At 69.5% G+C, this 107,232-nt stretch carries 125 protein-coding genes, 4 tRNA genes and 1 pseudogene (2 of these 130 only partly in view); 70 read left to right on the forward strand and 60 right to left on the reverse strand.

All coding sequences use genetic code 11. The annotated features are described in order from the left end of the window. Positions 1–172 carry the end of a rubrerythrin family protein gene (locus N0B31_RS16855; protein ID WP_260592786.1) on the forward strand. It extends 473 nt beyond the left edge of the window, so the window shows 172 of its 645 coding nt (coding positions 474–645); its start codon lies off the left edge, out of view; it ends in the stop codon at positions 170–172. 133 nt (positions 173–305) lie between these two features. On the opposite strand, the gene N0B31_RS16860 is transcribed toward N0B31_RS16855, so the two are convergent. The 4 genes from N0B31_RS16860 to N0B31_RS16875 form a co-directional block, all read right to left on the reverse strand. Continuing rightward, positions 306–674 (reverse strand): DUF8159 domain-containing protein, encoded by a 369-nt coding sequence (locus tag N0B31_RS16860; RefSeq protein ID WP_260592787.1) that lies wholly within the window; start codon positions 672–674, stop codon positions 306–308. A 22-nt stretch (positions 675–696) separates the two neighbouring features. Beyond that, on the reverse strand, positions 697–1,134 hold the full coding sequence (locus N0B31_RS16865; RefSeq protein WP_260592788.1) for a response regulator: 438 nt from the start codon (positions 1,132–1,134) through the stop codon (positions 697–699). Positions 1,135–1,241: 107 nt separating this feature from the next. Further along, positions 1,242–1,709 (reverse strand): acyl-CoA thioesterase, encoded by a 468-nt coding sequence (locus N0B31_RS16870; RefSeq protein ID WP_260592789.1) that lies wholly within the window; start codon positions 1,707–1,709, stop codon positions 1,242–1,244. A 51-nt stretch (positions 1,710–1,760) separates the two neighbouring features. Continuing rightward, entirely contained in the window at positions 1,761–2,468 is a 708-nt protein-coding gene (locus N0B31_RS16875) for a DUF6663 family protein (RefSeq protein WP_260592790.1), read from the reverse strand. 101 nt (positions 2,469–2,569) lie between these two features. On the opposite strand from N0B31_RS16875, the gene msrB reads away from it, so the two are divergent. Continuing rightward, complete coding sequence (gene msrB, locus N0B31_RS16880) at positions 2,570–2,968, forward strand: peptide-methionine (R)-S-oxide reductase MsrB (RefSeq protein ID WP_260592791.1); 399 nt, start codon at positions 2,570–2,572, stop codon at positions 2,966–2,968. Positions 2,969–3,121: 153 nt separating this feature from the next. Then, positions 3,122–3,631: a DUF3592 domain-containing protein gene (locus tag N0B31_RS16885; RefSeq protein ID WP_260592792.1), complete on the forward strand. Its 510-nt coding sequence runs from the start codon at positions 3,122–3,124 to the stop codon at positions 3,629–3,631. A 4-nt stretch (positions 3,632–3,635) separates the two neighbouring features. On the opposite strand, the gene N0B31_RS16890 is transcribed toward N0B31_RS16885, so the two are convergent. Further along, positions 3,636–3,899, reverse strand: coding sequence for a hypothetical protein (locus N0B31_RS16890; protein ID WP_260592793.1), 264 nt, complete (start codon positions 3,897–3,899; stop codon positions 3,636–3,638). Positions 3,900–4,050: 151 nt separating this feature from the next. Next, complete coding sequence (locus tag N0B31_RS16895) at positions 4,051–4,257, reverse strand: cold-shock protein (protein ID WP_260592794.1); 207 nt, start codon at positions 4,255–4,257, stop codon at positions 4,051–4,053. Positions 4,258–4,468: 211 nt separating this feature from the next. On the opposite strand from N0B31_RS16895, the gene N0B31_RS16900 reads away from it, so the two are divergent. Then, positions 4,469–4,735, forward strand: coding sequence for a DUF7571 family protein (locus N0B31_RS16900; RefSeq protein ID WP_260592795.1), 267 nt, complete (start codon positions 4,469–4,471; stop codon positions 4,733–4,735). Between the two features lie 32 nt (positions 4,736–4,767). On the opposite strand, the gene N0B31_RS16905 is transcribed toward N0B31_RS16900, so the two are convergent. Then, the gene (locus N0B31_RS16905; RefSeq protein ID WP_260592796.1) at positions 4,768–6,039 is read right to left on the reverse strand and encodes an MFS transporter; all 1,272 of its coding nucleotides are present in this window, start codon (positions 6,037–6,039) and stop codon (positions 4,768–4,770) included. A gap of 114 nt (positions 6,040–6,153) precedes the next feature. On the opposite strand from N0B31_RS16905, the gene N0B31_RS16910 reads away from it, so the two are divergent. Beyond that, on the forward strand, positions 6,154–6,882 hold the full coding sequence (locus N0B31_RS16910) for a halocyanin domain-containing protein (RefSeq protein ID WP_260592797.1): 729 nt from the start codon (positions 6,154–6,156) through the stop codon (positions 6,880–6,882). 117 nt (positions 6,883–6,999) lie between these two features. Here N0B31_RS16910 and N0B31_RS16915 read toward each other — a convergent pair whose 3' ends face one another. The 3 genes from N0B31_RS16915 to N0B31_RS16925 all read right to left on the reverse strand — a co-directional run bounded on the left by N0B31_RS16915 (position 7,000) and on the right by N0B31_RS16925 (position 9,599). Next, positions 7,000–8,058, reverse strand: coding sequence for a Brp/Blh family beta-carotene 15,15'-dioxygenase (locus N0B31_RS16915; RefSeq protein WP_368389194.1), 1,059 nt, complete (start codon positions 8,056–8,058; stop codon positions 7,000–7,002). After that, positions 8,049–8,789 carry a lycopene cyclase domain-containing protein gene (locus tag N0B31_RS16920; RefSeq protein ID WP_260592798.1) on the reverse strand — a complete coding sequence of 247 codons (741 nt, stop codon included), beginning with the start codon at positions 8,787–8,789 and terminating at the stop codon, positions 8,049–8,051. Before N0B31_RS16920 ends, N0B31_RS16915 begins: the two co-directional genes overlap by 10 nt. Positions 8,790–8,864: 75 nt before the next feature. Then, positions 8,865–9,599 (reverse strand): bacteriorhodopsin, encoded by a 735-nt coding sequence (locus N0B31_RS16925; protein ID WP_260592799.1) that lies wholly within the window; start codon positions 9,597–9,599, stop codon positions 8,865–8,867. Between the two features lie 225 nt (positions 9,600–9,824). Here N0B31_RS16925 and ubaA point away from each other — a divergent pair, with 225 nt between their 5' ends. Next, entirely contained in the window at positions 9,825–10,643 is an 819-nt protein-coding gene (ubaA, locus tag N0B31_RS16930) for an SAMP-activating enzyme E1 (RefSeq protein WP_260592800.1), read from the forward strand. Here the strand turns inward: ubaA and N0B31_RS16935 are convergent. From N0B31_RS16935 to N0B31_RS16945, 3 genes are read right to left on the reverse strand one after another with little or no spacing between them, the layout of a single operon-like run. Beyond that, positions 10,631–11,062 (reverse strand): desampylase, encoded by a 432-nt coding sequence (locus N0B31_RS16935; protein WP_260592801.1) that lies wholly within the window; start codon positions 11,060–11,062, stop codon positions 10,631–10,633. The two genes, ubaA and N0B31_RS16935, sit on opposite strands and share 13 nt — an antisense overlap. Beyond that, the gene (locus N0B31_RS16940; protein WP_260592802.1) at positions 11,052–11,990 is read right to left on the reverse strand and encodes a cobalamin-binding protein; all 939 of its coding nucleotides are present in this window, start codon (positions 11,988–11,990) and stop codon (positions 11,052–11,054) included. Before N0B31_RS16940 ends, N0B31_RS16935 begins: the two co-directional genes overlap by 11 nt. A 50-nt stretch (positions 11,991–12,040) precedes the next feature. After that, positions 12,041–12,505, reverse strand: a complete 465-nt coding sequence (locus tag N0B31_RS16945; protein ID WP_260592803.1) for a tautomerase family protein — start codon at positions 12,503–12,505, stop codon at positions 12,041–12,043. A gap of 85 nt (positions 12,506–12,590) precedes the next feature. On the opposite strand from N0B31_RS16945, the gene N0B31_RS16950 reads away from it, so the two are divergent. Both N0B31_RS16950 and uvrB read left to right on the forward strand, forming a co-directional pair. Beyond that, positions 12,591–13,100: a protein-tyrosine phosphatase family protein gene (locus N0B31_RS16950; RefSeq protein ID WP_260592804.1), complete on the forward strand. Its 510-nt coding sequence runs from the start codon at positions 12,591–12,593 to the stop codon at positions 13,098–13,100. A 63-nt stretch (positions 13,101–13,163) separates the two neighbouring features. Continuing rightward, complete coding sequence (gene uvrB / locus N0B31_RS16955) at positions 13,164–15,215, forward strand: excinuclease ABC subunit UvrB (RefSeq protein WP_260592805.1); 2,052 nt, start codon at positions 13,164–13,166, stop codon at positions 15,213–15,215. Positions 15,216–15,524: 309 nt separating this feature from the next. On the opposite strand, the gene N0B31_RS16960 is transcribed toward uvrB, so the two are convergent. Next, entirely contained in the window at positions 15,525–16,313 is a 789-nt protein-coding gene (locus tag N0B31_RS16960) for a sugar phosphate isomerase/epimerase family protein (protein ID WP_260592806.1), read from the reverse strand. A gap of 85 nt (positions 16,314–16,398) precedes the next feature. Between N0B31_RS16960 and N0B31_RS16965 the strand changes: the two genes are divergently transcribed. The 12 genes from N0B31_RS16965 (at position 16,399) to N0B31_RS17020 (ending at position 28,294) form a co-directional block, all read left to right on the forward strand. Continuing rightward, entirely contained in the window at positions 16,399–16,635 is a 237-nt protein-coding gene (locus tag N0B31_RS16965; protein WP_260592807.1) for a hypothetical protein, read from the forward strand. A 91-nt stretch (positions 16,636–16,726) separates the two neighbouring features. After that, the gene (locus tag N0B31_RS16970; protein WP_260592808.1) at positions 16,727–17,884 is read left to right on the forward strand and encodes an ABC transporter substrate-binding protein; all 1,158 of its coding nucleotides are present in this window, start codon (positions 16,727–16,729) and stop codon (positions 17,882–17,884) included. Position 17,885: 1 nt separating this feature from the next. Continuing rightward, the gene (locus N0B31_RS16975) at positions 17,886–18,380 is read left to right on the forward strand and encodes a DUF7552 domain-containing protein (RefSeq protein WP_260592809.1); all 495 of its coding nucleotides are present in this window, start codon (positions 17,886–17,888) and stop codon (positions 18,378–18,380) included. Between the two features lie 76 nt (positions 18,381–18,456). Further along, positions 18,457–19,359 (forward strand): HEAT repeat domain-containing protein, encoded by a 903-nt coding sequence (locus N0B31_RS16980; RefSeq protein WP_260592810.1) that lies wholly within the window; start codon positions 18,457–18,459, stop codon positions 19,357–19,359. Positions 19,360–19,441: 82 nt separating this feature from the next. After that, positions 19,442–20,662 carry an ABC transporter substrate-binding protein gene (locus N0B31_RS16985; RefSeq protein ID WP_260592811.1) on the forward strand — a complete coding sequence of 407 codons (1,221 nt, stop codon included), beginning with the start codon at positions 19,442–19,444 and terminating at the stop codon, positions 20,660–20,662. Next, entirely contained in the window at positions 20,662–21,894 is a 1,233-nt protein-coding gene (locus N0B31_RS16990) for an ABC transporter substrate-binding protein (protein ID WP_260592812.1), read from the forward strand. Before N0B31_RS16985 ends, N0B31_RS16990 begins: the two co-directional genes overlap by 1 nt. Next, positions 21,894–23,099 (forward strand): ABC transporter substrate-binding protein, encoded by a 1,206-nt coding sequence (locus N0B31_RS16995; protein ID WP_260592813.1) that lies wholly within the window; start codon positions 21,894–21,896, stop codon positions 23,097–23,099. The genes N0B31_RS16990 and N0B31_RS16995 overlap by 1 nt, the downstream gene beginning before the upstream one ends. Further along, on the forward strand, positions 23,096–24,007 hold the full coding sequence (locus tag N0B31_RS17000) for an NAD(P)/FAD-dependent oxidoreductase (RefSeq protein ID WP_260592814.1): 912 nt from the start codon (positions 23,096–23,098) through the stop codon (positions 24,005–24,007). The genes N0B31_RS16995 and N0B31_RS17000 overlap by 4 nt, the downstream gene beginning before the upstream one ends. Beyond that, positions 23,997–24,245, forward strand: coding sequence for a hypothetical protein (locus N0B31_RS17005; protein ID WP_260592815.1), 249 nt, complete (start codon positions 23,997–23,999; stop codon positions 24,243–24,245). Before N0B31_RS17000 ends, N0B31_RS17005 begins: the two co-directional genes overlap by 11 nt. 72 nt (positions 24,246–24,317) lie before the next feature. Then, positions 24,318–25,472 carry a FecCD family ABC transporter permease gene (locus tag N0B31_RS17010; RefSeq protein WP_380628100.1) on the forward strand — a complete coding sequence of 385 codons (1,155 nt, stop codon included), beginning with the start codon at positions 24,318–24,320 and terminating at the stop codon, positions 25,470–25,472. Continuing rightward, on the forward strand, positions 25,469–26,344 hold the full coding sequence (locus N0B31_RS17015; RefSeq protein WP_260592816.1) for an ABC transporter ATP-binding protein: 876 nt from the start codon (positions 25,469–25,471) through the stop codon (positions 26,342–26,344). Before N0B31_RS17010 ends, N0B31_RS17015 begins: the two co-directional genes overlap by 4 nt. Before the next feature lie 27 nt (positions 26,345–26,371). Beyond that, the gene (locus N0B31_RS17020) at positions 26,372–28,294 is read left to right on the forward strand and encodes an ABC transporter ATP-binding protein (protein WP_368389195.1); all 1,923 of its coding nucleotides are present in this window, start codon (positions 26,372–26,374) and stop codon (positions 28,292–28,294) included. 111 nt (positions 28,295–28,405) lie between these two features. Here N0B31_RS17020 and N0B31_RS17025 read toward each other — a convergent pair whose 3' ends face one another. Beyond that, positions 28,406–28,858: a TIGR00725 family protein gene (locus N0B31_RS17025; RefSeq protein WP_260592817.1), complete on the reverse strand. Its 453-nt coding sequence runs from the start codon at positions 28,856–28,858 to the stop codon at positions 28,406–28,408. 42 nt (positions 28,859–28,900) lie between these two features. Further along, a complete protein-coding gene (fabG, locus tag N0B31_RS17030; protein ID WP_260592818.1) occupies positions 28,901–29,641 on the reverse strand; it encodes a 3-oxoacyl-[acyl-carrier-protein] reductase in 741 nt (246 codons plus the stop codon). 126 nt (positions 29,642–29,767) lie between these two features. Here fabG and N0B31_RS17035 point away from each other — a divergent pair, with 126 nt between their 5' ends. Beyond that, positions 29,768–31,033 carry an alkaline phosphatase family protein gene (locus N0B31_RS17035; protein WP_260592819.1) on the forward strand — a complete coding sequence of 422 codons (1,266 nt, stop codon included), beginning with the start codon at positions 29,768–29,770 and terminating at the stop codon, positions 31,031–31,033. A gap of 47 nt (positions 31,034–31,080) precedes the next feature. On the opposite strand, the gene phaC is transcribed toward N0B31_RS17035, so the two are convergent. The 4 genes from phaC to N0B31_RS17055 form a co-directional block, all read right to left on the reverse strand. Further along, positions 31,081–32,517, reverse strand: a complete 1,437-nt coding sequence (gene phaC, locus N0B31_RS17040) for a class III poly(R)-hydroxyalkanoic acid synthase subunit PhaC (protein ID WP_260592820.1) — start codon at positions 32,515–32,517, stop codon at positions 31,081–31,083. A 1-nt stretch (position 32,518) separates the two neighbouring features. Next, positions 32,519–33,067 (reverse strand): poly(R)-hydroxyalkanoic acid synthase subunit PhaE, encoded by a 549-nt coding sequence (locus N0B31_RS17045; protein WP_260592821.1) that lies wholly within the window; start codon positions 33,065–33,067, stop codon positions 32,519–32,521. 61 nt (positions 33,068–33,128) lie between these two features. Next, complete coding sequence (locus N0B31_RS17050) at positions 33,129–33,752, reverse strand: hypothetical protein (RefSeq protein WP_260592822.1); 624 nt, start codon at positions 33,750–33,752, stop codon at positions 33,129–33,131. Continuing rightward, positions 33,745–34,059 (reverse strand): AbrB/MazE/SpoVT family DNA-binding domain-containing protein, encoded by a 315-nt coding sequence (locus tag N0B31_RS17055; RefSeq protein WP_260592823.1) that lies wholly within the window; start codon positions 34,057–34,059, stop codon positions 33,745–33,747. Before N0B31_RS17055 ends, N0B31_RS17050 begins: the two co-directional genes overlap by 8 nt. Positions 34,060–34,199: 140 nt before the next feature. Between N0B31_RS17055 and N0B31_RS17060 the strand changes: the two genes are divergently transcribed. Then, a complete protein-coding gene (locus tag N0B31_RS17060; RefSeq protein WP_260592824.1) occupies positions 34,200–34,808 on the forward strand; it encodes a MaoC family dehydratase in 609 nt (202 codons plus the stop codon). Here the strand turns inward: N0B31_RS17060 and N0B31_RS17065 are convergent, their stop codons facing one another. From N0B31_RS17065 to N0B31_RS17085, 5 genes are all read right to left on the reverse strand, one after another. Continuing rightward, the gene (locus N0B31_RS17065; protein ID WP_260592825.1) at positions 34,809–35,708 is read right to left on the reverse strand and encodes an alpha/beta fold hydrolase; all 900 of its coding nucleotides are present in this window, start codon (positions 35,706–35,708) and stop codon (positions 34,809–34,811) included. A gap of 153 nt (positions 35,709–35,861) precedes the next feature. Next, entirely contained in the window at positions 35,862–36,191 is a 330-nt protein-coding gene (locus N0B31_RS17070) for a 2Fe-2S iron-sulfur cluster-binding protein (protein WP_368389196.1), read from the reverse strand. Further along, on the reverse strand, positions 36,188–37,612 hold the full coding sequence (locus N0B31_RS17075; RefSeq protein ID WP_260592826.1) for a selenium-binding protein SBP56-related protein: 1,425 nt from the start codon (positions 37,610–37,612) through the stop codon (positions 36,188–36,190). Before N0B31_RS17075 ends, N0B31_RS17070 begins: the two co-directional genes overlap by 4 nt. A 149-nt stretch (positions 37,613–37,761) precedes the next feature. Beyond that, on the reverse strand, positions 37,762–38,283 hold the full coding sequence (gene cgi121, locus N0B31_RS17080) for a KEOPS complex subunit Cgi121 (protein ID WP_260592827.1): 522 nt from the start codon (positions 38,281–38,283) through the stop codon (positions 37,762–37,764). A 293-nt stretch (positions 38,284–38,576) separates the two neighbouring features. Further along, on the reverse strand, positions 38,577–40,877 hold the full coding sequence (locus N0B31_RS17085; protein WP_260592828.1) for an ATP-dependent DNA helicase: 2,301 nt from the start codon (positions 40,875–40,877) through the stop codon (positions 38,577–38,579). A 156-nt stretch (positions 40,878–41,033) separates the two neighbouring features. Here N0B31_RS17085 and N0B31_RS17090 point away from each other — a divergent pair, with 156 nt between their 5' ends. The 3 genes from N0B31_RS17090 (at position 41,034) to N0B31_RS17100 (ending at position 42,209) form a co-directional block, all read left to right on the forward strand. Beyond that, positions 41,034–41,207 carry a hypothetical protein gene (locus tag N0B31_RS17090; protein WP_260592829.1) on the forward strand — a complete coding sequence of 58 codons (174 nt, stop codon included), beginning with the start codon at positions 41,034–41,036 and terminating at the stop codon, positions 41,205–41,207. Between the two features lie 181 nt (positions 41,208–41,388). Beyond that, entirely contained in the window at positions 41,389–41,700 is a 312-nt protein-coding gene (locus tag N0B31_RS17095) for a DUF7577 domain-containing protein (protein ID WP_260592830.1), read from the forward strand. 50 nt (positions 41,701–41,750) lie between these two features. Next, positions 41,751–42,209: a hypothetical protein gene (locus tag N0B31_RS17100; protein ID WP_260592831.1), complete on the forward strand. Its 459-nt coding sequence runs from the start codon at positions 41,751–41,753 to the stop codon at positions 42,207–42,209. 14 nt (positions 42,210–42,223) lie between these two features. Here N0B31_RS17100 and N0B31_RS17105 read toward each other — a convergent pair whose 3' ends face one another. Both N0B31_RS17105 and N0B31_RS17110 read right to left on the reverse strand, forming a co-directional pair. After that, a complete protein-coding gene (locus N0B31_RS17105) occupies positions 42,224–43,315 on the reverse strand; it encodes an SDR family oxidoreductase (RefSeq protein ID WP_260592832.1) in 1,092 nt (363 codons plus the stop codon). A 110-nt stretch (positions 43,316–43,425) separates the two neighbouring features. After that, entirely contained in the window at positions 43,426–43,644 is a 219-nt protein-coding gene (locus N0B31_RS17110; protein WP_260592833.1) for a hypothetical protein, read from the reverse strand. A 324-nt stretch (positions 43,645–43,968) separates the two neighbouring features. Here N0B31_RS17110 and N0B31_RS17115 point away from each other — a divergent pair, with 324 nt between their 5' ends. Next, positions 43,969–45,438, forward strand: a complete 1,470-nt coding sequence (locus N0B31_RS17115) for a PAS domain-containing sensor histidine kinase (protein WP_260592834.1) — start codon at positions 43,969–43,971, stop codon at positions 45,436–45,438. Between the two features lie 56 nt (positions 45,439–45,494). Here the strand turns inward: N0B31_RS17115 and N0B31_RS17120 are convergent. Both N0B31_RS17120 and N0B31_RS17125 read right to left on the reverse strand, forming a co-directional pair. After that, positions 45,495–45,603, reverse strand: a tRNA-Ile gene (locus N0B31_RS17120). 25 nt (positions 45,604–45,628) lie between these two features. After that, on the reverse strand, positions 45,629–46,390 hold the full coding sequence (locus N0B31_RS17125; protein ID WP_260592835.1) for a homing endonuclease associated repeat-containing protein: 762 nt from the start codon (positions 46,388–46,390) through the stop codon (positions 45,629–45,631). 216 nt (positions 46,391–46,606) lie between these two features. Between N0B31_RS17125 and N0B31_RS17130 the strand changes: the two genes are divergently transcribed. From N0B31_RS17130 to N0B31_RS17140, 3 genes are all read left to right on the forward strand, one after another. Then, positions 46,607–47,005, forward strand: a complete 399-nt coding sequence (locus N0B31_RS17130) for a DsrE family protein (protein WP_260592836.1) — start codon at positions 46,607–46,609, stop codon at positions 47,003–47,005. A gap of 60 nt (positions 47,006–47,065) precedes the next feature. After that, the gene (locus N0B31_RS17135; RefSeq protein ID WP_260592837.1) at positions 47,066–47,308 is read left to right on the forward strand and encodes a sulfurtransferase TusA family protein; all 243 of its coding nucleotides are present in this window, start codon (positions 47,066–47,068) and stop codon (positions 47,306–47,308) included. Between the two features lie 80 nt (positions 47,309–47,388). Further along, positions 47,389–47,991, forward strand: coding sequence for a DUF1641 domain-containing protein (locus N0B31_RS17140; RefSeq protein WP_260592838.1), 603 nt, complete (start codon positions 47,389–47,391; stop codon positions 47,989–47,991). Positions 47,992–48,035: 44 nt separating this feature from the next. Here the strand turns inward: N0B31_RS17140 and N0B31_RS17145 are convergent. Continuing rightward, positions 48,036–48,141, reverse strand: a tRNA-Asn gene (locus N0B31_RS17145). A 113-nt stretch (positions 48,142–48,254) separates the two neighbouring features. Between N0B31_RS17145 and cca the strand changes: the two genes are divergently transcribed. Beyond that, complete coding sequence (gene cca, locus N0B31_RS17150) at positions 48,255–49,622, forward strand: CCA tRNA nucleotidyltransferase (protein WP_260592839.1); 1,368 nt, start codon at positions 48,255–48,257, stop codon at positions 49,620–49,622. A gap of 25 nt (positions 49,623–49,647) precedes the next feature. On the opposite strand, the gene N0B31_RS17155 is transcribed toward cca, so the two are convergent. The 4 genes from N0B31_RS17155 to N0B31_RS17175 all read right to left on the reverse strand — a co-directional run bounded on the left by N0B31_RS17155 (position 49,648) and on the right by N0B31_RS17175 (position 53,100). After that, positions 49,648–50,073 carry a VOC family protein gene (locus N0B31_RS17155; RefSeq protein ID WP_260592840.1) on the reverse strand — a complete coding sequence of 142 codons (426 nt, stop codon included), beginning with the start codon at positions 50,071–50,073 and terminating at the stop codon, positions 49,648–49,650. A gap of 54 nt (positions 50,074–50,127) precedes the next feature. Next, on the reverse strand, positions 50,128–51,135 hold the full coding sequence (locus N0B31_RS17160) for a histone deacetylase family protein (RefSeq protein ID WP_260592841.1): 1,008 nt from the start codon (positions 51,133–51,135) through the stop codon (positions 50,128–50,130). Then, complete coding sequence (locus tag N0B31_RS22560; RefSeq protein WP_303655780.1) at positions 51,135–51,572, reverse strand: histone; 438 nt, start codon at positions 51,570–51,572, stop codon at positions 51,135–51,137. Before N0B31_RS22560 ends, N0B31_RS17160 begins: the two co-directional genes overlap by 1 nt. A 67-nt stretch (positions 51,573–51,639) precedes the next feature. Next, positions 51,640–53,100, reverse strand: a complete 1,461-nt coding sequence (locus N0B31_RS17175) for a single-stranded DNA binding protein (RefSeq protein WP_260592842.1) — start codon at positions 53,098–53,100, stop codon at positions 51,640–51,642. A 146-nt stretch (positions 53,101–53,246) separates the two neighbouring features. Between N0B31_RS17175 and N0B31_RS17180 the strand changes: the two genes are divergently transcribed. The 4 genes from N0B31_RS17180 (at position 53,247) to N0B31_RS17195 (ending at position 56,059) form a co-directional block, all read left to right on the forward strand. Beyond that, a tRNA-Arg gene (locus tag N0B31_RS17180) sits at positions 53,247–53,319 on the forward strand. A 236-nt stretch (positions 53,320–53,555) separates the two neighbouring features. After that, complete coding sequence (locus N0B31_RS17185; RefSeq protein WP_260592843.1) at positions 53,556–54,578, forward strand: metallophosphoesterase family protein; 1,023 nt, start codon at positions 53,556–53,558, stop codon at positions 54,576–54,578. After that, positions 54,575–55,315: a DUF7260 family protein gene (locus tag N0B31_RS17190; RefSeq protein ID WP_260592844.1), complete on the forward strand. Its 741-nt coding sequence runs from the start codon at positions 54,575–54,577 to the stop codon at positions 55,313–55,315. Before N0B31_RS17185 ends, N0B31_RS17190 begins: the two co-directional genes overlap by 4 nt. 105 nt (positions 55,316–55,420) lie before the next feature. Beyond that, positions 55,421–56,059 carry a DUF309 domain-containing protein gene (locus tag N0B31_RS17195; protein WP_260592845.1) on the forward strand — a complete coding sequence of 213 codons (639 nt, stop codon included), beginning with the start codon at positions 55,421–55,423 and terminating at the stop codon, positions 56,057–56,059. Here N0B31_RS17195 and N0B31_RS17200 read toward each other — a convergent pair. The 3 genes from N0B31_RS17200 to azf form a co-directional block, all read right to left on the reverse strand. Next, positions 56,056–56,952, reverse strand: a complete 897-nt coding sequence (locus N0B31_RS17200; RefSeq protein WP_260592846.1) for a diacylglycerol/lipid kinase family protein — start codon at positions 56,950–56,952, stop codon at positions 56,056–56,058. The two genes, N0B31_RS17195 and N0B31_RS17200, sit on opposite strands and share 4 nt — an antisense overlap. Positions 56,953–57,009: 57 nt before the next feature. After that, entirely contained in the window at positions 57,010–57,864 is an 855-nt protein-coding gene (locus tag N0B31_RS17205) for a response regulator (RefSeq protein ID WP_260592847.1), read from the reverse strand. A gap of 82 nt (positions 57,865–57,946) precedes the next feature. Next, positions 57,947–58,717: an NAD-dependent glucose-6-phosphate dehydrogenase Azf gene (gene azf / locus N0B31_RS17210; RefSeq protein ID WP_260592848.1), complete on the reverse strand. Its 771-nt coding sequence runs from the start codon at positions 58,715–58,717 to the stop codon at positions 57,947–57,949. Between the two features lie 293 nt (positions 58,718–59,010). On the opposite strand from azf, the gene N0B31_RS17215 reads away from it, so the two are divergent. Next, positions 59,011–60,039 (forward strand): sensor histidine kinase, encoded by a 1,029-nt coding sequence (locus N0B31_RS17215; protein WP_380628115.1) that lies wholly within the window; start codon positions 59,011–59,013, stop codon positions 60,037–60,039. A gap of 31 nt (positions 60,040–60,070) precedes the next feature. Here the strand turns inward: N0B31_RS17215 and N0B31_RS17220 are convergent, their stop codons facing one another. Then, positions 60,071–60,532 (reverse strand): peroxiredoxin, encoded by a 462-nt coding sequence (locus N0B31_RS17220; protein WP_260592850.1) that lies wholly within the window; start codon positions 60,530–60,532, stop codon positions 60,071–60,073. An 86-nt stretch (positions 60,533–60,618) separates the two neighbouring features. Between N0B31_RS17220 and N0B31_RS17225 the strand changes: the two genes are divergently transcribed. From N0B31_RS17225 to N0B31_RS17235, 3 genes are read left to right on the forward strand one after another with little or no spacing between them, the layout of a single operon-like run. Beyond that, the gene (locus N0B31_RS17225; RefSeq protein ID WP_260592851.1) at positions 60,619–60,993 is read left to right on the forward strand and encodes a DUF7532 family protein; all 375 of its coding nucleotides are present in this window, start codon (positions 60,619–60,621) and stop codon (positions 60,991–60,993) included. Next, positions 60,993–62,402 (forward strand): ribonuclease FAU-1 family protein, encoded by a 1,410-nt coding sequence (locus N0B31_RS17230; RefSeq protein ID WP_260592852.1) that lies wholly within the window; start codon positions 60,993–60,995, stop codon positions 62,400–62,402. Before N0B31_RS17225 ends, N0B31_RS17230 begins: the two co-directional genes overlap by 1 nt. 51 nt (positions 62,403–62,453) lie before the next feature. Beyond that, positions 62,454–62,939, forward strand: a complete 486-nt coding sequence (locus N0B31_RS17235) for a PaaI family thioesterase (protein WP_260592853.1) — start codon at positions 62,454–62,456, stop codon at positions 62,937–62,939. Between the two features lie 6 nt (positions 62,940–62,945). Here the strand turns inward: N0B31_RS17235 and N0B31_RS17240 are convergent, their stop codons facing one another. Beyond that, entirely contained in the window at positions 62,946–63,416 is a 471-nt protein-coding gene (locus N0B31_RS17240; protein WP_260592854.1) for a GNAT family N-acetyltransferase, read from the reverse strand. Continuing rightward, positions 63,413–63,991: a cysteine hydrolase family protein gene (locus N0B31_RS17245; protein WP_260592855.1), complete on the reverse strand. Its 579-nt coding sequence runs from the start codon at positions 63,989–63,991 to the stop codon at positions 63,413–63,415. Before N0B31_RS17245 ends, N0B31_RS17240 begins: the two co-directional genes overlap by 4 nt. 363 nt (positions 63,992–64,354) lie before the next feature. Here N0B31_RS17245 and N0B31_RS17250 point away from each other — a divergent pair, with 363 nt between their 5' ends. The 4 genes and pseudogenes from N0B31_RS17250 (at position 64,355) to N0B31_RS17265 (ending at position 67,104) form a co-directional block, all read left to right on the forward strand. Beyond that, on the forward strand, positions 64,355–64,687 hold the full coding sequence (locus tag N0B31_RS17250) for an EMC6-like membrane protein (RefSeq protein WP_260592856.1): 333 nt from the start codon (positions 64,355–64,357) through the stop codon (positions 64,685–64,687). Continuing rightward, on the forward strand, positions 64,687–66,546 hold the full coding sequence (locus tag N0B31_RS17255; protein WP_260592857.1) for a ribosome biogenesis/translation initiation ATPase RLI: 1,860 nt from the start codon (positions 64,687–64,689) through the stop codon (positions 66,544–66,546). The genes N0B31_RS17250 and N0B31_RS17255 overlap by 1 nt, the downstream gene beginning before the upstream one ends. Positions 66,547–66,588: 42 nt before the next feature. After that, positions 66,589–66,852, forward strand: a complete 264-nt coding sequence (locus N0B31_RS17260) for a type II toxin-antitoxin system HicB family antitoxin (protein ID WP_260592858.1) — start codon at positions 66,589–66,591, stop codon at positions 66,850–66,852. Position 66,853: 1 nt separating this feature from the next. Next, positions 66,854–67,104, forward strand: a pseudogene (locus N0B31_RS17265) (type II toxin-antitoxin system HicA family toxin). 12 nt (positions 67,105–67,116) lie between these two features. Here N0B31_RS17265 and N0B31_RS17270 read toward each other — a convergent pair. Next, a complete protein-coding gene (locus N0B31_RS17270; RefSeq protein ID WP_260592859.1) occupies positions 67,117–67,722 on the reverse strand; it encodes a hypothetical protein in 606 nt (201 codons plus the stop codon). Between the two features lie 91 nt (positions 67,723–67,813). Here N0B31_RS17270 and N0B31_RS17275 point away from each other — a divergent pair, with 91 nt between their 5' ends. Beyond that, entirely contained in the window at positions 67,814–68,587 is a 774-nt protein-coding gene (locus N0B31_RS17275; protein WP_260592860.1) for a PHP domain-containing protein, read from the forward strand. A gap of 5 nt (positions 68,588–68,592) precedes the next feature. Here the strand turns inward: N0B31_RS17275 and N0B31_RS17280 are convergent, their stop codons facing one another. Then, on the reverse strand, positions 68,593–69,114 hold the full coding sequence (locus N0B31_RS17280; RefSeq protein WP_260592861.1) for an archaemetzincin family Zn-dependent metalloprotease: 522 nt from the start codon (positions 69,112–69,114) through the stop codon (positions 68,593–68,595). A gap of 39 nt (positions 69,115–69,153) precedes the next feature. On the opposite strand from N0B31_RS17280, the gene N0B31_RS17285 reads away from it, so the two are divergent. From N0B31_RS17285 to npdG, 5 genes are read left to right on the forward strand one after another with little or no spacing between them, the layout of a single operon-like run. Further along, on the forward strand, positions 69,154–69,585 hold the full coding sequence (locus N0B31_RS17285; protein ID WP_260592862.1) for a UPF0146 family protein: 432 nt from the start codon (positions 69,154–69,156) through the stop codon (positions 69,583–69,585). Next, positions 69,582–70,475 carry a TIGR01548 family HAD-type hydrolase gene (locus N0B31_RS17290; RefSeq protein WP_260592863.1) on the forward strand — a complete coding sequence of 298 codons (894 nt, stop codon included), beginning with the start codon at positions 69,582–69,584 and terminating at the stop codon, positions 70,473–70,475. Before N0B31_RS17285 ends, N0B31_RS17290 begins: the two co-directional genes overlap by 4 nt. Positions 70,476–70,506: 31 nt before the next feature. Next, positions 70,507–70,941: a hypothetical protein gene (locus N0B31_RS17295; protein WP_260592864.1), complete on the forward strand. Its 435-nt coding sequence runs from the start codon at positions 70,507–70,509 to the stop codon at positions 70,939–70,941. A gap of 44 nt (positions 70,942–70,985) precedes the next feature. Further along, entirely contained in the window at positions 70,986–71,369 is a 384-nt protein-coding gene (locus N0B31_RS17300) for a hypothetical protein (protein WP_260592865.1), read from the forward strand. A 47-nt stretch (positions 71,370–71,416) separates the two neighbouring features. Further along, positions 71,417–72,085 (forward strand): NADPH-dependent F420 reductase, encoded by a 669-nt coding sequence (gene npdG / locus N0B31_RS17305; protein WP_260592866.1) that lies wholly within the window; start codon positions 71,417–71,419, stop codon positions 72,083–72,085. Between the two features lie 200 nt (positions 72,086–72,285). Here the strand turns inward: npdG and N0B31_RS17310 are convergent, their stop codons facing one another. Both N0B31_RS17310 and N0B31_RS17315 read right to left on the reverse strand, forming a co-directional pair. Then, positions 72,286–72,975 (reverse strand): DUF8127 domain-containing protein, encoded by a 690-nt coding sequence (locus N0B31_RS17310; RefSeq protein ID WP_260592867.1) that lies wholly within the window; start codon positions 72,973–72,975, stop codon positions 72,286–72,288. A 177-nt stretch (positions 72,976–73,152) separates the two neighbouring features. Next, positions 73,153–73,431 carry a thioredoxin family protein gene (locus N0B31_RS17315; RefSeq protein ID WP_260592868.1) on the reverse strand — a complete coding sequence of 93 codons (279 nt, stop codon included), beginning with the start codon at positions 73,429–73,431 and terminating at the stop codon, positions 73,153–73,155. Between the two features lie 134 nt (positions 73,432–73,565). Here N0B31_RS17315 and N0B31_RS17320 point away from each other — a divergent pair, with 134 nt between their 5' ends. The 4 genes from N0B31_RS17320 to hisE all read left to right on the forward strand — a co-directional run bounded on the left by N0B31_RS17320 (position 73,566) and on the right by hisE (position 75,447). Further along, complete coding sequence (locus tag N0B31_RS17320; protein ID WP_260592869.1) at positions 73,566–73,721, forward strand: preprotein translocase subunit Sec61beta; 156 nt, start codon at positions 73,566–73,568, stop codon at positions 73,719–73,721. 186 nt (positions 73,722–73,907) lie between these two features. Beyond that, positions 73,908–74,516 carry a pyridoxal 5'-phosphate synthase glutaminase subunit PdxT gene (pdxT, locus tag N0B31_RS17325; RefSeq protein WP_260592870.1) on the forward strand — a complete coding sequence of 203 codons (609 nt, stop codon included), beginning with the start codon at positions 73,908–73,910 and terminating at the stop codon, positions 74,514–74,516. 188 nt (positions 74,517–74,704) lie between these two features. Beyond that, positions 74,705–75,151, forward strand: a complete 447-nt coding sequence (locus N0B31_RS17330) for a bifunctional nuclease family protein (RefSeq protein WP_260592871.1) — start codon at positions 74,705–74,707, stop codon at positions 75,149–75,151. Then, on the forward strand, positions 75,148–75,447 hold the full coding sequence (gene hisE / locus N0B31_RS17335) for a phosphoribosyl-ATP diphosphatase (protein WP_260592872.1): 300 nt from the start codon (positions 75,148–75,150) through the stop codon (positions 75,445–75,447). Before N0B31_RS17330 ends, hisE begins: the two co-directional genes overlap by 4 nt. On the opposite strand, the gene N0B31_RS17340 is transcribed toward hisE, so the two are convergent. From N0B31_RS17340 to N0B31_RS17355, 4 genes are read right to left on the reverse strand one after another with little or no spacing between them, the layout of a single operon-like run. Beyond that, complete coding sequence (locus tag N0B31_RS17340; RefSeq protein WP_260592873.1) at positions 75,444–75,800, reverse strand: hypothetical protein; 357 nt, start codon at positions 75,798–75,800, stop codon at positions 75,444–75,446. The genes hisE and N0B31_RS17340 overlap by 4 nt on opposite strands. Before the next feature lie 42 nt (positions 75,801–75,842). Further along, positions 75,843–76,166, reverse strand: coding sequence for an ASCH domain-containing protein (locus tag N0B31_RS17345; RefSeq protein ID WP_260592874.1), 324 nt, complete (start codon positions 76,164–76,166; stop codon positions 75,843–75,845). A gap of 35 nt (positions 76,167–76,201) precedes the next feature. After that, entirely contained in the window at positions 76,202–76,768 is a 567-nt protein-coding gene (locus N0B31_RS17350; RefSeq protein WP_260592875.1) for a hypothetical protein, read from the reverse strand. 33 nt (positions 76,769–76,801) lie between these two features. Continuing rightward, positions 76,802–77,176: a DUF5518 domain-containing protein gene (locus tag N0B31_RS17355; RefSeq protein WP_260592876.1), complete on the reverse strand. Its 375-nt coding sequence runs from the start codon at positions 77,174–77,176 to the stop codon at positions 76,802–76,804. A 151-nt stretch (positions 77,177–77,327) separates the two neighbouring features. On the opposite strand from N0B31_RS17355, the gene N0B31_RS17360 reads away from it, so the two are divergent. Further along, positions 77,328–78,296 carry an NOG1 family protein gene (locus N0B31_RS17360; protein WP_260592877.1) on the forward strand — a complete coding sequence of 323 codons (969 nt, stop codon included), beginning with the start codon at positions 77,328–77,330 and terminating at the stop codon, positions 78,294–78,296. 213 nt (positions 78,297–78,509) lie between these two features. Here the strand turns inward: N0B31_RS17360 and N0B31_RS17365 are convergent, their stop codons facing one another. Both N0B31_RS17365 and N0B31_RS17370 read right to left on the reverse strand, forming a co-directional pair. Continuing rightward, positions 78,510–79,268, reverse strand: coding sequence for an SIMPL domain-containing protein (locus tag N0B31_RS17365; RefSeq protein ID WP_260592878.1), 759 nt, complete (start codon positions 79,266–79,268; stop codon positions 78,510–78,512). Between the two features lie 42 nt (positions 79,269–79,310). Continuing rightward, a complete protein-coding gene (locus N0B31_RS17370) occupies positions 79,311–80,672 on the reverse strand; it encodes a TIGR00341 family protein (protein WP_260592879.1) in 1,362 nt (453 codons plus the stop codon). A 117-nt stretch (positions 80,673–80,789) separates the two neighbouring features. Here N0B31_RS17370 and N0B31_RS17375 point away from each other — a divergent pair, with 117 nt between their 5' ends. Both N0B31_RS17375 and engB read left to right on the forward strand, forming a co-directional pair. Next, positions 80,790–82,508, forward strand: a complete 1,719-nt coding sequence (locus N0B31_RS17375) for a right-handed parallel beta-helix repeat-containing protein (RefSeq protein ID WP_260592880.1) — start codon at positions 80,790–80,792, stop codon at positions 82,506–82,508. Positions 82,509–82,570: 62 nt separating this feature from the next. Continuing rightward, positions 82,571–83,188, forward strand: coding sequence for a GTP-binding protein EngB (gene engB / locus N0B31_RS17380; RefSeq protein ID WP_260592881.1), 618 nt, complete (start codon positions 82,571–82,573; stop codon positions 83,186–83,188). A gap of 209 nt (positions 83,189–83,397) precedes the next feature. Here the strand turns inward: engB and N0B31_RS17385 are convergent, their stop codons facing one another. Genes N0B31_RS17385 through N0B31_RS17400 form a run of 4 tightly spaced genes read right to left on the reverse strand, consistent with a single transcriptional unit; the run spans position 83,398 to position 86,274 of the window. Next, positions 83,398–83,778: a hypothetical protein gene (locus N0B31_RS17385; protein WP_260592882.1), complete on the reverse strand. Its 381-nt coding sequence runs from the start codon at positions 83,776–83,778 to the stop codon at positions 83,398–83,400. Between the two features lie 40 nt (positions 83,779–83,818). Next, a complete protein-coding gene (locus N0B31_RS17390) occupies positions 83,819–84,571 on the reverse strand; it encodes a DUF3179 domain-containing (seleno)protein (RefSeq protein WP_260592883.1) in 753 nt (250 codons plus the stop codon). 59 nt (positions 84,572–84,630) lie between these two features. After that, positions 84,631–85,281 carry a DUF6663 family protein gene (locus N0B31_RS17395; RefSeq protein ID WP_260592884.1) on the reverse strand — a complete coding sequence of 217 codons (651 nt, stop codon included), beginning with the start codon at positions 85,279–85,281 and terminating at the stop codon, positions 84,631–84,633. Between the two features lie 60 nt (positions 85,282–85,341). Then, complete coding sequence (locus N0B31_RS17400; RefSeq protein WP_260592885.1) at positions 85,342–86,274, reverse strand: alpha/beta fold hydrolase; 933 nt, start codon at positions 86,272–86,274, stop codon at positions 85,342–85,344. 137 nt (positions 86,275–86,411) lie between these two features. Here N0B31_RS17400 and N0B31_RS17405 point away from each other — a divergent pair, with 137 nt between their 5' ends. The 4 genes from N0B31_RS17405 (at position 86,412) to N0B31_RS17420 (ending at position 89,680) form a co-directional block, all read left to right on the forward strand. Further along, positions 86,412–86,861 (forward strand): hypothetical protein, encoded by a 450-nt coding sequence (locus tag N0B31_RS17405; protein ID WP_260592886.1) that lies wholly within the window; start codon positions 86,412–86,414, stop codon positions 86,859–86,861. A gap of 96 nt (positions 86,862–86,957) precedes the next feature. Further along, a complete protein-coding gene (locus N0B31_RS17410) occupies positions 86,958–87,605 on the forward strand; it encodes a helix-turn-helix domain-containing protein (RefSeq protein WP_260592887.1) in 648 nt (215 codons plus the stop codon). Positions 87,606–87,893: 288 nt separating this feature from the next. Next, positions 87,894–88,844 carry an ArsR family transcriptional regulator gene (locus N0B31_RS17415; protein ID WP_260592888.1) on the forward strand — a complete coding sequence of 317 codons (951 nt, stop codon included), beginning with the start codon at positions 87,894–87,896 and terminating at the stop codon, positions 88,842–88,844. Then, positions 88,841–89,680 (forward strand): DUF6036 family nucleotidyltransferase, encoded by an 840-nt coding sequence (locus tag N0B31_RS17420; protein ID WP_260592889.1) that lies wholly within the window; start codon positions 88,841–88,843, stop codon positions 89,678–89,680. Before N0B31_RS17415 ends, N0B31_RS17420 begins: the two co-directional genes overlap by 4 nt. A gap of 217 nt (positions 89,681–89,897) precedes the next feature. Here N0B31_RS17420 and N0B31_RS17425 read toward each other — a convergent pair whose 3' ends face one another. Together N0B31_RS17425 and N0B31_RS17430 are read right to left on the reverse strand one after the other, a co-directional pair. Beyond that, on the reverse strand, positions 89,898–91,454 hold the full coding sequence (locus N0B31_RS17425; RefSeq protein WP_260592890.1) for a hypothetical protein: 1,557 nt from the start codon (positions 91,452–91,454) through the stop codon (positions 89,898–89,900). A 132-nt stretch (positions 91,455–91,586) separates the two neighbouring features. After that, the gene (locus N0B31_RS17430; protein ID WP_260592891.1) at positions 91,587–92,213 is read right to left on the reverse strand and encodes a class I SAM-dependent methyltransferase; all 627 of its coding nucleotides are present in this window, start codon (positions 92,211–92,213) and stop codon (positions 91,587–91,589) included. Between the two features lie 184 nt (positions 92,214–92,397). Here N0B31_RS17430 and N0B31_RS17435 point away from each other — a divergent pair, with 184 nt between their 5' ends. Then, complete coding sequence (locus N0B31_RS17435; RefSeq protein ID WP_260592892.1) at positions 92,398–92,559, forward strand: hypothetical protein; 162 nt, start codon at positions 92,398–92,400, stop codon at positions 92,557–92,559. 19 nt (positions 92,560–92,578) lie between these two features. On the opposite strand, the gene N0B31_RS17440 is transcribed toward N0B31_RS17435, so the two are convergent. Then, complete coding sequence (locus N0B31_RS17440; protein ID WP_260592893.1) at positions 92,579–93,844, reverse strand: eIF2B alpha/beta/delta subunit family protein; 1,266 nt, start codon at positions 93,842–93,844, stop codon at positions 92,579–92,581. 56 nt (positions 93,845–93,900) lie between these two features. Between N0B31_RS17440 and N0B31_RS17445 the strand changes: the two genes are divergently transcribed. From N0B31_RS17445 to N0B31_RS17460, 4 genes are all read left to right on the forward strand, one after another. Further along, a complete protein-coding gene (locus N0B31_RS17445; protein ID WP_260592894.1) occupies positions 93,901–94,398 on the forward strand; it encodes a metallophosphoesterase family protein in 498 nt (165 codons plus the stop codon). A gap of 111 nt (positions 94,399–94,509) precedes the next feature. Further along, on the forward strand, positions 94,510–96,483 hold the full coding sequence (locus N0B31_RS17450) for an aconitate hydratase (RefSeq protein ID WP_260592895.1): 1,974 nt from the start codon (positions 94,510–94,512) through the stop codon (positions 96,481–96,483). Positions 96,484–96,918: 435 nt separating this feature from the next. Continuing rightward, positions 96,919–97,410: a ribosomal protein S18-alanine N-acetyltransferase gene (gene rimI, locus N0B31_RS17455; protein ID WP_380628134.1), complete on the forward strand. Its 492-nt coding sequence runs from the start codon at positions 96,919–96,921 to the stop codon at positions 97,408–97,410. Between the two features lie 111 nt (positions 97,411–97,521). Beyond that, positions 97,522–97,803, forward strand: coding sequence for a MarR family transcriptional regulator (locus N0B31_RS17460; protein WP_260592897.1), 282 nt, complete (start codon positions 97,522–97,524; stop codon positions 97,801–97,803). 202 nt (positions 97,804–98,005) lie between these two features. On the opposite strand, the gene N0B31_RS17465 is transcribed toward N0B31_RS17460, so the two are convergent. Both N0B31_RS17465 and N0B31_RS17470 read right to left on the reverse strand, forming a co-directional pair. Next, positions 98,006–98,079 (reverse strand) — tRNA-Val (locus N0B31_RS17465). Positions 98,080–98,113: 34 nt separating this feature from the next. Next, positions 98,114–99,337: an ABC transporter permease gene (locus N0B31_RS17470; RefSeq protein WP_260592898.1), complete on the reverse strand. Its 1,224-nt coding sequence runs from the start codon at positions 99,335–99,337 to the stop codon at positions 98,114–98,116. Between the two features lie 184 nt (positions 99,338–99,521). Here N0B31_RS17470 and N0B31_RS17475 point away from each other — a divergent pair, with 184 nt between their 5' ends. The 5 genes from N0B31_RS17475 (at position 99,522) to N0B31_RS17495 (ending at position 104,774) form a co-directional block, all read left to right on the forward strand. After that, the gene (locus N0B31_RS17475; protein ID WP_260592899.1) at positions 99,522–100,475 is read left to right on the forward strand and encodes an ABC transporter permease; all 954 of its coding nucleotides are present in this window, start codon (positions 99,522–99,524) and stop codon (positions 100,473–100,475) included. A 56-nt stretch (positions 100,476–100,531) separates the two neighbouring features. Beyond that, positions 100,532–101,158, forward strand: a complete 627-nt coding sequence (locus N0B31_RS17480; RefSeq protein ID WP_260592900.1) for a DUF192 domain-containing protein — start codon at positions 100,532–100,534, stop codon at positions 101,156–101,158. Between the two features lie 96 nt (positions 101,159–101,254). After that, positions 101,255–103,195: an ABC transporter ATP-binding protein gene (locus tag N0B31_RS17485; protein ID WP_260592901.1), complete on the forward strand. Its 1,941-nt coding sequence runs from the start codon at positions 101,255–101,257 to the stop codon at positions 103,193–103,195. Positions 103,196–103,604: 409 nt separating this feature from the next. Further along, complete coding sequence (locus N0B31_RS17490) at positions 103,605–103,808, forward strand: hypothetical protein (RefSeq protein WP_260592902.1); 204 nt, start codon at positions 103,605–103,607, stop codon at positions 103,806–103,808. A 249-nt stretch (positions 103,809–104,057) separates the two neighbouring features. Continuing rightward, positions 104,058–104,774 carry a creatininase family protein gene (locus N0B31_RS17495; protein WP_260592903.1) on the forward strand — a complete coding sequence of 239 codons (717 nt, stop codon included), beginning with the start codon at positions 104,058–104,060 and terminating at the stop codon, positions 104,772–104,774. A gap of 4 nt (positions 104,775–104,778) precedes the next feature. On the opposite strand, the gene N0B31_RS17500 is transcribed toward N0B31_RS17495, so the two are convergent. Continuing rightward, on the reverse strand, positions 104,779–105,672 hold the full coding sequence (locus tag N0B31_RS17500; protein WP_260592904.1) for a helix-turn-helix transcriptional regulator: 894 nt from the start codon (positions 105,670–105,672) through the stop codon (positions 104,779–104,781). 138 nt (positions 105,673–105,810) lie between these two features. On the opposite strand from N0B31_RS17500, the gene N0B31_RS17505 reads away from it, so the two are divergent. After that, on the forward strand, positions 105,811–107,232 hold the 5' portion of the coding sequence (locus tag N0B31_RS17505; protein ID WP_260592905.1) for an FAD-binding oxidoreductase. Its footprint extends 3 nt past the window's final position; only the first 1,422 of its 1,425 coding nucleotides appear in the window; its start codon is at positions 105,811–105,813; its stop codon lies off the right edge, out of view.

Consider the following 107,232-nt stretch of genomic DNA (forward strand, 5'->3'; position numbering starts at 1 on the left):
CGAGACGCAGGCCACCGTCGAGACGGGCGCGGAGGTGCTCGACGCGGTCTGTGTGGCCGACGGTGACTGGGTGCGCGCGCAGAAGGCCGCCGAGGACGCCATCGGGACGGCGTACGACGACTACGCCGAGACGCTCACCGGGATGGGACTGGACCCGAAGCCGGTCTGCTAGCGCTGGCGTGGTGGGCTGACAGGCGGGACCCGCTCGGTCGCTCTCCGGAGGCGGCGCCCCGCACAACGACCTCGACCGACCCCCGGCGACGGTCTGGTGATAGCCGGAAGTGGTCCCGGCTCCCCACTTCAACCTACGTCCGGACCGTCGAGAGGACGAGCGTCGAGAAGTCCGTCTCCGAGAGGTACCCCTCCTCCAGCGCGTACAGCCACCCCTCGCGGGCCTCCCAGCGGCCCTTCGGGTCCCGGTCGGAGACCGGTCCGTCCTCGATGTCGTACACCCACGCGTTCACGTCGCGCGGCTCCCAGCCGTCCTCGCGGGCGTCGAGCAGGACGTTCAGCAGGCGCCCGATCTCGCTCTTCGCCACGCCCTCTCCCTTCGTCGCCGTCTCGTAGGCGACGTGCAACGCCCCCTCGGACTCGGTGTAGTCGACCACGTACACCCCGTGACTCATCAGTCGCTCCTCCAGTCGTTCGGCCAGCTCGTCGTCCGAGACACTCATACCGCTCCCTGGGGGCTCCGTGCTATTCGGTGTTCCCGTCGCGTGCCTCGACCACCCCCCGGACCGTCGAGGCGAGTTCGTCGTACCGCTCGGTCCCCACACCCTTCCGGACGTAGGCGGTGTCGTCGAGACGCCCCACCCGGTCTTCCAGTTCGTCCGACCCCTTGTTCGTGAACATGACGAACGGGACGTCCTCCGTCTCCCGGATGGTCTCGAGCAGGTCCATGCCGTCGACGGCGGGCATCCGGTAGTCGCTGACGACGCAGTCGACCCGCTCCTCCCGGAGGACGCGACAGGCGTCCAGCGCGTTCTCGGCCGTCGCCACCTCGAACCCGTCCTCGCGCGACAGGAACTGGTCGGCGATGGTGAGGAGGTGCGGGTCGTCGTCGACCACCAGTACGTGTATCGGTGTCGTGGACCCGTCGGACGGTTTCCGTCTGGCCGGCGTCTCTGTCGTCATGGCGTGGGGAGCGTCGGGCCGCCCCGACGGATGGGGAGCGTATGTGCTCGGTGGTCTTGTGTGTTTGTGTCACTCACACTGGACCCGCTGGCGGCACTCCCTCCGGCTCAGACCGGGTCCGGTGCGACCGACTGGAAGCCGACGACGGCGTCGCGAAACGAGTCCGGAACCCGCACCGACCCTCCGCCCTCGGCGTCGACGGCGACGTGGGTGGCCGTCCCCGACGCGAGTGTCTCCTCGCCCCGACGACACCGCCACTCGAACGTGAGGCTACTGTTCCGGATGGCGCCGACGTAGGTACCGCAGACGAGGTCGTCGGGGAACCTCGCGGCGCCGTGGTAGTCCACGTCGACGTTCACGACGTGCGTCTCCCAGCCCTCCGCGACGAGCTGGTCGTAGGGGTAGTCGATCGCCTCGAGGAACGCCGCGAACGTCTCGTCGAGGTAGGTGAGGTACTCGCCGAAGAACACCACGCCCTGCGCGTCCGTCTCGGCGAACCGGACCCGCGTCTCCCACACGTCGTGGTACGGATCGGCCGCCTCGTCCGCGTCGCTCGAATCGAGTTCGTCTGCCATACCCCGAGGGGTCGCCGGGTGCGGATAAGCCTACGCCCCCCGGCGGATTCGTCAGTCGTGGTCGTGGTCGTGGCCACCGCTGCCACCGGGCGCGTCGAAGTCGAAATCCCCCTCGTAGCCGCCGGCCACGTCCACGTCGAGCGCGCCCGAGTCGAACAGCGAGGCGCCGAAGTACGTCTCGCGCATCGTCGTCGCGAGGACGCCGTCCCGGTCGAACGCGAGCACCACCGCGAGGAACGGCAGGTCGTGGTGGTCGACGACGAACGCGGCGAACGGCGGGTCCTCGGCCTCGGTGAGTCGTTCGAGCAGGGGTTCGAGCGGCTTCACGCCGTCGCGGAACTCCTCGAACAGGTCGCGCTGGCCCGGCTGGTCGGCGAAGGTGTAGACGACGCCGACCGGCTGGCCGCCCTGTTGCCCGACCAGCACCCGCGACCCCATCGGCTGGCCGGCCTCCTCCGCGTCGCGCCACGCTCCGTGGGCGTCGCCGAACAGGTCCTCCCGCGTGCGGGTGAACGCGACCGTCGTCTCCTCGATGACCTCGAGGTCGTCGAACCGCGGGTCACCGTCGTCCCACACGAGCTCGGCCCGGAGGCGGTTGCCCGCCGTCACCCCGTCGACGGCCGACTGCAACGGCTCGTCGTACCCCTCGCGGGCCACGTACGTTGGGTCGGCGCTCTCGACGTCGAGCAGGAGCCACTCCGCCCGGTCGCGTGTCGACTCCAGCACGCGGTACTCTCCCTCGGTGGTCTGCTCGGTCACGCCCGCCCGTAGGAGGGGCCCGTACAAGTCGGTGTGGCTTCGTGGTCGGTGGGCACGTCCGCGAGGCCAACGGCCAAGAGCCTGCAGTGCCTACTCGGAGTATGAGCAACGAACCGCGCGAGATGCCCCAGACCGACGAGGAGTGGCGGGAACTGCTGACCGACGAGGAGTACCGCATCCTCCGCGAGAAGGGGACCGAGCCGAAGTTCTCCTCGGACCTCATCGACTACGAGGGCGAGGGGACGTTCACCTGCGCCGGCTGTGGCACCGAACTGTTCGACTCGGACACGAAGTTCGGCTCCGGAACCGGGTGGCCCTCCTTCTACGACGCGAAGGAGGGCGCCGTCGAGTTCGAGGAGGACCGCTCGCACGGGATGGTCCGCACGGAGGTCCTCTGTGCGAACTGTGGTGGCCACCTCGGCCACGTCTTCGACGACGGGCCGAACCCGACGGGCCAGCGGTTCTGCATCAACGGGGCGGCGCTGGACGTCGAGGAGTGACGTCGGGCACGCTCCCCCGACCCACCACGCTTTTCTGAACGCCCGGTCAGCGACTATCCGATGCCTGTCGCCCTCCACGAGCACCGTCGCCCCCGTCGACCAGTATCGTCCGCCCGCCAGTTCCCCCCTTCCCCCCACGGTGGTGTGTGGTAGATGGGTCGTGACTCCGGCCTGCAGATCGACAGCGTCGGCGGGCCGAAGACGCTCGCGGGTGCCGTCGGCTTCCTGCTCGTCGGCCTCGCCATCACCGGCTACGGCGTCTACGACTACACCCAGCAGTCGGACGCCATCGACGACGCCGTCGAGGTGGACGCCACCGTCACGGAGGTGGGCATCGAGAGCCAGTCGAGCAGTTCGACCCGCGGCGTGAACTACGAACCGCAGGTCCGGTTCACGTACCAGTACGACGGGGAGACCTACGAGGGGACACGGCTGTTCCCCGCGACGACGGCCCCCGAGTACGAGACCGAGTCGGCCGCCCGCGACGCCGTGCGCGAGTACGAGGCCGGCGAGAACGTCACCGCGTACGTCGTGCCCGACGACCCGGACGGGGCGTTCCTCCGGGCCCAGCGCTCGGACACACCGCTGACACTCGCGGGTATCGGCGGGGTCCTGTCGCTGCTCGGCGGCGTGCTGACGGTGAAGCGCTACCGCGAACCCTGACGCGCTACTCGAACACCCGGCTCTCCGCCTCCAGTTCCTCGATGCCACGAGCCACCTCGCTCGCCTGCTCCGGGAACAGCGCCACCTCCACCTCGTTCCCGTCCGCGTCGGCGAACGCGAGTTTCACCCGGTTGTCGCCGAACTCCCGGACCTCCACCTCGTCGACGTCGTAGAGTTTCGCCGTCGCCGACTGGTTCGACGGGCCGACGTGCTTGAGCGCGCCCTCGTCGAGTTCGAACAGGAACCGGTCCATGTCGAGCGTGAACATGGGAGAGGCGACGGCGCCCGTGGAGATAGGCACTCGGGTGGGCCGGTCGAGCGTTCGGCGGGTGGCCGAGACGCGGCCGCCGCTCGGGACGTGCTGCCTCGAAAGAACGGTATCGTCGTCTATCGCGTGACGCGACGGACGAGTGTCGGTGTTACTGGCGGACGACGTTCGACGCGCGCGGTCCCTTGGGGGACGATTCGATGTCGAACTCGACCTCTTGGCCCTCCTCGAGGTCCGGACCGCCCACGTCCTCCATGTGGAAGAACACGTCCTCGTCGTCGTCGACCGCGTCGTCGTCAGTCGAGATGAAACCGTAGCCGCCTGTGTCGTTGAAGAAGTCAACTTTACCGGTTGCCATTACAGACGAACGTTGTGTGGTCCGGGGGATAACGCTTGCGAGGGTCGAGGTACCACGACCCGCCACCGGGGCGGTGGAGCTTCGACGCACCTGCCGGCCCACCGCGAGGCACCGGAAACCGGGCGACTGAGCGGGGGCGGTACCGGCAACCACGTCCTGTTCGATCACGTAGGTATATGTGCTGTGTTCACATAGTACAATCTGTACCGACATGAAACAGTGTCACCGCTGTCTGGCGGTCGTCGACGAGTACACTCTGGACAAACAACTCGAGCCCCTGCGCGACCTGACGGTCGACGACTTCAACCTCTGTGCGGACTGTACGACCATCGTCCCGGACGCGTGTGTGGACTGCGGCGGTGCGGTGTACGTCCCGCGCGGGTCGACCGACCCCGACATCTGCCCTGCCTGCCGGGTCGACCGCATCCGGCACACCGGCGAGGACCCCGGCTGGACCTGCGACACGGTGTCGAGCTGAGCGGGCACCGGTTCGGCCGGCCAGCTCTCCGTTCACCAACTCGTGAGCGCCTGCCGGCCGAAGGTCCGGGTCAGCAGGCCGACGAACGTCACCGCAGCCGACACCGCCGCGGCACCGCCGACGAAGAACACCCACGCCATCCCCGGCCCGGCCATCAGGAGGCCGCCGAGGATGGGCGCGCCGACGCTGCCGGGGCGCCAGACGATCTCGCGGATGCCGAACGAGGAGGCCACGCCCGAGGAGTCGCTGTCGGCTCCCTCGTCGGCGAACAGCGCCATGCTCGCGGGTTCGCGGAAGGCGTCGGCCACACCGAGCAGACCGTTCAGCGCGAGCAGGGGGAGGAACGCGGGCGAGAGCGCACCGACGACGGGGAAGGCGACGGGCGCGCCGAGCGCCGCGCCGATGGCCGGCGAGAACGGCACGCACAGCGCCACCAGCCCGTAGGCCCCGCCGCCGGCGAAGACGAACACGGAGCGACCGAAGCGGTCGGAGAGCCGCCCGGTGTAGGGCTGGGCGAGCATGTTCGTCACCTTCTCGGCGGCGATGACGACGCCGACGACGAGGCCGCCCGCCGCGAGCGTGGAGTAACCGAGACCGCCGCGAGCCACCTCGACGCCGGCGTAGATGGGCACCCACGTCCGGACGAGGGTCACGGCGACGGCGTACTGGGCGCGGAAGCCGGTGAGCGTGAGGATGCGGTCGTTGAACGCGAGGCCGGTGAACGGCGCGCCGTGGATGCGCGTCTCGTCGCGGGGGACGAACAGCGCGACGCCGAGGAACGCGAGCGCAAACAGGGCCACGAGGATGGCGTAGACGACCTCGAAGCCGTAGACGGAGTAGATGGCACCCGCCGCGATGGGGCCACCGACGCCGGCGGCCAGCCGGGCGGCGTTGGCCTTCCCGATGTGGTTCGCCCGCTCGGTCGTCGGCGAGAGTTCGCCCACCGTCGAGAGCGCGATGAGTGACGTGCCGGTGATGGCCGCGCCCTGCAGGCCGCGGACGAGGACGAACGAGAACGAGCCGTCGACGAGCGCGAACGCGACGTAGGTGAGGAGCGAGAGCGCGAGCGAGCCGAGCAGGACGAGCCGCTTGTCGTACCGGTCGCCGGCCCACGCCAGCGGGACGATGGCGGCGGCCTGCCCCAGCGTCAGCCCGGCGGTGAACAGCCCGACGACGAAGTCCGAGGGCTGGAAGAGGTTGATGTAGTCGGGCAGGAGCGTGGCGAGGGTGACGAGGCCGAAGCCGCCGGCGAACCGCGTGACGTAGAGCGCGAGGAACTGCAAGCGGCGGTCGGTGTCGGACACGGCTCGAACGGCGGGTGGCCCGGGCAAGGCGGTTGTGGTTCGCGGTGCTGCCCCCGTGCGCTCCCGGTGTGGCGATTCGACAGGCCCTTTATCTCCGCCCCGGAAACGCGATGCATGAACTCGGACGCCGACATGGGTCGGAGGGCGTTCCTCCGGACGAGCGCGGGTGCCGCGGCCGCGACGGCCGCCGCCGCGAGCGCGGGGACTGCCGCCGCACAGGACGAGGTCGACTACGGTGGCTGGTTCGACGACGTCTCCAACTTCGAGGGGACCGAGGACTTCACCGGGCAGGACACGGTCCGCGTCGAGGTGGGCGCGCAGGGCAACGGCGGCGCGTTCGCGTTCGAGCCGCCGGCCATCCGCGTCGACCCCGGCACCACCGTCGTCTTCGAGTGGACCGGCGAGGGCGGCCAGCACAACGTCCTCGAGGACGGCGGGGGTTACGAGTCCGAACTGATACAGGAGGCCGGCGTCCACTTCGCCGTCCAGTTCGAGGGCGAGGGCATCTCGAAGTACGTCTGTCAACCCCACGAGACCCTCGGGATGAAGGGGGCCGTCGTCGTCGGGAGCGGCGAGGGCGACGCCACCGGCAGCGCCGTCGAACCCCCGGCGGCGACCGAGGCGCCGGGCGGGAACGGCGGTGGTGGCGGCGGTGGCGAGGGCGGCGATGGCGGCACGGGTGGCGAGGGTGGTGAGGGCGGCGGCGAAGGAGGCGAGTTCGCCATCACCGACCTCGTCAGCGGCCCGGCGGGGCTGGCGATGCTCGCGATGGTGATGGCGCTGTTCTCGCCCATCGTGTTCGCCGTCGTCCTCTCGCTCGTCTACCGCGACCGCGAGGAGTAGGGAACGTTCTCCAGTCGCTCGAACGCCCCTGTCGTGACCGGCGAGCAGACGGGCGAGTCGCGGTACGACTGTACCGCACCGCTGTACTGCCGGTCGGCTCCGAGCGCGTCTGCCCGACTACGCCACCCGCCAGACGCCCTCCACCCGGTCCATCAGCGACACCACGACGACGTGTGGGAGCGTCAGCACCGCGATGAGGACGAGGTAGAGCCCCACCGTCTCCGGGAGCGTCCCCGGCCGGACGGGGACGAGCCAGTAGAACCCCGCGAGGAACGCGAGCGAGACGAGCGTGAGCGGTGCGGCGTCGCGGTAGAACCCCGCCAGCGCCGCGACGGCGTCCCCCCGGCGGAGCGCCCGCTCGCCGTCCGAGTCGAGCGTCACCAGCCGAGCGACGTGTCGCACCGCGTGCCAGAGACAGAAGTAGACACCCACAGCGAGTATCGGCGGGACCGCGAGGAAGAACGCCCACAACAGCGTGGTCTCGCCGGCGTCGCGGCGCCACCCGGCGTCCGCGAGGCCGCCCGGCGCCCGCGCGAGGCCGACTGCCAGCGTCGCCACGGTGAGCAGCGCGAACCCGACCCCCAGCGCGAGTCGCGTCTCGACACGAAACAGGGGGTCGAGCGCGGCCGCTTCGACGCCGAATCGCCCGACCAGCAGGGTCGCCACCTCGCGGTACTGGTCGACGCCGAGGAGGAGCGGGACGAGCATCGGCAGCCCACCACGGACGACCAGCGTGGCGACGCGCTGCCCGGTCGTCCGGAGGTGTTCGACCCCCTCCAGCGCGACGAGCGCGTGCACGTCGCCCTGTCCCCAGTGTGCCCACGTCATCGCGATGAAGAAGCCGAACGAGGCGACGGGTGCGAGGAACCACGCGGCGAGGTACGCGCCGCCCAGGACGCCGTAGAGCACGCCCACCCCGGCGAGCGACCGGAGCGTGGGTGCCTCACCGCGGACGCGCGTCGGCGCGAGGTGGTCGACGGCGCCGTGGGGCAGGCCGAGGAGGAGCGCGCTCACCGCGAGCGGGACGTACTGGACGACGAGCGGCACCTCGAGGCCGAGCGCGAACGGGAGGACGACCAGCGCGTGGAGCACCCAGACGGGCCGGATGGCGGTCCCGTCGAGCGTCTCTCGGACGGCGGCGTACCGGCCGTCGAACGCCGACCCGACTAGCGCCACCGGCGGATCACCCACTCCCAGAGGACGAGCCCCTGGACGACGAACACGTTCGTCACGAGGAAGAACACGGCCTCCTCGATGGGGAGTCCGAGCCCCGGCAGGTCGACCCCGAGGGTGTAGCGGTCGGAGATGTGCCAGATACCCGTCCGGATGGCGTAGGTGTCCAGTATCCAGAGGTAGAGCGTCGGCACCCCGACGGCGACGGTGACGGTCCGCCAGTGCCGGACGAGGTAGGTCCAGCCGAACCCCCACTGGAGCGCGAGCACCGGCCCGGCCCAGATAAGCAGGGTACCGAGGTAGAACCCGGCGTCCGTGGCGGCGAACCACCAGCCGACGACGCTGACGACACCGCCCGCGCCGACACCCAGGGCTCGTTGCGGCGCCGTGATGCGCAGGTCCGAGACGTCCACCCCGACGGTGTAGAGCCAGAGTGCGGTCAGCACCGTCTGGACGACGAAGAAGAGGTACTCGCCGAGCGGCGCGTGCCCGAAGGTGGCGAAGACGGCCCCCTCACCGTACCCCCAGACGCCCTGTGCGATGAGGTAGTTGTCCCACGGGGTGGTGTAGACGAACGCGGCGACGGCGAGGATGCCAATCCCGACCGCACGGGCGTCGAACCCGTAGAGCGAGGGCACCTCGACCCTGGTCCGGGCCCGTCGGGCGGTCACCCCGAGCACGGCCAGTGCGGGGAGCAGGAACAGCGCGTGGAACTGCAGGTAGGTGAGTGTCATCGTCAGTCGTGACTGTGGGGTCGTCGTCGGCCGAAAAATGGTCGTCGTCGGTTCACGAAGCGCACGGCCGCCCGCTCAGTCCGCAGCCTGTGCGGACGGAGCGGAGGCCTGGTCGAGGACGTCACGGCTGCGCAGCAGGATGAACCCGAACCCGACCTTCGCGGCCAGGTCGAGCACCATGAACGCGGCCGTCTCGACGCCCAGCGGAATCAGTCCGAGCGTCCCCTCGGTCCCGATGATCCACACGATGGGATAGGCGGTCCAGAGGACGATGACGAGATTCCGGAGTGTGCTGAACAGCGCAGCGACGTCGCCCGACTTCTGGGCGGCGTTCTTGCTCAGCGTGCTGACGAGGAAGTACAGCAGGACCACGAAGAAGCCCGTGCTGATACCCCACCACGCGATGCGCATCGCCGCGCCCTCGGTCGCGAGTGCACCGACGAGGCCGGTGATGATCATCGCCACGTCGAGCCCGACGAGTGTCGCGATGGTGTTACGGCTCGCCCCCGCGAGCAACGCGAGGTCGAGCAACAGAAGCGGGGTCGTGAACAGCCAGTCGGCGTAGCGAGCCCAGTATATCACCAGGGCTTCGCCGTCCACCACCACCTCGATGACGCCGAACCCCATGAACATCGAGAAGTACGACACCGCGGCGATGGCCGCGATGAAGATGGTGATGATGTAGAACTCCTGTTTCTTCTCGTTCGTCTCGCCCGCGCCCATCGCGATGAACGCGAGGGTACCGAGTGCCATCCCGAGGGTCCCGATCCCCAGCGCGATGGTTTCCAAGCCTGGTGCAGGTTGCGCCATGATGCATCTCCAAGTACGCACCAAGGTAGTATAAAAGCAGGTGGAAAGAACCGGCAAAGCAGTGGCTGTCGGGTGACACCCCGGCGTGTGCGTCCGGAAGTTCTCGTACTAGGTGATAAACCTTGTGCTGTACAGTGCCGGGTCCGGCGCTCACGCGCGCTCCTCGCACATCCCCGTTCCACTCCCGCCCCGTCGGCTTATGCCGGCGGCCCGCCAACGCCGCGTATGAGCCTCGACCTCTCGCCCGACCAACTCGACCGCTACTCCAGACACATCATCATGGACGACGTGGGGCCGGCCGGGCAGGCGAAACTGCTCGACGGACGGGTGCTCGTCGTCGGCGCCGGCGGGCTCGGCTCGCCCGTCCTGCAGTACCTCGCGGCCGCGGGCGTCGGGACGCTCGGTATCGTCGACGACGACACCGTCGAGCGGTCGAACCTCCAGCGACAGGTCGTCCACCGCGACGCGGACGTGGGCCGCCCCAAGGTCGAGTCGGCACGCGACTTCGTGAACGCTCAGAACCCGGACGTGACCGTCGAGACCCACGAGACACGCTTCGAGGTGGGGAACGCCGAGGGGTTCGTGGACGACTACGACGTGGTCGTCGACTGCTCGGACAACTTCGCCACCCGCTACCTCGTCAACGACGTCTGCACGCTCGCCGGGGTCCCGTTCTCCCACGGCGCCATCCTCCGCTTCGAGGGGCAGCTGACCACCTTCGAGGCCAACGAGGGTGGCCCCTGCTACCGCTGTCTGTTCCCCTCCGCCCCCGAACCGGGCACGGTGCCGGACTGCGCGACCGCCGGGGTACTGGGCGTCCTCCCGGGGACCGTCGGCACCATCCAGGCCACCGAGACCATCAAGCTCCTGCTGGAGTACGGCGAGACGCTCGACGGCCGGTTCCTCGTCTACGACGCCGCCGACACGACCTTCGAGGAGATCCCGATTCAGCCCCGGCCGGACTGCCCGGTCTGTCAGGAAGGGGGTATCGACTCCATCCACGACGTGACCTACGAGTCCACCTGCGGGATTCAGGCCGACTGAACCCGCACCGTCTCGGCCACGAATCCCTCCTCCTCCCCCGTCCACCGCCAGCTCCCCACCGTCGGCTCCGCGTCCGCCAGCGAGACGATACAGTAGGCGTATCCCACCCACGTCGCCTGCGCTTCGTCCACCCCGCTCGGCCGGGCCGGGCCCCGAGGATGTGAGTGGTAGAACCCGAGCACCTCGTGGCCGGCGTCCTCCAGCGCGTCCATCGCCCGCACCTGTTCGGCCGGGTCGAGTTCGTACCGGCTCTCCGGCGTGGCCGCGACGTTCGGGACCCGCCGCGTCTCGGTGACGCGCCCCCGGTCGCCCTCCCGCGTCCCGGCCAGCACCCCACACACCTCTTCGGGTGCGCCCTCGCGTGCGTGCGTGACGACGGCCTCCCACGCCGACCGCTCGAAGACGAGGTCAGTCGTCATCCGACGGGTGTCGCGCGGGCCGCCCGAGCGAGCGGACCGCCTCGTCCGCCGGAGCGTCGAACCGCTCCGGGTGTATCACGCCCGCGAGGTACTCCAGCGTCTCCACGAGCCGCGGTCCCGGCCGGTTCACGTAGTGGTGTCCGTCCATCGCGTACGCGCGGCCCTCGCGGACCGCGGTCAGGTCGGCCCACCCCTCGCGCTCGGTGAGCGTGTCGAGGTGCTCCAGCGTCTGGTCCAGCCCGAACCCGCAGGGCGCCACGACGAGCACCTCGGGGTCGTACTCACGTATCTCCGACCACTCCCGCGGGCGCGAGCGCCCCTCGGGTTCCTCCAGTCCGTACGCGCCACCGGCCGTCTCCACGAGACCGGGGACCCAGTGGCCCGCGACCATCACCGGGTCCGTCCAGTCGAGGACGGCCACGCGGGGCCGGTCGAGGTCGACGGCGCGTTCGCGCACCGCCTCCACGCGTGACCGGAGGTCGGCCAGCAGCTCCGTGGCGGCCGCCTCGCGTCCGAGCGCCGCCCCGATGCGCTCGACGTCGTCGAACACGTCCTCGAGCGAGTGGGGGTCCGTCGTGAGCACCTCGCAGTCGAGGCCGAGTTCGTCGACGGCCTCGCGGACGAGGACGGCGTCGACCGCGCACACGTCACAGATGCCCTGCGAGACGACGATGTCGGGGTCGGCGCGTTCCAGCGCCGCGAGGTCGATCTCGTAGACGCCGCCCGCCTGCTCGGCCTGCACGACCTGCTCGTCGATGGAGGCGGGTGAGGCCTCGGGGTCCACGTTCGAGCGGTTGACCGCCGGGAGGGCGGCGGCCTCGGGCGGGTAGTCACACTCGTGGGAGGTAGCGACCGGTTCGACGCCGAGGGCGTAGACGAGCTCCGTCGCCGACGGCAGGAGCGTGACGACGCGAGGGGTGTCGGACATACCACCCGGTACGGGGTGCGGGAGTGTAAAGCGGGGTGTCGCGCGGCCGGTCAGTCGTCGTCGGCCTCCAGTTCCTCGGGGGCCGCCTCGGCCAGCTCCGCCCCGACGACGTTCGCGATCTCGGCCGAGGAGAGCCGCGATCCGCCCGCGCCCCAGTGGCGCGACGGCACCTCGTCGACGACGACCCAGCAGGCCATCGGGACGAACGCGTCCTCGCCGACCACCTCGCGGACGGCGTCGGTCATCCCCGCGACGAGGTGGTCCTTCCCCGCCTCGTCGGCGATACCCGCGGCGAGGTGGGCGTGTATCAGGTACCGCGGGTCGTCGCTGCGCTCGCCTCCGACCTGCCAGTGGCCCCGGTCGTACTCGTCGACGGTGACCCACGTCACCGGCTTGGCCTTCTCGAGGTCCGAGCCCTCGGCGTCGCTCGCGACCTCGGTCAGCCGCGTGGCGAGGTCGTCCAGTTGCTCGTCGCTCAGTGCGCCACGCTGGACCTTCGCCTCGATGAGTGGCATAGCCGTGTGCTAGCTGTCCACGCACCTTACTGTTGTGTCGGCGACGGGCCCTCACCGCTTTGTCCCGCCGGACCCACGGCCCACCGTGCCGTACAACTTCGCCCCCGCCACGCCCGACGAACCGACGGTGTTCGGTGCCTGCCGGCCCGGTCACCGCCGCGCGCCGCCGGACGACACCGTGGTCGACTGGCTCTCGTTCGCCGACGACCGGGGCATCGACCGGGTCTGCTGTCTCCTCGACGGGGCGCACCTGTCACACTACGACGACCTGCTCGGGACCTACCGCGACCACTTCGGGGCCGACCGCGTCCTGCACGCCCCGGTGACGGACTTCGAGCCCATCGACCGCGACCTGTTCTGTGACGAGGTCCTGCCGTTCCTCCAGGAGGCCGACGCCGCGGGCGAACGCGTCCTCGTCCACTGTTCGGCCGGCATCGGGCGGACGGGCCACGTCCTCGCGCTGTGGCTCGTCCACGAGCGTGGCTACGGCCTCGAGGCGGCGATAGGGGCCGTCGAGGCGGCCGACGCGACCCGCGCACCGCTGGAGGGTGGCAAGCGCCTCGCCGACCTCCGGGACCTCCGCTGTGCGGACTGAGCGGGCCGACCACTCCCACCGCGAACCGACTCCTCAAGTGCGAGCGACCCCTGCGTTCCACCAATGAGCAACACCGGCGGCGCGCTCCAGCCGGACCGGCCCGAGGCGGCGGTACCGTTCCGGGTCGAGGCCCCGTTCGACCCCGCGGGCGACCAGCCCGAGGCCATCGAGCAACTCGTCTCCGGCTACGAGTCCGGGATGCGCGAGCAGACCCTGCTCGGCGTGACCGGGTCGGGCAAGACCAACACCGTCTCGTGGGTGGTCGAGGAGACCCAGCAGCCCACGCTCGTCATCGCCCACAACAAGACCCTCGCCGCACAGCTCTACGAGGAGTTCCGCAACCTGTTCCCGGACAACGCGGTCGAGTACTTCGTCAGCTACTACGACTACTACCAGCCGGAGGCCTACGTCGAGCAGACGGACACCTACATCGACAAGGACGCGAGCATCAACGACGAGATCGACCGCCTGCGCCACTCCGCGACCCGGTCGCTCCTGACCCGCGACGACGTCATCGTGGTCGCCTCGGTCTCGGCCATCTACGGGCTGGGTGACCCGCGGAACTACGTCGACATGGCGATGCGGCTGGAGGTCGGCCAGCAGATCGATCGCGACGAACTGCTCTCGCGGCTGGTGGACCTGAACTACGAGCGCAACGACGTGGACTTCACGAACGGCACGTTCCGGGTCCGGGGCGACACCGTCGAGGTGTTCCCGATGTACGGCCGTTACGCTGTCCGCGTGGAGTTCTGGGGCGACGAGGTCGACCGGATGAGCAAGCTCGACCCGCTGGAGGGGGAACTCAAGTCCGAGGAGCCCGCGGTGTTGTTCCACCCCGCGGAGCACTACTCCATCCCCGAGGAGCGACTGGAGCGGGCCATCGAGGAGATCGAGGAGCAGATGGAGCGCCGGGTCCGCTACTTCGAGCGCAAGGGTAATCTCGTGGCGGCCCAGCGCATCGAGGAGCGCACCACGTTCGACCTCGAGATGATGCGCGAGACGGGCTACTGCTCGGGTATCGAGAACTACTCGCTGCACCTGAGCGACCGCGAGAGCGGGGAAGCGCCCTACACCCTGCTCGACTACTTCCCCGACGAGTTCCTCACCGTCGTGGACGAGTCCCACCAGACGCTCCCACAGGTTCGGGGCCAGCTCGCCGGCGACAAGGCCCGCAAGGAGTCGCTCGTCGAGAACGGCTTCCGGCTCCCCACCGCGTTCGACAACCGACCCCTGTCGTTCGAGGAGTTCACGGCGAAGACCGACCGGATGCTCTACGTGAGCGCGACGCCCGGGGACTACGAGCGCGAGCACTCCGAGCAGATCGTCGAGCAGATCGTCCGGCCCACGCACCTCGTCGACCCGAAGGTCGAGGTGACCGACGCGCAGGGACAGGTCGAGGACCTCATGGAGCGCATCGACGAGCGCATCGACCGCGGCGAGCGAACGCTCGTCACCACCCTCACCAAGCGGATGGCCGAGGACCTCACCGAGTACCTCGAGGAGGCGGGCGTCGCCGTCGAGTACATGCACGACGAGACGGACACACTCGAACGCCACGAACTCGTCCGCGGCCTGCGCAAGGGGGAGTTCGACGTGCTCGTCGGCATCAACCTCCTGCGAGAGGGGCTGGACATCCCCGAGGTGTCGCTCGTCGCCATCCTCGACGCCGACCAGCAGGGGTTCCTCCGCTCCAGAACGACGCTCATCCAGACGATGGGCCGGGCCGCCCGGAACGTCAACGGCGAGGTCGTCCTCTACGCCGACGAGGTGACCGACGCCATGCGCGAGGCCATCGACGAGACCCAGCGCCGTCGCCGCATCCAGACGGAGTTCAACGAGGAACACGGCCACGAGCCGACGACCATCGAGAAGGCCATCGGCGAGACGAACCTCCCCGGCTCGAAGACGGACACGGGCGGCGTCTCCGGGCTGGAGGCGGACGACCCCGAGGAGGCCGAGATACTGATAGAGCAGCTGGAGGAGCGGATGAGCGCGGCCGCGGACAACCTCGAGTTCGAACTCGCGGCGGACATCCGCGACCGTATCCGGAAGCTCCGAGAGGAGTTCGAGATGGACGCTGACGACGGGGTACCGGCGCCGGTGGACGAGTTCTAGAGGACAGCGTCTCGCTGTTGGCTCGTGGAGTCGGAGTGTACGTGGGTGTGCGTGGAGTCGAGCGGGGAGCCGAGCGCGGTACAACTGGACCCCACCGTTGGACTCGCTACGCTCGGCCAGCGAGGCTCGCCTCACCTCGTTCGGCTCGCCACCGCTCAGCACCGCAGCGCGACCGCCGCCGGCGGCCGTGCTTGGCGGTCCAGTTGTACCGCGATTCGTGGGTCTGCTCGTCGGTCGAACCGCTGTCACGCCGCGGTTCGTACGCGTCCGCTGGACCTGCTAGTGGCACACGCCCTCGGTGGCCACGTCTCACCCTACCAGTTCGTCGACGTGGCGCTTCCCCAGCGCAATGGTGTCGTAGTCGTGGGTCCCGACTTCGAGCGTCGCCGTCCCCTTCCACCCTGCCAGCCCCTCGAACACCGTCGCGAAGTCGATGCGGCCCATCCCCACCGGCAGGTGTTCGTCCCCGCTCCGGGTGTCGACGAGGTGGAGGTGGGCGATGCGGTCTGTCCACTCGCGGCAGAACGCGGCCATCTCGGCCTCGTCCATCCCGGCGAGCAGGGCGTGGCTGGTGTCGAACGTCATCGCCATCTCCGGGTAGCGCTCGAGCAGGTCCGGGAAGCCGTGGACGTCGTAGTAGCCGTTCACGATGTTCTCGACGCACGGCGTGAGGCCGCGCTCGCGGGCCGCCGGCACCAGTTCGTCCAGTCCGGCGTGGACGAACTCGCGGGTCTCGGCCTCGGTCCAGCCGCGCTCCCACGCGTCCGAGTCGGGGTGGAAGACGACCCGGTCCGCGCCCAGGTCGACGGCGAGGTCCATCCCGGCGACGAACTCTCGGACGACGCCCTCGCGGACCGATTCGAACGGGGACCCCACGGCGACGGCGAACGGGAGGTGGACCGCGCAGTCGACGCCGTGCGCCTCGAGCGTCTCGCGCATCGCGTCGGCGTGCGACTCGATTCGGTGGCGGGCGTAGGGCCCGTCGAGCAGTATCTCGACGAACGCGAACCCCTCCCGGGCGGCGAACGCGACGCTGGTCTCGAAGTCGAGGCCGAGCCCGACGGTGTAGCCCACTGAGAGGGTGGGAGGGCTGTCCATGGCGGCCTTGCGACGTGCTCCCGGAAATGGATTCGGGGCTGCCGGGGGACAGGGAGTTATGCCGCCGCCCCGCGTCCGGTGGGGCATGGAACTGCGACTCACCCGGACCGAGCGGCGAGTGCTCGCCGTCGGGGCGTTGCTGAACGGCCTCGCGCACCTCGCCTTCCCCGGCCTGCTGACCGACCTCGTACGGATGGTGTACGACGCGGCGCTCGACGTCTCGTTCGTCCCGCGCGACGAGACGGACCGGCGGGTCCGCGCGCTGGGCGTGCTCTCGTGTCTGCTGGTCCCGCTGCTGTTCCTCGTGCCGCTGGAGGAGTAGCGGGCGACCCGGGCGGGGTCCCTCGCGAGCCGTGCTTTCGGGCGGCCTAAAATTCGACGGATTCTTGTATCCTTAGGCTGGCCTAAAACTCATGGAACGACCGACGCGACGAGGCCTGCTGGCCGGTGGTGCGGCGGCCACGGCGCTCCTCGCTGGCTGTACGAGTACCGACACCGGCGACGACGGGACACCGACGAGTACACCCGCGGACACGGCGACCGAGACGGCGACACCCGACTCGTCGTACGACGTCGAGATGGCACCGGCCGGGACGGTGACGTTCGACGCCCCGCCCGAGTCGGTCACGCACTACTTCCCCGACTACGGCGACATGGCGGTGGCGCTCGGCCACGGCGACTCGGTCGTCTCGATGGGGCTCCCCTCCCGGTTCCACACGAGCCACTACGACGAACTGGACGGGGTGCGCTTCGACGTCGACTCGCTGACGAAGTTGAACGGCGACAGCGGCATCGACAAGGAGGTGTTCTACGAACTGGACGCGGACCTCCACCTCGTCGACCCGCAGTGGCTCGTGCACAACTCCTTCTTCGGCCTGGACGAGGCCGACGTCGCGGAGGTGCGCGAGAACGTCGCGCCGTTCCTCGGGAACACCATCTTCCGGCGCACCGACTCGTGGCACGACTACCGCTACTACACGCTGTACGAGGCGTTCGAGAAGGTCGCACAGGTCCACCGGGAGGAGGCGAAGTTCGAGGCCTTCCGCGCACTCCACGACGAGTACGTCGAGCGCGTGCAGTCGGAACTCCCGTCCGAGGGCGACCGGCCGAACGCGCTGCTCACGTTCGCCGCGGCCGACGACCCCGAGGCGTTCTACCCCTACCGTGTGAGCGACGAGGGGACGAACAAGAAGCAGTTCCACGACCTCGGCATCACCGACGCGCTGGCCGGGACGGGTATCGAGGGGCTCTCGACGAACGACCGGGGCCAGATCGACTACGAGACGATGCTGGAGGTGGACCCCGACTCGATCCTGGTGCGGGGCCACGAGACCAAGACCGAGCAGGAGTTCCGCGACACCGTCCTCGCGTTCATGCGCGAGCACAGCGTGGCGAGCGACCTCACCGCCGTCCAGGAGGGGCAGGTGTTCCGCGGCGGGCCCATCTACGCCGGCCCGCTCCACCACCTGTTCCTGCTGGAGCGGTACGCGACCGGGTTCTTCCCCGAGACGTTCTCGGGCGAACTGTTCGACCGGGGCCGCGTGAGCGACATCGTGGCCGGCGAGAACTGAGATGCCGCCCGCGAGCGACGAGTCGACGGAGACGCCCGCCTACGAGTCACCGCTGCTCCGGGCTCGCGACCGGGTGGCGGCGCTCGTCGCCGACGAGGGCCCGTTCACGGTCGCCTGCGCCGAGACCGGCGTGAGTCCGCCGCCCGTCTCGGACGCCCGGTTCGCGTCGTTCGCGGACGCCGAACGCGCCCGCGACGCGGCGGTCGACTACCGGACGGCGCTCCGGAACCTCGACCCGGGGCTCCCCTCCTACGACCTCGCAGTCTGCGAGGCGCGGGACACGTCGCTCGGGTTCGCCAGCGTCCGCGAGACGACGGCCGACCGGCGGGCGAACGGTCTCCCGCGGACGCGCCGGACGGTCACGCTGGCCGGTGCCGGCTCCGACGAGTGGCTCCGCGTCGAGAACGCACCCGTGGTCGACCTCGTCGGCCCGGAGACGCTCCTCGACGACGAGGTGGTCGAGCGGCAACTGGAGGCGATGGGGCGCGAGCGGTGACGACGTGACCGGGGGCGTGCCCGGCGAGCTTCGCGCGCCACCGGGATTGATGCCCCCGCCGCACCCGGAGGATGACGTGACCGACGAGGAGTCAACCCCCCCGTTGCTGGCCGCCCGCGAGGGGCCCGACCGACTCGCGGCGGCGCTTCCGGCCGCCCCCGACGCCCGTGCCGACACCATCCGCGCCGTCCGTGACCGTGCCGAGGCCGACCCGGCGAGCGTGGCAGACGCTCTCCCCGGACTCGCGGTCCTGTTCGACGACGAGGCCGACACGGTGCGACTGCTGACCGCCAAGACGTTCCTCGCCGTCGCCGAGGCAGATCCGACGGCGGTTCCGACCGAGCCGCTCCGTGCGGCGCTCGACGACGAGTTCTACTACGTCCGCGGCCGGGCCGCACAGGCGCTCGGACGGGTCGCTCGCGCGACGGGCGGGGCCGACCCGACCCTCGTGGCCCGCCTGCTCAACGGGCTCTCACTCGAACGCGAGGAGTCCCGCGAACGTTACGCGGGTGCGCTGGCGGACGTGGCGCTCGGCGTGCCCGACGCGCTCCGGACGGTGAGCCCCGACCTCGCCGACTCGCTCGGGGACGGCGACGTCCGGGTACGTTACCACCTCGCCACGGCGCTGGCGGCGCTCGCCGTCGCGCACCCGGGCCGGGTCGAGGCGGTGGCCGACCGCCTGCGCGAGCGACTTGAGGACGAGGACCCGCACGTCGCCGGGCGGGCGGCCGAGGCACTCGGGTACGCGGGCGTCGACTGTGACCCGCCGACGCCAGCTGAAGACGGCGACGACGCCCACGCGTTCGCGGCCGAGCGTGCCGCGTTCGCTCGCGACCCCGACTCGTCGACCCGTGAGCGACTGGGCGCCGACCTCCGAGGGGGACACGACGCCGTGGCCGAGCGTGTCGGTGTGCCCGACGAACCGGACGGCCCGCCGGGACTCCCGCCCGGAGTGGGTCCCGGTGGCAGGCCGTTCTGAACGCCCGACTAGCCACTCACGCTCGATTTAGGCTGGCCTAAAAATCGGTGGATTGATGGTTGATTAGGCGAGCCTAAAACATATGTCACCAGGACGGACGCGGCGCGACGTCATCAAGTACGGCGGCATCGCTGGCGGTGCGAGTCTGCTCGCCGGCTGTACCGGGAACGCGGACCAGACGCCCGAACCGGGCGACGACCCGACGGAGACGCCGACCGAGAGCGCGACCCCCACCGAAGACCCGAGCTACACGGTCGAACTCTCGCCGGTCGGCGAGGTCACGTTCGAGGAGGTGCCGTCGAACGTGATGGCCTACAGCCCGCAGTACATCGACATGCTGGCAGCGCTCGGCCACGCGGACTCGCTGAACTCGATGGGCTTTCTCGGCTACGCCGAGACGATGGACTACTTCTTCACGCACCTTGACGGAGTCGATATTCCACCGACGGACGACCTCACGCAGCTGTTCTCGAACGGTTCGTTCGACAAGGAACTGCTCTACGAACTGGACAGCGACGTCCACCTGATGGATCCGGCGTGGCTCTCGGGGTTCGAAGGCTGGTCGAAGGCCGACACCGAGGAGATTCGGGACACCGTCGGGCCGTTCTTCGCGAACCGCTACAGCCGACAGCACACCCAACCGCCGGAGGGGTGGCGCGAGGGCTACCGCTACTACACGCTCTGGGAACTGACGGGGAAGGTGTCGCAGGTGTTCCAGGAACCCGAGCGATTCGAGGCGCTGAAAGCCGAGTACGAGTCACTCTACGGTACCATCCGCGCGAACCTGCCCCCGAAGGACGAACGGCCACAGGTCGGCCTGCTGTCGTACTACGACGGCCAGTTCTACCCCTACAAGATCTCCGGGCCGGGCTTCGGGAAGGCCCACACCCGGCCGATGGGTGCCATCGACGCGTTCGCCGACTCCGACCGAACGTACGACGAGAACTACAACGCGGCATACGACTTCGAGGGACTCCTCGAGATCGACCCCGACGTCATCCTCCACAACTTCGCCGTGACGCCGTTCTACGACTGGACCAAGGTCCAGGAGGAGGTCACAGACAACGACGTGGGCAAGGAACTGACCGCGGTCAAGAACGACCGCTTCTACGCCTCCGGCCAGTCGTTCCAGGGGCCGCTCCAGAACCTCCTGCAGGTCGAGATGACCGCGAAACAGCTCTACCCCGAGCAGTTCGGCGAGTGGCCCCGCTTCGAGGAGGGAGACACATACCCGGACTTCGACGAGGACGAACAGCTGTTCGACCACGCCCGGGTCGCGGCCATCGCGCGGGGTGAGCTCTGATGCCCGAGCGACCCACGCGACGAGACGTCATCAAGTACGGCGGTATCGCGGGTGGTGCCGGGATGCTGGCTGGCTGTGCGAGCCAGTCCGACTCGGGTGCGACGCCCGAGGGGACGGAGACCGACAGCGCGACCGAGACCGCGACCCCGACCGCGGACCCGAGCTACACGGCCGAACTGTTCCCCGTCGGCGAGGTCGAGTTCGAGTCGGTCCCCCAGTCCGTGACCACCTACAACATGGGCTGGGCGGACATGGTCGTCTCGCTCGGGCAGGCCGACACGCTCCGGACGAACCGGCTGAGCGCGCCCACGCTGTTCTACGACCGGTTCGACGTCGAGTGGGACAACGACTACCCGGCGCTCTGGCAGAGCGGCGGCTGGTCGAAGGAGGTCATGTACGAGCGTGACCCTGACGTGTTCCTCTTCGACCCGAACCTCCTCACCCAGTGGGACGACAACTGGGCCGAGGAAGATACGGCCGAGATCGAGGAGAACGTCGCCCCGTTCTTCGGCTGTCACAACCGCCGTATCCGCGGCGAGTGGCAGCAGGAACTCGGCTACCCCGAGGGGGCGCCGACGATGCTGGAGGCGTTCGAGACGGTCGGGACCGTCCTCGACGAGGAGGCCCGAGCGCAGGCGTGGCTCGACCTCCACGACGACCTCCAGTCGGCAGTACAGCCACGGATCCCCGACGGCGAGACGCCGTCCATCGCGCTCATCAACAGCGGGTCCGCACCGGCGAACGGCGAGTTCTACGTCCTCAACCTCGCGCAGGACGGCTACGAGATGAAGCCGTATCGCGACCTCGGGCTCGTCGAGGCCGACGCCTTCGAGGGCGTCGAGACCGGCCAGTACGGCCTGACCGACTACGAGACGATGCTCGAGGTGGACCCCGACATCATCCTCGTCCACTGGGGTATCACGCAGGGCTCGGTGACGTGGGGCGGCGACGGCGCGTTCGACGCCGAGCAGTTCCACGAGAAGTTCGTCGCGCCGATGGAGGAGGACGACACCGGGAGCGAACTGACCGCGGTGCAGGAGGGCCGCGTCCTCCCCGGGCCGACCGCCGAGCAGGGGCCGCTCGTCAACGCCTTCCAGACCGAACTCGTCGCGCGGCTGTTCTACCCCGAGGAGTTCGGGGAACTCGACCTCGACGCGCCGCTGGACGTTCCGGAGGAGGAACGGCTGTTCTCACGTGAGCGGGTGGTGGACATCCTCGCGGGTGATCTCTGATGCCCGAGCGACCCACGCGACGTGACGTCATCAAGTACGGCGGTATCGCTGGTGGTGCGGGTCTGCTCGCCGGCTGTACTGGTGGGACGACCCCTGACTCCGCCGAGGGAACGGCAACCGAAACGCCGAGAGAAGCGACCACGACCGAACCGGACGCGGCAGCCGAAGCGGGCTACTCGGTGACGATGTCACCCGTCGGCACCGTCGAGTTCGAGGAGCCCCCCGAGACGGTGTTCACGCGGCTCACCCACCACGCCGACATGGCGTTCGCGCTCGGGAAGGGCGACGGTATCAACGCGATGCACGCGCCCGACTACTACGACTCGCTGTGGAACCAGTTCGTCGAGCGACTACCGGGCGTCACGCTCGACTGGACGGGGCTGTACTCCTCGTGGCAGGCCGAGAAGGAGCAGCTCTACGAACTCGACAGCGATATCCACCTCGCGGACCCGGCGTGGGTCACGCAACTCGACAACTGGGACCGCTCGGCTATCGAGGAGGTGGCCGAGAACGTCGGCCCGTGGTTCGGGAACTCGCTCAGTGACCGCCACCAGGAGCCATCGGCCGAGTGGGCCGAGGGCTACGAGTACTACGGCCTGTGGGAGCAGTTCGGCCTCGTCGCGGACGCGTTCCGCGAACGCGAGCGATACGAGGCGCTTGCCGCGGTCCACAACGACCTGCTGGAAACCATCGAAGACGGCCTGCCGCCCGAGTCCGAGCGCCCGAGCGCGGTGATGTTCTCCTCTGCCGACCTGGAGACCATCTACGCCTACACGCTGAGCACTCCAGGCTTCCTGACGGCTCACACCCGTCCGCTCGCTCCACGGGACGCCTTCGAGGGCTCCGTCGAGTCGGGGTCGACGGTGGACTTCGAGGCATTGCTGGAGGCCGACCCGGACGTGGTGCTCTACCTCGGCGGGATGCTCCCCACCACCGACATGGCGACGGTGCGCGAGACGCTCGCCTCGAACCCCGTCGCCGGTGAGATGACCGCCGTCGCGGAGGGCCGGGTCCACGCACAGGGCGCCCGATACCAGGGGCCGATACTGAACCTGTTCCAGCTCGAGATGACAGCGAAACAGCTCTACCCCGAGCGGTTCGGCGCGTGGCCCGACTACGAGAACGGGCCGTACCCGGAGCTGCCGACCGAGGAGCGGTTGTTCGACCGCCAGCGGGTCGCGGACATCGTGAACGGAGACGGATGACCATCGCGTTCGACCACGACGTCTGCGTCGTCGGTGGCGGCCCGGCCGGCAGTTCGGCGGCCGTCTTCACCGCTCGCGAGGGGCTCGACACCGTGGTCTTCGACCGGGGGAACTCGTCGCTCCGGCAGTGTGCCTATCTGGAGAACTACCTCGGCTTCCCGGCGGGCGTGGACGTCGAGACGGCCTACGACCTGTTCCACGACCACGTCCGTGAGGCCGGCGGCGAGGTCGTCGACGACCTCGTGGCGTCGGTCGAGCCGCTGGAGACCGGGTTCCGGGTCACGACACAGGAGGGTCGCGAACTGACCACAGAGCGCGTGGTGGCGGCCAGCACGTACGACGACTCGTACCTACTGGACCTCCACGACGCGTTCGCCGTGGTCGAGACGGACGAGGACGGCGAGGAGAGCCGACATTTCGACTACGACCACCCCGACGAGCACGGCCGCACCGCCGTCGACGGACTCTACGTCGCGGGCCCGCTGGGGGGCGTCGAGAGTCAGGTCGCTATCGCCGTCGGCCACGGGGCGCGCGTCGGCGTCGGCCTCCTCACCGACCGCAACGAGGCCGCGGGGCTGTGGGCCGAGGCGGCCTCGCACACCGACTGGGTGGTAAAGCAGGGTCGCTACGCGGGCGAAGAGTGGCTGGAGACCGTCACGGGGTACTACGCCGAGCGCGCCCCCGAGTCGATGGACGAGGAGACGGCCCGGGAGCGTGCCCGCGCGCTCGCCGAGGAACAGCAGGACTGGCAGATTCCGGAAGCGGAGGTCGAGCGGCGGCGCGAGACGGGCCACCGCGAACTGGCCCGACGCCTCGACTCCGAGGCGGTGCTGGACGCCGTGGATGACGAGCGCATCCGCGAGTACGCCGCCGGACTCGACGGCGTGGAGGCGAGCGGTGACGACTGACGGCGAACGCGGGTCGGGGTCGGTGGACGCGGACGACGACGCCACCAGCCCGCCAGCGGGTGGCGCGATGCGCGTCCGCCGGTGGTGTATCGCCGCGAACTATCGCGAGCCGTCGGACTACGACATCCCGGAACTCCCCGACTGGACCGTCTACCGGGACGCGGACGGCACCCTCGCGTTCGGTGAGGATGGCGAGCGGTTCCTCTCGGCCGGGAACCCCGTCCGGGTGCGCCGGTGACCGTCGGAGCGAACGGGGACCGCAACCCACAAGTCGTGTTAGGCCGGCCTAAAATCAAGATGGAGGGAGACGGTGGCGACTGAGACGGAGACCGAGACGGGGGCTCGCTACGGCGAGCGGTTCGGCTGGCTGGACCGCTCGCTCGCGCTGACCTGTGCGGGGAGCCTCGCGGTCGCCGGCCTCGCTGGTCTGATACAGGTCAGCTACGGCACGTTCTCTATGTCCGTGTTCCAGGCGTGGAGCGCGGTGCTCGACCCGCTCGTCTGGACGAACCCGGGCGTCATCGTCTCGTTCCTGTTCGGCGACGGCCTCGCCGAGTCGCTCGGCCTCGCCACCGAGGTGGACCTGCCGAAGGAGACGCTCATCGTCTGGAACATCCGCCTGCCGCGGGTGCTCGTCGCGGCGTTCGTCGGCTTCAACCTCGCTATCTCCGGAGCCATCTTCCAGGCGGTCACGCGGAACGAACTGGCGAGTCCGTTCATCCTCGGGGTCTCCTCCGGGGCCGGGTTCGCCGTGCTGGTGACGCTCGTGCTCGTGCCGACGTTCGCTGCGTTCCTCCCGCTGACCGCGGCGCTGGGCGGCACGCTCGCGTTCCTCGTCGTCTACGCCATCGCGTGGCAGGGCGGCACCTCGCCCGTCCGGCTCGTCCTCGCCGGCGTCATCGTCGGGACGGTCCTCAACTCGCTGCAGACGGCGTTGTTCTTCTTCGCGGGCGACATCGGCACCGTGCAGGCGGCCATCGCGTGGACCACCGGGTCGCTCACCGGCGTCGACTGGGAGCAGGTCCGCACCGTGTGGCCCGCCACCGTCCTCGTCGTCCTCCCCGGCCTCGTCCTCGGCGCCCGGCAACTGAACGTCCTCCTGCTCGGCGAGGGGACCGCCAGCGCGCTCGGGATGCGCGTCGAGCGGACCCGGTTCCTCCTCTCCGCGCTGGCCATCGTCGCCGCGGCCGCGTCCGTGGCGGTCGCCGGCATCGTCGGCTTCGTCGGCCTCATCGTCCCGCACGCGGTCCGGGTGCTGGTCGGCGGTGACCACAAGCGCCTGCTCGTGGGCTGTGCGTTCCTCGGGCCGGCCCTGCTCGTCGGCGCGGACCTCGGTGCGCGACTGTTCTTCGAGGTGGTGTTCGCCTCGCCCACCCAGCTCCCGGTCGGCATCGTCACCGGTCTCGTCGGTGGGCCGTACTTCCTCTACCTGATGCGGAAACGCCAGTCACTCGGTGAACTATGAGCCGGAGCGACGCGCCCGAGACGGGCGAGACGGAGGGGGCGGAGGAGACGGAGGCCGAGGGCACCCCGTCGACGGACCCCATCGACCTCGTCGGCCGCGACCTCGAGGTCGGTTATCCGGCCACCGACGACCCCGTCGTCGAGTGCGAGCGGGTCGTCCTCCCGGCGGGCGAGGTGACGGCGCTCGTCGGCCCGAACGGCTCGGGCAAGTCGACCCTGCTGAAGGCGCTCTCCGGGCAACTCGAACCGTGGGGCGGTGCGGTCGAACTCGACGGGGAGGACGTGTACGGGATGGCCGACAAACGACGCGCCCGCCGACTCGGACTGCTCTCACAGGAACGGGAGTCACCGGGTTCGCTCACCGTCGAGGATCTCGTTCTCCACGGGCGCTACCCGCACCGGGGGTTCATGGAGGCCGTCACCGAGGCCGACCGCGAGGCCGTCGAGCGGGCCATCGACCTCGCGGGTGTCGGCCACCTGCGCGAGCGGGAGCTCGGGAACCTCTCCGGCGGGCAGAAGCAACTGGCGTGGATCGCGATGACGCTCGCACAGGAGACGGACGTCCTCCTGCTGGACGAGCCGACGACGTTCCTCGACCTGCGCCACCAGCTCGGGGTGCTGGAGACGGTCCGGCAACTCAACCGCGAGCGCGGGGTCACGGTCGGGGTCGTCCTCCACGACATCTCGCAGGCGGCCCGGTTCGCCGACAACCTCGTCGCCCTCCGGGACGGGACGCCCTACGACTGGGGGCCGCCGGACGAGGTGGTGACAGAGGACCTGCTGGCCGACGTGTTCGGCGTCGAGGCGAGTGTCGGTCCCGGCCCGGAGGGCCCGACAATCCGCCCGCACAGGCCCCTCGATGAGCGAGAGTAACCCCTATCGGCCCGCCGGCCGTCGGTGGTGGCAGTGAGTTCCGACGAGAGCGTCTTCGACCGCTATCGCGCCGACGTCGAGCGGCCGATGCGACGGCTCGCCCGGACCTACGGCACCCCCCGAAAGGAGTGGTTCGTCGTCGGCCTGCTCGGCAACCTCGTCGCCCAGTTCGCCTCGCTCGCCCCGCCGGTGGTCCTCGGGGCGGCCATCGACGGTGTCCTCCGGGGCGGCACGTTCTCCCTGCCGCTCGTCCCCGCCGGCTGGATCCCGACGGGCACCGACGGCCAGTTCCTCTTCGCCGTCGGGGTCATCGGGGGCGCGTTCGTCCTGACCGCCCTCGCCACGTGGGTCTACGGCGTCGCGGCCAACGAGTTCGCCCACGGCGTGATGCACGACGTCCGGGTGGACTGCTTCGAGAAGATGCAGGCGCTCGACATGGCCTTCTTCGACGACAAGCAGACCGGCGAGGTCATGTCGATCCTCTCGTCGGACACGGAGAACCTCGAGATGTTCCTCGACAACGCCCTGACGAACTCGGTCAGGCTGGGCGCGATGGTGCTCGGCATCGCCGGCATCCTCCTCTACCTCAACCCGGTCCTCGCCGCCGTCACCCTGATAATCGTCCCCGGGATGCTCGTGTTCACCGTCTGGTTCATGAGGGTCGCCGAGCCACGCTACGCCCGCCGCCGCGCCAGCGTCGGCAACCTCAACACGCGACTGGAGAACGCCATCTCCGGCGTCGAACTGACGAAGACCACCGCCAGCGAACCGTACGAGACTGGCCGGGTCCGTGACGCCTCCTACCGCCTGTTCGAGGACACGATGTCGATGCTCCGCCTCGCCTACTTCTACCGGCCGGGGATGGAACTGCTCGCCGGCGTCGCGTTCGTCGCCACGTTCGGCGTCGGGGGCTACTGGCTCGTCTACGGCCCGCCGCTCGGCGTCGGCCGGGAACTCGAGATCGGGACGTTCGTCACGTTCGTCTTCCTCACCCAGCGGTTCGTCACGCCGCTCGCCGAGGTGTCGAACATCGTCGACCAGTACGAGAACGCAAAGGCATCCAGCGAGCGCGTGTTCGGACTGATGGACATCCCGGCCCGCGTCCGGTCCAGCGAGGACGCCGTCGACCTGACCGACCCCGAGGGCCGCGTCGTCTACGACGACGTCTCGTTCGCCTACGACGGGATCCCCGGCCGGGCGGACGGCGCCGAGGGCCGCGGCGAGGAGACGGTCGTCCGTGACGTCTCCACGCGGGCCGAACCGGGCGAGACCGTCGGCGTCGTGGGTCCCACCGGGGCGGGGAAGTCAACCCTGCTGAAGCTCCTGCTCAGGCTCTACGACGTGGACGAGGGCGCCATCACGCTCGACGGCCACGACGTGCGCGACGTCTCCATCGAGAGCCTGCGCGACGCCGTGGGCTACGTCGGACAGGACACGTTCCTCTTCGACGGCACCATCGCCGAGAACATCGAGTACGGTCGCTTCGGCGCGAGCGACGAGGCCGTCCGGGAGGCCGCCCGCGCCGCCGAGGCCCACGAGTTCATCACCCAGCTCCCCGACGGCTACGAGACCCGCGTGGGCGAGCGCGGCGTGAAGCTCTCGGGCGGCCAGCGCCAGCGCATCGCCATCGCCCGCGTCGTCCTGCAGGACCCCGCGGTGCTCGTCCTCGACGAGGCCACCTCGGCCGTCGACACGAAGACGGAGTACCTCATCCAGAAGTCGCTCGACGCGCTCAGCGAGGACCGCACCGCGTTCGTCATCGCCCACCGCCTCTCGACGGTGAAAGACGCCGACGGCATCGTCGTCCTCGACGACGGCGAGATCGTCGAGCGTGGCACCCACGAGGAACTGCTGGACCAAGATGGCCTCTACGCCGGGTTGTGGGCGGTGCAGGCGGGCGACGCCGAGCGACTGTCGGGGGAGTTCGGGAGCCAGATCGCGCAAGATTAACCGCCACTTTTTGCACTTCGCTCGGCGCTCTGTGAGCGCCTCGCGCGCTGGCTCCGGCCCTTCGGGCCTCCGCCAGTAGGTGCGCTAGCCCGACCGCCCCGCACAGCCCCGCTACTCCACCGCTCGCTCCACGTACGCCACCGCCGCCTCCGGTGTCTCCACCGCCCGGAACCCCTCGAACGCCGAGCAGTCGTGCGTGTCCAGCCCCGCGACGCGACGCTCGTAGACGAACGCCATCCCCAGCTCCGAGAGCGTCCCGGCCGCCCCGTCGATGGCGATACACGCCCCGCCGTTCAGGACGACCAGCGCGTTCCGCGCGTCGCCCATCCCGGTCGCGATGGGCGTCGTGATCCACTCGTTCCCCTCGGCCGGGTCGGTCCCTTTCAGCACACCGATGGTCTCGCCGTCGTGCTCGCGGGCGCCGCGACAGACCGCCTCCATCACGCCGCCGTAGCCCCCGCAGACGACGGTGTGGCCCCGCTCGGCGAGCAGGCGACCGACATCGCGGGCCGTCTCGTAGGTGGCTTCGTCGACCGTGCTCCCGCCGATGACGCTGACTCTCACGGGCGGTGGTTCGGACGCGGGTGGCTTAGAACGAGGTCCCGCCTACCACTCCATCCCGCCGTTGACGGCGAGGATCTGCCCGGTCATGTAGCTCGAGTCCTCGCTGGCGACGAACCGGACGATGCCGGCGACGTCCTCCACCTCGGCGAAGCGGCCCAGTGGGATGCGGTCCAGGATCTTCTCCTTCACGCGCTCGGGCACCGTCTCCAGCATGTCCGTGGCGACGAAGCCGGGCGCGACACAGTTCGCGGTGGAGTCGTGCCGCGCGAGTTCGAGCGCCAGCGTCCGGGTGAACCCGAACAGGCCGGACTTCGTCGTCGCGTAGTTGGCCTGCCCGTAGTTGCCCTGCTGGCCCACCACGGAGGAGATGTTGACGAGCCGGCCGTTCTCGGCCTTCTTGATGTCGTCGAACAGGCAGTGCGTGCAGTTGAACACGCCGCCGAGGTTCACCTGCATCACCCGGTCCCAGTCCTCGCGGGTCATGTGCTCGAACTTCTTGTCCACGGTGATGCCCGCGTTGTTGACGAGGACGTCCACCGGTCCGAACGCGTCGTGGATGCGCTCGCACATCACCTCGACCTCGGCGTGGTCTGCGACGTCACCCTGCACGGCGATGGCACGGCCGCCGGCGTCCTCGATGGCGTCGACGACCTCGTGGGCCTCGGCCTCCGAGGAGCGGTAGTTGACGGCGACGTCGTTGCCCTCGCCGCCGAGTTCCTCGGCGATAGCCCGCCCGATACCCCGCGATCCACCGGTTATCAGACAGGTTCGTCCTGCGTCCATAGCCGGGGGTTCACGGCTGACGACAAAACTCCACCGCCGACGGTCGGTTCGCGGGACTGTCCCCGGAGACGACTGGTCGGTCCGCGACGCGCCAAAATTTATTTACTCGAAATATGAGTAACCAATGTGGGCGCCCTCGAACGTCGCCTCCGGGCCCCTGGTCCCCAGGACGTGGTCCGCCCAGACTACGAGTCGTACTGCACCTCGAACGTTCCCGGTACCGTCGGCGACGTCCTCGACGTCCCCCTCGGCCCGGCGCTCCCGGCGAGCGTCCCCGTCCCGAGGAACGGGGTCGACCGGGTCGTGGTGGTCCTCCTCGACGGCCTCGGCCTGCAACGGTGGCGACGGGACTCCTCCGAGGTCTCCCTCCTCCACCGGGTCGACACGGCGGCCACGGTGACGCCGCTGACCGCCACCTTCCCCTCGGCCACCGCGACGGCGCTGGTGACGCTCAACACCGGTCGGACCCCGGCCGACCACGGCCTCGTCTCGGACAACTGCTGGCTCCCCGATCGGGCGTCAGTCCTCGAGTCGCTCCCGTTCCGGCTCCGAGGCGGGACCGACGCCCGAGCGGTGGGACCCGACCGCGAGACGCTCCACGACGGTCCCACGGTCCACGAGCGACTGACCGACGCGGGGCGGTCGAGTGCCGCGGTGGTCCCGCGGTCCATCGTGAGGACGGGGTACGCCGCGAGCGTCCTCGCCGGGAGCGACCGGCACCCGTACGAGGCCGTCGACCCGACCGAGGGTGGCGCGGACGCCAGCGCGAGCGACGGCCCCTCCCTCGACGCGGCCCTGGCCGAGGCCCTCGCACACGCCGACTACACGTACTGTTACCTGCCGCACGTCGACGCGCTCTCGCACGACCACGGGCCCGACAGCGACGCCTACCGGGCTGGACTCCGGACCGCCTGCGAGGGGGTCGAGCGCGCACTCGACGCGGTCCCCGAGGCCCGCGCGGAGCGCACGCTCGTCCTCGCCCTCGCCGACCACGGCCACGTCCCGACGGCCCCGGACACCCGCACCGACCTCACCGCCGACCCGGTCGTCTCCGAGGCCCTCGTCCGGGTCGACGGCGAACCGCTCGCCCCCTCCGGCGGCCCCCGGTCTGTGTATCTCCACCTGCGGGAGGGGACCACCGACCGTGTCGCCGGTCACCTCCGCGAGTCGACCGACGCCCACGTGTTCACCCGCGAGACGGTGCTCTCCGATCTCGAACTGTTCGGCCCCGACCCGGGTCTCCGGGCGCGCGAACGGTGTGGTGACGTGGTCGTCGTGCCCCGCGAGGGGAGCGTCTGGCACGAGTCGCTGGCCCACCGGAGTCTCCACGGGGGACTCTCGCCACGGGAGATGCTGGTGCCGTTCGCGGCCGCACGGCTCTCGGACATCTGAAACGGGTCGTCGAACGAAAACACGGAACCGAGCGTCTGTCCCGGTGACTACCGGGTCTGTTCCAGCCAGCCCTCGGCGCGGGAGACGGGCACCTCGGCGAGTTCGGCCAGCGTCTCCGCGTCAGCCTCCGCCAGTTGCGCGACGGACGCGACGCCACCCGACCGGAGGCGCTCGGCGTAGGTCGGCCCGATGCCGTTCAGCTCCTCCAGGTCGTCGCCCTCGGACGCGGCGGGGTCGGCCTCGGCCTCGACTTCGACCTCGGTGTCGGTGTCGGCGGGGGTCTCCACCTCGACGGCGACCTCCGAGTCGTCCGTCTCGGCCTCGTGGCTCGCGGCTGCGTCGCTCGCCCCTTCCGAGGGCTCGCTCCGTTCGCCCTCGCACCCTCCGGACTTCTCGTAGTACCAGTCGGCGACCTGCGGCCAGACCTCCTTGTGCGAGGAGCCCGAGACGGAGAGGCCGATGTGGCCCGTCGGGTACTTGATGTTCGTCACGTCGTCGGTGCCGACGATGTCGCCGAACGGTTCGCTCGCCCCGCACGGGATGAGGTGGTCGTACTCGCCCATGATGAACAGGAGCGGCATGTCGATGTTCGAGACGTCGACGTGCTTCCCGTCCAGTTCGAGCTCGTTCTCGTAGAGCTTGTTCCCCTGGTAGATGTCCTCGAGGAACTGGACGTACGCCTCGCCGGCGACGTCGATGCCCTCGTCGAGCCAGCGCTCCATCCGCGCGAAGTTCTCGACGAAGTCGTCGTCCTCCATGTTGTCGTAGAACCGAGCGTACTTCGAGACGAAGTTCGAGACGGGGTCCATCAGCGCGAACCCGATGGCGAGTACGTCGGCGGGCATGTTGCCGTAGGCGTCACGCACCGTCTCGGGGTCGTAGTACTGCTCGTCACCCCAGAGTTCGAGGACGCCGCCGGTGTCCTCGAAGTAGAGGCCCGCGGCCATCAGCCCCATCGCACGGACCTTCTCGGGGTGGAGCGCGGCGTACATCGCCGTCATCGTCCCGCCCATGCAGTAGCCGAGGATGTTGATGCTGTCCTGGCCGGAGCGCTCGCGGACGACGTCGACGCAGTTGTCGATGTAGCGGTTGACGTAGTCGTCGAGCGTGAGGTACTGGTCGAGGCGCGAGGGCTCGTTCCAGTCGATCATGTAGACGTCGTGGCCCGCCTCGAGCAGCCGTCGGACGACCGAGCGGTCGGGCTGCAGGTCGAGGATGAACGGCTTGTTGATGAGTGCGTAGACGACGAGGATGGGGACCTTGTGCTGCTCGTCGGTCTGGGACTCGTAGTGGAGAAGCTCCAGTTTGTTCTCCGTGTAGACGACCTCGCTCGGTGTCTGGCCGACGTCGACGCTCTCGGCCCGCTCCAGTTGCTCGTCGATGACGGTGGACTTCTCCAGCGCCTCGGTGGCCGAGGAGAACAGCTCCCGCTGGGTGTTCAACGCGAGGGCGAACGGGTTGGTGGGTCGCTGTTCGCGGGACATCTCACTCCTCCACGGCCGCCAGGATCCGGTCGAGCTTCTTCTCGACGCTGTGCTGGCGGCGCTCGAGTTCGACGAGGCGCTCGGCCACCTCGTCGACCTCCTTGGCGCTGGCCATCCCCATCTGGGCGAGGGCCTCGGTGCTCGCCTCGCGGCTCTGTTCCTGCAGGTCCATCAGCGCCTCGAATAGCTGACCGTTGCCCGCGGCGAACGCGGAGGTGCTCATCACCTGCTTGAACGCCTCGTTGGCGCTCTGGAGCCAGATGTCACGCATCTCGCCGAGCTCGACGTCCTCGCCCTCGGCGGCGTCGGCGGTCCGCTCGAACAGCTGTTCGGCGGCGTCCATCCAGACGTCGTAGGCGCCGGCGACGCCCTCGAACCCCTCGGTCATCGCCTCCTCGGTCGGCATCGACTCGTCCATCGCGTCGGCCCACGACTCGGCGAACGCGGCCTGTGCCTCCACGTTCTGCTCCATCGTCCGGGCCATCGCCTCGTTCATCCGACCGAACATCTCGGTCCACTGTTCCTGCATCCCGCGGTTGCGCTCGGTCATACGTGACATGTCTCGGTGTAGGTGAATATTTCTGTGGGTGGTTCTCGGCGGAGACCGGGGCTCAGTCGGCAGGCTGGGTCATCCGGGTCTGCATCTCCTCGATGCGACCCTGGACCTCCTCGAGCTGGCCGCCGAACGCCTCGAGCTGCTCCTCGAAGCGCGCCTGGAAGGCGTCGCTCTGTTCCGTCATCTGTTCGCTCATCTCGTCGAACTGCTCCTCGAGGCGCTCGAACGCCTCCATCGTCTGTTCCTCGGCGTCGGCGTGCGCGGAGAGGAGCGCCTCGACCTGCTCGTCGAGCGTCGCGAGGTACTCCTCGGAGAACTCGTCGTAGTTCTCGATGCCCTGCTCCATCCCCTCGCCGGCGGCGTCGAACGCGTCGGCGTGGGCCTCGTAGAGCCCGTCGAACGCCTCGTCGACGTTCTCGCGCAGTTCGGCGACCATCTCGGCGCTGCCGGGGACGGTCGCCTCGACGGCGTCGAGATAGCTGTGGATGCCGGACTCGGCCAGCTCCACCGTGGAGCGCTGGGCCGTCTCCGTCGAGCCCATGCCGTCCATCGCCATCGCGTTCAGGCGCTGCTGGAACTCGAGGCTACGGCCGACGGCCTCCTGGCTCTGCTCGATCAGGTTCCGCTGGAGTTCGAACACTGTGCTGACGGGGGTCGTGAAGGGGGAATCGTCACTCATCTGAATCACTCCGGTTCCGCTTGACGGGGATGACGACGGTCTGGACGATGTCGCCCTCCTGGATGTCCAGGGCCTCGCGCTCGGCGTCGGGGATGCTGATGCGCCCGCCGCTCTGGACGCGCGTCTTGAACATCGCCATCTGGCTCATGCTGCCCAGTTGGGGGGCCAGCCCGCCCCGGTCGCCGCCCGCCGTGCCGGTCAAGAGCTGCTGGAGCAGCTCCTGCTGGCTGCGGGTCGCCGACTCGGTCGCCTGCTGGAACGCCTTGAACATCGGGGGCAAACTCAGCCCGTCGTCGTCCTCGCTCATCGCGTACTGGTAGTGATGCCCCGCACGAGGATAAGTGTTACTCTCAGTGGTGTCTGATGGTTCTGGATGGTATCGGGTGGTTTCCAGCCCCGAACCGACCACACCCTTTAAGACGCCGTGTACCTTCATACGTGGTAGTGATGTCCGACTCCTACTCGTCGCTGTTCGACGCCTGGTCACGGGCGTCGACGCGGGCGTTCGAGAACTACCTGGCCGCCAACCGGGCCGCGATGGCCGCGATGGGGGTCTCGACCGAGGAGACGTGGGGCGACACCGCCGCCACGCTCGGGAACGGTCAGGTGGAGACGACGGTCGCGGCCGACGCGACACTCCCCGGATGGGAGGTCGAGCTCGACGCCACCGACGGCGGCCTGCAGGTCGGTGACAGCGTCCGCTTCAGCAAGACCCTCTCGGCCGAGGACGTAGAACAGTTCGCCGCCGTCTCCGGCGACACCAACCCCCTCCACCTCGACGACGAGGCCGCCAGCCAGACCCGCTTCGGCGGCCGTATCGTCCACGGCAGCCTCGTCTCCGGTCTCATCTCCGCCGCCCTCGCCCGTCTCCCCGGTACCGTCGTCTACCTCTCGCAGGACACCGAGTTCCGCGCGCCCGTCCGCATCGGCGACCGTGTCACCGCCGACGTGGAGGCCGTCGAGGACCTCGGCGGCAACCGCTTCCGACTCCGGACGCAGGTGCTCCGCGACGACGACCCCGTCATCGACGGCGAGGCCGTCGTCCTCATCGAGTAGTCAGGAGAGGAACCCGGTCACGTCCGCGACGAACCGCCCCGGCACTTCTCTGGGGGCCCAGTGTCCCACCCCGTCGTAGAGCCGCGCCTCCGCGTCGGGGAGCTGTTCGGCCGCCCGCGACGCCCACGCCGCCGGCAACAGCGGGTCGCGCTTCCCGTGGACCAGCAGCGTCGGCACCTCCAGTCCCGCGAGCCGCGACGAGTGGTCCGTCGCCAACCCCGTCGCGCCGAACTCCGAGCGCTGCCACGACCGGACGGTCCGGCCCACAGCCGGGTCGCCCACGACGCCGTGCACGTCGCTGACCAGTTCCCCGGGGGGTGCCGCGCCGGTCAGCGTCCGGAGGTGGGCCCGCACGCTCGCCTCGCTGGCCGCGAAGGTCGACCACCACGCGCGGTGGAGCGCCGGCACCCGCAGGCCGACGCTCGCGGCCGGGCGCCACGCGGCGTCCCCACCCAGCCCGTAGCTGTCGACGAGGACGAGACGGTCCACCTCCCGGTCGAGCGCGTGGCCGAGAGCCACCGCCCCGCCCATCGAGATGCCGACCATCGCGGGCGACTCCAGCCCCAGCGCGTCGCGGAAGGCGTCGACGACCCCCTCGAAGTAGTCGGTCGTGTAGCGCACGCTCGGCTTCTCGCTCCGGCCGTGACCCGGCAGGTCCAGCGCGTACACTCGCCGGTCGGCGGCCAGTTCGGGCAGCAGGTAGCGGTACGACACCGAGGCGGCGTCCAGCCCACAGCCGTGGAGCAACAGCGCCGGCGGGGCGTCGGGGTCGCCGGCCACGTCGTAGGCCACCTCCACCTCGTGTCGCCCGCCGCGGCCGTCTCCAGCGGTCAACGTCGTCCGTCCAGTCTCGCGGTCCACGGGGTCGCGCGTACCGCCCCCGTGGGACTCACCGTCCATACCTCAGGATAGCACCGGCGTGACTGATACACCTTCGGAACGAATCGGCGGGGGACGGTCGCCCCGCTTCGCTCGTCCACCACCACCACCCTCGTTCGCGTCGTCGTCGGCGCGAAGCGCCGGCTTCCAGCGGGGCCTTCGGTCCCGCCCGATTCACTTCCACGGGTTCTCGACCAGCTCGGCCTGCACGTTCGCGCCCACCCGCAGGCGACAGTCCGTCTCCGGCACGGCCACGCAGGCGAGGACGAACCCCGCCTCGATGTGCCGCGCTTTCAGCGCCCGTGGGGCGCGGCGATACCGGACCTCCCCGTCGAGTAGTTCGGCCGTGCAGGTCCCACAGGCACCGGTCAGACAGCCGAACGGGACGTGTTCGTCCGCCCGCCCGGCCGCCTCCAGCACCGTCTCGCCCGGTTCGGCCCGCACCGTCGTCTCGCGCCGCTCGCCGTCGCCCTCGCGGACGAGTGTCACCCGTCGCCGACTCACTGCCAGACGTCGCTCGTGCAGTCCCCGTCGGGCCACCGGATCTCGTGGGCGCGTGACGGGCCGTGGGGCATCTCGCCGAAGTCGACGAGGAACTCCTCGTCGAGTTCCATCGTCCCGCGCCGGGGGTCGACGTCGGCCTTCAGCATCACGGACCCCTGCTCGGCCTCCTCGGGGTAGAACTGGTTGTCCCACGAGGAGAACAGCGAGGTGGTCCAGTAGAGCCGCTCGCCGTCGAGCGAGAGCTGGAGCATCTGCGGGCCAGCGATGACCTCCCGCTCGCCCTCGATGGGGTGGCTCGGGCCGAAGTTCCCGCCCGCCCACAGCTGGTCGGCCAGCCGCGGGTTCGACGGGTCCGAGATGTCGTACATCCGCACGTCCCCGTGGAGCCAGTTCGAGAAGAACAGGTAGCGGTCGTCCATCGACACCAGCAGGTCCGTCACCAGACCCGGGACGGGCATGTCCCAGTCCTCGTGTTCACGGGGCTCGATGTCGATGACCTTCTCCGCCTCGAAGTGGCCCACTCGCTCGTCCGGCGAGCGTTCGGTCTCCTGGAAGTGGAAGACGTTCGAGGAGAGCGCGGCCCCCACGTAGCCGTGGGCGTGGTCGGGGCTGTGGAGGAACCGGACCTCCAGCGGTATCATCCCCTCCTCGCCGAGGTCGAGGGTCTGCTCGACGGTGCCGGCCTCCCAGTCCCAGACGTGGAGCTGTCGGCCGTACTTGCCCGCCTCCACGTCGTCCAGGTCGAAGCCCGGGTAGTAGGTCTTCGGTGCGGCCCACTCGCTGGATATCATCACGTTCCGCCGTGGCTGGTACCAGTAGTCGTAGTTCATCTCGATGTCGCCCGGCGCGTCCCAGCGCCCGACGATCGAGAAGTCCGACTCGTCGAGTTGGAGGAAGCCCCCCGGCAGGTCGCCGTCGGCGTCACCGAGCATCGAGAGCACGATCTGGCCGTCGGGGATGCAGTGGACCGTGTGTGGCGCGCTCAGGTCGTACTCGAACACCTCCTCGGGTTCGATCACGTGCGTCAGCTCCGGGTTCCGGCGGTCCTCCGTGTCCACGATGTGGATGCGCGAGGAGCGCTGGCCGGGGATCACGAGGTGTCGTCGCTCCAGCCCCCCGACGTGACACGACGAGGAGCAGGCGTTCCACCCGAAGTGGTGGAGTTCGTCACCCATGTTGGGCATCTCCACCCGGTCGACCACCTCGGCGTAGGTGTCCGAGTCGGGATCCAGGTCCACTACCCCGAGGAAGTCGGGGGCCTCCACGTCCGTCCCCACGTACAGGCACATCACGTAGGCGAGTTCCTCGGGTTCGGACTCCTCGATGGCCGCCTGCGGGGTCGCGTAGCCCGGTCCCTCGTGGTCGTGCTGTGCGTGGTCGTGGCCCGCGTGTGCGTCGTCCGGGTTCTCTGCGTCGCTCATGCCTTTGCAAGTCACTGTGTGACATACTACCCTGATGGGTAGCAGCCACCGTCACCGCTGTCTGCGACAAATGTTACCGCAATACCGAACACGGGACACCGTCACTGTCTCCGAGTCACGTTCGTCATAGGAATCTGCAAATTTTGCCGCTACCGGTCGACCACCAGCAGCGCCACGCGCTCGAGGACCAGTTCTTCGAGACTGGCGTCGGTCGCCGCGAGTTCCCGCTCGCCCACGTCGAAGAACTCGCGCACGCGGGTCTCGTCGAACGCGTCGAGCGTCGCGGCCGGCTCGAGCAGGTCGCGCACCGCCTCGGCCGCCCCGGCCTCGTCGCCCGCCCCGTCAGCGGCCACCAGCACCACGGCGGGCGTCTCGCCCTCGCCGACGCCCAGCTCCAGTGCTCGGTCTATCTGTCGGCGGCCGGCGGCGTACAGCAGGACCTCGACCCCCCGGTCGCGGGCGATGCCCGCCCCCCGCGAGCGCTCCCGGTCCGCGAGTTCGAGTGCCCGCTCGAGGTGCCGACGCGAGACGACGTACCGGGCGTCGAACGCCTGTGCCGTGACGCCGTGTTCGTCGCCGACGGCGTCGAGCGCCTCGACGAACGCGCCGACGGAGGGGTGACTCCGCTCGGCGTCGGTGCCGACGTGGACCACGCCCTCCACCAGTTCCATACCCGGCCTCGAAACCGCGCGGGCCTACACGTTTCGGTCCGTGCTCGGGGACCAGTTGCAGGTCGTCCCCGTGGCCAGACCGGCCTCGTCGACGTGCTGGCGGGTGTGCAGACGCGGGTCGCGGTACAACCGAGACCGCACCGCTGTCGGCCGGTCGGCTCTGTCGAGCCGACACGGCGTGGCCCTCCCCTTCCGGCAGCGCAAGCTCTGCCGACGTTCGTCCCTACGCTCGGCTCACCGTCCCACCGCACACGCTCGCTCGCGCGAGCGGTTCGGCGCGGCCGTTCGCCCCGCTAGAAGTCCCCGAACGTCGCCTGGTTCTCCGCACCGTCCTCGGCCTCCGCACCGTCACGCTCGTCCACCACCGGTGCCGCGGACTCGTCGGCCTCCACGTCCTCCATCGAGGGGTGCTGGTGGCCGGCGTTCTCGAGGATGCGCTCGGCCGTCTTCCGGCGCCCCCGGAGTGCTCCCAGCACGACCGCCTTCTCGGCCTCTCGGAGGTCCGCGCGGGTCTCGATGCCCGCCTCGAACAGCCGCCGGGCACGCTTCCGACCGACCCCGCGAACGCCGGCGAGGTCGAGCAACTCCTCGCGGACCCCGTCGTCGACGCGCTTCTTCGCCCGCCGGACCGCCGTGGCGCTCCCGAGGTCGAGTTCGGCGGCGAGCGACTCCGCCGCCCCGAGGAGCCAGCCCGCCGTGTCGACCTTCCCCCGGATGTCGCCCGGGCCGACGCCGTACTTCTCTGTGATGCGGTCCTCGTCCACCTCCTCGGCCCAGTCCTCCAGCAGGAGCGCGGTCTTGAGCGCCGAGAGCCAGTCCTCGAACCGTTCGTCCTCGAACTCGCTGGGCATCGCGCCGAGGAACTCCCCTTCGCGCTCGTAGGCCTCCATCGTCAGCTCCTCGCGGTCGCCCGAGCGGAGGTAGAGCTGGTACATGTCCGGCGTGCGCGAGACGAGGTGGTAGAGGCCCATCGCGGTCGGGTCGCGCCCGGCCTCGCTCGCCTCGCGCAGTCCGTCCACGATCTCCGCGGCGCTCATCGGGTCGAGGTAGAGCCGCGAGACGGTGTGGCCCAGCCCCGTCGCCTTCAGCCCGCCGTCCGCTTCGCGCTCCACGAACCCGTTCGCCTCGAGGTAGCCGAGCATCCGCTCCATCACCCGCTCGAGGCGTCCCTGTTCGTCCGTCTGGGCGGCGTACAGTGTCTCCTCGAGGAACTCGAGCAGGGTGTCCCGCGAGGAGGCGAAGCCGCTCGCCACCGTCGCGAGGATGTGGGTCCGCATCGCCGGCTCGGCCGCGAGTTTCGACCGGACCGGCTCCGGTTGCGCCCAGACGTACCGCTCGAACAGTTCGTCCAGTTCGTCGTGGCTGTTGGCCAGCAGGACCGCCTCGCCGTAGGGGTCCATCCCCGGCCGCCCCGCCCGGCCCATCATCTGGTGGACCTCGAGCACCGAGAGCGGCGTCATCCCGCCGGCGTCGCCGGAGTAGCGCCGCCAGTCGCGGACGACGACGCGACGAGAAGGGGTGTTCACCCCGGCCGCGAGCGTCGGCGTCGCCGAGACGCACTTGATGAGCCGGTCGCGGAACGCGTCCTCGACGAGAGAGCGCTGGCGCGACTCGAGGCCGGCGTGGTGGAACGCCGCGCCCTTCGCCACGCAGTCGGCGAGGTCGTCGCTCGTCTCGGTGTCGCTCACGCCGCGTATCTCCTCGCTGACCGCCTGCAGGCGCGCTACCTCGTCGCCATCGAGGTGGTCGACGGTGGTGTTCGCGAGGCGCTTCGCTGCGGACTCGGCGTTCCGCCGGGAGTTGACGAACACCAGCGAGGAGCCACCAGCCTCCACGACCTCGCCGTCCTCGTCCACGTCGTCCTGCAGGGTGTCGCGGACGATGGCCTCGGTCGCCCGCTCGCTCGACTTCACCCGCAACTCCCGCTGGCTCCCGTCGTCGAAGTGGAGCGCCTGGCCGTAGTGGACGCCCTTGCGGAGGTCGATGGGCCGCCACTCCGAGTCGACGAGTTCGGCGTCCAGCCACCCGGCCAGCTCCTCGGCGTTGCCGATGGTCGCCGAGAGCGCGACCACCTGCAGGTTCGGGTTGATGCGCCGGAGTTTGGCGAGGGTGACCTCGAGCGTCGGGCCGCGGTTCGGGTCGTCGACGAGGTGGACCTCGTCGGCGACGACGCAGTCGAGTCGGTCGAGCCACGAGGCGCCGTTGCGCACCAGCGAGTCCACCTTCTCGGAGGTGGCGACGACGATGTCCTTCTCGCCCAGCCACCGCTCGTTGGACTCGTAGTTCCCCGTCGACACCCCGACCTCCACGCCGTAGGGGGTGAACTGCTCGAACTCGGCCTTCTTCTCGCTCGCGAGCGCGCGCAGGGGGACGATGTAGAGCGCCTTCCCCCCGGCCGCGACGCTGGCGAGCATCGCGAGTTCGGCGACGAGCGTCTTGCCGGAGGCGGTCGGTACCGACGCCACGAGACTCTCCCCTCGCGTCACGCCGGCGTCGACTGCCTCCGCCTGCGGCGGGTAGAGCGCCTCGATTCCCTCGTCCGAGAGGTGCCCGGGGAGCCACTCGGGGATACCGTCGACCGCCGTCAGTTCCATTGAGGGAGGGTTGGGCGGTTTCGGATTTAAACTGTGGGTGAGCCGAGCGTAGCGAGGCGAGTCTCGATAGCCGACTGTAGGGAGTCCACCGGGAGCGAGGCCGCCGCGCGGCGGCCTCACCGACACCATCAATACCCCGCGGCCGGAGGACCGGACATGCGCAGCGAGGAGGCCATCCGCGACCGGATCGCGGCGCTCGAAGCCGAGTACGACAGTCACGACCCCCCCTCGTCGGCGTTCGAGGACGAGGCCGAGGTGGCCATCCTGCGGGCCATCGAGGAACTGGAGTGGGTACTGGAGGAGTACGAGGGAGAGGAGTTCACCACCTAGCCGCGACCGAACGCTCCTCGTCGGGTTCGTGTCACAGGCGCGAACCGCTCTCTGCTCGCGGCGGACAGGTGCGCCCGTGAGACCTCACCGCTCTGCACCACCCAGCACCGCCGCTCTCGTCTCCCCGTGGGTGGCCGTCACTGGCGAAAAGTCGAAGTGGTTCCGTGCTATAGCATAGCACATGCTGGGCATCGAGCCGTCGTGGCTACTCGCGGGGTTGGTGGTCGTCCACCTCCTGACGCTGGGGTACGCGTACTGGCGTCGTTCGGAGGCCGAAGGAGCGACGGGGACCCGTCACGAGGCGCTCGAGGCCCTCGACTCGCCGGCACCCGAGGTCGAGTTCGACGACGACACGCCCACCGTCGACTGCGAGGTGTGTGGCGCGGAGAACGCCGCCGAGTACGCGTTCTGTCGCGGCTGTGCGAGCGAACTCCCCGGCGGCCCGGCCGGAGACGAGGCCCCCACCGCGGCGTTCGGCTCCGGGTCTGTCTGAGCGCCGAGTCGGGGCGAACCGCTATGGCCCCTCGGTCACCAGCGTCCGGTATGCCGGAGATTCGCCTCACCGAGGAGCAACTCGAACGCCTCGAGGCCGTGACCGCCGACGTCGAGGCGGCCTACGTCGGCCGCTACGGCCGGGCCACCCCCACCGACGCCATCGACTACCTGCTCGACACCTACACCCCACCGAGCGCCACCGTCGAGGCCGACGCCGCGCCCCCGTCGAACGGCGACTCGGCGGACGGGGGAGCCGACGAGACGGACGAGGCGGAGGAGACGGAGGCCGACACGGGGGCGACCGAGTCGGCCTCGACCGGCGGGTCCGGGTCGGGTGGTGGCGGCTCGCCGCTCACGGCGGCCGCGGCGCTCCTCGAGGAGAACGACGACGTCTGGCGGAAGTCCGGCGGTGACGCCCCCTACGAGGTCGACCTCCCGGACGGGACGACGGAGGCCGTCCGGACCAAGGGTGACGTGAAACGGCTCCTGTTCAAGCACTATCGTTGAGCCCGCCCCCCGGCTCAGTTCATCCCTTCGGTGCCGATGTCCGGGTTCGCCTCGTAGAACGAGACGAGGCTCTCCGCGTACTCCGAGAAGTGCGGACACTCGATGCCCGACCCTTCGAGGTCCTCGACGGCGTTCGTGCAGTCGAACGACGCCGGCCACGTCTGGTACTCCAGCCCCCCGCTCTTGAGCAGGTCTGACTCGCCCAGCAGGGGCGTCAGCGACCCGCGAAGCCCCTCCACGAGGCGCTTCGGGTACGGCAGGACGATGGTGCGGTCCTTCCCCGCCGCTTCGCCCAGTAGCCTCACCATCTCGGTCGTCGACGGGGGGTCCGGGTCCGCGAGGTGGTACGTCTTCCCCTCGCTCTCGTCGATGCCCGAGAGGTAGCCGATGGCGTCGACGATGTAGTCGCTCGGGACGACGTTGAACTCCGCCGCCGAGGCGCCGCGCGGCACCGGGACGACGGCGGTGTTCCCCTGGTCGACCAGCCCCTCCACGAACGCGTAGATGCCGTCGTACTTCTGGGTCTCGCCGGTCTCCGAGTCGCCGACGGCGACCCCCGGTCGGTAGATGGTCGTCGAGACCTCGTCCATCCGCTCGCGCACGGCCACCTCCGCCATGTGCTTCGTGGACTCGTAGTAGTTGAAGAACGTCTGTCCCTCCTGGAGCATCGATTCCTCGAAACGGCCCTCGTAGTCGCCCGCGACGACCACGGTGGAGACGTAGTGGTAGCGCTCGACGCCGGCGGCGACGGCGAACTCGGTGACGTTGCGCGTCCCCTCGATGTTGACGGCCTTCCCCGGCGCCCGGTCCATCGTCAGGTCGTAGATGGCCGCGAGGTGGTAGACGTGGGCGGTGTCGGCGACGACGTCGTCGTACGCGTCGCCGAGGCCGAGGTCGGTCTCGGTGATGTCTCCCTCGACGAGGTCGATGCGGCCGTCGGTCCCGTGGTCGGCCTCGATGGTCGCGGCACGCTCCTCCGCCTCGGCGCGGAACTTCGACTGGACCAGACAGGTGACGGTGGTCTCCTGGTCGTGTCTGTCGAGCAGTCGCTTCACGAGCGCCGACCCGAGGAAGCCCGGAAATCCGGTCAGGAATACGGCTGGCATGGACTGGCACGGGCGGTCGGCGAACAAGAAAGTTCCCCCGTCGCGCACGGGTGGGTTCAAGTCGGCACGGACATCGCGCCCCGTCGACTCACGTCGGGGGTGGGCCGTGTTCAGTCCTCGCGCTCCCCGCCGACGGGACTCCCCTCGGCGAGGTGGTGTGTCAGCCACCCCATCCCCGTCTCGTCGTCCAGCTCCGCCCCGTCCAGCTGGTCGATGAACTCCTCGGAGGCGACGACGGTCGCGTAGAGGTCACAGACGAGCTGTTTCAGGAGCTCCGGGTCGTCGGGCAGGTCCGCGGGGTCGAGTTCGGCCGGCAGGTCGTCGGTCATGGTCGGACGTGGGGGAGGGAGCGGCAAAAGCGTTGGCGAGGACCGGCCGGCGGCCGCTGAGCCGGTCGCCCCGCGAGCGGCGAGTCTCGTCGGGGAAGTGTCGACTCGAATTGATACGCACGGGGAGAGTGGACGATCACAGATTCGCGGTTCACAGCCGTCGGGAGCTCACAGACACGACGTTCCGGTCACGTGGGCGCCTCTCGAGACGGGTGAAATCACGCCGGACTGACACGGGCTTATTTGCGTACGTGGCCCCAACGACCGGGCTGTTCGAATGAATCCACCAGGGAAGCCCGGTTCGACGGCGGAGGGCCCGACCCCGTGACAGGGGCCGAGCGAGCGATCACCAGTCCGTCGTCGTTCAGGCGAGCGGTCGAGGCGGCCGGACACGCCATCTTCTTCGCGGACGCCTCTGGCGAGATCGTCTACGTCAACCCGGCGTTCGAGGAGATGACCGGGTACCCTGCCGAGGAGGCGATCGGTCGAACCCCGGCGATACTCAACTCCGGCCACCACGACCCGGAGTACTTCGAGCGGCTCTGGGAGACGATAGCGAGCGGCGACGTCTGGGAGGAGGAGGTCGTCAACCGTCGGCGCGACGGGGAGACGTACCTCGCCAACCAGACCATCGCGCCGGTCGCAGACCGAGAGGACGGGACTATCTCTCACTTCGTCGCGATCCAGACGGACGTCACGACGCAGCGGGAGTACCGGCGGGAGATACGACGGCAACAGGACCTCTCGACGCGGACCGAGGCGAAGGCGAACGTGGGGGGCTGGGAGCTGAACCCGGAGACGGATACCCTTCGCTGGACGGCCGGGACACGCCGGCTCCACCAGGTGGAGTCGGCGTACGAGCCGACGGTCGACGACGCCCTCGAGTTCTACCACCCCGACGACCGTGGGCGCATCGAGAACGCCGTGACCGAAGCGCTGGAGTGGAACCTCCCCTACGACGTGGAAGCACGTCTCGTCACGGCGGAGGGGAGTACCAGAGTCGTCCGCACGACGGGAACGCCGGTCGCCCCCGACGACGGCGGCACGCTGCTGCGGGGAACGATCACGGACATCACGGACGAACAGACGCGCCAGCAGCAGTTGATGGTGTTCAACCGGATCCTCCGACACAACCTCCGCAACGAACTCAACGTCGTGCTGGGTCACGCCGGCCTGCTTCGGGATTCGTTCGGCGCGAGCGACGCATCCGTCACACTCTCACGGACCGAGGCGCTGGACGCCCTCGAGGATATCGAGGCGGCGGCCGACGGCCTCCTGAGCACCGCCGAGCGCGCGCGAGAGTTCGACCGCGTCTACCGACAGCTCCACGACACCACGCCGGTCGAGATACGCCCACTCGCCGACGCCGTCGCCGCACAGCATCGAGCGGTGACGCCGGCCGCGACCGTTCGAGTCGAGGGGCTCGAGCCGGTCCTGCTCGGTAACTCCGATGCCCTCCGGCTCGTGCTCGAGGAACTCGTCGAGAACGCGGTCGAACACACCGACGAGGAGGCTCCGACCGTCACTGTCCGACTCCGTGAGACGGCAGACGGGTCGCTCCAGATCTCCATCGCCGACCACGGACGTGGCCTCCCCGAGCTAGAGCGGCAGGTGCTCACGGAGGGGGAAGAGAGCCAGCTCAAGCACGGGCGCGGCATCGGGTTGTGGGTGGTCAAGTGGCTCCTGACCCCACTCGGCGGGTCCCTCGAGATGACGGAGAACGAGCCGAAAGGGACCGTGGTCAGAGTGACGTTCCCCCCATCGCGGTGGACGTCGAGTAGCGACGCAGCGTAGTGGGAACAGCCGCTCAATTCCCCCGACTCTCAGTTCGCAGTCGCTCGGGATCTGCATGGGCCCTGCCGGATTTGAACCAGCGATCACCCGGTGTCCCACAGTCCCGAAAAATGTCGGGAAACTGATATGAGCCGGGGGCTTTGAACCAGACTAAGCTAAGGGCCCTGTGTACCGAACTGCCCGGCCCGGATTATTGAACCTGTCGGGTTAACGCATCACCTCGCCCGCCCAGTGTCTGTTCCAATTCTTCCACGCTCCGGACCACCACACACTCCTTGCCGGTCCGGTCGTAGAGCGCCAGTTTTCGCTCGAACTGCTCGGCGTTGGGGCGCTCGCCGGAGGCGTACCCGTTCACCTCCACCCAGAGGTCCCGGTCCGCGAGGTAGAAATCACCGTACCAGTTGTTCTCTCCGAGCGGCGGGTGGACCTCGTACTCGATGCCGTTCTGGTGTAGATACATCGCGACGGCCAGTTCGTGCCGACTGTCGAGTCTCGCACCTCCGGGTCCCATCGTGGACGTTCCGTGTCGCTCTCCGGGGCTGATTCCGCTCGCCTCACACGCCTCGCGCCACGACCCGAAGTGCTTCTTCACGCTACTGCTAGCGTACTCGCCGTACTCGTCGTACTGTCGCATCGTCAGGTGGTCGGTACTCACCCGTTCGTGAACGGACTGCACGTCCACCACCATCGCATCCCGCTCGGCCTCGCCGTACTCCCCCACCTGCATCCCGTCCGGCGTCACCCCGGCCTCCCGGAGCACCTCGGACCAGCTGGAGTCGATTACGCTGTACATCCGCTCGAGACAGGGAAATCGGTCGTCAGCCTGCGCGTCTCGTGTGGTCGGTGGCTGGCCCATCTCCTCGGCGAGCATCTGTAGTGATGCGACCAACTCCTCGTGCGTGTACCCCTCGTACTCTGTTTCAGTGTGCTGGTTTCCGTGGAACTCGCCCATGCGACCTCTCACTCCGACGTCGCACTTCAACGCTCGCCGCCCCCTCGGTGAAAGTAGAACGGCCGAGATGGTCGCTCGCCCTCGAGCGACGGTTCCCCCGGTCGGCGTGTGGACGGCCCCGTCAGAACTATCACTCGAAACGCACTTTCTCACGGTCTTGTAATCATCGCACCTCACTATCCCCGTGCTCGCCGTCTCTGTCGCCGTGAACCGACGATGACAGGCTACGCGATCGTACTGGCGTCCGGAAAGTTCGAACGACTACAGGCAGTGAGCAACATCGCGTCCATCGCGGCGGCGTCCGACATCCCCGTCGACGTGTTCGCCACGATGGACGGACTGGAGGCCTTCGACCGCGACGTGGTCGCGGGGATGGACTTCGAGATGAGCGCCGTGGGCCGCGCGATGCTGGAGGCCGAGCACATGAACATGTCGCTGTTCAGTGAGAACCTCGCCCGCGCGAAGGACCTCGGCCCCATCCACGTCTACGCGTGTGAGCTCTCGATGGACGCCCTCGACAAGGACCTCGACGACTACGTCGACGTGTTCGACGACGTCCTCGGCGTCTCCGGGTTCCTGACCCACGCCGCCGACAAGCAGGTGATGTTCGTCTGACCCTGCGCTGCGGCCAGTCCTGTAGCAGCGTATCACGACCACAGAACCCAACACGAGACAATGAGCACGGAGATCAACCCTGACGTGACGATCGACGCCCGCGGCGCGACCTGCCCCGGGCCCCTGATGGACCTCATCGGCGAGATAAAACACGCGGACGTCGGCACCGTCTTCGAACTCCAGACGAGCGACAGCTCCTCCAGCCACGACGTCCCCGAGTGGGTCGAGAAGGCCGGTCACGACCTCCTCGGCGTCGAGGAACACGACGACTACTGGAGCGTCTTCGTCGAGACGACGAAGTGAACGACCTCACGGCTCGCGGGCGGTCGACGCCACGCGAACAGAGCGGCCCGTTTTAGGAGGTACGGCCCACACCGGAGGCCATGGACGACGCGGACGACCCCACGCCAGAGGACGCCCGTCGTGCCCTCGACCGGGCCATCGAGGAGCGCCCCGCCGAGGTCGTCGCCTTCGTGGAGCGACTCGACCGGGCCAACGACGTACTCGACGGTACACGCCGGTCGACCGACCGCGAGCGCCGTCCGCGGCGCACGCCCGCCGAGGAACTCCTCGACGGGTTCGCCGAGACCACCTCCGCCCTGTTCGGTGCCGGGACGGGTACCGAGAACCCCGCCGCCCTCGCGACACTCGCCACCGCCGTCGGCACGAACGCCGGCGACATGGAGCGTGCGCTCCGGAAACTCGCGGCGCTCGAACGCGATGGCACCCTCCGGGACCTCGCCGAGGCGGGCGAGACCCTCCGGCAGTTCGAGACCGAACTCGGCGAGGAGACGGCCGACCTGCTCGAGGACCCGACCACGGCGGGCGAGGTGGGGCGGATGCTCCGGGCGCTCGAGGCGGCCGAGGCGGCCCCGGAGACCCGACTCGGCCTCGTCGGGTTCGCCCGTGAGCTCCGCGACGAGGAGGTCCAGCGGGGGATGGGGTACCTGGTGGCGCTGGCGCGGGAACTGGGGCGGGAGGAGTAGCGGTCGCTCGCAGCCGAGACTGCTCGCAGAAGGTATCCGCGGGACGCCACCTCCAGGGCTCGAACCTGGGACCACCTCGTCTCTGCGGCCGACAGCGCGAGACTGCGCGGCCGTAACAGCGAGGTGCTCTACCAACTGAGCTAAGGCGGCTTACACTCCACCGTAGTCGGATTGATTTCATAGGGCTTTCGCTTCCGCGTCGGCGTGTCACTCCCCCACCAGCCATCGACACGCTTTCACGCCACTCCCCCGAATCGCCGGCGATGAGCGACGAGCAGGACGCGTTCGACGCGGTGGTCCGAGCGGTCCACGACCGGGTCACGCCCGACGCCGAGGAGCGCGCCCGCCTCGAGTCGGTGGCCGCCGAACTCACGGCCCGCGCCGAGGCGGCCGTCGAGGACATCGGCGTCGACGCCGACATCGTCCGGGTCGGCTCCACCGCCCGCGGCACGTGGCTCGCCGGCGACCGCGACATCGACCTGTTCGTCCGGTTCCCCGACGATCTCTCGCGCGAGCGACTGGAGGCCTACGGCCTGCAGGTCGGGAGCCACGTCCTCCCCGAGGGCCACGAGGAGTACGCCGAACACCCCTACGTCAAGGGCGAGTACGACGGCTTCGACGTGGACTGCGTGCCGTGCTACGACGTCGACAGCGCCGCGGAGATCCAGTCGGCCGTCGACCGCACTCCGTTCCACAACGCCTACCTCGCCGAGCGACTGGACGACGCCCTCGCCGGCGAGGTCAGGGTCGCCAAGGCGTTCCTGAAGGCCGTCGGTGCCTACGGCTCGAACCTCCGGACCAAGGGGTTCTCGGGCTACCTCGTCGAACTCCTCATCCTCGAGTTCGGCGGCTTCCGCGAACTCGTCGAGTCGGCGGCCGACTGGAACCCTCCCGTCCGCTTCGACCCCGAGGACCACGGCACCCGCGAGTACGGCGACGACCTCGTCGTCGTGGACCCCACCGACCCCGAGCGGAACGTCGCGGCCGCCTGCTCGGCCACCAACGTCGCGCGCCTCCAGCACTACAGCCGAGCGTTACTCGCCGGCCCACGCGAGTCGCTGTTCGAGCCGCACGACCCGGCGCCGCTCGACGCCGCGGGGGTCCGCGAGGCCGTCCGCGAACGGGCCACAGAACCCGTCGCGGTGCGCTTCGAGACGCCAGACGTCGTGGAGGACCAGCTCTACCCACAGCTCGACAAGTCACTCGCCGGCCTCCGCGACGAACTCGCCCGGCGCGGGTTCGACCCGCTCCGCTCGGCCCGCTTCGCCACCGACGAGCACGCGGTCCTCCTCGTCGAGTGTGGCGTCGCCGAGCGTCCGCACGTCCAGCGCCACGACGGACCGCCGGTCGGGGTGCGCGCGCACGCCGAGGGGTTCTACGGGAAGTACGACGACGACCCGGACGTCTACGGCCCCTACATCGAGGACGGGCGCTACGTCGTCGAGCGCGAACGCGAGTTCCGCACGCCCGTCGCCTTCTGCGAGAGCGACGCGCTGTTCGGCGTGGCGCTCGGCCCGCACGTCGAATCCTCGCTGGAGCGCGGCTACGACGTGCTCGCCGGCGAGACGCTCGGGGCGCTGGCGCCCGAGTTCGGCGACGAACTGGCGCGGTACTTCGCCCCCGTCCCGTGACCGGCGGGACCCACCCCGCGCTCCGTCACGCGCCACCCAGCACCTCGTCGAACGACCGGTCCGTGTCGACGGGTTCGCTGAACACGAACTGGTAGCCGTCCGGGTCGCGGAGCCGCAGTTCGCGGGTGTTGTACGGCGTCTCCGTCGGCTCCTCGGCCGTGCCACCAGTGGTGCGGAGCCGCTCGAACACGTCCTCGAGTGGCTCGCTCGCGTTCACGTAGACGGTCACGCCGGCCCCGGCCCCGGTGGGGGCGCCGCGCCCGACCAGCATCAGGTCGGCCCCCGTCGCGTACCGGAGGTGGACCGTCTCGCCGTACGCGAAGACGGGCTCGAACCCGAGTCGCTCGTACCACGCGGTGCTGCGCTCCGTGTCCGAGACGGCCAACTGCGGGAACAGCGCCATCGGGTAGAACTCGGCGCCGTCGGCCACCTCGTAGGGTCGCTCGGCCATGGCACCCGCAGGCGAGCCCCCGAGATAGCGTTTGTGCTGCCGTGCGAGCGGGTCTCAGTCCAGGTCGTGGACCTCGCGCACCCGGTCGACCACGCTCGTCGCCCGCTCGGAGGGGTCGCCGTCCGGTTCGACCGGTTCGCGCCCGTCGAACACGTCGTTGACCATCGCCACCGAGGAGGCCAGCGCGTCCAGCCCGTAGCCTCCTTCGAGGACGAACGCGAGCGCCGCGTCGGTCCGGTCGGCGAGCTCGCGACAGCGGTCGGTCATGACACCGTACCCCTCCGTCGAGATGCGCATCCGGGAGATGGGGTCGTGCTGGTGGGCGTCGAACCCGGCGGAGACGATGAACAGGTCCGGGTCGTACCGCTCCAGCGCCGGCATCAGCAGTCGCTCGACGGCGTCGAGGTACTCCGCGTCGCCACTCCCCCCCGGCAGCGGTGCGTTCACGAGTGTCCCCTCGCCGTCACCCTCGCCGGTCTCCTCCACGTCGCCGGTCCCGGGGTAGAGACCGCGTTCGTGGAACGAGGTGTAGTGGACGTCGCCCCGGTCGACCGTGAGGTCCTGCGTGCCGTTGCCGTGGTGGACGTCCCAGTCGAAGATGGCGACGCGGTCCACGTCCGGCCGGTCGAGCGCCACCTCGGCCGCGACGGCGGCGTTGTTGAAGAAGCAGAAGCCCATGGCGTTCGCCCAGACGGCGTGGTGGCCCGGTGGCCGCCCGAGCGAGAACGGCGTCATCCGGCCGTCCGTGCCGTCGAGGGCGGCCTCACACGCGTCGATGGCGAGCCCAGCGCTGTAGCGGGCGGCGTCCCACGTCGACTCGACGGCGACGGTGTCGGCGTCCCACGTCCCGCCACCGTTCGCACAGAACTCCTTGACCGACGCGACGTACTCCGCGTCGTGGACGCGCGCCAGCGTCTCCTCGTCGGCCGGGTCGGTCGACTCGTACTCGACGGCGTGCTCACGGGCGAGGCGCCGGCGGATGGCCTCCAGCCGGTCCGACGTCTCCGGGTGCCGCGGGCCAGTGTCGTGGTCCAGACAGCGGTCGTCGTAGCCGAATCGCATCAGAAGTATCGTTGGAGTTCGTAGTAGGTCTCGACGTCCTCGGCCTTGACCGTTCGCCGGGCGGCGTGTCGGGCGAGGACGGCGGCGGCGGCGGCCACCCGGTCGGCGTAGGCCTCCAGGACCGCCGCCAGCGCCACACGCGCGTCCATCGACACCCGGTAGCGGTCGTCGATGTCGAGGCGAGCGATGCGGTCGACGGGGGCGATCGGGAGTTCGAGTCCGTCGCGGGTGGCGTCGGCCCCCTCCGGGAAGTCCGAGGCCATCAGCGTCTTGCGGCCGTCGTCGGTGGCTCGCTCGGCGGCCTCGGCCGCCAGCGCCGCGCCGTGTTCCTGTATCCGTCGAGCGAGTTCCTCCGCCGCCTCGGCGCTCACGCGCAGGTCCCCTGCGTTCCGTCGGATGATGGTGTCCACCGGGGCGAACGGGAGCTCGACGCTCATACCCGTGTGCGGGTCCGTGGCGCGCTTAAATCCCCCGGTCACTCCCGTCTCCACTGGACGGTCACGGTCACCGGACCTCGTCGGCCACGATGCGCTCGCCGTCGCGCTTGCCCCGGACCGTCACCTCCTGCCCGAGTTCGACGGTCGCGCTCGTCTCGACGATGCGCGTCGACTCCCCGTCGTCCAGCATCACCGGGTCGCCCGTCTGGACGACGACGCCGGTGAACTCCTCGACCTCACCGTCTGCCGACTCCTCTGCCGTCGCGGCCGTCCCGTCGGTCGACTGGGTGCCCGAACTCGCCTCCGCGTCCGCGTCCGCGTTCGTCCCGTCCGCGAACGCGTCCAGCCCGGCCGGGTCCTCGCCTGCGTCGTCGCTGGACTCGCCGGCGTCACCCGCCTTCGACCGCCGAGCCGTCGTCGCGTCGCCCTCCAGTCTGAGGACCGTCGAGCGCCACCCGGCGCTCGCCTCCAGGTCCTCCTTCCAGCCGTCCTGTATCTCCACGTCGCCGAGGTACACCTCGTCACCCGGCCCGAGGTCGCGGTCGGCGAGGTCACCCCACATCGCCACGCGGATGTCGCCGGTCTGGTCCTGCACGCGGACGTTCCGGACCTGCCCCTCGCTCCCGTCGTCACGGTCGAACGTCCGCTTGGGGTCCGCAGAGCGAATCACCCCCGCGATGTCGACGGTCGTGTCGAGTTCGAGCGCCGCGATGTCGGTCGTCTCCGGCGTGAAGTCGACCGGTTCGTCGATCTCCTCGACCGCCCCGCGCTCCCCGACGTGGAGTTCGAGGCTCCCGTCCCGCTCGCGGACGTAGCCGTCGACGACCTCGACGCTCGTGCCCGGTTCGAGTTCCTCGGCACGGTCGGCCTGCTCGTCCCAGAGGGTCACCCGCACGCGCCCCGTCTCGTCACCGAGCGTCAGGTTCGAGACCCGCCCCTCGCTCCCGTCGTCCCGCGAGAACGTCCGGATGGCGTCGGTGTCGAGGACGATCCCGCGGAGGTTCACGTCGGACTGGCCCATCGTCAACGAGTCGGCCGTCGCGCTCCCGTCGAGCGAGATGTCGATGTCGACGCTGTCGTCAGGCTCGACGCGACTCGCGGAGACCTCGAGGCCGTTGTAGCCGTCCTTCGGCCGCCCGCCGATGCGGAGCACCTGCCCGCGTTCGAGCGTCTCGTCGGCGCCCGCGGCCTGCTCGTCCCAGAGCGCCACCCGTACGCGCCCCGTCTCGTCCGCCACCTCGACGTTCAGGACCATCCCGTCCTCGTCCTCGCCCTCGCGCTCGAAGGTGCGCACGTCGCCGATGGAGACCACCTTGCCGACGAACTTCACCTCCTCCATCCCGGGTTCGATGTCCGCGATGGTCTCCACCTCACCCTCGGTCAGGTCGTGGGCGATGAGCATCGCCGCCGTCTCCTCGTCCGCGAGCCCCCCCATCTGTTCGACCTTGGCCTCGACCGCCTCGCGGAACTCCTCCAGCGAGACGTCCTCGGTCTCGAGGTCCTCGTAGATGTCCTCGATAGCACCCATAGTTAGCGGAGGGTGGGAACTGCCGCGATTAAGTGTTGTCGTGTGGGCATCGTGGGCCGGGGTGTGTCGGCATGCTATGTGAAGGTTCGGCGGGGGCGCGCGTGGACCGCAACCCATATACGACGAAACCCGGAATGTGTAGTTGAGTCCCGATAGGGTAGTGGACTATCCTCTTGGCTTGCGGAGCCAGGGACCGGCGTTCAAATCGCCGTCGGGACGTTTCTGTTTCGAGCCACCCAGCGAGCACCGCGTAGCGTGTGCTCGCGTCGGCGGGACGTCTCTGTTCCCAGCACCCCTTCGAGCCCCGCCTGGCGCACGACTCCGCCGGGGGCTGCTACCCCCAGCGGAGCGACCCGTGCCACCTCTATATACCGCTCCCCAGTCGTCCGCGACGTTCGAAGCCCGATATATAGCAAATACGACGGCTTATGTGGGGGCCACGAGGCGCTTCGCCTATGGTTCCTGACACGCACGCCGTCGGTCGGTCGGGGCCGGTGCTGGCCCACCTCGACCGGCCGCGGACGCCCGAGCGGACGACGCTGGCGGTGTTCGCCGACGCCCACCTCACCGCCGAGGCGAGCGGGACGTGGAAGGTCCTCCACCGCACCGAGGAGCGCCTGCGGGCGGCCGTCGCCGACGCGAACCGTCGCGACGTGGACGCGGTGCTGGTCGCTGGCGACCTGACGAAGGACGGCGCGCCCACGGAGTACGCCCTCACAGACGAGGTGCTCGCGGGCCTCGACGCGCCGTTCGTGGCGATTCCGGGCAACCACGACGTGCCCAAGCCCCGCTGGGACCCGTACGACGCGCCGGACCGCGAGTCGTTCGCCCGCCGGTACGCGAGCGGCCACCTCCCGTTCGTCGAGCGCGTCGGCGGCGTGGACCTCGTCGGGCTGGACTCGGCCTCCAACGCCGACGGGTCGCTCGGCGGCACCCACGAGGGCGAGGTCGGCGCCGACCAGCGCGCGTGGCTCGACTCGGTCCTCCCCGACCTCGAGACCCCGGTCGTCGCCGTCCACCACAACGTCTCACACCCCTCGACGCACGCCGAGGGGTTCCCCGAGAGCGACCTCTATCAGGTGAACGACGCCGACGCGGTGGCGGCGCTGCTGGCGCGCCACGACGTCCCGCTGACGCTCTCCGGACACCTCCACTGGCCGGGTGTGGCCCCGCTCGCCGGTGGCCACGAACTCGTCTGCCCCGCCGTCTGCTCGTTCCCGCAGGCGTACGTCTGTCTCCACGTGGGTCCCGACGGCACGACGGCCGAACTCGTGCCGCTCGCCGACCGTGCCGGACTGGAGGAGGCGTACGTCCACGCCCGCGAGGGGGCCGCACACGGCCGCGGCGTGGCCGCCCGAGCGGACTCCCGACTGCTCGACGAACTCCTGCTGGCCGAGGAGGCTGGCCCACCGCTCGTCCAGCGCGCAGGGCCGCCGAAGCGAGAGGCACCCCACCGCGCAGACCGGGTGGAACCGTGATCACCGAGGCCCGGCGGACGGTGCGTCGCGAGCGCCGTCGCACGGTCGACGAGCGCGAGGCGTTCGACGCGTTCGCCGACGCGGTCCGCGACATCCCGGTCGACGGCCCGCAATCCGGCGTCCGCGTCGGGGCGCGACTCGCCACGCCCGACGCCGCGAGTGCTGCACGTGCCGTCCGCGAGGCGTACGAACGGACCGTGATGGCCGTCCCACACTACCACGAGGAGTACGACGACACCTACGCCGAGAGCCTCGAGGCGGAGCTGGGGCCGACGGTCGCGGCGGCCGCGACCGGCCCGCGTCTGACCGCGGCCGCGAAGTCCGGCCTCGTCGACGCCGCACTGAACGCCCGTGCGGACCGCGCCCGGTTCGTGGAAGCGCTCGACGTCGAGGACGAGACGCTCCGTGAGGCCGACGACCGCCTCGGCGAGCTACTGGCCGAGGCCGCCGAACTCGACACCGAACCGCTCGAGGACCTCCGGTTCGGGTCGCTCGACGCCATCCGGACCCGCCTGCAGACGCTCGAACGACACGCCGAGGCGGTGGGTGCCGACCGGCAGGCCACCCTCCGCGAGCAGACCGACGACCTGTCGCTCCCCGACTGTGCGCCGGACCTCCCCACCTACGTCTACCAGGACCACGAGGTGACCTACCCGGTCCTCGCCACGGTGGCACGGACCGCCACAATCCTCCAGCGCATCCGCGAGGACGTCGAGCGGTCGATGGCACGGGTCTGAGTCCGGCCGTGCTACTCGCGGCTTCGCCGCTCGCTGTCTCGGCGGTCTCACTCCGTTCGACCGCCCTGGCGACACGCCTTTCTTCCTGCCAGCGCTTCGCCAACCGTGACCGACGCCGTCGACGTCCCCGCCCACCTGCGCGCGGGGGCCGCCCTCTACACCGCCGGCCGCTTCCACGCTGCGCACGACCCGTGGGAGCACGCGTGGCTCGCCGTCCGTGACACCGCACCCGACGACGCGGCCCTCCTCCAGGGGCTGATACAGACCACCGCCGCGCTCCACCACGCCCGCGCCGGGAACCGCGAAGGGGCGACCGGCCTCGCCGGGAGCGCCGCCGACTACCTCGCCGGAGTCCCCGACGACCATCGCGACGTGGACCTCGACCCCATACGGGCGTTCCTCCCCGGCCTCGCGGCGTCGCTCGACGCGGCGGGCACCCCGCCGCCGCTCCACATCGACGGCCGCGAGTGGACGCTCGCCGACCTCGAACTCCCGGCGGCCGGTCCCGCGGCCGTCGCCCTCGCCGAGGACGAGGGGTTCGACGAGTCGCCCGTCGAACGGGCCGTCACGTTCGCGTGGGCCGACCTCGCCGACTCGCCCACCTCGGCGTTCGCCGACGCGATACTGGCGTTCGTCGCCGGGACGGGCGCGCCGCGGACGGTGGCGTACGACCGCCTCCGGCGACGGGTCGAGGAGCGACAGGCGAAGGAGGACGACGTCTCGGGGCTGTTCGACACCGACTAGGGCGAGGGCTCGTACGTCGGCCCGACCCGCACGTCGAGCGTCTGGCGCCGACAGTCGAGGTGGAGCGACTCGTGTTCGGAGAGTTCGCCGTCTCGCGAGAATCGGACCGGCCCATCGCTGACGATGTCCACCTCGTCGGCGCGGAAGTGGGCGACCCCCTCGGTCCCGCGTCCGAGGATGCGGTGGGTGACCGCCTCGATGGCGAGGTTCCCCGCCGGCATCCGCTCGACGACGGCCACGTCGAACAGGCCGTCCTCCATGTCGGCCTGCCCACCCTCCTCGACGAACTTCCGGGCGTTACCGACGAGGACGCACATCGCGTCGCCCTCCCAGTGTTCCGTCTCGGCGCCGGCGCGGGCCTCCAGTTCGAGGTGGAGCCCGTCGAACTCCAGGGCCTCCTGGACGCCGGTGACGACGAACGCCAGCGTGCCGAGTCGTTCCTTCAGGTCGCCGGAGGCGGCCGTGCTCGCGTCGGCCGGGAGGCCGGCGATGCACGAGACGAGGAACGGTTCGCCGCCGGCGACCCCCACGTCCACGCTCCTGACCTCGCCGTCGTCGGTGAGGTCGAGTCCGTGTCGCGTGTCGCGGATGCCGAGGGTGCCGGCCAGCAGGTTCGCCGTCCCCGCTGGCACCACGTCGAGGGTCACCTCGCCGAGGTGCTCCTCGGCGGCCAGTCCCCGGAGCACCTCGTTGATGGTGCCGTCACCGCCGCAGACGGCGAGTTCGCCAACGCCGTCGCGGGCCGCCTCGCGGGCCAGTTCGACGCCGTGTTCGGCACCCTCGGTCTCCCAGACGGCGAACCCCTTCGCCCGAGCCTTCCGGCGCACCCACTCGGCGTGGGTTCCGGTCCCCGAGACGGGGTTCACGATCAGCGTCCGCGTGCCGACCTGCATGGCTCGGCGGAGGACGGGGGGCTACGTAGACGTAGTGGTTGCACTCGCCAGCCGTGGTCAGTCGACCTCGGCCTCCGTGTCGACTTCGGCCCCGGCCCCAGCGCCCGAGTCCGGACCACTAGCCGCGTCGGGCTCCCGTCCGGCCTCGGCCGGTTCGGCCGTCCCCTGCTCGGTCGTCTCCTGCCCGGCCGGCAGTTCGCTCACGGCCACCAGCAGTCGCCCGTCGTCGAGTGCCTGCACCAGTTTCGACTCGGTGAACCTCGTCCCGTCGGCGCGGCAGCCCTCACTGCGGCCCGACCACTGTCCGCCCGCCTGCACAACCGGGAGGATATGTGAGCGGACGTGCTCGGCCGCCGACTCGGGGTGGAGGTCGGCCCAGTGTCGACCTCTCACCTCCTCGGCGGTGTAGCCGTAGAGCGCGGCGTACTCCTCGTCGACGGTCTCGAACCGCTCGTCACGGCCGATGACCGCCACCCGGTCCAGCTCCACGTCTGCCTCGTCGTCGAACGCGCCGTCGCCGTCCGCCAGCGCGTGGTTCACCCGCCGGACCAGCATCGTGTACTGGTCGGCCCCGAACCCCTTCTCGAGGAAGTCCGTCACCCCCGCTTCGACGACGCGGCCGGCCACGTCGCTGGCCTCCCCGCTCGCGAACAGCACCACCGGGACCCCCGGCTGGTACTCGCGGACGGTCTCGACGAATCGGATGCCGTCCATCCCCGGCAGCCGCGAGTCGCTCACGACGCAGTCGAACCGCTCGCCGCCTTCGAAGCGCTCCAGCGCCGCCATCGGGTCGGTCGCCGTCGTGACACGCGCGTCGATCCCACTCCCCTGTCGCTCGAGGTACTCGGCGACGAGTTCCACCTCGTCGCGGTCGCCGTCGACCAGCAGTACCGTCGGCTGCGCTCCACCCATCTCTCGCTGGGGTAGGCCAACGGTCACAATGAGTTTAGTGTTCCGTTTCAGTGCTGAACGGCCGGTAGGAATCCTCGAACGGTCAGTCTCCGTCGACGACCCGCTCCTCGCCCTCGAAGTGCGCGGAGTTGTCCTGCGGGTCGTAGCCGAGGACCTCCTTCGCCCGCTCGAGGGAGTAGTACTTGCGGTCGTTGTCGGAGATGCCGTAGACGATCTCGTAGTCGTACGCCGCGTCGATGGCACACTGGTGGAGGTGCGCGCAGTCGCGGTGGCTGAGCCACATCGCCTGCCCGCGCTCGTAGTCGATGGGTGGGTGGCCCTTCGTGAGGTTGCCGATGCGGATACAGCAGACCTTGAGGCCGTGCTCGTCGTGGTAGAAGCGCCCGAGCGTCTCGCCGGCGGCCTTCGAGACGCCGTAGAAGTTACCCGGTCGGGGGAGTTCGGTGCCGTCGAGTCGGAACTCGTCGTGGGCGCGGTAGAGGTCGGGTTTGCGCTCGGTCTCGTAGTGGCCGACGGCGTGGTTCGAGGAGGCGTAGACGAACTTCTCGACGCCCGCGTCCACCGCGGCCTGCATGATGACCTTCGTGCCGTGGATGTTGTTCTCGAGCACCGAGTCCCACGGGGCCTCCGGGCGCGGGTCGCCAGCGAGGTGGATGATGGTGTCGATACCCTCGCAGGCCTCGGCCATCAGCTCCTCGTCGACCACGTCGCCGACGAGGTAGGGGTGGTCCGGCTCCTCGGGCGGCGGGTTGTGGAACAGGAGTCGCCAGTCGTACTCGTCGGCCAGCCCGTCGAGGATGGCTCTCCCGACGCGCCCCTTGGCCCCCGTCAACAGCACGCTTTCCTCGTCCATGTGGGCTCTCGGCCGGGGAGACGGGCAGGCCGAGTAAGAAACGTGCGGTTCGGCCGGCGTGCCGGGGTCGTATCAACGCGAGCGAACTACCTGAGGGGCTACGGTACCTTCTCCCCACGTGATCGGCACCTTCTGGATGCTGGACGAACCGCTGTTGTCCGAGTAGCATCTCTCAGAATCCCTCTACTGTACAGAGCGTACGCACTGACTTCCCCAATACTTTTGATGGCTGCTTAGTTACGTTTTAGTGAAAAGTGTATCTCGTTACCATACTCTTCGGGTGACTCCCGAGAATGTTCTCACCCCCCCAGTTCATCGAAGACATGGATATCGGGATCGTGGCCCACGACCCCGAGACAGGTGCGTTCGTCTACGCGAACTCCGTCATCGAGGACCTCTACGGCTACTCGTCCGACACGTTACGGACGATGTCGGTGGGCACTCTGAGTGCGGAGGGGTTCACGAATAGCGAAGCGTTCGAACGCATCCGCGCTGCCAGCGAGGGGGACTCACAGGAGTTCACGTGGCAGATACAGCGGGCGTCAGACGAGATTCTCTGGATCAGGGTCAGACTCGTTCGAACGACACAAGATGACACGCCGTACGTGGTCGGCCACGTCCAGAACATCACGGAGTTCAAGGTCCGTGAACGCCGGCTGAAGCTCCTCCAGCGGATCACGCGCCACAACCTCCGAAATCAGGTCCAGGTTATCCACGGGATGACCGAGGAGTTGCTCACCGACATCGACTCCCCACAGCACCGAGACGACATCGAGCTAATCGGGGAGGCGACCGACAACCTGCTGAACCTGACGGAGACCGTCGACTGGCTGAAGTCCTTCACCAAGGAGGAGAAGACCGTCCGACGACCGGTTCGACTCGAGCGGCTCGTCTCGGACGTAATCGACGCCTACCGGCGCGAGTACCCCAAGGTCGGCTGGGTGGTCCACTACGAGGACGACTGTTGGGTGACGACCGACGATGGGCTACGGTTCGCGTTCAAGGAGGTGGTCCAGAACACGGTCGAGCACAATCCCCCCGACAGCCTCCAGGTCCGGGTCACGGTGCGAGAGACGTCCCAGGACGGCCTCGCGGTCCTCCGCGTCGAGGATACCGGACAGCCGATCCCACAGATTGAGGTCGACGCCCTGGAGGGGATGTACTCCTCCGACCAACTGAACCACGGTATCGGTACCGGCTTCTGGGTGATGAACCACATCGTCCAGACGCTGGGCGGCCGCCTGTCCATCGAGTACGACGAGAGCTTCGGGAACCGGGTCGAGTTCTTCCTCCCGCAGGCCGAGCCACCGGCGACCACCTGATCTCCGGACGGGACAGTGTCAACCCCAGTGCCTACAGGTCGTCTGTGCCATCCAAGTCGGCCAGAATCTCCTCGGCGTGCCCCTCCGGGTCGACACCCTCGTACGCGAGGACGACCTCGCCGTCGCGGACGACGTACGTGTTCCGGAAGACGCCGTCGAAGGTCTTGCCGAACATGTTCTTCTCGCCGTAGGAGTCGTACGCCGTCGAGACGGTCCCGTCCTCGTCCGAGAGGAGGTCGACGGGCAGGTCGTACTCCTCGGCGAACGCCGCGAGGTCCGCCACGGGGTCGTCGCTGATGCCGAAGACGGGGACGCCGCGGTCCTCGTACTCGCTCCAGTGGTCGCGGAACGAGCAGGCCTCCGTGGTACAGCCGGGGGTGTCCGCGCGGGGGTAGAAGTAGACGACGGCGAGTCCCGACTCCGGGAGTGAGACGGCCTCGTCGTGCTGGTTCGGGAGCGTGAACTGGGGGGCGTCGGTGCCGGGTTCGAGCATGGTAGGGGTGCGCGAGCGACCGTCAAACCGGTTGCGTTCCGGGTCCCGACCACAAGGTTTGGGTCGGCCACGCCCGAACTCGGCGTATGCACTTCGACCAGCGCGAACAGGCCGCGCTCCGCGACGCCGGCCTCTCGACCGAGGACCTCCAGGCCGCCTCGGACCACGTCGCCGCGCTCGTCCGCGAGGACGCCGCCGACCTGCAGGCGTTCTTCGACGCCCACGACACGCTCTACTCGGACCTGTCGACGGCTCACTCCGCGAACGACTACCAGACTCACGAGGCCCCGACGCTGGACCTCTACACCCACGCGGCCGACCTCCGCGGGTGGGTCCGCTTCGAGAACTGGGGCGTCTACGTCGAGGACGGCCGGACGCTCACCGACACGATGGTGGAGTTGACGCTCGGCCCGACGGTCCACGACCGGGTGAAGTTCGCCACCGACCCCGGTGAGCTGTGATGGCCGGGGATGACGACCCTGAGACGCCTGTCTCCGTACAGGTCCGCGGTATCTACACTACCGCCCTCACCCACCTGTTCGAGTCGAACGGCGAGACGCGCGTGGTCCGCGCGAGCGAACCCATCCGCGACCGGTTCGACGCCGAGTTCGCCGTCCACCCCGAGGACGTCGTCGTCGACACCACCGGGGACCGGCAGGGGGTCGGCGTCACGGGCGACCCGGACGCCGTCGCGTCCCTCGACGACCACCTCCGGGTCGGCGTGGACACGCTCGCGTGGGACGACCCGGCCCCCGCCGGGGCGGTGTTCGACGGCGTCGTCACCGACACGCTCGGGAGCGGCGCGGTGCTGGAACTCGACGACGAGAACACCGAGGGGTTCCTGCCGTACGACGCGGCCGACGACTACGTCGAGGAGGGGGCCGTCATCCGGGTGCAGGTCGACGACCCGAAGCCGCCCTGGGAGAGCGACCGTGCCGGCCTGACGACCGACCTCCGCGTGGACGGCGGCCTCGTCGAACTCCGGCAGGGGCGCTCGGCCGACACGGGTGAGGCGGCCCGCCTCGCCTCGCTGCTGAACGTCGACCCCCCCGAGGGCTGGGGGCCGCGCTGGGCCTACGGCTCGGACGAGGCGGGGATGGACGCGCTCCGCACCTCGCTCGAACGGGCCGCCGAGCGCACCGAGGCGCTCGAGACGGCGCTCGTGGACGCCGACCCGGACGCCGCCCCCGCACGCCGCCACGCGCCCCGGGCGACGCGGTGGTACTGGTTCGGCCGCGAGTCACGGTTCGCGCTCGACGGGCACCGCCGCGCGGTGACGACGACGATGCCGGGCCACCACCGGACGAAGGCGGCCCACAGTGACGCGAGCGCCGCCGTCGACTTCGCGGAGGCGGTCTGTGAGCCGGAGGGGGAGTTCCCGTTCGCGGCCGTCACCCGGCAGTTCGGCCCCCGGGAGGGGGACCGGGTCGGCATCGGCCACGGCAAACCGGAGGGTCGGCTCATCACGCTCGGGCGCGGCGAGGTCACGGCGTACGACCCCGAGGGCGGTATCACGCTCGAACGCGAGATGTCCCCCGGCGGGAGCTACGACGCGCTGGGCGTCCGCCGCGAGGCCGGCGACGTCGCCGTCACGAAGTTCCGCGAAGGTCGCTGGTGGTACGCGACGGTCTACCGCGACGAGGCGGGCGAGACGAAGGGGACCTACGTCAACGTCTGCACGCCGCTCGAGATCTTCCCCGACAGCGTGCGCTACGTGGACCTGCACGTCGACGTGGTGCGGCACGCCGACGGGACGGTGGAGCGCGTCGACGACGACGAACTCGACGCGGCCGTCGAGGCGGGCTACGTCCCCGAGGCGCTGGCGGAGAAGGCGCGGGACGTGGCGAGCCGGGTGGAGAACGCGCTGTAGGTCGGCACTCGCCACGAACGACTAAAGCCGCCCCCGTGCGAGGCGGCGGGTATGGTCACCGACAGAGAACCCCACGACGTCCCCGAGGGCTCGGTAGACGCGCTCCAGCACTACTTCGACACGCAACACGAGTTCCTCTCGTGGCTCGGCATCGAGGTCGAACAGCTCGGCGACGGGAAGGCGGTGATGTCCATCCCGTACCAGACGAAACTGACGAACAAGCCGCCCTCCGGGCAGGAGAGCGAGGGGCGCGACCCGATCCAGGGCGGGGTCGCATCCACGCTCGTCGACGTGGCCGGCGGGATGGCGCTCCGGCCGTACCTCGACGACCCGCTCGAGGACAGCCTCGCCACCATCAACCTGAACGTGAACTACCTCCGGCCGGCGACGGGCGACCTGCGTGCTGAGGCACAGGTCGTCCGAGCCGGTGGGTCGGTCGGGGTCTCGGAGGTCCTCGTCACGAGCGAGACGCCCGACGGCGCGGAGGAGGGTATCGCGTACGGGACCGGCGCGTTCCGGCTGTTCAGCGGCCGCTGAGCCGACTCAGAGCGACTTCTCGAACCCGAGGACGGTGTACCCCATCGCCTGCCGGCGCCCCGTCTCCGCGTAGCCACGCGAGGCGTACAGTTCGCGGGCCGCCGCCTGCTGCTCGGTGGTCTCCAGTTCGACCCGCTCGTAGCCCGCGTCGCGGGCGAACGCCTCCAGTTCTGCGACGATTCGGTCTCCCAGCCCCTCGCGGTGGTGGTCCGGGTCGGCGGCGATGCGGACGAGTTCGACGGTGCGGTCGTCGACCCGCTTCGCCCCTCCCATCGCCACCACCTCGTCGTCAGACTCGAGGACGTAGAACGTCCCGCCGGCGTCGTGGAACGTCCCCTCCACGTCGGCGAGGTAGTTCCCCGGCACGTCCTCCGGGTCGCTCCCGACGCTCGCCATGGCCCGCCGGTGGAGCGCCACGAGCGCCTCGCGGTCGGTGTTCGTCGCCTCGCGCAGCGAGGCCGCACGCTCGCGGCTCACGCGAACCTCAGGTCGTCGCTCGTCGTCACCTCGCCGAACAGCCACTCGGCGTGCGAGAGCGCGTACTCGCGGTGGTCGTCCTCGATAGCCCCGATACAGTCCTCGACGAGGACGGGCCGGTAGTCCCGGAGCCCGGCACTCCCGGCCGTGTGGAGGACACAGACGTTCGCCAGCGTCCCGCAGATGGCGAGGTTCCGGATGCCGCGGGCCGAGAGCCAGCCGTCGAGTTCGGTCTCGTGGAACGCGTCGTAGGTGTGTTTCTCGACGACGTGGTCCTCGGGTCGGACCGGGAGTTCTCCGACGATCTCGGCCTCCCACGACCCCTCGAGGACGTGTTCGCCCCACTGCTCGAACTCGTCGTAGTAGTGCGCGCCGTCGAACTGCTGGGGTGGGTGGACGTCCCGGGTGTAGACGACCTGCACGCCCGCGTCACGGGCCTGCTCGACGAGTGCGGCGACCGGGTCGATGGCCGCCTCGCTCCCGGGCGCGTAGAGCGCCCCGTCGGGCTTGCAGAAGCCGTTCTGCATGTCCACGACGACGAGGGCCGTGCTCTCGGCGTCGAGTGCTGTCGGCATGTCTGTGTGTTGGAGCCTCCCGGAGATGAGCGTTTGGTCGCGAGGGTGGGTGCGTTTCGGGTCCGGGCGTGGTTCTGCCTCCCATGGTATCGAGCGTGTGTGGTGATTCTGTGGTGTCGAGCGGGGCGTCTAGCGCGGTACGACTGAACCGCACAGCACCACCCCGCGACAGCGGCGACCGGCCACTCTGCTGTGCTGTCTACCGTGTCCCGCGATTCGCACTCTGCTCGTCGTCGCGGCGCCCGTTCCGCCACTCACCTCCACAGGATACGGAGAAACAGCGAAAGACGGGGGAACGTCCCGTACCCGACGACACCTAGCAAGCGAACCGCTTTTGCCGCCACGTCTCGGACCAGACGCTATATGGCGACAGACACCGCGAGTCCGCGGGCCTCGCACATCCGGGGCGTGACGGTGACGACGCTGGCCTCGCTGGCCGGCGTCGTCGCCGCCGTCGTCTCCTCCATCGTCACGGAGGGGGCCGCGAACCCGGCCACCGACACCCTCGGGCTCTACGTCCTCGCCGCCGCGATCCTCGTCCAGCTCCCCATCCTGCAGGTGCTGGGCAAGACGGGGCTCGTGGCGGTCGACGTCGAGGAGTTCGGCGCGAAGGACTACCTCTACGTCGCGTTCATGACGTTCTCGCTGTGGTTCGTCTGCTGGACGATCATCCTCACGACGGGGACCACCTTCTGATGGCCGACGACAGTATCGCGGTGGTCGACCTCGACAGGTGCCAGCCCGACCGCTGTAACTACGAGTGTGCGAACTACTGCCCGCCCAACCGGACGGGCAAGGAGTGCATCGTCACACGGGAGGAGGCCCACGGCGAGAACGAGCCGTTCGAGGGCAAGCCCGACCAGATCGTCATCAGCGAGGAGATCTGTCTGGGCGAGACCTGCGGCATCTGCGTCGAGAAGTGCCCGTTCGACGCTATCGAGATCATCAACCTCCCACAGGAGCTGGAGGAGGAGCCGGCCCACCGCTACGGCGAGAACGCGTTCGGCCTCTACGGCCTGCCCGCGCCGAAAGAGGGCCGCGTCACGGGCCTGCTCGGTCCGAACGGTATCGGGAAGTCGACCGCGGTGCGGATGCTCTCGGGCGAGATAACCCCGAACCTCGGGCAGTACGACCAGCCGCCCAACTGGGAGGCCGTCCTGGACCAGTACCGCGGGACGGCGCTCCAGAACTACCTCGAAGCGCTCGAGGCCGGCGAGGTCACCGTCGCGCGCAAACCACAGTACGTCGACAAGATTCCGGACCAGTTCGACGGCGCGACCAACGAACTGCTCGCTGGCGTCGACGAGCGGGGCGTGGCCGACGAACTCGTCCAGCGCCTCGAACTCGAGGCCGTCTACGACCAGCCCATCGACACGCTCTCCGGTGGCGAACTCCAGCGCGTCGCGCTCGCCGCCACGCTCGTCCGGGACGCCGACTTCTACTTCCTCGACGAGGTGACGCCCTACCTCGACATCGGCCAGCGCGTGACCGCCGCGCGCCTCATCCGCGAACTCGCCGACGAGGAGGACCGCTCGATGATGGTCGTGGAGCACGACCTCGCCATCCTCGACCTCGTGGCCGACACGCTCCACGTCACCTACGGTGAGCCGGGCGCGTTCGGTGTCGTCACGACGCCCAAGTCGACCCGGAACGGCATCAACGAGTACCTCTCCGGGTATCTGGAGAACGAGAACATGCGCATCCGGCCGGAGGCCATCAAGTTCGAGGAGCACGCGCCCCGGACCGTCAGCGGTAACGAGGACGCCCTCGTCTCCTACCCGGCACTCACGAAGTCGTACGGCGACGGCGAGTTCACGCTCGAGGTCGACGCCGGCGAGATCCGGAACAACGAGGTGCTGGGTATCGTCGGCCCGAACGGCATCGGGAAGTCGACGTTCGCCAAGCTACTGGCCGGCCGCCTCGACCCCACCGAGGGCGAGGTGGACTTCCGCCTCGACATCTCCTACAAACCGCAGTACGTCGAGGTCGACCAGCCGATGCGCGTCGACGCGTTCCTGTCGTCCATCACGAGCGACTTCGGCTCCTCGTACTGGAACACCGAGATCGCCCAGCCGCTCCAGCTCCAGCGCATCATGGAGCAGCAGCTGACCGACCTCTCGGGCGGTGAGCGCCAGCGCGTCGCCATCGCGGCCTGTCTCTCCCGCGAGGCGGACCTCTACCTGCTCGACGAGCCGAGCGCCCACCTCGACGTCGAACAGCGGGTGATGGCCACCCGCGCCATCCGCCGCTACACGGAGAACCACGGCAAGACGGCGATGGTCATCGACCACGACATCTACATGATCGACCTGCTGGCCGACCGGCTGCAGGTGTTCGAGGGTACCCCGGCCGAGCACGGGCACGCCGGCGCCCCCGTCGGGATGCGCGAGGGGATGAACACGTTCCTCTCGAACCTCGACGTGACGTTCCGCCGGGACAAGCGCACGGGCCGCCCGCGCATCAACAAGCCCGGTTCGCAGAAGGACCGCGAGCAGAAGAAGGCGGGCGAGTACTACTACGCACCGACGGCCGAGGACGACGAGGACGACAGCTGAGCGGCCGAAGGCTTATTCACTCGCTCTCACTACTCGTATCCGATGAGCACCACGGCCGGTGACCGCCGCGAGGAGGGCGTCGAGTTCACGCACGAGGACGGCCTCGTGACGGCACTCGACCTCGAGACCGGCGTCGCGGCGAGCGGCGAGTCGAAGGCCGAAGCCCTGTCGATGCTCGCGGAGGCCCTGGAACTCCACGAGGGCGGTGGCGAACCCATCGAGGACGAGGCGGCGTTCCTCCGTGAGGTCGGTATCGACCCCGAGGAGGTCGACGCGGACGAAACGCCGCCACCGTGGCTCGAATAACGTGGTCTACGCGGACTTCTCCGGACGGGAGATGGTGAAGGCGCTTCGAAGGATGGGGTATCGACCAGTCAGACGCGCCGGCAGCCACGTCAAACTCCGCTACGAACATCCGGAGACCGACGAGGTCCGGGTCGTCACGGTGCCACTCACGGACGCCGACCACATCTCGCAGGACACCTACCGGTCTATCGCTCGTCAGTGCGTGCGAAGGAGTTCGAAGCGTGGGTCGAGTGGATGCGAGACGTCCGCTGAGTGCGTTCGCGCTCAGCGACAGACCACGGGCGTCCCACCTTCGGCCAACCGCCGCAACGAGTCGGCGTCACGCGGTGTCCCCTCGTAGCCCCGCCGGAGTGCCACGTCCGGGCCGGCGTAGTAGACGGCGAACAGGTAGTCGTCCGTGATGACGGTGTCGCCCTCCCGGTTGCGCTCGCTGGTCGAGAAGAAGCCGTCGACAGCGACGAGGTACCCCTCGCCGGCCCGCTCTGTCCGGTTCGACTGCGGGTCGACACGCAGTTCGAGGTTCTCGGTGTCCCCGTTCGCCTCGGTCGCGAGGTAGCGGTTGTACCGGTACACTTCCTCGAACGCGGTCGCGAACGACTCGGCCGTGCCGGCGTCGAGCGGCTCGGGATACTCGGGGTACGACCTCGGTTCGTAGCCAGCGACCGGGGTCGGCTGTGGCCACTCGAGCGCCTCGCACTCGCCGGCTTCTGGCGTCTCGAACGGTCTGGGAGTCGGTGTCTCGGTTGGCGAGGCGGGGGCCGAACTGGCGGTCGGCGACGCCCCACCGTCCGACTCGGCACACCCGGCGAGGGCGACACCGGCGCTCACGAGGCCGGCACGGAGGAGCGTTCGACGGGAGACGGGGGCCACACTGGCGCTTCCCGAATTGCGGGTAAGTGTCTTCTCCCGAGAGGGTCCACCACAGATAGTTAACCGCTCGCCGCCTCCCCTCCACCACCGAATGCGGTTCGACTACCACACCCACTCCACCTACTCCGACGGGTCGTTCCTCTGGTCGATGGCCCGCGCCGCCGAGGAGGCCGGCTTCGAGGGCATCGGGTTCGCCGACCACTGCAACGTCTCGCCCGACTCGAAACAGGAGGGCCGGAAGAAGGCGATGGGGTTCAACCTCGACACCACCTACGACCGCCGTCGCGAGGGTATCGACCTCGTCCGCGACCGGTTCGACATCCGGGTGTTCGACGCCGTCGAGATGGACTACGAACCCGAGGACGAGGCCGCAATCCGCGAGTTCCTCGACTCGGCGGGGTTCGACTACGCCATCGGGAGCGTCCACTACCTCGACGACGTGAACGTCCACATCCAGCCGTACTTCGAGCGCAAGCCCGAGGCCGAACGCCGCGAACTGGTCGCGCAGTACTTCGACAAACTGGTCGCGCTCGCGGAGTCCGAACTGTTCGACGTGGCCGCACACCCCGACCTGTTCGAGCGGACACCCGCGCTCCGGGGGCTCGCCACGCGCGAGCAGTACGAACGCGCCGCCGAGGCGTTCGCCGACTCCCGGACGGTTCCGGAGGTGAACGCCGGGCGCGCGCTCCGGGAGTACGGGGAGTTCCACCCGAACCCGACGTTCCTCGACGTGCTCGCGGAGTACGGCGTCGAACTGACGGCGGGGACCGACAGTCACGACCCGGCGGACGTGGGGCCGCGGAAGACGGCGCTGGAGGAGACGCTGGCAGAACGGGGGTTAGAGGTGGTGGAACTGGACCTGTAAGCGCGCTACAGCACCTGCCGATTGCAGGTGCCACACAGGTTCTCCTCTTTCACGTCTACCTCACGCACCGTCGGGGAGAAACTCATCACACAGCGGTTGTTGTCGCAGTGCTCTAGACCGAGCGTGTGGCCGATCTCGTGGACGACCTCCTTGCGGACGCGGTTCGAGAACACCTCGCCGGAGGAGGTGTGTGAGATGCCGCCGTCGGAGGACGTCTGGAGCCGGTAGGTCGAGATGACCGACCCGTTCCCGGAGAGGTACGCGAGGCCGAAGACGTAGTTGCGTCGGCGGTAGTAGAGGTCGAGTTCGGTGATAGCGATGTTCTTCTCGCCCGACCCTATCCGCGACGCCAACTCGATGAACTCCTCGGCCCGGTACTGCTTCCGGCCGGGGTCGTACGCGCCGTCGGGGACGTCCTGCTGGTCGTGGATGGTCACCTCGCATCCGTAGACCGACCGCAGGCCGGCGGAGGCCTCTCGCTTCACCCCCGCCTTGACGTCGCCGACCGGCACGATGTCGACGTGCATGAGAAAGCATTAGATAGGCCGGTTCATAAACATCCCGACGTGTCTACCGAGCCGAGCGAGGCGCTGGTCGCCCGACTGGAAGGCCACGGCCGCGCCGTCGAGGTGGGTGTCGGCCGCCGTCCCGACGTGGCCCGCGCGCTCGCCGCGCGTGGCGTCGACGTGACCGCCACCGACGTCCACGAGCGCCCGACGCCCACCGAGGTCCGGTTCGTCCGCGACGACGTGACCGACCCCACGCTCGCCCACTACCGGGGTGCGGGCGTCGTCTACGCGCTGAACTGCCCGCCCGAACTCCAGCGGCCGCTCGTGGACGTGGCCCGTCGGGTCGGCGCCGAGTGCTACTTCACCACGCTCGGGGCGGACCCGGCCGTCGTGCCCGCGAGCCGCGAGTCGCTCCCCGGCGAGACGCTGTTCCACGCCAGCGGGGCCGCCGCCGACGCGCCCGCGCCGCTACGGGGTGAGCGGCCGTGACCGGTTCCGACCGGTTCGCCGTCGACGCCGTCGTCCTCGACGTGGACGGCGTCCTCGTCGACGTGGCCGACTCCTACCGCCGGGCGGTCGTCGAGAGCCTCGAACGCGTCTACGGCGAGACCGTCGAGAAGACGGCGATACAGGCGTTCAAGGACGCCGGCGGCTTCAACGACGACTGGGAACTCACCTACGCGCTCGCGCTCTACCTGCTCGCCCGCCGCGAGGGCCTGGACCGCGACGTCGACGCCTTCACCGACGTGGTGGCCGCCTCGGGCGGTGGACTGTCGGGGGCCGAGGCCGTCGTCGCCGACCTGCTCGGCCCGGCCGCTCGCGAACGTGCACGGGCCGCGTGGGACCCGGACCGACTTCGCGACGTGTTCCAGCAACTCTACCTCGGGGCCGACCTCTACCGCGACCTCGAGGGGGGTGAGCCGGACGAACTCCCCGACCACGAGGGGTTCATCAACGACGAACCGACGCTCGTCACCGAGGCCACCATCACGGACCTCACCGAGCGGTTCGACGTGGGCGTCGTCACCGGCCGCCCCGCCGCCGAGGCGGACATCGCGCTCTCGCGGGTCGGCCTCTCGCTCGCCGACGAGTTCGTGTTCACGATGGACTCGCCCGAACCGGGCAAGCCCGAACCCGACGCGCTGGTCGAACTCGCCCGTCGCTTCGACAGCGAGGCGACGGTCTTCGTCGGTGACACGCTGGACGATGTCCGGACCGTCGTCAACGCCCGCGAGGCCGACAGTCGGACCTACTACGGCGCGGGCGTCCTCACCGGTGGGCTGACCGGCGAGGCCGGTCGCGAGAAGTACCACGAGACGGGGGCAGACGTCGTCCTCGACACCGTGAACGACCTGCCTGACGTGGTCGAGCCCCGGTAGCTTCATCCGTCCCGACACGTACTCTCGAGCGATGCCCTCCAGCACCGACGAGACGCTCGGCCGCGCCGGTGACCTGCTCTGGCTGGCGGCGAGAGCGGCGGCACTCGCCCTGCTCGTCACCGCCGCCGTCCTCCTCGCGCTCGGCGCCCTCCGGAACCTCGGAACGTGGGTGGTGACCCTGACCGGCGTCCTCGTCCTCGGCGGCGTCGTCGGGGCACTGTTCGGCAACGGCCAGTGGGGACCCGGCGGCGAGGCGCGACAGCACGCCACCTTCGTCGTGTCGCTGGTGCTCCTCAACGTCGGGTTCTGGTCGCTCCGTGACTGGACGCTCGGGTCCCCCACCCCGTCGCCGACGGCCGCGTTCCTGCGGCTGTTCGCCGGCCTCTGTCTCCTCGCGACCGCCGGGTGGCTGGCGTACTTCGGCGGGCTGGCACGGCTGCGGGCGCTGGTCGCGCTGGACGGGTGACCGGTGACGGGTGACTTATGCCCGTCCCGCCGCTCGGTCTCCGCGTGTCCCGCCTCCACCCCGAACTCCTCCCGACGACGGCCGTCCTCCTGACGGTCGCGTTCGTCACACTCGCGCTCACCACGCCGCCCGACCCGTACACGCAGGTGCTGTACGGCGGGCCCGCGCTCCTCGTCGCGGGCGGTCTCGCCGCCCTCCTGACCCACGGCGGGGGGTTCGACCGCCTCGGCTGGTCGCCCGCCGGGAAGGACCACGGCTGGACGGTCGCCGTCTTCCTCGGCGTGACCGTCGTCGTCGGGGTGTTCGTTCCGGACGCCACCTCGCCGGCCGTCACCGGCATCGGTCCCCTCGCGGGGTTCCTCCTCGGCGCGTGGCTCGGGTGGGGTGACGGGCGCTCGCGGCTCTCTCGCGCCGAATCGGCGGCCTGATTCACCGCTCTCGGAACGCTTACCTGCCGAACGGCCGACCGTGGGGTATGCGAATCGCGCTACTCGGCGGCACCGGCGATATCGGCGAGGGACTGGCGCTGCGGTGGGCCTACCACACCAACCACGAGGTGCTGGTCGGGTCGCGTGACCCCGACCGCGCCCGTGCGAAGGCCGAGGAGTACGAGACGGAACTCGACAGTCGCGGCGTCGAGTGCACCGTGAAGGGGTTCGAGAACGCGATGGCGGCCGACCGTGCGGACGTGGTCGTCCTCGCCGTCCCCGCGTACCACCTCGTCGACACCGTCGAACACGTCGCGGACCGACTGGACGACGAAACCGTACTGGTCACCCCGGCCGTCGGGATGCGCCGGGACGACCACGGCTTCCACTACAACCCGCCCTCGGCCGGGAGCGTCGCGGCGCTCGCCGCCAACGCCAAGCCGGACGACGTGCCGCTCGTCGGCGCGTTCCACAACCTCGCGGCCGGCCGTCTCGCGGACCTCGACAGCGAGTTCGAGTGGGACACGCTCGTCTTCGGTGACGACGACGACGCGACCGACCTCGTCTCGACGCTCGCCGAGGAGATCGAGGGGCTCCGTGCCGTCGACGCCGGCGGCCTCGCCAACGCGGCCGAGGTGGAGTCGCTCACGCCGCTGCTCATCAACGTCGCGGCGAACAACGAGGGGATGCACGCGCTGGGCGTCCGCTTCCACTGAACCTTTTTCTCGTCGGGTGCGCCTGCGGCGCACCACTCCTCGAAAAACGTCCTCAGAAATCGAAGATTTCTGATGGGCTCCGGTAGAGCTCCGCTCTACCGAACGTTCGTGAAAAAGGCGGCGCTCACTCCGTTCGCGCCGGGTGGGTGAGCTAGCCCACCCGCACCGCGACAGCACCGCAACCGGACCGTACCGCGCTCTCACTCCTCTATCGCTCGATAGCCGCTCCGCAGCAGGGCGACTCCCGCCCCGATACCGACGACCCAGACGACCGGCTCGATACCCGCCGAACTCGACAGACTGTACCCCCGGAGGTAGACGAGCGTGTAGCCGTCGCCCGTCTCGACGACGCGACCCTCGAACGTCGGTCGCTGGTCGGCGGCGACACCACCGGTCCGGACGGCCCACTCGCCGGCCAGCGGGAGGGTGCCCGGTGGGACGGCGACATCCTCGAGGACGGTCCGCGCCGACACGCGTTCGAGCGCCAGTCGCGTCCCGTCGTCGGTCAGGGTCGTGTTCCGCTCGTAGTACTCGCCACCGACCTCCACGTACTCGGGGTCCGGCACCCGCTCGACGATGCCGGGGACGGTCCGCGGGCCGTCGGCGACCAGTTCGCGTTCTAGGCCACAGACCCGACCCCACTCGAAGGGGTTGTCGCTCGAGCAGTCGACCCCCTCGACCCCGTGGAGCCGGAGCGCGTCCTCGTCACCGAACGCGAGTTCGCCGTCCTCGACGGTCACGTCCGTCGTCCGGTAGCGATACTCGGTGCCGTCGAGGTCGAGCGGGACGTACCCGACCCAGAGCGGCGTCACCAGCAGGAGCGTCCCGACGACGAACCGCGCGGCTATCGCCTGTCGTCGAGTGGGGGACCAGCCACGGGCGAGCGACATGGCAGGCGCTTTTCGGGGACGGGACAAGTGTCTGCTGGCGGGGCGGTGGCGGGCGGTGCGGTCGCTGTTAGGCTAGTTCACCTACCCGCGGCGAGCGTCAGCGAGGCGCGCCTTTTGAATCCAAAGTTTTGCGCGAGTGGTAGGCGAAGCCGACCCGAGCGGAAAACTTTGGTGGCCTTAGGCGGTAGCCACGGCGCCCGCTTCCTTCAGCGCCGCCTCGATGTCGTCGCGCTGGGTGACGCCGACGAACCGCTGGACGATGCCGTCGTCGTTCTCGACCACGACGGTCGGGAGCGAGCGGACCTGGTACTCGTTGGCGACGTCCTGTTCCTCGTCGACGTTCACCTTCTCGAACGATACCTCGGGGTAGTCCTCCACGAGCTCCTCCAGGATGGGGTCCTGGGTCTTGCAGGGGCCACACCAGTCCGCGTAGAAGTCCTTGAGGCTGACGGTCATGGGTACGTCAGGAGTTGCGGAGCATCGCGCATAAGGGTTTCCCAGCGACGCCCCGGGGGCGCACTGCCGCGTCAGCGAGTCACCCACGCCGGCGAGGGGGAAGGCTTACGGTCCGTGCTCACCCATCAGCGGACATGAGCAGCAGTGGCGGCGGACTGATGTCCAGTGCGGGACTGGTCCGCTACTTCGACAGCGAGGACCGCAACGCACCCACCATCGACCCGAAGACCGTCGTCGCGTTCGGGGTCCTGTTCGGCGTGCTGATCCAGATCCTGAACGCCGTCGCGTAACCCCAAACTTTTCTCGTCGGGTTCGCGCCTGCGGCGCGAACCGCTCCTCGAAAACTTTGGATTCGAAAGCGCGGCTCGCTGACGCTCGCCGCGAGTAGCGGCACTGGCCGCTACAGCACTGCACCGCACCGCGACCGCTCCGCCCGATTCCAGCGGATTCTTGCTCCTCCTGTCCCTACGGTGGCTATGAAACTCATCGCCGGCGTCGTCGCCGTCCAGGGCGACGTCTCGGAACACGCCGAGGCCATCCGCCGGGCCGCGGCGAGCCACGGCCACGATGTCGAGATACGCGAGATACGGACCAGCGGCGTCGTCCCCGAGTGCGACCTCCTGCTCCTACCGGGCGGGGAGTCGACGACCATCTCCAGACACCTCCAGCGGGAGGGCATCGCCGATGAGATACTCGACCACGTCGCGGCCGAGAAGCCGGTGCTGGCGACCTGCGCGGGGCTCATCGTCTGCTCGCGCGACCCGAAGGACGACCGGGTCGCGGAACTGGGCGTCCTCGACGTGAGCGTCGACCGGAATGCGTTCGGCCGGCAGGCCGACTCCTTCGAGGCACCGCTGGACGTCGCCGGGCTGGACGAACCCTTCCCGGCCGTGTTCATCCGTGCACCCGTCATCGACGAGGTCGGTGACGACGTCGAGGTGCTAGCGACGTGGGACGACCGTCCCGTCGCGGTCCGCGACGGCCCCGTCGTGGCCACCTCGTTCCACCCCGAACTGACCGGCGACTCGCGCATCCACGACCTCGCGTTCTTCGAGAACGTCGAAGCGGAGACGCCGCCGAAGTAGCGGCGACCGCCGCCAATTCGCCGAGCCGCCGCTCGCTCCGCTCGCGGGGACACCAGCGAACCGAGTCGGGCACCGCTTCCCGCCGAACCGCTCCGGTCGGGCCGCCCGCTGGGCTGCCGACACACGCCGCCCCGTCAGCAGCTAGCCGCGACCAACTCACTTTTCCACGCGCCGCGCCTCCTCGGCGTATGAACGCGACCATCGACGCCGTCCGGGTAGCGGGCACGCCAGACGGTCCCGTCCCCGTGGTCATCCTCGCAGTCGAGGGCGAGACGGACGTCGTCCCCATCTTCATCGGCATCGAGGAGGCCCGCGCCATCGCCCACGGGATGGACGCCGTCGACATCGGCCGACCGCTGACCCACGACCTCACCCTCGACATCGTCGAGGAACTCGGCAGTCGGGTCGACCACGTCGTCGTCTCCGGTCTCGACGAGGGGACCTACCTCGCCGAACTCCACCTCCAGACCCCGCGCGGCGAGGCCGTCGTGGACGCCCGCCCGAGCGACTCGCTGGCACTCGCCTCGCGGACGAACGCCCCCATCGAGGTCGCGACCGAGGTGTTCGAGGAGGGCCGACAGGCGCCCGAGGAGTTCGCGGACCTGCAGGACATCAGGGAGGCGTTCGAACAGTGACGGACGAGTCGGCCGACGCGATCCTCGAGGAACTGTTCGCCGTCATCGAGTCCCGGAAGGCGGACCTCCCGGAGGGCTCGTACACCGCCTCGCTGTTCACCCACGAGAAGGGCGAGAACAGGGTGCTGGAGAAACTCGGCGAGGAGGCGACCGAGACCATCCTCGCGGCGAAGGACGACGACCACGAGGAACTCGCGGCGGAGTCGGCCGACCTCGTCTACCACCTGCTCGTCCTGCTGTCGATGAAGGGGATGGACCTCGCGGACCTGCGCGAGGAACTGGCGGCGCGTCGTTAGCCCCAGCGCCACGCCAGCCCTATCGCACCGCCTGCAAGCAGACTCTCGACGGCGACGACACCACCGAATCCGAACAGGAGCACCACGGAGAGGCCGAACCCCGGAGCCACGCGCTCCGGCGGCGCGAACGTGAGCCACGCGAACAGCCCCGCCCACACCAGCACCGCACAGCACACCCCCACGAGCAGCCCGTGGACCAGCCCGCCCCGGAGGCCGGGCGCGCCGAAGACGCCCGCCACGACGCCGGGGGCGCCGCCCGCGAGGACGACGAGGACGGGGTCGGTGACCAGCGCCCACGTGACGCTCCCGACGAACGCGACCAGCCCGAAGCCGACGGCACGGAGGGACACCATCGAGCGGTCTGCGTCCCCCGCCCGCAAAAAGGTCAGTCCGTCTCAGTCCTGCTTCTCGAACCGGTAGCGGACCACGGTACTGGAGTCGTCCCACTCGAAGTTGCCGCCGTGGACCTTCACCATCCGTTGCTTGTACGCCGCCAGCGACTCGCTCCCCTCGCGGCGGGCGTCCTCGTCGGTCATGTCGCCGAGGGTGCGGTCGTCGACGCTCGTCACCTCGAACGTCGTCCCGTCCACCTCGAAGGTGTCGCCCTCGTCGGCGTAGTGCTGGCTCGCGCCGCGGTGGATCTGGCTCACCTCGCCGGAGAGGGCCATCTGCTGGACGCGGTCGTTCGGCAGGAGCTCCGAGGCGTCTATCTCTGCCATACCAGGTGTTGGACCGCGAGGCGCATAAATCCGGGTCAGCCGGAAGGTGTGGTGGTCGACGTGTCGCTCGGGACCCGGGTCGGGGTCGGCCGGGGCGTCTCGGGTTCGCGCTGTTCGACCACCACCACGTAGCGCGTCGGGCGTTCGGCCTCGCTCTCGACGTCGACCGTGGTGCTCACGTCCACCTCGGTACCGGCCGGCTTCGGGTCGAGGAACGGCTTCGTGTAGCGGTTCAGCGCCTCGTAGCTGTCGCCCGCGTACACCCGCCACGTGACGGTGACCGACTCGACCTCGGCGGTCGTCGTCACCCGCCCGCGAATCTTCACGACGCCGGCGTCCTCGGCGTAGGTTGCCCAGAGGTGCTCGTACTCGGCGGTGCTCCCGGTAGCCACCTCCCAGTCGACGGTGTAGGCTGGCGTGGGCGAGACGGTGGGCGTCGGCGAGTCGGTCACCGTCCGGGCCGGCGTTCCGGTGACGGTCGCCGTCGGCTCTGCCGTGTCATCGGGGGCCGGCGTCTCGTCGCTTCCGCTGAGTGCTGAACAGCCGGCGAGGGCCGCGAGCGACCCCGCCCCGAGTGCCAACAGCCGTCGTCTGGAGGGCATCGAGCGACCGTTCGACCCCTCCCCACTTCACTCTCAGGCGAACAGGGCGCCGAGGAGACCGCCGATGGCGCTGTCGAGCGCGAACACGAACGCCAGCACCACGCCGACGACGAGGACGCCGCCCCCGCCGAGGAGGCTCCCGACGGGACCGCCGGCGAGGCCCCCGATAGCCGCGCCGAACAGCGCGAACAACAGTGCCAGCAGGATACCGCCGATGGCCCCCGCGAGCATCCCGTGCCACGCGCCACGGAGGAGGCCACCCGGCCCCTCCGAGCAGGCGACGTAGCCCGCCGCGATGCCGGCGATGAGCCCGGCCCCGACGTGCCCGATGACCGGGATCACGAACGCCACCAGTCCCGCGACGATACCCACGAGGAAGCCGATGCCGACCGCACGCCAGTCTGTCATGCCCGTCCGTAGACCGGCGCCGGATATGGGTTTAGTGGCCGGTGATATCCTCGATACGGGAGCGGGACACACTGGCCGTGCGTCGCCGTCTCACGGACCGTCCGGCCCACATGGACGGCCTTATGAACGTCCACACGGTAACTCGGGTAGCATGAGCGGGCCCTTCGAGAACCTCCCGACGACGCCGCGGTCCGAGGAGCTGCTGGACAAGGCGTTCTCGCGAGCGGCCCGTGCCGGCCGTGCCAAGACCGGTATCGAGGCACAGGAGTCGATGCTCCAGACCGCCGGCAACATCCTGAGTGACAACCTCCAGAACGTGGTCACCTCGTGGCCGGACTTCTCCGAACTCGACCCGTTCCATTACGAACTCGCCGACGCCATCGTCGACGTGGACTCGCTCCGACAGGCGCTCTCGGAGGTCCAGTGGGCCTCCCGGCAGGTCGGGAACCTCAAGGGCGAGTACCAGGGGAAGATACGGCGTGCCGACACCGACACGGCCCGGAAACACCGGAAGCAGGCGTTCGCCCGCTTCGCCAGCATCCTCGAGGAGGTCGAGGACGACCTGCTCGAGATCGGTGCGGCGCGCGACGAACTCAAGCACGTCCCCGAACTCGACCCGGACGAACCCGCCATCGTCGTCGCAGGCTACCCGAACGTCGGCAAGACCTCGTTCATCAACCGCGTGACGAACGCGCGCAACGAGATCGCGAGCTACCCGTTCACGACGACGGAACTCCACGTCGGGCACGTCGAGCGTGACTACCTCCGCTACCAGCTCGTCGACACGCCCGGCCTGCTCGACCGCCCGGCCGACGAGCGCAACGACGTCGAGAGACAGGCCGTCTCGGCGCTCACCCACCTCGCCGACGCGGTGCTGTTCGTCGTGGACGCGAGCGGGAACTGTGGCTACCCGCTGGAGATACAGCTCGCCCTGCGTGACGACCTGAAGGACCGGTTCCGCGACGTGCCGGTCGTCACCGTCTGCAACAAGATGGACCAGTCGACAGACGTGGCCGCGGACTTCTTCATGAGCGTCGAGACGGGCGAGGGCGTCGACGAGGTGCTCGACGCGGCCGTCGAGGCGGTCGGGTACGAGCCGGAACTGCCGTTCGACGAGTAACACCGGTCTACTTCCGCCCGTTCCGAGGTTCTCGATACCACAGACGACAGCGCGATAGCTGGTACAACGTAGACCGCGACCGCGCAGCAGTAGCCCCGGTCAGCCCTGGCGGGCTGCCCCGGGAGCCCTGCCCTTCCCCGGCGCGCGGCCACGCGCTCCCGTTCGGTCGCGCTGGCCACGCAGGCCGTCTGGTTCGACCGGCCGAGCGGTCGCTTACTGTTCGGCGTCGATGCCGTAGACCACGCTGACCGACGCGGTCACCGACACGTCGCCGGGTTCGAGGACGGTCCTGCTCTCGGCGGCGTCCCCTCGGGCGAACTCGACCGGGGAGACCGGTCCGACACTGTTCGACGTGGAGAGCGACTGGACCGGGCCGACCGAGACGCCGGCGGCGGCGGCCATCGTCTCCGCGTCGGTGCGGGCGTTCTCCACCGCGAGGGTCAGCGCCTCCTGTCGGAGTTCGGCACGCTTCTCCTCGGAAAGGGTGAACGCGACGCCGGCGACGCGGTCGGCGCCGTTGCCGACGGCCACGTCGACGATCTCACCGGCCCGGTCGGGGCTCACCTCGATGCGGAACGAGTGGACGGCGCGGTAGCCGTCGAGGGTGCGCTCGCCGTCGTCGTACTGGTACTGCGGGAAGACGCCGAACGACTCCGTGGTGACGTTCGCGTCGGGCACACCGGCGTCGCGGAGCGCCTCGCGCATCTCCTCGACGGCCGTGGCCACGTCACCGCGGGCGCGGTCGGCCGTGTCCGCCTCACGCTCGACGGCCACGCGCACGACGGCGAGGTCCGGAGCGGCCTCGACGGTGGCCGCCCCCGAGACGCTGATGCTCGGGGTGCTGTCGGCCGTCTGCTCGGTCGTCTCGGCGGTCGACTGGGCGAGCGGGGTCGGACTGCCGGCCCCGACACAGCCGGCCAGCAGGACCAGCAGCGCCACGAGCGCGGCTCCGATTCGGGTGTCTGGACGCATGTCGCTCCCGAGGATGTCGGCGAATATGAACGTCTCGTAGTCTCAAACGGGTGATTGAGCTATCCGCCTGAGCGAGCGGGAGTCCTCGCCCCCGGCCGTCCGGACCGACGGACTCCGCTCCACGGTCACGTACCGTACCTCGACGGGCACGTCCCGGCCGACCACGTCACGCACCTCCGAACCGAGCGCCTCGGCGAGGCTCCCTCGCTCCTCGCCGGGGGGGACACCGACGGTGACGACCACGCGGTCTATCTGTCGGAGGACCGGGAGGTCGAACTGCGGTTCGGTCTCCACCTCCATCGAGAGCAGCGAGAAGCGGGCGTACTCGCCGTCGTCCAGCAGCGACTGTATCTCGTCGCGGAGCTCGGTCTCGACCTGCGAGTTCTGGAAGGTGTCGTAGGTCACCCCGCCGAGGAACAGCGAGAAGATGGCGATGAGGACGACGAGGACGGTCACGCGCTTGAGGGTCGCCGAGCGGGCCTCCTCGTGCCGGAAGAAGTACTCCGGGCGGTAGCCGGCGTACCAGAGCACGAGCAGCGCCGCGAGGTTGACCGACAGGCCGTTCACGAGGGCGAGGACGGCGGCCGGGAGCGCCACGGCGGGGAGGCCGAACGCGATGCCGATGCCGACGGTCGCGGCGGGCGGCACCAGCGCGACGGCGATCATCACGCCGACGATGGCCGAGGAGACGCCCGTCGTCAGCGACACCGCGCCGGCGACGCCCGCGCCGAGTGCCACAGCCAGCGAGAGGAAGTCGGGCTCGAGGCGCTCGCGGACCTGCGCGTTGCTCGCGGGGTCCAGCCCCGGTGGGACGAGGTTGAGCATCTGGACGAGGAGTCCGAACACGGCAGCGGCGAGGACGGCCATCCCCATGCCGACGACCTGTAGGCGGACGCCGCGGCTGAACAGCTCCTCGTCGTCGACGACGGTGCCGACGGCGGCGGCCATCGCCGGCCCGATGAGCGGCGCGATGACCATCGACCCGACCACGGTCGCGGGCGAGTCGAGCAGGAGCCCGGCCGTCGCGACGACGGCGCTCACCACCGTCAGCGTCAGGTACGTCGGGAGCGGCGAGGCCAGACCCTCGGCCGTCGCGCTGAGCTCCTCTCGCGAGATGCGGTCCTCCTGCTGTTCCTCCTCGTAGCGCTCCGAGAGCGCCTCGAACCCGGTCGTCTCGATGCTCGCCGCCTCGGTGATGACGGTGAAGGAGTCGCCGACGCCTATCTCCTTCAGCCGGTCGAGCACCGGCTCGACGGCGGCCGTCGGGAGCGCGAACGTCACGACGTGGGTGAACTCGGAGCGACCCGTCTCCTCGTTGAGCACGTAGTCGACCCCCTCGTCCTCGAGGACGCCGACGACGGCGTCTCGCTTCCCTCGCGGCACGGAGACGTGGAGCAGTCGCACGCTCCCGAGTCGCCGGGGCCGGGCAAGAAGGTGACGGGTAGCAGGCGACTACCCGGGCGCCCTGCCGTCTTAGCAGGCGTATAAGTAAGCGGTCGCGGCGGCGGCGCACAGGCAGGTGTGACCGACCCACCGGACCCGACGGGACCCGACGGGGTCCCGCGGCGGCGACTGCTCCAGGGCGCGACCGGCCTCGCGGCGGCGCTGGCGGGGTGTGCCGCCAGCGGAGACTACGGGGCCTCGGAGCGAGTCACGGTGGCGTCGACGACGGACCTCCACGCCGCCTTCGAGGCGCTCTCGCCCGGGGACGTGCTCTACGTCTCGCCCGAGAACGCCCCCTACCGCACCCGAGGGTGGCTGGACGTCGACGTCTCCGACGTGGCAATCCTCGGCCCCGGACTCCCCGGGCTCCTCGTCCCCGTCGACCAGGCCGACTTCGGCGGCGTCCGTATCGGCCACCGCGACGCCTGCGAGAACGTCCTCGTCGCGGGCCTCGGGTTCGACGGGAACCGCGGCCGGACGTCGGGGGCGCCACGACGCCACGGTCTCGCCGTCCACGACGCCACGAACGTGACGCTCGCGGGGAACCACGTCCGCCGGACCGGCCCGCTGCGACACGGCGACGGCGGCAGCGGCATCAGCGTGGCCCGTGCGGCCACCGGCGTCAGGGTCGTCGGGAACGTCGTCGAGGACTGGGGTGACCGTGGCATCCAGCTCGCGGGTACCCGGCTGCTCGTCACCGGGAACCGCCTCCGCGTCGGCCTCGACCGCGCCATCTCCTGTGACCTGTGGTATCCACGCGGGACGAACCACACCGCCCGGCACGTGCTCGTCTCCGGGAACCTGCTGGGAGAGGTCCGGGAGGGGAGCCTCACCGGCGTCGCGCACAACGCCTCGGTCGACGAGCACCACGGGAACGTCGCGATCGTCGGCAACGTCGGCTACGGCACGCACAAGTCCTTCTGCCACGTCCGTGGCCCCGAACCGGTCCGGAACGTCACGGTCCAGAGCAACACCAGCACGCAGGCGACGGACGGGCTCGAGACCGATCGCACCACCCGGTACGCGGGCGTCGCCATCGACCCTGCCGGCGGCCGGAACCTCGCCGTCCGGAACAACGAGTTCCACGGCTACAGCGGCCACGGCGTCAACGTCGACGGCGCGGTGCGGGACGTGACCGTCCGGGGGAACACGCTCTCGCGCCCCGCGCTGGCCGGCGTCAGGGTCCGCCACGCCCGGCACGTCCAGGTGGCAGACAACCGCATCGTCGACCCCGGTGCCCACGGTGTCCGTCTCGAGGACGCCGCCGAGGTGGTCGTCGCCGACAACCACGTCCGGGGCGCCGCAGGCGTCGGCATCGATGTCGCGGGTGACGGCGACGTGGGCCACGACGTCCTCGACAACGTCGTCGCCGGCACGGGCCACGCGGGCGGCGCGCCCGTCATCCGCGTCCGTGCCCGCGGGGTCCGGGTCCGGGGCAACGCCGTCCGGCGCCGGGCCGGCCCCGCCGTCCGTGAGGGGCCGGCCGCCGGAGGGAACCTGTACGAGGCCAACCACGCCGAGGGCGAGGCGCCGTGGGTCGTCACGGCCCCCGACTCGCGCACCCGGGCCAACACCCCCCCGGTGGACGTCCACCGCGGACTGACGGCCGACGCCGACGGGCGCGTGACCGTCCGCTTCGACCGGCCGTACGCCCGCCCTCCGCGACTCACGTTCGGCCGGCGACCCGGCCCCGTCGGCGAGACCACCTACCTGACCGACGCGGACGGGAACGCCGTCGGCGCCGAGGTGGCCGTCGACGGCGACGGCCCGGTCGACGTGTTCGTCGACGACGCCTGACCCGGTCACGCCGACGACCGCCGTCTCGTGAGGCTTAACCGCGCTCGTGGCCCACCCTCGGTATGTTCGACACCCGCCCGGACCGCGACGCGGAGGTGGTCCTCGTCGGCCGGTCCAACGTCGGCAAGTCCACGCTGATGCGGGAGATCACGGGCCACAGCGTCTCCACCGGCAGCAAGCCGGGCGTCACGAAGAAGCCGAACCACTTCGACTGGGTGAGCGAGAGCTTCGTCGTCACCGACCTCCCCGGGTTCGGCTTCATGTCCGGGGTCCCCGAGGAGCGCCGCGAGCAGATCAAGACCGACGTGGTCCGCTACGTCGAGGCCAACGCCGAGCAGATCCTCGTGGGCGTCCTCGTCGTCGACGGCAAGAGCGTGGTCGACATCATCGACCGCCACTCCGGCCCCGACGAGATTCCCCACGACGTGGAGATGTTCCACTTCCTCCGGGAACTGGAGATCCCGACCGTCGTCGCCGTCAACAAGATGGACAAGGTCGACGACCGGGACGAGCGACTGGACGCCCTCTGTGACCGCCTCGGCCTGCTCCCGCCGTGGCAACAGTGGCAGGAGGTGATCGCCCCCATCTCCGCCAAGCGCGAGCAGACCGAGGCGTTCGACGAGGCCGTCAGGCACCACCTGCACGAGGCGAAGCGGGACGACCTGTTCAAGTTCTTCTAGAGAACCTTTTTCTCGTCGGGTACGCCTGCGGCGCACCGCTCCTCGAAGAACGTTCATGAAAAAGGCGCGCCTCGCTGGCGCTCGGCGCGGGTGGGTGTGCTTGTCCGCGACAGCACCGCACAGCACCCCCGCCGCAGCGGATAGTCGGTCAGTTCGCTCGTGGCTTACTCCGCGCTGGACCGTGACGGCCAGTACGTTCTGTCCGCACTCTACACCGACGCTCTGTTTCTCGTTCTCGTCAGTCGGTACGCTCCCACCGCCGACCCGAGGACGAACCCTGTCGCGAGTAGCGTGAAGACCGGCACCGAGAGCGTCCGCAGGAGCCGCGCCCGAATCACGAGGAACACCAATCCGACGGCGAGGTAGACCGCGAGCATGGTCACCGGGTCGGTGACGGCGTCCCGCCACAGACCGGCCGCGCCCGCTCCGAGTGCGAGCAGTCCCCCGCCGACGTGGAACGCGACGACGGCGAACTGCCAGAGGACGGCCGGACCGCCTTCCGCCGCCGAGGGGACGCGCCCCACGAGAGACAAGAGGAACACGCTCCCCACGACGAGCAGTGCCAACGCAGGGAGCGACTCACGGTTCACACTCCTGAGTGCGGCACCGACGGCAAGTGTCTTCGGGCGCTCAGAGCGTCCCCGAAATCGGTGGCGGGAGGAGGACCTCGGTGTCCGGGTACTCGGCCTTCCACTCACCCCACGTCGCCACCGTCGAGGGGAGGATCTCGAAGTCGGTGCCCGTCTTCGGCCCGCAGATGGCCCGAGCGGCGAGCTGCGACCATCTCGACTCGGTGGCGACGTCGTAGAGGACGAGGTTGCCGGTGTTGCGTATGCTCGGGTCCTCGCCGAGTCCCTCGCCCGCGACGAACACGTCGCCGTCGGCCTCGCTCGCGGCCGCGTAGGCGTCCGGCGGCTTCCAGAGCAGGCCGGAGACCCCGAACGTTGTGGGCTCGCTGTCCACCTCGCGGCGGGCGACGAGTCCCGAGCGACAGAGGGGACAGTAGGTGACCAGCAGGGGTCCCCCCACCGTGTCGTTCACCACCTCGTTCCGGCGAAGGATGGCCAGCGGATAGGCCCGCGCCACGCCGCCGCGTTCGATACCGACTACCTGCCGGTCGTCGGTCAGGCCGCCGGTCCGGCGGAACCTCTCGGGGATGCGTGGGTCAGACCAGTCCGCGGCGAACACCGGGTCGTCGATGGCCGGAATCAGGTTCGGTCTCAGCTCCTCCTCGCAGATGGTGCTCGGGAACCCCAGCTCGGCGAAGTCCTCGCCCGCGTCCGCGTCGGGGCGTGGTGTGGGGCCGGTATAGCCGAGGGTACACCCCGCGAGCGAGGCGGTGCCGAGGGTTCCGACCGCGGCGAGGAGGCGACGACGGTTCATCCGACGTCCCGGTTTCGGCTTGAGCGACCTAAGCCTGCGTCGGCTGTGCGGCGTGGCGTTCAGAGCGCGTACGGGTCGAAGTCGGGCCGGGTGTCCTCGCCCCGCGGCAGGCCGTAGCACTCGCGGTACGCGTCGGCCAGCGACTCGCCGGCCGCCGTGAACGCGAGGGCGACGCCGTAGGGGTGGGAGTAGGCGCTGGCCCCCGGCGGGTCGGGGTCGACGAACAGCACCTCCGCGGGCGGGTCGCCGACCTCCGGGACGGCCGCGAACAGGTCTTCGAGCGGCAGCAACCCGGCGAGGACGTTCGGGACGAACGCCCCGTTCGGGAGCGGGTCGCGGGGCTGGACGCCGCAGGCCCCCACCGCCCGCCCGCCGTCGTCGGTGAGCGTGGTCCACGTCGGGTGCGTCCGACCCTCGCCCCACAGGTCGCGGGCGACGGCGGGCGGGTCGGCGTCGCCCGCGAACGCGAGGTCGACACCACCGACGCGCTCGACCGACTCGAGGTGCCACGGCTCCTCGGCGTCCGGGTCGCCCGACAGCGTCGCGTCGACGAGGTCACCGGTCCGGAGGGCGTCGACGGTCGCCTGCAGGTCGCCGTAGCCGGACTGGTAGACGGTCCGGACCGTCGGCTCCGCGACGGCCTGCAGGTTCAGGTGGTGGACCGCGGGCACGACGCGGTAGACGCGGAATCGGCCCGAACGGACTGTCATGCCCGGCGTTCGGCCGCCAGCGGTCTGTACCCGTCGGTCCCGGCGGTCCACGGGGGTGAGTCAGCGACCCACCGCGTCCGCGAGGAACGACCGGACCTCCCGGGTGACCCGCTCCTGTCCCACCGGCGAGAGGAAGTGTCGCTCGCCGACGAGCGTCACCCGCTCCGTGTCGGCCGGGAGGAACCCCCGCGACCGCTCGTGGAGCCACGCGGCCGGGAAGAACGGGTCGCCCGCCGCCCCGATGAGCAGGGTCGGCTCGTCGAACGCCGCCAGCGCCTCGGGCCCGGCGGGCCCGGGGAACCCGGTCTTCACGTCGGCGGTGCGGAGAGCGAGGGCGACCGTCTCCCGGACCACCGGGTGGACGTGGGGGACCGGGCTGGTGAACAGCGGCGACAGCGCCGCCGCCAGCAGCCTGTCGCGTGGGACGAGCCGGTACGCCAGCGAGAGTCCGACGACACGCGCGAGCGTCGCGGACGGCGAGACGCCGAAACCGGCGGAGACGACGAGCGCCGCCGTCGATATCCGGTCCGGGTCGTGCGCGATGGCCTCCAGCAGGACGCCGCCGCCGTGCGAGACGCCGACCACGGGCGCGCTGTCGAGACCGAGCCCGTCGAGCACCGACCCGACCCACTCGCCGTAGTCGGCCGGCGACTCGGTCGCTCGTTCGGCCGGTTCGCCGGGCGTGTCCGGCGCGAGCAGGTAGTACTCGTCGACCAGCGACTGGAGCCACGAGAGGGTGACCGGGTTCGTCACGTTGGCCCCCTGCAGGAGGAGCAGCGGCGGCGCGTCGGGGTCCCCGGCCGTCAGGAGGTGGGTCGTGCCGTCGGGCGTGGCCACCTCGCGGTCGGTCACCGGCACCGTCAGGAGGTCCGCGCGAGCCTGCCGGTAGAGCGAGGCGAACGGCGACGTGTCCTCGCCCACCGCCGGTCGTGACCGCGACACGGCCACACTCGACTCCTCGTCCGTTCGGTCCCCACCGGTCCGTCGTGTCATCCAGATGACTCGGTCGCGGAGCGACCTGACCGTTTCGCCGACGTCGCGGGCGACGGGTGGCGCGCTCGCGCCCGGCCGAGCGACCGTGCCCAACCTGTTGGGCCAACGCTCTCGCCACGGCGGCGACTCCACGCGATATGGACGACCAGCCCCGAGCGACGACCGACCGTTCGAGCACGCTCACGCCGCGCGCGTACCTCCTGTTCGCCGTGGCGACACTGCTCGGACTGGCCCACCACCTCGACCACGTGATCCGCGGGAACCACGTCGGCTGGCCCATCACCCCCGACGTGAACCCGTTCACCTACAGCCTCGCCATCTACCCGCTGGTCGTCCTCGGGTTCACGCTCTCGCTCACCGGCCGGGCTGGGGCGCGCTACTGGACCGTCGTGATGACGCTCGGGGCGGGGATGCTGGTGTTCTTCCACCTGAGTCCGTGGGCAGTCGAACCGCCGACGGACGTGGTCCTCCCCTACGCGACCCCGGCCTTCGGCTACCTCGCGTTCGGGATACTGCTCGCACTGATCTTCGTGGTCGCCGCCGGGGCGCTCTACTCCTTCCGACTCTGGGGTCGCGAGTTGGCGTGAGCGACCAGCGGCCGCCGGGTGGACAAACGCTATACTCGACCGCCACTCGACGGGAGGTGTGACGTGCGAGTACGCGGTCGACGCGAGGGTCAGCCGGTGAGACGCGCGCGGTTCCGCCTGTGGCTCCCCGAGGGGCTCTGGGTGGCCGAGGTGTCCCGAGCGTTCCCGGACGCGAGCCTCCGACTCCTCACGGCGGTCCCGATGGGTGACCGGACACTCGAACTCGGCGAGACGCGGGCCGACGACCCGCGGGCCGTCGTCGAGGCCATCCGCGACCACCCCGACGTGCGCTCGCTCGACCTGCTCCACTGCGACGCGGCGCGCTCGCTCTCGAAGTACGAGACGCGCGACCGGGCGCTGTTCGAGTTCCTCGGCGGCAGTTCGCTCCTCCCCGAGTTCCCGCTCGTCGTCGAGGACGGCGTGATGACGTTCGCCATCACCGCCACGCAGGCCGACTTCGAGGCGTTCGGCGACCGACTGGACGCCAGCGGCCTGCGCTACGAACTGCTGTCGGCCGTCGGTCGAGACGGATCGGGAGGCGACCCGCTCACCGACCGTCAACTGGAGTGTCTCACCGTCGCCGAGCGGATGGGCTACTTCGAGGTGCCACGTGAGTGCTCGCTCGCCGAGGTGGCCGACGCACTCGGCGTGGACACGTCGACGGTCAGCGAGACCATCCGACGCGGTACCGCACACGTGCTGGAGCGATTCCTGTCCGAGCGCCGCCGCGCTCCGGACCGCTGACTCTGCGGCTCGAGTATCGGTGGCGGCTCAGCCAGAGTTCCTCGTCAGAAGGGGCTCGGTGGGGGAATCGCGGTATCTACTAGTGAATCTACGGCCCTCTCTGACATTTATTCCCGGCGGTTCAGCGGCCGCTCCGCTCCTGAACATCTGACTCTTCTTCGCAACTAGCCCGGTCGCTGTAACTGGTAGGGTAGACTAGAACGGGACTAGCCAGATATTCTGACTAGCTTACTAGTTGTCTCGTAGTACGAAAACGATATATGAACCAGTTTCGTAATTCGAGACAAAATGATGTCTGAAAGCCAATTAGAGCTCCTGTCATATCTCGTGGGTGAACCGGGTGAAGAGACCTCAATCAGTGACCTCGCCGAGGGGATCGGTTGGAGCGACGGATATGTGTCGCGAGTGGTTTCCGAACTGGACTCTAACGGGTACGTGCGCACGAAGCGAGATGGACGACAGAAACTCGTCGCACTGTCCGAAATTGAACCGATAGAGCGACTCGAATCGCTCATGCTCGAGTACGATCACGTCGACTTTCCTACTCTCATCGCCGGGTCTGGACTTGCCCTGCTCTACTACCTCGACGAGCCCCGGACTGCGACCGTACTCAGCGAGATGAGTGGCGTCAGCCGTGCGACGGTATATAAACGGCTGAACACGCTCCAACGCGTCGGCATCGTCGGCAAATCCGAGTCACACTATCGACTCAACGAGCCGTTCTCCTCACTCTCTAGAATCGCACGCGGGCTGGCCCACCACGAGCACCGACGAGAGGCGGAGCGCTACACGAGCGGCGTCAATATTCGGTGGGAGACGCACGACGAGTACCTCTTCGCGTGTGATACCGAATTCGTCGCTGAACAGTTCCACGAGACTGGACCAGGGCTCTTCGCCGAGTTCGATATCCCTCTCCTTACGCGGCAGCGACGGCACTACTTTCGCTCTGACCGAACCACAAACATCTCTGCTGCCGACCTCGTGTGTCACACACTCCTGATCGACGACGGAGCTCGCTATCGAACGTATTCACTACTCCTCATCCAAGCCGAGCGTGTCGGCCGCGATACCTTGAGAGACACCGCCGAACACTACAGTCCAGAAGCAGGGGTGGATTTGCGGTCGATAGTTGACGAACTGATTGAGTACCTAGAGACCGAGGGTGAAGTCCCGACCGACCAGTTGCCCTCGTGGCAAGAGTTCAAGAACACCGCTGCTGACTACGAGATAGACGTATGACTGCTCGCGCCCGGTTCGACCGTGAGTACATCGAACGCGAGTTGAACCGCATCGCCGAACACCTGCAGACGGACGTCGACGCATATCTCATCGGCGGAGGGGCGATGTCCCTCCGAAATCTCAAGGACACGACCAAGGATATCGACCTCGTGGTCGCGAACGAGACGGCGTTCACGAGGCTCATGGGGACGCTTCAGGAACTCGGGTACGAAGAAGTCACTGACCTCGGTCAAGAGTACGACGAACTGGGCGCTCGGCACTGCGTGCGAAACGCAGAGGGGTGCCAACTCGATCTCTTCCACCGACAGATTGCCGATAAACTGTTCTTCAGCGACGGAATGCGCGAGCGAAGCGATTCGTTCCTCTCGACACGACACCTGTCGGTCGGCCTCGTCTCACTAGATGATATCTTCCTCTTCAAATCCGTCGCAGAGCGACCCGACGACATCGGTGACATGGCGACGCTCGTCCAGACTGGGCTCGACTTCGAGGCAATTGAAGCAGAAATCGCCACGCAAGTGGAGTTACTCGGAGGCGAACGGTTTGTGACGATCGTCGCCGAGTCCTTGCAGCGGCTCGACGAACAGGAAGGCATCCAGACCCCGCTCGACGACATGGTCCACGACTACTACGAACGGTACATGGATGGCTACGAACTCCGGGTACAGCTTGACGAGGACGAGCCCAAGTCGATAACGGAGGTAGCTGAAGAACTAGGGGTTACGGAAGCGGAAATCGAGCAGCGCGTGGAGTACTTGGCGGAATACGGGTTCGCTGAACGAACGGAGGTCGGGGTTCGCGATACTGGGAAGCGGGACCGGTTCAAGCGTTCGTGAGCCCGGAATGAATGGGTGGCGGCTCAGTTTAGGCTGATCATCAGAAAGGGCTCAGTGGGGGTAACCGTCATCATCGCCGCCGACTGGCGTTCGGAGGCAGGGACACAAAAACTCGTCCGTCCGTGGCGCTCGCGACATGGGCCACGGCGGCCATCGCGGCGACCGGCGACAGTGAAACACTCCGGAACGGCTCACGACGACCACTCACGCGCCCGTGTCAGCTCGGTGGTCCCCGACCAGGGCCTCCCTCGCCGTCGCCCTCCGGACCTCGCCCACGTCCTCTGTCGTTGTCGTCTCTGTCGTCGTTGTCGTCTCTGTCGTCGTCGTCATCCTCGTCATCTTCGTCGTCTCTGTCGTCGTTGTCGTCTCTGTCGTCGTCGTCATCCTCGTCATCTTCGTCGTCTCTGTCGTCGTTGTCGTCTCTGTCGTCGTCGTCATCCTCGTCATCTTCGTCGTCTCTGTCGTCGTCGTCATCCTCGTCATCTTCGTCGTCTCTGTCGTCGTCGTCATCCTCGTCATCTTCGTCGTCTCTGTCGTCGTCGTCATCCTCGTCATCTTCGTCGTCTCTGTCGTCGTTGTCGTCTCTGTCGTCGTCGTCATCCTCGTCATCTTCGTCGTCTCTGTCGTCGTTGTCGTCTCTGTCGTCGTCGTCATCCTCGTCATCTTCGTCGTCTCTGTCGTCGTTGTCGTCTCTGTCGTCCTCGTCCTGCGTGCACCGGTGGTCGTTCTCGAACCAGCCGTCCGGGGTCTCGACGGCGAGGACCTTCTCGTCGCCGGTGACCCGCCACTTGAACAGGGGGCTGTCGCCGAACTGGCCGGGGACCCGCTGGAGGTGGCCCCCCGAGATCTCGACCTCGTACTGGCCGGCCGTCGTCTTCACGGTCACCCCGACGGACCCGTCGAACGACCTCTCGAAGACGACCCACGCCTCGCTACACCGTTTGAACTCGACGGTCTCGACCGGGGCGACCGACCGCTCGTCGTCGTCCACCTCGTGTCCGTCCCCGCCGTCGCAGGTGCCCGTCTCGAGGGTGACGGCGGTCGTCTGGTCCAGCGACACCCGTTTCACCCCGTCACCGTCTGGACTGAGGAGTTCCCACGACTCGACGGTCCCCTCGTAGTGCTGCCCGAACAGCGCCGCGTCCTCGTCGAAGCCCGGCGTGATGGTGACCGAGAACTCGTCACCGAGGCCACGGAAGGCGCCCCCGTCCGTCCGTCCGTCGGCCCACGTCCAGTCGACGACGTGGACCGGGTCGTCGACCCGCCAGACGTCGTAGTTGCTCTCGGCGATCGCACCGGTCTCCGGGTCGACGTAGTAGTCGTCCCTGACGGCCCATGACCCGTCGGCCGGGAGTCCCTCGAGTTCGAGCGTGACCGAACCCCCGCCGGTCGGGCCGGCCTCGAGACTGCCGTGGACGACGACCAGACTCAGTCCCTCCGGCCCGTCGTAGAGCAGCAGGAGACTCGTCCCGTCGCGCTGGAGGGCGGCGGTCCCCTCGGACGAGTACGGGGTCCCATCGCCCTGGGGGAACGCGCCGTTCGTCTCGCTCACGTACTGTCCGGGCAGGCGATAGTCGTAGAACGCCTCGACCGACTGGTCGCCGCTGAACGCCGGCACGGGGACACAGGTGTCGCCCTGTCGTAGCACGACCGAGGGCTCACCGCCACTGGCGGACGAACTCCCCGCGAGCGCTAGCCCGCCGACCGTCGCGCCGATGCTTCCGAGGACCGCTCGTCTGGTCGCGCCGGGGAACTGGGGCAGTCTGTCGGACATGTAACTCACACACCACTAGCGGCGGACAGGATCGCCACCTATTGTATTCCTGTCCATACTCGGTGAGTATCCTCTCGGTACTGGACGGTCACGGCCGGCAGAGTGACACCGGACGCCGACGCGTCCAGCGACTCAGACTACCCTGAACACACGGATCGTGTCCCGGTCGGTCGGTTCGACCAGCAGCTGTGCCAGCCCCAGCCCCGAGAACACCTCCTTCCAGTTCCGGTGGAACAGGGGGAACTCGCCGGCGCCGTCGTCGACGACGCTGACCCGTTCCTCGCCCCGGCCGCGCCGTGGGCTGTTGCCCTCGTTCTCCGCCGTCACGAGCAGGTCGCTCGTGACCCGCGTCAGCGCCTCGAACACCCAGGTCTCGTCGGGGTGGACGTGCTGGAGCGTCTCGACCGAGTAGACCACGTCGAAGGCGTCGTCCTCGAACTCGGGAAGGAGGTCCTCGATGGCGCCGTGGTGGAAGGTCCCCGTCTCGGCCAGCCGGGGGTAGTACTCGGCCATCACGTCGAACGACGACTCGTTGATGTCGAGGCCGGTGAGGTTCTCGTAGCCCGCGTCGAGGAGGTGGGCGAGGTGCCGGCCGGAGCTACACCCCACCTCGAGGACGGCGGCGTCCTCGTCGACGTAGTGGTCGAACACGGCTGCGAGCGTCTCGCTCACCTCGTTCGGCCCGATGTCGGCGTAGTAGGCGGGCGAGTAGTCCTGTGAACGTTCGGCCCACCCCCTGCGGTTCTCGTCCGGGTCCATACCCGGTGCAGGGACCGCGGGACTAAAGACTCGGCTCTCCGGTCGCCTCCCGCTCGGCCCCCGAGTCAGACGCGGGCACCTCCGGGGTGGATTCGTACGTCGAGGGGGAGTCGACGGCCCGCCCGAGTCGAGCGAGCGGCGGGGGCAGGCGGTCCGCGACCCCCAGCGCGCGGGTGTACTCGCGGTGCCCGCCACCGTCGCCCTGCTGGTGGTCCCGCTGGTCGCCGGGGCACTCGACACCGGGCTGGCGACGCCGCTCGCGCGCTGGATGTTCTGGGTCCCGTGCCTCGGGGCGAGCTACCTGCTCTCGGTCGCCGTCGGCGCCGTGTACCGGACGGTCAGGTGACGGGGACGACCCGACGGGGCTACCGCTCGTCCCAGGCGGCCAGCGACGCGTGCTCGGCGGCGACCTCGGCCACACTCGCGGTGTCGAGCGCGCCGTGGTCGGTGAGCACGCCGGTCACGAGGTCGGCCGGCGTCACGTCGAACGTCGGGTTCAGCACGTCGAGTGGCGCGTCCCCGTCGTACACCGCCCCGGGCGACCCGGATTCGAGGTGCGGTTCCTCGCGTGCGGTCACCTTGTCGGCCGCACAGACGACGTAGACGGGCACCCCCTCACGTGCGGCCGCGAGCGCCACGAGGCGGGTGCCGGTCTTGTTCACCACCGAGCCGTCGGCGAGGACGGCGTCGGCACCCACGACCACTGCGTCCACCATCTCGGTGGCGAGGACGTGGCCGACGGCGGCGTCGGTGTGGAGCGTCACCTCGCGCTCGGGAGCGAGTGACTCGGCGACACCCACTCCCTCGCGGGCGGGGCGCGACTCCGCGACGAACACCTGGGACGGGTCGGCCGACTCGATGGCGCCGCAGACCGTGCCCGACCGCGAGAGCGTGAGTACCGTGTCGGGCGCGTCCGGCGAGTCCGGCCACGCGGCGGCCCGTTCGTCCGCGTCGAACGCCTCGGCCAGCCCCTCGCTCGCGGCTCGTTCGACCGCCGCGGGGTCGTCGGCGTCCCCCGCGCGGGCCATCGCCCGGTTCACCCGGTTCTCGACGACGGCCATCGCGGGCCGGGCGCCGCGGAGCGCTCGCGCGACCGAACGGACGGGACGCTCGACCTGCCCGTCGACCCGGAGAGCGGCCTCGTCTCGCAGGCACTCCAGCGCCCGGTAGGAGAGGTAGGCGGAGCCGTGGTCGGTGTCGGCGGCGACCGTCTCGACGGTCGGTCGGACCCGGTCGTAGGAGGTCCACAGCCGGGGGACGGTGTCGCGCCGCAGGAGTTCGGTCGGGGCACACCACTCGTACTCGCTGGTCTCCTCGTTCGGCTCGACCGCGCGCGTCTCGCAGTCGAACAGGAACGGGTGGACGCGCCAGCGGCGCTCGCCGTCGTCCACGTCGAACGGGTCGCCCATGCGGGCGAGCGACACGACGCCCTCGTCGAGGCCGGTCTCCTCGCGTATCTCCGCACGGGCGGCCGTCTCCGGGGGCTGTGTCACGCCCTCGTCGGTGGCGACGTGCCCCGCGACGGTCCCCCACTGGTCGACGTAGGTGCCGACGGCGTCGCTCCGGCGGAACAGGAGGACCTCGCCGCGGTGCCGCAGGAAGACGGTGACGACCGGCGTTCGTTCGGCCATGACGGTCCTCGTACGGCCGGGGGTACATTGACGGTGGCGCCCGTCTTCCCGCCGGTATGGTCGAGGTACTCCTCGTCAGCGACTCGCACGTCCCCTCGCGCGAACCGGCCATCCCGGAGTGGGTGCTCGAACGCATCGAGGCCGCGCCGTACACCGTCCACGCGGGCGACTTCGACAGCCCCGAGGCGCTCGCGACGGTCCGCGAGGCCGCGAACGACCTCACCGCGGTCCGGGGGAACATCGACCCCGCGGACATCGGGTTGCCGGACGTGGCGACGCTCGACGTCGAGGGCGTCCGATTCGTCGTCACGCACGGTACGGGACCGATAGAGAACTACCGCGAACGCGTGGCCGGCATCGTCGCCGACCACGCGGCCGACGGCCCGACCGTCGGCGTCTCGGGCCACACCCACCAGCCGATGGACGAGACCGTCGACGGCTACCGCCTGCTCAACCCCGGGTCGTGCACGGGCGCGGACCCGGCGCCGGGGACGAGCGTGATGCGCGCGAGCGTCGAGGCGGGGGAACTGACGGTCGAACGCCAGGAGGGGTGACGCGAGGGCGCCGGCGCGGAGCAATACTTGCCACGGCTAGCGGTTCTGTGCGGCCTCGGGGAGCCCTGACACGCCGGATTTATATCGCAGGACCAACCACGTTCGGACGATATGGGACAGACGCTTACGGAGAAAATCCTCTCTGACCACCTCGTCGACGGGGAACTCGAGACGGGGGAGGAGATCGGTATCGAGATCGACCAGGTGCTCACGCAGGACACCACCGGCACGCTCGTCTGGCTCCAGTTCGAGGCGCTCGAACTCGACGAGGTCCAGACGGAGATCGCGGCGCAGTACTGCGACCACCAGACCTACCAGTTCGACTTCAAGAACACGGACGACCACCGCTTCCTCCGCTCGGCCGCGGGGACGTTCGGTGCCCACTTCTCGCGCCCCGGCAACGGCATCTGTCACAACGTCCACAAGGAGAACTTCGCCGCGCCCGGCAAGACGCTCCTCGGTTCGGACAGCCACACGCCGACGCCCGGTGGGCTCGGCCAGCTCGCCATCGGTGCCGGCGGCCTCGACGTCGCCGTCGCGATGGGTGGCGGTGCGTACTACATCGAGATGCCCGAGGTCGTCAACGTCCACCTCGAGGGCGAACTCCCCGAGTGGGCCTCCGCGAAGGACGTCGCGCTCGAGATGCTCCGTCGCCTCTCCGTGAAGGGTGGCGTCGGCAAGATCTTCGAGTACACCGGCCCCGGTGTCGAGAACCTGACCGTCCCGGAACGGACGACCATCACCAACCTCGGCACGGAGCTGGGTGCGACCACCTCCATCTTCCCGACCGACGAGAAGACCGAGGACTACCTCGCCCGGCAGGGCCGCGAGGACGTCTACCAGGAGCTCACCCCGGACGAGGACGCCGAGTACGACGACCAGCTCACCATCGACCTCTCGGATCTCGAGCCGCTCATCGCGAAGCCGTCGATGCCCGACAACGTCGTGCCCGTCCGCGAGGTCGCCGGCACGTCCGTCGAGCAGGTCATGATCGGCTCCTGTACCAACGGTGGGTACGAGGACATCCTGCCCTCCGCGAAGATGCTCGAGGGCCGCGAGGTCGACAAGAAGACGGAGATGATCATCGCGCCCGGTTCGAAGCAGGCCTCCGAGATCCTCGCCCGTCAGGGCTGGACCGCGGAGCTGATGGCTGCCGGCGTGAACTTCTCCGAGGCGACGTGTGGTGCCTGTATCGGTATCGGCCACGTTCCCGCCTCCGACTCGGTCTCGCTGCGCACTTTCAACCGCAACTTCGAGGGCCGCTCCGGCATCGAGGACGACAACGTCTACCTCTGCTCGCCGGAGGTCGCCACCGCGGCCGCCATCGCGGGCGAGATTGTCGACCCGCGTGACCTCGCCGACGAACTCGGCGACATGGAGGCGCCGGGCGTCGAACTCCCGGACAAGTACGACGGCGCCAAGACCGACCTCATCGCGCCGGACGAGGCCGTCGACGACGACCTCGTCAAGGGTCCGAACATCGGCGACGTCCCGCTGAAGGACGAACTCGAGGCCACGCTGGAGGGACCGGCCCTCCTCAAGATGGAGGACAACATCACGACCGACCACATCATCCCGGCGACGCAGGACATCCTGATGTACCGGTCGAACATCCCGAAGCTCTCGGAGTTCACGCTCTCGCGCGTCGACGACACGTTCGCGCAGCGCTCGCTCGACTCCGACGGTGGCTTCCTCGTCGCCGGCGAGAACTACGGCCAGGGCTCCTCGCGTGAGCACGCCGCCCTGTGTCCGATGTTCCTCGGCATCCAGGGCGTCTTCGCCCAGTCGTTCGCCCGCATCCACAAGGCGAACCTGTTCAACTTCGGGCTCATCCCGCTCACCATCGACGAGGAGACCTACGAGCAGTTCGAGCAGGGCGACGACATCGAGATCGTCGACGACGTCGCCGAGGCCGTCCGCTCCGGTCAGGAGGAGTTCACGGTCCGTGTGAACGACGACTGGGAGTTCACGGCCCACCTCGACGCCTCCGAGCGCGAGCGCGAGATCCTCGCCGACGGTGGCAAGCTCCCCCACACGAAGAAGAAGGCAGAGGGCGGTAGCGGCGCGGCCCCCGCCGACGACTGAAGCCACGAAAGCGCCGCTCGCTGACGCTCGCGGCGGGTGAGCGGTCCCTCGGACCACGACACCCGTCGGGGCTCGTTCCGCTGGCGGTGAGTGCGCTCGTCCGAACCACACACTTCTCACTTCTCTTGCGGCCGACAGCCCCAGCGCCGCGTGGCCGCGTGCCTCGGCTCGGTGGCAACATCTCCGGCGCGGGGCAGTACGTGTGGATGAACGGTCCGAAATCGAGCGCGAGCGCGGCCGCTCTGCGGTCGGTGTCTCCCAAAAGCGGGGTGGGGGGTGGGGATGCACCCGAATTGGGTGCGACTGAACGTAGCGGACCCGACAATATGAACCTTGTGGCCCGCTCACCCCACGTTTAATCGGTGGTTGAAACGCTGAAATCAGGTCTTTAACGGCCGATTAAGCCCGTCGAGCGGACCTGTGGGCGGTACACATATGTCCACCCAGTGGCAAGGGGCGGGCGTGACAGTCACCCCACCACGGGCCTCGCCACAGGTGCGCCCGGCCAGTCGCGCCGACCTGCTCGAGGTGTTCCGCATCGAGCAGGCCGCGTTCCCCCAGCCCTGGCCCTACGGCGCGTTCGAGGGGTTCCTCGGGCAGGAGGGGTTCCTCGTCGCCGCGGACGACACCGGCGTGGTGGGCTACGTCGTCGCCGACACCGTCCCGAACCACGGCCGCCCGCTCGGGCACGTGAAGGACATCGCGGTCCACCCGGACCGACGTGGGGAGGGGCTCGGTGCGACGCTCCTCGAGCGCGCACTCGAGGTGCTCCGGGCGGCCGACGCCTCGCGCGTGAAACTGGAGGTGCGCGCGAGCAACGAGGCGGCCATCCACCTCTACCGCCAGTTCGGCTTCAGGCACCACCACACCGTCCCGCGCTACTACGACGACGGCGAGGACGCACTCGTGATGGTGCGGTCGTTCTGAGCGAGGTGCGACCGTGTGCCGTGTGGACACTCCTAAACGGCCGCATCGTCCGCCCTCGGCCCCGCTCGGGGTGAATCTTTATACAGTCGGCACCCGTCTTATGAGGTACCGATGGCTGAATCCACCGCGGAGGACATCTCGGACCTTCCGCCGAGCGCGAAACTGGTTTTCAAAGTGCTCGAATACAACGGACCCATGACCCAGAAGGGGATCGTACAGGAGTCGATGCTGTCGGCTCGGACGGTTCGCTACGCGCTCGAGCGACTCGAGAACATCGACGTGGTCGTCGAGGACGTCTACTTCGCCGACGCGAGGCAGAACCTCTACGAGATCACGACGGAGTCGCCGGTCGAGGCGGACGGAGCCGACAGTCCGGCGGCCGCCGACGACTAACGACCACCTTTCACCCACCACTCTTTGCACCTCGCGCGGCAGCTCTGCTGCCGCGCTCGGGCAAAAACGTGGGGGAAAACGCTCCTCGCTCCAGTGGCTTCGCTGCGCTCGGCCGTCGTCGCTCGGCGTATACTCGGAGCGAGGCTCGGTGGTGTCGGTCCAGCATCCGTGAGCGAGCGCCTCGGGAGGTGAAAACGTGGTATGGGGCCGCCCGGAGTCGAACCGGGGACCTCGTCCTTGTAAGGGACGCGTCATAACCAACTAGACCACGGCCCCGCGTCCGGAACGAACGGGCCGACCGGGATACCCCTTACGTTCCACGACGTGGGTCGACCAGTTCCTCGACGGTGTCGCCGAAGAGACTGATGCAGACGACGGTGAGCGCCAGCGCCAGCGCCGGGACGGCCGAGACCCACCAGATGCCGAGGAGTCGCGCCAGTGTCTGCCCGGAGATGCCGTCGGCGACGAGCGTCCCCCACGAGGTGACCTGCGGCGCGCCCAGCCCGAGATAGGAGAGTGCGGCCTCCGTGAGGACGAGCGTGGCGACGCGGTTGGCCGTCGTCGCGACGATGGTGGCCCCGACGTTCGGGAGGACGTGTCGGCGGGCGATCCAGCGGCGGGACCCGCCCGCCGCCTCGCTGGCGGCGACGTAGAGCGACTCGCGGCGCTGGAGGACCGCCGACCGGACCGCGCGGGCCACACCCGCCCACCCGAGCAGTCCGAACATCGCGACGAGCAGGAGCATGTCACCGCCCTCACCGAGGACGAACCGGACGACGACGTACGCGACGAACGGGGGGATGGTCCCGACGGCGTCCGTGAGGCCCATCAGCAGTTCGTCGGCGAGGCCGCCGAGGTAGGCCGCGGTCGTCCCGACCGTGACGGCGACAGGGACGATGATGGCGGTGGTCACCACCGCGAGTTCGAACGCGACGCGCGTGCCGACGAGGACGTAGTTCAGCACGTCGTGGCCCTCGAACGTGGTCCCGAGCGGGTGCTGGAGGCTCCCCAGACAGCGCCCCTCGACGACCGGCCCCACGCAGGAGTAGACCCTGGCGGCGTCGACGCCGAACCCGACCGGTGGCTGGTAGCTGGCCGCGGGGCGGACGACCGGGTCACCGACGACGAGCGGGGCCACCGCGCCGACCAGCAGGAACGTCCCGACGCCGACGACAGAGAGGAGCCCGACCGGCCGGCACCGGAGCCGCGTCGCGTACTCACCCAGCCGGCGTCCGTCGACGAGCGTCACGCCGAGATAGCACGCCACGATCCCGGCGAACGTCATCGCCCAGTCGATTCGCGAGAACGGGCGCAAGAGACCGTCGAGCGTCTCCAGTCCCCCTACCGCGTCGTCGAACGGGAACCCCGCCCAGGTCCACGCGAACGCCAGCGTGAGCAGAACTGTCACGCCGACGAAGGCGAGCGTGCCGACGCCCGGGCGTGCCGGGCCGGCGTCGAGCGACTCCCAGTCGACGTCGTGGAAACTGCCGCTCGTCAGGGTGGCGTCCACGTCCCCGGACCCGTCGGCAGACACGCTGGGTGGTTGCGGACGGCACGGAGATAAGGCCGAGGGAGGCTAAAATCTGGACTTCGGCAAAACGATTTGTCCACGCGAGCCGACCACCTCGCCCGACGGTGCACGGGATCAGACGCACGACCCGGACCGGGGTTCGGACGCGGGATTCGAGACGGTCACCGCGGGCCGGTGGGCGGCGGTGGTGAGTCGTGGCTACGCGCTCCGGCGTGTCGGCTGGGGCGTGGCGACCATCTACCTCGTCCTCTCGCTGACGTTCGCGCTCGTCGCGTTCACGCCGGACCCGAACGCCGCGCTGGTCGGGTTCGCGGCCGCCGTGGAGGGCGGGTCGGCCGAGGAGGCGATGAGCGCCTACCGCGCGGCCCGTGACCTGAACACGCCCGTCGTCCAGCGGTACGTCGGGTTCCTCGTCGACCTGAGCACGCTCCGCCTCGGCGTGTCGCTGGACTCGGGACGGCCGGTCGCGACGATGGTGGGAGCGTCGGGGCTGGTCTCGCTGGCGTACGTCCTCCCGGCCGTCGTCGTCTCCACCGTCGTGGGGAGCGCGGTCGGTGTCTACACGACGGTCCGTGACTCGCCGGTGCTGGACCGACTGGTCGCCGTGGCGAGTTACGGGGCGCTCGGGGTCCCGAACTTCTACCTCGCGGCGCTGGCGCTGGCCGTCGGGACGGCGCTGGGTCTCGACCTGCGGGCCTCGCCGACCGCGCCGACCACGGCGGTACCGCTTCGGACGCTCGTGCTCGCGGCGGCCGTGCTGACGACGACCCTGCTGGCCGCCCAGTTGCGCTACGTCCGCGGCGAGACGGCCAGCCGAGCCAGCATGACGTTCGTCCGGACGGTGCGGGCGACGGGAGCCGGCCGGCTCCGGGTGGCCCGCCACCTGCTCCGGGTCGCGGCGCTCCCCCTGCTCTCGCTGTTCGCGGCGGAACTGCTCGGGGTCCTGTTCGTCGGGACGTTCGTCGTCGAGGCGGTGCTCGGGGTGCCGGGGCTGGGGACGCTCCTGCTCGACGCGCTGGACACGCGCGACGTGCCGGTGGTCGTGGGCGCGTCGCTCGCGTTCGTCGTCGTCGCCATCGTCGTCACCGTGGCACAGGACCTCCTGCGAGAGTCACTGGACCCACGGACGGGCGAGGAGTGACGGGAGCGACCGCCGTCGCCCGGAACCCTTAGGCCCGCCCGGTCCCGATTCGAACCGTGAACCGGACGGGAATCGCGTTCGTCGCGGTCGTCGTCGTCGGCACCCTCGGCCTCCTCTGGGTGAGCGGCGCGTTCGTCCCGTACACCGCCGGGCCGGGCTACCAGCCCGACGTGTCGCCGTCGCCGTCGCCGTCGCCCGCCGCCGCGGGCGGGGGGACGCCCACGGGCGACACCGGCACCGACGCAGGTGCGGCCTCCCCCACCGCGAGTCCGACGCCCTCGCGCTACGAGCACGTGACCGTGACCGTCTACGACGCGAACGGGACCGTCCTCGGCGAGGTGCGTGCGGCCGTCGCGGACACCCCCGAGAAGCGCTACACCGGTCTCTCGGACACCGAGTTCCTCCCCGAGGACGGTGGGATGCTGTTCACCTACGGCAGCGAGGGGAACCACACCTACGTGATGCGCGAGATGGACTTCGGGCTCGACATCGTCTACGTCGGGAGCGACGGGACCATCCGGACCATCCACCACGCGCCCGAACCGCCCGAGGGCGAGGACGGCAACGACTACCGCTACCCCGGCCGGGGGCAGTACGTGCTCGAGGTGAACCTGAACTGGACGACACGCAACGGCGTCGAGGAGGGTGACCGCGTCGAGATAGCCGGACTCGACGACACCTGAACCGGGCGCGCGGACGCCCGGGCTGGTCGTGTCACTGTGATAACTTATATCGAGTTTAGGGAACCCTTTTGCGGACGACCACCGAACGTTTGGGCGATGGGAATAGCGACAGCTGACGAAGACGACCCGTTCGAGGAACAACGCGAACGGGCCGAGAACCCGATGCGACGGCTCTTCACCGAGTACGGGGGCGAGAACAAACTCGCGTTCGTGGTCGGCCTGCTCTCCAGTATCGTCGCACGTGTCCTCGACCTGATGCCGCCCGTCCTCCTCGCGCTCGCCGTCGACACCATCTTCTACGACGAGCGGGCGTTCAGCATCTGGCTCGTCCCCGACGCGTGGCTCCCGACGACGACCACCGGCCAGCTCTACCTCTCGGCGGCGCTCATCGGCGTGGCGTTCTTCGGCGGGGCCGCCTTCCACTGGACCCGCAACTGGGGGTGGAACTCCTTCGCCCAGCACATCCAGCACCGGGTGCGTACCGACACATACGACAAGATGCAGCGGCTGAACATGGAGTTCTTCGCCGACAAGCAGACCGGCGAGATGATGTCCATCCTCTCGAACGACGTGAACCGTCTGGAGCGGTTCCTCAACGACGGGATGAACTCGGCGTTCCGACTGGGCGTGATGGTGATCGGTATCGCCGCCATCCTCCTCTACTGGAACTGGCAACTGGCGGTGATCACGCTCGGTGTCGTCCCCGTCATCGGCTACGTGACCCACAAGTTCATCCAGACCATCCAGCCGAAGTACGCCGACGTGCGCTCCTCCGTGGGGGCGGTCAACTCCCGGCTGGAGAACAACCTCGGCGGCATCCAGGTCATCAAGACCTCCAACACCGAGGACTACGAGTCCGACCGGGTGGACGACGTCTCGCAGGACTACTTCGACGCGAACTGGGACGCCATCGGCACCCGCATCAAGTTCTTCCCCGCCCTGCGGGTGCTCGCGGGCGTCGGCTTCGTCGTCACGTTCGTCCTCGGTGGGGTCTGGGTCATCACCTACCAGACCACCGGGACCGCCCCGTTCTTCTTCAGCGGCGAGCTCACGCCCGGCCAGTTCGTCGGGTTCATCCTGTTCACCCAGCGGTTCATCTGGCCGATGGCGCAGTTCGGCCAGATAATCAACATGTACCAGCGGGCGTACGCCTCCTCCGCCCGCATCTTCGGCCTGATGGACGAACCCTCGCGTATCGCGGAGGACCCGGACGCCGACGACCTCGCTGTCGACGACGGCGACGTGGTCTACGACGACGTCACCTTCGGCTACGACGACAGCGAGACCATCGTCGAGGACATCTCCTTCGAGGTCGACGGCGGCGAGACGCTCGCGCTCGTCGGCCCGACCGGGGCCGGCAAGTCCACCGTCCTCAAGCTCCTCCTCCGGATGTACGACGTGGACGAGGGGGGCATCAGTATCGACGGCCAGGACCTCCGAGACGTGACCATCCCGAGCCTCCGCGAGCACGTCGGCTACGTGAGCCAGGACACGTTCCTGTTCTACGGGACGGTCGAGGAGAACCTCACCTACGGGACGTTCGGCTCCACCCGCGAGGAGGTCGTCGAGGCCGCGAAGGCCGCCGAGGCCCACGAGTTCATCCAGAACCTCCCGGACGGCTACGACACGGAGGTGGGCGAGCGCGGCGTGAAACTCTCGGGCGGCCAGCGCCAGCGCATCAGCATCGCCCGGGCCATCCTGAAGGACCCCGAGATTCTCGTCCTCGACGAGGCGACGAGCGACGTGGACACGGAGACGGAGATGCTCATCCAGCGCTCGCTGGACGAGTTGACCGAGGACCGCACCACGTTCGCCATCGCGCACCGGCTCTCGACCATCAAGGACGCCGACCAGATCGTCGTGCTGGAGGGCGGCCGCATCGTCGAGCGCGGGAGCCACGAGGAGCTCATCGGTGAGGACGGACTGTACGCGCACCTCTGGGGCGTGCAGGCCGGCGAGATCGACGAACTGCCCGAGGAGTTCGTCGAGCGCGCGAGCAAGCGACAGGCCAGAGTGGAAGCGACCGACGACGACTAGAACCCTCTTCTTACTCGTCGGGTCCCCTCGCGCTCGCTTCGCTCGCTCGCTCGGATGCTGGGGGCTCTCGGTGCGGCGAGCGTGACGAGACACTTACCAGCGGGACGGGACCCCGATTGTATGTCCTCCCGCCGTGCCGTCCTCAGCTCGATAACTGGACTCTCGGCCGCGTTCGCGGGCTGTGGTACGCTCGGCGGCACCGCCACCGAGGCACCCGCCGACCACGTTCCCGGCGAGTGGTACGGCGACCGCGACCCGGTGCGGGCGACCGGCGAGCGACTGGAGACGACCTGCGAGACCGGCCCGGAGGCGGACTGTCACGGCCACGCGGAACTGGCGACGATGGACGCGCTGGCGACGAGGCTCGACTCCACGAAAACAGTTGGAGGCGTCCGACTTGTCGAAGATGGTGGACGGCGACGACCGCGTGCTCGTCTCGCGGTACGTCCTCCTCGACCGCTCGGGCGACGTGGTCCGAGCGCCCGAGGTGCCGTTCGAGGCGCTCCGGGCGGCCGCCCCGCGGACCGTCGTGTCTACCACACGGTACGACGACCACACCTACACGGCACGACTGCCGGTGTTCGTCCGCGATGCGATCGTACAGGCGACCTGAGCGACACGCCGACCGGGCCGGGGTGGCCGGCCGGTGGGGGCCTCGCGGCCTCGCCGCGAGTGCCCGAACCGGGGGAGGGACGGCCCGCCGTGGTCGCCGCCCCGCGCGGCGACCCGGCACACCTGCGGTGCGGTCCCCGTTGTACCGTGACTCGCACGCCGCTCGTCGCCACCGACTCTGCTCCGAGTCCTCCACCACGGCACCGTTCGGTCACTACATTACAAGCCACAGGGAGACACACCCCCTGACATGCACCTCGCAGCGAACTCGTGGACCGACGCCCGTGACGCCGACACCGACCTCGCCATCCTCCCGGTCGGCAGCACCGAACAGCACGGGCCGCACGCCCCGCTCGGGGTGGACTTCATGACCGCGGAGGCCATCGCCGCGCAGGCCGCCCAGTCCTACGACGACGAGGTGGTCGTCGCGCCGTCCGTCCCCGTCGGCATCGCCGAGGAACACCGGGCGTTCGACGGGACGCTCTGGGTCACCGAGGACTCCTTCCGCGACTACGTGGGCGACGTCCTCCGGTCGCTCGCGCACTCCGGCTTCGACCGCGTGGTGGTCGTCAACGGCCACGGGGGGAACACCGACGCGCTCGCCGAGATCTGCATGCGAGTGAGCCGGGACGGGGACTGCTACGCGGTGCCGTTCACGTGGTTCGACGTGGTCGACTCGGAGTTACCGCTCGGGCACGGCGGCCCCGTTGAGACGAGCGTGATGCTCGCCATCGCACCGCAGTTGATCCAGCAGGACCGCTACCCGGAGGCCGCCGAGGGTGCGGGTGACTCGTTCGGCGAGTTCGTCGCGGGCGCGAACCTCGCGTACGACTTCGACGAGTTCAGCGGGAGCGGCAACCTGCAGGACCCCACGCCCGCCAGCGTGTCGGAGGGCGAGCGGTTGCTGGAGGCGGCCGCCGAGTCCTGCGTGGAACTGCTGGAGGCGGTGGCCGAGCGCGAGCGGTAGCCACTCACTCCTCGGCGTCGAGTTCCAGCGGCTCGGAGTCGGCCCGCACGGACCGGTAGACCCGCTCGGCCCACTCGCGGGCGATGGGCGAGTCCGTGTCGACGAACACCTCCATCGCGCCCGTGCGGTCGTCGTAGCCACCGATACCGACCCGGTCGTCGAAGATGGCGAGGCCGTAGGGGAGCGCCTCGCGGGTCCGCAGGCGCAGGTGGCCCCGCTCGACGGCATCGCGGGCACGCTCGGGAGACGACTCGAACAGGCGGTCGACCACGTCGGGGTGGTAGACGACCTCCGTGTCGGTGTCCGCGAACACCGCCGTCTCGGTCCCACCGAGGACGGGCGGGGCCATGTGGGTCGTGTTGAACCCGCGGAACGTCTCGCTCCCCGCCACCAGCGCGCAGAAGCGCTCGACCGGGCGGTAGGGGTCGGCCGTGTCCGCGACCGTGACGGTGGCGTCGACGAACGGTTCGACGACGAACTCCCGGTGGTCCTCGCAGACGGCCGCCAGCAGCGGTGCCAGTCGGTCGGCGGTCCGCACGTTCGCCTCGAACCGGAGCACCTCCTCGGCGACCACCTCGCCTCGCCCGGTCAGGTGGTACCGGCCGTCGCGTTTCGCCGCGAGGTCGTGGTCTGCGAGCCACCGGGTGAAGCGGTGGCTCGTCGCCCGCGAGACGTCCAGCCGCTCCTCGATGGCCGGCCGGTCGAGCGGTTCCTCCAGCAGCGCCTCCAGCACCGGCCCGTGCCGGACGATGTCGCCCAAGAGGTCCGTGTCGACGCGGTCACCCGACGCGGCCAGTCGCCGGCCCAGCGTCCGCCGCGTCCGCTCGTTCTCGAGGAGTGCCTCCAGCACCGGCGACCCTGGTGCTGGCCCGTCCTCCCCGTGCTCCGGGTCGATCATGACACAGTGCGGTTCGGTAGCGTACCACGTAACTCTATGCCGTGGCGTCGAACCCGTCTCACGCCCCGAGCGGTGGTTCACGGCGTGAGACGCCCGGCCGTCGGTGAGGCCAACGCTCTCGGCCCCCTCGGGTCGGTCATGGCACGAGCGACACTCGACACCGACGGCATCGACCAGTTCGCCGAGCGTCTCCACGGCGAGGTGCTGACGCCCGACTCACCCGGCTACGACGAGGTACGCGCCGTCTGGAACGGGACGGTGGACCGCCACCCCGCGCTCGTCGTCCGCCCCACCGGCGTCGCGGACGTGCAGGCCGCACTCGCGTTCGCCCGTGAGACCGACCTCCCGGTCTCGACCCGCGGCGGCGGCCACAACGTCTCCGGGAGCGCCGTCTGCGACGACGGCCTCGTGATAGACTGCTCGGCGATGGACGCGGTCCGGGTCGACCCCGCGGCCCGGACGGCGTGGGTCCAGTCGGGCACGACGTGGGCCGACGTGGACCACGAGACGCAGGCGTTCGGCCTCGCCACGCCCGGCGGCGTCGTCTCGAAGACTGGCGTCGCCGGCCTCACCCTCGGTGGCGGCATCGGCCACCTCCGGTGTGCGTACGGCCTCTCCTGCGACAACCTCCGCACGGTCGAACTCGTCACGCCCGACGGCGAGTACCGCGTCGCCAGCCGCGAATCGAATCCCGACCTCTTCTGGGGACTCCGCGGCGGCGGTGGGAACTTCGGCGTCGTCACCGCCTTCGAGTTCGATTGCCACCCGGTCGGTCCGGAGGTGGCGACGCTCCTCGTGTTCTACCCGGCCGACGACCTCCGGGCGGTCCTGCGTGGCTACCGCGAGTTCGTCGCCCACTCGCCCGACGAGGTGAGTACGCTCACGTTCGCGGGGACGCTCCCCGACGAGGAACTGTTCTCGGGCGAGACGCTGGACCGGGAGAAGATCACCGTGATGGGCGCCCACGCCGGTGACGTCGACGCGGGGCGCGAGGCACTCGCGCCCCTCCGCGAACTGGCGGACCCGCTCGCCGACCTGAGCGGGTCGATGCCCTACGTCGAGTTCCAGCGACTCCTCGACGCGGACTACCCGGACGGGATGCGCTACTACTGGACCTCGCTGTACCTGGACGGACTGCCCGACGCGGCCATCGACCGGGTCGAACACTGGGCGCGGGTGGCTCCCTCGCCGCTCTCGACGGTCGACGTCTGGGAACTCGGGGGTGCCATCGCCGACGTGGAGCCGGAGGGGAGCGCGTTCCCGGCCCGCGAGGCCCCGTTCTTGCTCGGTATCGAGGCCAACTGGGAGGCCCCGGACGCCGACGAGGCGAACGTGCAGTGGGCCCGCGACTGCATGGCCGACCTGCGCGAGTTCTCCGACGGGTCGGTCTACCTCAACTTCCCGGGGTTCTTCGAGGACCACGACGAGACGATGGCGTGCACGTTCGGCGACGCCTACGAGCGACTGGCGGCGTTACGCGACGAGTACGACCCGACGGGGCTCCTGCACGCGAACGGGGCCGTCCCGTCGCCCGAGGCGGCACGGACCGACGGCGGGGCG

Source organism: Salinirubellus salinus, assembly GCF_025231485.1.
GTDB lineage: Archaea > Halobacteriota > Halobacteria > Halobacteriales > Haloarculaceae > Salinirubellus > Salinirubellus salinus.

Excerpts from the sequence above, each read along its gene's own strand:
- N0B31_RS16860 (WP_260592787.1), bottom strand. The coding sequence starts at position 674 with ATGAGTGTCTCGGACGACGAGCTGGCCGAACGACTGGAGGAGCGACTG.
- N0B31_RS16865 (WP_260592788.1), bottom strand. The coding sequence starts at position 1,134 with ATGACGACAGAGACGCCGGCCAGACGGAAACCGTCCGACGGGTCCACG.
- N0B31_RS16870 (WP_260592789.1), bottom strand. The coding sequence starts at position 1,709 with ATGGCAGACGAACTCGATTCGAGCGACGCGGACGAGGCGGCCGATCCG.
- msrB (WP_260592791.1), top strand. The coding sequence starts at position 2,570 with ATGAGCAACGAACCGCGCGAGATGCCCCAGACCGACGAGGAGTGGCGG.
- N0B31_RS16885 (WP_260592792.1), top strand. The coding sequence starts at position 3,122 with ATGGGTCGTGACTCCGGCCTGCAGATCGACAGCGTCGGCGGGCCGAAG.
- N0B31_RS16890 (WP_260592793.1), bottom strand. The coding sequence starts at position 3,899 with ATGTTCACGCTCGACATGGACCGGTTCCTGTTCGAACTCGACGAGGGC.
- N0B31_RS16895 (WP_260592794.1), bottom strand. The coding sequence starts at position 4,257 with ATGGCAACCGGTAAAGTTGACTTCTTCAACGACACAGGCGGCTACGGT.
- N0B31_RS16900 (WP_260592795.1), top strand. The coding sequence starts at position 4,469 with ATGAAACAGTGTCACCGCTGTCTGGCGGTCGTCGACGAGTACACTCTG.
- N0B31_RS16910 (WP_260592797.1), top strand. The coding sequence starts at position 6,154 with ATGAACTCGGACGCCGACATGGGTCGGAGGGCGTTCCTCCGGACGAGC.
- N0B31_RS16920 (WP_260592798.1), bottom strand. The coding sequence starts at position 8,789 with ATGACACTCACCTACCTGCAGTTCCACGCGCTGTTCCTGCTCCCCGCA.
- N0B31_RS16925 (WP_260592799.1), bottom strand. The coding sequence starts at position 9,599 with ATGGCGCAACCTGCACCAGGCTTGGAAACCATCGCGCTGGGGATCGGG.
- ubaA (WP_260592800.1), top strand. The coding sequence starts at position 9,825 with ATGAGCCTCGACCTCTCGCCCGACCAACTCGACCGCTACTCCAGACAC.
- N0B31_RS16935 (WP_260592801.1), bottom strand. The coding sequence starts at position 11,062 with ATGACGACTGACCTCGTCTTCGAGCGGTCGGCGTGGGAGGCCGTCGTC.
- N0B31_RS16940 (WP_260592802.1), bottom strand. The coding sequence starts at position 11,990 with ATGTCCGACACCCCTCGCGTCGTCACGCTCCTGCCGTCGGCGACGGAG.
- N0B31_RS16945 (WP_260592803.1), bottom strand. The coding sequence starts at position 12,505 with ATGCCACTCATCGAGGCGAAGGTCCAGCGTGGCGCACTGAGCGACGAG.
- uvrB (WP_260592805.1), top strand. The coding sequence starts at position 13,164 with ATGAGCAACACCGGCGGCGCGCTCCAGCCGGACCGGCCCGAGGCGGCG.
- N0B31_RS16960 (WP_260592806.1), bottom strand. The coding sequence starts at position 16,313 with ATGGACAGCCCTCCCACCCTCTCAGTGGGCTACACCGTCGGGCTCGGC.
- N0B31_RS16965 (WP_260592807.1), top strand. The coding sequence starts at position 16,399 with ATGGAACTGCGACTCACCCGGACCGAGCGGCGAGTGCTCGCCGTCGGG.
- N0B31_RS16970 (WP_260592808.1), top strand. The coding sequence starts at position 16,727 with ATGGAACGACCGACGCGACGAGGCCTGCTGGCCGGTGGTGCGGCGGCC.
- N0B31_RS16975 (WP_260592809.1), top strand. The coding sequence starts at position 17,886 with ATGCCGCCCGCGAGCGACGAGTCGACGGAGACGCCCGCCTACGAGTCA.
- N0B31_RS16985 (WP_260592811.1), top strand. The coding sequence starts at position 19,442 with ATGTCACCAGGACGGACGCGGCGCGACGTCATCAAGTACGGCGGCATC.
- N0B31_RS16990 (WP_260592812.1), top strand. The coding sequence starts at position 20,662 with ATGCCCGAGCGACCCACGCGACGAGACGTCATCAAGTACGGCGGTATC.
- N0B31_RS16995 (WP_260592813.1), top strand. The coding sequence starts at position 21,894 with ATGCCCGAGCGACCCACGCGACGTGACGTCATCAAGTACGGCGGTATC.
- N0B31_RS17000 (WP_260592814.1), top strand. The coding sequence starts at position 23,096 with ATGACCATCGCGTTCGACCACGACGTCTGCGTCGTCGGTGGCGGCCCG.
- N0B31_RS17015 (WP_260592816.1), top strand. The coding sequence starts at position 25,469 with ATGAGCCGGAGCGACGCGCCCGAGACGGGCGAGACGGAGGGGGCGGAG.
- fabG (WP_260592818.1), bottom strand. The coding sequence starts at position 29,641 with ATGGACGCAGGACGAACCTGTCTGATAACCGGTGGATCGCGGGGTATC.
- phaC (WP_260592820.1), bottom strand. The coding sequence starts at position 32,517 with ATGTCCCGCGAACAGCGACCCACCAACCCGTTCGCCCTCGCGTTGAAC.
- N0B31_RS17045 (WP_260592821.1), bottom strand. The coding sequence starts at position 33,067 with ATGACCGAGCGCAACCGCGGGATGCAGGAACAGTGGACCGAGATGTTC.
- N0B31_RS17050 (WP_260592822.1), bottom strand. The coding sequence starts at position 33,752 with ATGAGTGACGATTCCCCCTTCACGACCCCCGTCAGCACAGTGTTCGAA.
- N0B31_RS17055 (WP_260592823.1), bottom strand. The coding sequence starts at position 34,059 with ATGAGCGAGGACGACGACGGGCTGAGTTTGCCCCCGATGTTCAAGGCG.
- N0B31_RS17060 (WP_260592824.1), top strand. The coding sequence starts at position 34,200 with ATGTCCGACTCCTACTCGTCGCTGTTCGACGCCTGGTCACGGGCGTCG.
- N0B31_RS17065 (WP_260592825.1), bottom strand. The coding sequence starts at position 35,708 with ATGGACGGTGAGTCCCACGGGGGCGGTACGCGCGACCCCGTGGACCGC.
- N0B31_RS17075 (WP_260592826.1), bottom strand. The coding sequence starts at position 37,612 with ATGAGCGACGCAGAGAACCCGGACGACGCACACGCGGGCCACGACCAC.
- cgi121 (WP_260592827.1), bottom strand. The coding sequence starts at position 38,283 with ATGGAACTGGTGGAGGGCGTGGTCCACGTCGGCACCGACGCCGAGCGG.
- N0B31_RS17085 (WP_260592828.1), bottom strand. The coding sequence starts at position 40,877 with ATGGAACTGACGGCGGTCGACGGTATCCCCGAGTGGCTCCCCGGGCAC.
- N0B31_RS17090 (WP_260592829.1), top strand. The coding sequence starts at position 41,034 with ATGCGCAGCGAGGAGGCCATCCGCGACCGGATCGCGGCGCTCGAAGCC.
- N0B31_RS17095 (WP_260592830.1), top strand. The coding sequence starts at position 41,389 with ATGCTGGGCATCGAGCCGTCGTGGCTACTCGCGGGGTTGGTGGTCGTC.
- N0B31_RS17100 (WP_260592831.1), top strand. The coding sequence starts at position 41,751 with ATGCCGGAGATTCGCCTCACCGAGGAGCAACTCGAACGCCTCGAGGCC.
- N0B31_RS17105 (WP_260592832.1), bottom strand. The coding sequence starts at position 43,315 with ATGCCAGCCGTATTCCTGACCGGATTTCCGGGCTTCCTCGGGTCGGCG.
- N0B31_RS17110 (WP_260592833.1), bottom strand. The coding sequence starts at position 43,644 with ATGACCGACGACCTGCCGGCCGAACTCGACCCCGCGGACCTGCCCGAC.
- N0B31_RS17125 (WP_260592835.1), bottom strand. The coding sequence starts at position 46,390 with ATGGGCGAGTTCCACGGAAACCAGCACACTGAAACAGAGTACGAGGGG.
- N0B31_RS17130 (WP_260592836.1), top strand. The coding sequence starts at position 46,607 with ATGACAGGCTACGCGATCGTACTGGCGTCCGGAAAGTTCGAACGACTA.
- N0B31_RS17135 (WP_260592837.1), top strand. The coding sequence starts at position 47,066 with ATGAGCACGGAGATCAACCCTGACGTGACGATCGACGCCCGCGGCGCG.
- N0B31_RS17140 (WP_260592838.1), top strand. The coding sequence starts at position 47,389 with ATGGACGACGCGGACGACCCCACGCCAGAGGACGCCCGTCGTGCCCTC.
- cca (WP_260592839.1), top strand. The coding sequence starts at position 48,255 with ATGAGCGACGAGCAGGACGCGTTCGACGCGGTGGTCCGAGCGGTCCAC.
- N0B31_RS17155 (WP_260592840.1), bottom strand. The coding sequence starts at position 50,073 with ATGGCCGAGCGACCCTACGAGGTGGCCGACGGCGCCGAGTTCTACCCG.
- N0B31_RS17160 (WP_260592841.1), bottom strand. The coding sequence starts at position 51,135 with ATGCGATTCGGCTACGACGACCGCTGTCTGGACCACGACACTGGCCCG.
- N0B31_RS22560 (WP_303655780.1), bottom strand. The coding sequence starts at position 51,572 with ATGAGCGTCGAGCTCCCGTTCGCCCCGGTGGACACCATCATCCGACGG.
- N0B31_RS17175 (WP_260592842.1), bottom strand. The coding sequence starts at position 53,100 with ATGGGTGCTATCGAGGACATCTACGAGGACCTCGAGACCGAGGACGTC.
- N0B31_RS17185 (WP_260592843.1), top strand. The coding sequence starts at position 53,556 with ATGGTTCCTGACACGCACGCCGTCGGTCGGTCGGGGCCGGTGCTGGCC.
- N0B31_RS17200 (WP_260592846.1), bottom strand. The coding sequence starts at position 56,952 with ATGCAGGTCGGCACGCGGACGCTGATCGTGAACCCCGTCTCGGGGACC.
- N0B31_RS17205 (WP_260592847.1), bottom strand. The coding sequence starts at position 57,864 with ATGGGTGGAGCGCAGCCGACGGTACTGCTGGTCGACGGCGACCGCGAC.
- azf (WP_260592848.1), bottom strand. The coding sequence starts at position 58,717 with ATGGACGAGGAAAGCGTGCTGTTGACGGGGGCCAAGGGGCGCGTCGGG.
- N0B31_RS17215 (WP_380628115.1), top strand. The coding sequence starts at position 59,011 with ATGTTCTCACCCCCCCAGTTCATCGAAGACATGGATATCGGGATCGTG.
- N0B31_RS17220 (WP_260592850.1), bottom strand. The coding sequence starts at position 60,532 with ATGCTCGAACCCGGCACCGACGCCCCCCAGTTCACGCTCCCGAACCAG.
- N0B31_RS17225 (WP_260592851.1), top strand. The coding sequence starts at position 60,619 with ATGCACTTCGACCAGCGCGAACAGGCCGCGCTCCGCGACGCCGGCCTC.
- N0B31_RS17230 (WP_260592852.1), top strand. The coding sequence starts at position 60,993 with ATGGCCGGGGATGACGACCCTGAGACGCCTGTCTCCGTACAGGTCCGC.
- N0B31_RS17235 (WP_260592853.1), top strand. The coding sequence starts at position 62,454 with ATGGTCACCGACAGAGAACCCCACGACGTCCCCGAGGGCTCGGTAGAC.
- N0B31_RS17245 (WP_260592855.1), bottom strand. The coding sequence starts at position 63,991 with ATGCCGACAGCACTCGACGCCGAGAGCACGGCCCTCGTCGTCGTGGAC.
- N0B31_RS17250 (WP_260592856.1), top strand. The coding sequence starts at position 64,355 with ATGGCGACAGACACCGCGAGTCCGCGGGCCTCGCACATCCGGGGCGTG.
- N0B31_RS17255 (WP_260592857.1), top strand. The coding sequence starts at position 64,687 with ATGGCCGACGACAGTATCGCGGTGGTCGACCTCGACAGGTGCCAGCCC.
- N0B31_RS17260 (WP_260592858.1), top strand. The coding sequence starts at position 66,589 with ATGAGCACCACGGCCGGTGACCGCCGCGAGGAGGGCGTCGAGTTCACG.
- N0B31_RS17275 (WP_260592860.1), top strand. The coding sequence starts at position 67,814 with ATGCGGTTCGACTACCACACCCACTCCACCTACTCCGACGGGTCGTTC.
- N0B31_RS17280 (WP_260592861.1), bottom strand. The coding sequence starts at position 69,114 with ATGCACGTCGACATCGTGCCGGTCGGCGACGTCAAGGCGGGGGTGAAG.
- N0B31_RS17295 (WP_260592864.1), top strand. The coding sequence starts at position 70,507 with ATGCCCTCCAGCACCGACGAGACGCTCGGCCGCGCCGGTGACCTGCTC.
- npdG (WP_260592866.1), top strand. The coding sequence starts at position 71,417 with ATGCGAATCGCGCTACTCGGCGGCACCGGCGATATCGGCGAGGGACTG.
- N0B31_RS17310 (WP_260592867.1), bottom strand. The coding sequence starts at position 72,975 with ATGTCGCTCGCCCGTGGCTGGTCCCCCACTCGACGACAGGCGATAGCC.
- N0B31_RS17315 (WP_260592868.1), bottom strand. The coding sequence starts at position 73,431 with ATGACCGTCAGCCTCAAGGACTTCTACGCGGACTGGTGTGGCCCCTGC.
- N0B31_RS17320 (WP_260592869.1), top strand. The coding sequence starts at position 73,566 with ATGAGCAGCAGTGGCGGCGGACTGATGTCCAGTGCGGGACTGGTCCGC.
- pdxT (WP_260592870.1), top strand. The coding sequence starts at position 73,908 with ATGAAACTCATCGCCGGCGTCGTCGCCGTCCAGGGCGACGTCTCGGAA.
- N0B31_RS17330 (WP_260592871.1), top strand. The coding sequence starts at position 74,705 with ATGAACGCGACCATCGACGCCGTCCGGGTAGCGGGCACGCCAGACGGT.
- N0B31_RS17340 (WP_260592873.1), bottom strand. The coding sequence starts at position 75,800 with ATGGTGTCCCTCCGTGCCGTCGGCTTCGGGCTGGTCGCGTTCGTCGGG.
- N0B31_RS17345 (WP_260592874.1), bottom strand. The coding sequence starts at position 76,166 with ATGGCAGAGATAGACGCCTCGGAGCTCCTGCCGAACGACCGCGTCCAG.
- N0B31_RS17350 (WP_260592875.1), bottom strand. The coding sequence starts at position 76,768 with ATGCCCTCCAGACGACGGCTGTTGGCACTCGGGGCGGGGTCGCTCGCG.
- N0B31_RS17355 (WP_260592876.1), bottom strand. The coding sequence starts at position 77,176 with ATGACAGACTGGCGTGCGGTCGGCATCGGCTTCCTCGTGGGTATCGTC.
- N0B31_RS17360 (WP_260592877.1), top strand. The coding sequence starts at position 77,328 with ATGAGCGGGCCCTTCGAGAACCTCCCGACGACGCCGCGGTCCGAGGAG.
- N0B31_RS17365 (WP_260592878.1), bottom strand. The coding sequence starts at position 79,268 with ATGCGTCCAGACACCCGAATCGGAGCCGCGCTCGTGGCGCTGCTGGTC.
- engB (WP_260592881.1), top strand. The coding sequence starts at position 82,571 with ATGTTCGACACCCGCCCGGACCGCGACGCGGAGGTGGTCCTCGTCGGC.
- N0B31_RS17390 (WP_260592883.1), bottom strand. The coding sequence starts at position 84,571 with ATGAACCGTCGTCGCCTCCTCGCCGCGGTCGGAACCCTCGGCACCGCC.
- N0B31_RS17395 (WP_260592884.1), bottom strand. The coding sequence starts at position 85,281 with ATGACAGTCCGTTCGGGCCGATTCCGCGTCTACCGCGTCGTGCCCGCG.
- N0B31_RS17400 (WP_260592885.1), bottom strand. The coding sequence starts at position 86,274 with ATGACACGACGGACCGGTGGGGACCGAACGGACGAGGAGTCGAGTGTG.
- N0B31_RS17405 (WP_260592886.1), top strand. The coding sequence starts at position 86,412 with ATGGACGACCAGCCCCGAGCGACGACCGACCGTTCGAGCACGCTCACG.
- N0B31_RS17415 (WP_260592888.1), top strand. The coding sequence starts at position 87,894 with ATGATGTCTGAAAGCCAATTAGAGCTCCTGTCATATCTCGTGGGTGAA.
- N0B31_RS17420 (WP_260592889.1), top strand. The coding sequence starts at position 88,841 with ATGACTGCTCGCGCCCGGTTCGACCGTGAGTACATCGAACGCGAGTTG.
- N0B31_RS17425 (WP_260592890.1), bottom strand. The coding sequence starts at position 91,454 with ATGTCCGACAGACTGCCCCAGTTCCCCGGCGCGACCAGACGAGCGGTC.
- N0B31_RS17430 (WP_260592891.1), bottom strand. The coding sequence starts at position 92,213 with ATGGACCCGGACGAGAACCGCAGGGGGTGGGCCGAACGTTCACAGGAC.
- N0B31_RS17440 (WP_260592893.1), bottom strand. The coding sequence starts at position 93,844 with ATGGCCGAACGAACGCCGGTCGTCACCGTCTTCCTGCGGCACCGCGGC.
- N0B31_RS17445 (WP_260592894.1), top strand. The coding sequence starts at position 93,901 with ATGGTCGAGGTACTCCTCGTCAGCGACTCGCACGTCCCCTCGCGCGAA.
- N0B31_RS17450 (WP_260592895.1), top strand. The coding sequence starts at position 94,510 with ATGGGACAGACGCTTACGGAGAAAATCCTCTCTGACCACCTCGTCGAC.
- rimI (WP_380628134.1), top strand. The coding sequence starts at position 96,919 with ATGTCCACCCAGTGGCAAGGGGCGGGCGTGACAGTCACCCCACCACGG.
- N0B31_RS17460 (WP_260592897.1), top strand. The coding sequence starts at position 97,522 with ATGGCTGAATCCACCGCGGAGGACATCTCGGACCTTCCGCCGAGCGCG.
- N0B31_RS17485 (WP_260592901.1), top strand. The coding sequence starts at position 101,255 with ATGGGAATAGCGACAGCTGACGAAGACGACCCGTTCGAGGAACAACGC.
- N0B31_RS17495 (WP_260592903.1), top strand. The coding sequence starts at position 104,058 with ATGCACCTCGCAGCGAACTCGTGGACCGACGCCCGTGACGCCGACACC.
- N0B31_RS17500 (WP_260592904.1), bottom strand. The coding sequence starts at position 105,672 with ATGATCGACCCGGAGCACGGGGAGGACGGGCCAGCACCAGGGTCGCCG.